General features: G+C 65.3%; 110 protein-coding genes and 1 pseudogene (2 of these 111 only partly in view). 39 read left to right on the top strand and 72 right to left on the bottom strand.

All coding sequences use genetic code 11. From position 1 onward, the window contains the following. The 6 genes from DN412_RS05150 to DN412_RS45435 form a co-directional block, all read right to left on the bottom strand. Nucleotides 1-141: the start of a protein phosphatase 2C domain-containing protein gene (locus DN412_RS05150; protein WP_161563982.1), read on the bottom strand. The gene continues 639 nt to the left of window position 1, outside the view; 141 of the gene's 780 nt are visible here — the first part of the coding sequence; the start codon lies at nt 139-141; the stop codon falls past the left edge of the window. Between the two features lie 77 nt (nt 142-218). After that, the gene (locus DN412_RS05155) at nt 219-1,943 is read right to left on the bottom strand and encodes a trypsin-like peptidase domain-containing protein (protein WP_115013519.1); all 1,725 of its coding nucleotides are present in this window, start codon (nt 1,941-1,943) and stop codon (nt 219-221) included. A gap of 447 nt (nt 1,944-2,390) precedes the next feature. Next, nucleotides 2,391-3,269: a lipid A biosynthesis lauroyl acyltransferase gene (locus DN412_RS05160; protein ID WP_115013520.1), complete on the bottom strand. Its 879-nt coding sequence runs from the start codon at nt 3,267-3,269 to the stop codon at nt 2,391-2,393. A gap of 484 nt (nt 3,270-3,753) precedes the next feature. Further along, nucleotides 3,754-4,140: a hypothetical protein gene (locus DN412_RS05165; RefSeq protein WP_115013521.1), complete on the bottom strand. Its 387-nt coding sequence runs from the start codon at nt 4,138-4,140 to the stop codon at nt 3,754-3,756. A 108-nt stretch (nt 4,141-4,248) separates the two neighbouring features. Next, a complete protein-coding gene (gene flhC, locus DN412_RS05170; protein ID WP_115013522.1) occupies nt 4,249-4,863 on the bottom strand; it encodes a flagellar transcriptional regulator FlhC in 615 nt (204 codons plus the stop codon). Between the two features lie 95 nt (nt 4,864-4,958). Continuing rightward, the gene (locus DN412_RS45435; RefSeq protein WP_279635128.1) at nt 4,959-5,090 is read right to left on the bottom strand and encodes a hypothetical protein; all 132 of its coding nucleotides are present in this window, start codon (nt 5,088-5,090) and stop codon (nt 4,959-4,961) included. A gap of 191 nt (nt 5,091-5,281) precedes the next feature. Between DN412_RS45435 and DN412_RS05180 the strand changes: the two genes are divergently transcribed. Further along, nucleotides 5,282-5,485 (top strand): hypothetical protein, encoded by a 204-nt coding sequence (locus DN412_RS05180; RefSeq protein WP_115013524.1) that lies wholly within the window; start codon nt 5,282-5,284, stop codon nt 5,483-5,485. 27 nt (nt 5,486-5,512) lie between these two features. Here the strand turns inward: DN412_RS05180 and DN412_RS05185 are convergent, their stop codons facing one another. The 6 genes from DN412_RS05185 to DN412_RS05210 all read right to left on the bottom strand — a co-directional run bounded on the left by DN412_RS05185 (nt 5,513) and on the right by DN412_RS05210 (nt 12,961). After that, on the bottom strand, nt 5,513-6,004 hold the full coding sequence (locus tag DN412_RS05185) for a flavodoxin family protein (protein WP_115013525.1): 492 nt from the start codon (nt 6,002-6,004) through the stop codon (nt 5,513-5,515). Nucleotides 6,005-6,080: 76 nt separating this feature from the next. Next, on the bottom strand, nt 6,081-7,103 hold the full coding sequence (locus DN412_RS05190; RefSeq protein WP_115013526.1) for a Bug family tripartite tricarboxylate transporter substrate binding protein: 1,023 nt from the start codon (nt 7,101-7,103) through the stop codon (nt 6,081-6,083). Nucleotides 7,104-7,163: 60 nt separating this feature from the next. Beyond that, on the bottom strand, nt 7,164-8,144 hold the full coding sequence (locus DN412_RS05195; protein WP_115013527.1) for a Bug family tripartite tricarboxylate transporter substrate binding protein: 981 nt from the start codon (nt 8,142-8,144) through the stop codon (nt 7,164-7,166). Beyond that, nucleotides 8,141-9,457, bottom strand: coding sequence for a DUF1254 domain-containing protein (locus DN412_RS05200; RefSeq protein WP_115013528.1), 1,317 nt, complete (start codon nt 9,455-9,457; stop codon nt 8,141-8,143). The genes DN412_RS05195 and DN412_RS05200 overlap by 4 nt, the downstream gene beginning before the upstream one ends. Nucleotides 9,458-9,469: 12 nt before the next feature. Further along, on the bottom strand, nt 9,470-10,783 hold the full coding sequence (locus DN412_RS05205; protein WP_115013529.1) for a DUF1254 domain-containing protein: 1,314 nt from the start codon (nt 10,781-10,783) through the stop codon (nt 9,470-9,472). Between the two features lie 27 nt (nt 10,784-10,810). Continuing rightward, nucleotides 10,811-12,961, bottom strand: coding sequence for an acetate--CoA ligase family protein (locus DN412_RS05210; RefSeq protein WP_115013530.1), 2,151 nt, complete (start codon nt 12,959-12,961; stop codon nt 10,811-10,813). Nucleotides 12,962-13,111: 150 nt separating this feature from the next. Here DN412_RS05210 and DN412_RS05215 point away from each other — a divergent pair, with 150 nt between their 5' ends. The 3 genes from DN412_RS05215 (at nt 13,112) to DN412_RS05225 (ending at nt 14,934) form a co-directional block, all read left to right on the top strand. Next, the gene (locus tag DN412_RS05215; protein ID WP_115013713.1) at nt 13,112-13,849 is read left to right on the top strand and encodes a GntR family transcriptional regulator; all 738 of its coding nucleotides are present in this window, start codon (nt 13,112-13,114) and stop codon (nt 13,847-13,849) included. Between the two features lie 113 nt (nt 13,850-13,962). After that, nucleotides 13,963-14,319, top strand: a complete 357-nt coding sequence (locus DN412_RS05220; protein WP_115013714.1) for a DUF2880 domain-containing protein — start codon at nt 13,963-13,965, stop codon at nt 14,317-14,319. Between the two features lie 132 nt (nt 14,320-14,451). Beyond that, on the top strand, nt 14,452-14,934 hold the full coding sequence (locus DN412_RS05225) for a DUF1579 domain-containing protein (protein ID WP_115013531.1): 483 nt from the start codon (nt 14,452-14,454) through the stop codon (nt 14,932-14,934). Between the two features lie 28 nt (nt 14,935-14,962). Here DN412_RS05225 and DN412_RS05230 read toward each other — a convergent pair whose 3' ends face one another. From DN412_RS05230 to DN412_RS05245, 4 genes are all read right to left on the bottom strand, one after another. Next, nucleotides 14,963-17,224, bottom strand: a complete 2,262-nt coding sequence (locus DN412_RS05230) for a VTT domain-containing protein (protein WP_115013532.1) — start codon at nt 17,222-17,224, stop codon at nt 14,963-14,965. A 208-nt stretch (nt 17,225-17,432) separates the two neighbouring features. Beyond that, complete coding sequence (locus DN412_RS05235; RefSeq protein WP_425267399.1) at nt 17,433-17,771, bottom strand: hypothetical protein; 339 nt, start codon at nt 17,769-17,771, stop codon at nt 17,433-17,435. 157 nt (nt 17,772-17,928) lie between these two features. After that, nucleotides 17,929-18,126: a hypothetical protein gene (locus DN412_RS05240; protein ID WP_115013534.1), complete on the bottom strand. Its 198-nt coding sequence runs from the start codon at nt 18,124-18,126 to the stop codon at nt 17,929-17,931. 208 nt (nt 18,127-18,334) lie between these two features. Next, nucleotides 18,335-18,607 (bottom strand): DUF2188 domain-containing protein, encoded by a 273-nt coding sequence (locus tag DN412_RS05245; RefSeq protein ID WP_115013535.1) that lies wholly within the window; start codon nt 18,605-18,607, stop codon nt 18,335-18,337. 305 nt (nt 18,608-18,912) lie between these two features. Between DN412_RS05245 and DN412_RS05250 the strand changes: the two genes are divergently transcribed. Then, a complete protein-coding gene (locus DN412_RS05250) occupies nt 18,913-19,056 on the top strand; it encodes an entericidin A/B family lipoprotein (RefSeq protein WP_115013536.1) in 144 nt (47 codons plus the stop codon). A gap of 62 nt (nt 19,057-19,118) precedes the next feature. Here DN412_RS05250 and DN412_RS05255 read toward each other — a convergent pair whose 3' ends face one another. The 4 genes from DN412_RS05255 to DN412_RS05270 all read right to left on the bottom strand — a co-directional run bounded on the left by DN412_RS05255 (nt 19,119) and on the right by DN412_RS05270 (nt 22,550). Next, nucleotides 19,119-20,033, bottom strand: coding sequence for a DMT family transporter (locus DN412_RS05255; protein WP_115013537.1), 915 nt, complete (start codon nt 20,031-20,033; stop codon nt 19,119-19,121). Between the two features lie 28 nt (nt 20,034-20,061). Beyond that, nucleotides 20,062-20,970: a 2-hydroxy-3-oxopropionate reductase gene (locus tag DN412_RS05260; RefSeq protein ID WP_115013538.1), complete on the bottom strand. Its 909-nt coding sequence runs from the start codon at nt 20,968-20,970 to the stop codon at nt 20,062-20,064. A 75-nt stretch (nt 20,971-21,045) separates the two neighbouring features. Then, nucleotides 21,046-22,149, bottom strand: a complete 1,104-nt coding sequence (locus tag DN412_RS05265) for a malate/lactate/ureidoglycolate dehydrogenase (RefSeq protein WP_115013539.1) — start codon at nt 22,147-22,149, stop codon at nt 21,046-21,048. 116 nt (nt 22,150-22,265) lie between these two features. Further along, nucleotides 22,266-22,550 carry a CppA family protein gene (locus tag DN412_RS05270; RefSeq protein ID WP_115013540.1) on the bottom strand — a complete coding sequence of 95 codons (285 nt, stop codon included), beginning with the start codon at nt 22,548-22,550 and terminating at the stop codon, nt 22,266-22,268. Between the two features lie 219 nt (nt 22,551-22,769). Between DN412_RS05270 and DN412_RS05275 the strand changes: the two genes are divergently transcribed. The 6 genes from DN412_RS05275 to DN412_RS05300 are packed head-to-tail and all read left to right on the top strand — an operon-like array spanning nt 22,770 to nt 30,822. Then, the gene (locus DN412_RS05275; protein ID WP_115013541.1) at nt 22,770-23,912 is read left to right on the top strand and encodes a VOC family protein; all 1,143 of its coding nucleotides are present in this window, start codon (nt 22,770-22,772) and stop codon (nt 23,910-23,912) included. Nucleotides 23,913-23,954: 42 nt separating this feature from the next. After that, entirely contained in the window at nt 23,955-24,911 is a 957-nt protein-coding gene (locus DN412_RS05280) for a fumarylacetoacetate hydrolase family protein (protein ID WP_115013542.1), read from the top strand. Beyond that, the gene (locus DN412_RS05285) at nt 24,908-25,930 is read left to right on the top strand and encodes an alcohol dehydrogenase catalytic domain-containing protein (protein ID WP_115013543.1); all 1,023 of its coding nucleotides are present in this window, start codon (nt 24,908-24,910) and stop codon (nt 25,928-25,930) included. The genes DN412_RS05280 and DN412_RS05285 overlap by 4 nt, the downstream gene beginning before the upstream one ends. Before the next feature lie 29 nt (nt 25,931-25,959). Next, a complete protein-coding gene (locus tag DN412_RS05290) occupies nt 25,960-27,888 on the top strand; it encodes an acyl-CoA synthetase (RefSeq protein ID WP_115013544.1) in 1,929 nt (642 codons plus the stop codon). Between the two features lie 35 nt (nt 27,889-27,923). Further along, complete coding sequence (locus DN412_RS05295) at nt 27,924-29,579, top strand: bifunctional 3-(3-hydroxy-phenyl)propionate/3-hydroxycinnamic acid hydroxylase (RefSeq protein ID WP_115013545.1); 1,656 nt, start codon at nt 27,924-27,926, stop codon at nt 29,577-29,579. A gap of 40 nt (nt 29,580-29,619) precedes the next feature. Then, nucleotides 29,620-30,822: a porin gene (locus DN412_RS05300; protein WP_115013546.1), complete on the top strand. Its 1,203-nt coding sequence runs from the start codon at nt 29,620-29,622 to the stop codon at nt 30,820-30,822. A gap of 235 nt (nt 30,823-31,057) precedes the next feature. Here DN412_RS05300 and DN412_RS05305 read toward each other — a convergent pair whose 3' ends face one another. The 14 genes from DN412_RS05305 to DN412_RS05370 all read right to left on the bottom strand — a co-directional run bounded on the left by DN412_RS05305 (nt 31,058) and on the right by DN412_RS05370 (nt 44,837). Beyond that, nucleotides 31,058-32,050 carry a Bug family tripartite tricarboxylate transporter substrate binding protein gene (locus tag DN412_RS05305; RefSeq protein ID WP_115013547.1) on the bottom strand — a complete coding sequence of 331 codons (993 nt, stop codon included), beginning with the start codon at nt 32,048-32,050 and terminating at the stop codon, nt 31,058-31,060. 53 nt (nt 32,051-32,103) lie between these two features. Beyond that, complete coding sequence (locus DN412_RS05310) at nt 32,104-32,865, bottom strand: cupin domain-containing protein (protein WP_115013548.1); 762 nt, start codon at nt 32,863-32,865, stop codon at nt 32,104-32,106. A 39-nt stretch (nt 32,866-32,904) separates the two neighbouring features. Further along, nucleotides 32,905-33,720 carry a GntR family transcriptional regulator gene (locus DN412_RS05315; RefSeq protein ID WP_115013549.1) on the bottom strand — a complete coding sequence of 272 codons (816 nt, stop codon included), beginning with the start codon at nt 33,718-33,720 and terminating at the stop codon, nt 32,905-32,907. Further along, on the bottom strand, nt 33,717-35,507 hold the full coding sequence (locus tag DN412_RS05320; RefSeq protein WP_115013550.1) for an acyclic terpene utilization AtuA family protein: 1,791 nt from the start codon (nt 35,505-35,507) through the stop codon (nt 33,717-33,719). Before DN412_RS05320 ends, DN412_RS05315 begins: the two co-directional genes overlap by 4 nt. Nucleotides 35,508-35,517: 10 nt before the next feature. Next, complete coding sequence (locus DN412_RS05325) at nt 35,518-36,285, bottom strand: enoyl-CoA hydratase/isomerase family protein (RefSeq protein WP_115013551.1); 768 nt, start codon at nt 36,283-36,285, stop codon at nt 35,518-35,520. Next, nucleotides 36,278-37,531, bottom strand: a complete 1,254-nt coding sequence (locus tag DN412_RS05330) for a CaiB/BaiF CoA transferase family protein (RefSeq protein ID WP_115013552.1) — start codon at nt 37,529-37,531, stop codon at nt 36,278-36,280. Before DN412_RS05330 ends, DN412_RS05325 begins: the two co-directional genes overlap by 8 nt. Before the next feature lie 100 nt (nt 37,532-37,631). Further along, complete coding sequence (locus DN412_RS05335) at nt 37,632-38,732, bottom strand: SMP-30/gluconolactonase/LRE family protein (RefSeq protein ID WP_244222562.1); 1,101 nt, start codon at nt 38,730-38,732, stop codon at nt 37,632-37,634. Nucleotides 38,733-38,878: 146 nt separating this feature from the next. Continuing rightward, complete coding sequence (locus DN412_RS05340; protein ID WP_115013553.1) at nt 38,879-39,427, bottom strand: 2,4'-dihydroxyacetophenone dioxygenase family protein; 549 nt, start codon at nt 39,425-39,427, stop codon at nt 38,879-38,881. A 272-nt stretch (nt 39,428-39,699) separates the two neighbouring features. Next, nucleotides 39,700-40,533 (bottom strand): GntR family transcriptional regulator, encoded by an 834-nt coding sequence (locus DN412_RS05345; protein WP_115013554.1) that lies wholly within the window; start codon nt 40,531-40,533, stop codon nt 39,700-39,702. Between the two features lie 147 nt (nt 40,534-40,680). Beyond that, nucleotides 40,681-41,175: a YbhB/YbcL family Raf kinase inhibitor-like protein gene (locus DN412_RS05350; RefSeq protein ID WP_115013555.1), complete on the bottom strand. Its 495-nt coding sequence runs from the start codon at nt 41,173-41,175 to the stop codon at nt 40,681-40,683. A 138-nt stretch (nt 41,176-41,313) separates the two neighbouring features. Continuing rightward, nucleotides 41,314-41,922: a PqiC family protein gene (locus DN412_RS05355; protein WP_115013556.1), complete on the bottom strand. Its 609-nt coding sequence runs from the start codon at nt 41,920-41,922 to the stop codon at nt 41,314-41,316. Continuing rightward, entirely contained in the window at nt 41,919-43,550 is a 1,632-nt protein-coding gene (locus DN412_RS05360) for a PqiB family protein (protein WP_115013557.1), read from the bottom strand. The genes DN412_RS05355 and DN412_RS05360 overlap by 4 nt, the downstream gene beginning before the upstream one ends. Next, nucleotides 43,534-44,208, bottom strand: a complete 675-nt coding sequence (locus tag DN412_RS05365) for a paraquat-inducible protein A (RefSeq protein WP_115013558.1) — start codon at nt 44,206-44,208, stop codon at nt 43,534-43,536. The genes DN412_RS05360 and DN412_RS05365 overlap by 17 nt, the downstream gene beginning before the upstream one ends. Then, complete coding sequence (locus tag DN412_RS05370; RefSeq protein WP_115013559.1) at nt 44,205-44,837, bottom strand: paraquat-inducible protein A; 633 nt, start codon at nt 44,835-44,837, stop codon at nt 44,205-44,207. The genes DN412_RS05365 and DN412_RS05370 overlap by 4 nt, the downstream gene beginning before the upstream one ends. 293 nt (nt 44,838-45,130) lie before the next feature. Between DN412_RS05370 and DN412_RS05375 the strand changes: the two genes are divergently transcribed. Beyond that, on the top strand, nt 45,131-45,841 hold the full coding sequence (locus tag DN412_RS05375; protein ID WP_244222571.1) for a TetR/AcrR family transcriptional regulator: 711 nt from the start codon (nt 45,131-45,133) through the stop codon (nt 45,839-45,841). Nucleotides 45,842-45,856: 15 nt separating this feature from the next. Here the strand turns inward: DN412_RS05375 and DN412_RS05380 are convergent, their stop codons facing one another. Further along, the gene (locus tag DN412_RS05380) at nt 45,857-46,570 is read right to left on the bottom strand and encodes a TetR/AcrR family transcriptional regulator (RefSeq protein ID WP_115013561.1); all 714 of its coding nucleotides are present in this window, start codon (nt 46,568-46,570) and stop codon (nt 45,857-45,859) included. 372 nt (nt 46,571-46,942) lie between these two features. Between DN412_RS05380 and DN412_RS05385 the strand changes: the two genes are divergently transcribed. From DN412_RS05385 to DN412_RS05400, 4 genes are read left to right on the top strand one after another with little or no spacing between them, the layout of a single operon-like run. After that, a complete protein-coding gene (locus DN412_RS05385) occupies nt 46,943-48,055 on the top strand; it encodes an efflux RND transporter periplasmic adaptor subunit (RefSeq protein WP_123060206.1) in 1,113 nt (370 codons plus the stop codon). Continuing rightward, nucleotides 48,052-51,105, top strand: a complete 3,054-nt coding sequence (locus DN412_RS05390; protein ID WP_115013562.1) for an efflux RND transporter permease subunit — start codon at nt 48,052-48,054, stop codon at nt 51,103-51,105. The genes DN412_RS05385 and DN412_RS05390 overlap by 4 nt, the downstream gene beginning before the upstream one ends. Before the next feature lie 44 nt (nt 51,106-51,149). Further along, nucleotides 51,150-52,499 carry a TolC family outer membrane protein gene (locus DN412_RS05395; protein WP_244222563.1) on the top strand — a complete coding sequence of 450 codons (1,350 nt, stop codon included), beginning with the start codon at nt 51,150-51,152 and terminating at the stop codon, nt 52,497-52,499. 12 nt (nt 52,500-52,511) lie between these two features. After that, on the top strand, nt 52,512-53,246 hold the full coding sequence (locus DN412_RS05400) for an MgtC/SapB family protein (protein ID WP_115013563.1): 735 nt from the start codon (nt 52,512-52,514) through the stop codon (nt 53,244-53,246). A gap of 155 nt (nt 53,247-53,401) precedes the next feature. On the opposite strand, the gene DN412_RS05405 is transcribed toward DN412_RS05400, so the two are convergent. The 7 genes from DN412_RS05405 to DN412_RS05435 form a co-directional block, all read right to left on the bottom strand. After that, nucleotides 53,402-54,199 carry a crotonase/enoyl-CoA hydratase family protein gene (locus DN412_RS05405; RefSeq protein WP_115013564.1) on the bottom strand — a complete coding sequence of 266 codons (798 nt, stop codon included), beginning with the start codon at nt 54,197-54,199 and terminating at the stop codon, nt 53,402-53,404. Between the two features lie 24 nt (nt 54,200-54,223). Continuing rightward, a complete protein-coding gene (locus tag DN412_RS05410) occupies nt 54,224-55,444 on the bottom strand; it encodes a CaiB/BaiF CoA transferase family protein (RefSeq protein WP_115013565.1) in 1,221 nt (406 codons plus the stop codon). Nucleotides 55,445-55,608: 164 nt separating this feature from the next. Then, on the bottom strand, nt 55,609-56,451 hold the full coding sequence (locus tag DN412_RS05415; protein ID WP_115013566.1) for a hypothetical protein: 843 nt from the start codon (nt 56,449-56,451) through the stop codon (nt 55,609-55,611). Nucleotides 56,452-56,547: 96 nt separating this feature from the next. Next, complete coding sequence (locus DN412_RS05420) at nt 56,548-57,531, bottom strand: tripartite tricarboxylate transporter substrate binding protein (protein WP_161563983.1); 984 nt, start codon at nt 57,529-57,531, stop codon at nt 56,548-56,550. Between the two features lie 35 nt (nt 57,532-57,566). Continuing rightward, a complete protein-coding gene (locus DN412_RS05425; protein WP_115013568.1) occupies nt 57,567-58,754 on the bottom strand; it encodes a fumarylacetoacetate hydrolase family protein in 1,188 nt (395 codons plus the stop codon). A 10-nt stretch (nt 58,755-58,764) separates the two neighbouring features. Further along, nucleotides 58,765-59,565, bottom strand: coding sequence for an enoyl-CoA hydratase/isomerase family protein (locus DN412_RS05430; RefSeq protein WP_115013569.1), 801 nt, complete (start codon nt 59,563-59,565; stop codon nt 58,765-58,767). Between the two features lie 30 nt (nt 59,566-59,595). After that, nucleotides 59,596-60,855, bottom strand: a complete 1,260-nt coding sequence (locus DN412_RS05435; protein ID WP_115013570.1) for an alpha/beta fold hydrolase — start codon at nt 60,853-60,855, stop codon at nt 59,596-59,598. Nucleotides 60,856-60,970: 115 nt separating this feature from the next. Between DN412_RS05435 and DN412_RS05440 the strand changes: the two genes are divergently transcribed. Continuing rightward, the gene (locus DN412_RS05440; protein ID WP_115013571.1) at nt 60,971-61,561 is read left to right on the top strand and encodes a CGNR zinc finger domain-containing protein; all 591 of its coding nucleotides are present in this window, start codon (nt 60,971-60,973) and stop codon (nt 61,559-61,561) included. Nucleotides 61,562-61,588: 27 nt separating this feature from the next. Here DN412_RS05440 and DN412_RS05445 read toward each other — a convergent pair whose 3' ends face one another. Continuing rightward, a complete protein-coding gene (locus tag DN412_RS05445) occupies nt 61,589-62,293 on the bottom strand; it encodes a DUF1345 domain-containing protein (protein ID WP_244222564.1) in 705 nt (234 codons plus the stop codon). 110 nt (nt 62,294-62,403) lie between these two features. Next, the gene (gene fdhD, locus DN412_RS05450; protein ID WP_115013573.1) at nt 62,404-63,249 is read right to left on the bottom strand and encodes a formate dehydrogenase accessory sulfurtransferase FdhD; all 846 of its coding nucleotides are present in this window, start codon (nt 63,247-63,249) and stop codon (nt 62,404-62,406) included. On the opposite strand from fdhD, the gene DN412_RS43725 reads away from it, so the two are divergent. From DN412_RS43725 to DN412_RS05460, 3 genes are all read left to right on the top strand, one after another. Beyond that, entirely contained in the window at nt 63,209-63,412 is a 204-nt protein-coding gene (locus DN412_RS43725; RefSeq protein WP_167471070.1) for a hypothetical protein, read from the top strand. The two genes, fdhD and DN412_RS43725, sit on opposite strands and share 41 nt — an antisense overlap. A 168-nt stretch (nt 63,413-63,580) precedes the next feature. After that, entirely contained in the window at nt 63,581-65,860 is a 2,280-nt protein-coding gene (locus tag DN412_RS05455; RefSeq protein ID WP_115013574.1) for an FdhF/YdeP family oxidoreductase, read from the top strand. Between the two features lie 65 nt (nt 65,861-65,925). Further along, entirely contained in the window at nt 65,926-66,843 is a 918-nt protein-coding gene (locus DN412_RS05460; RefSeq protein WP_115013575.1) for a bestrophin family protein, read from the top strand. Nucleotides 66,844-66,906: 63 nt separating this feature from the next. Here the strand turns inward: DN412_RS05460 and DN412_RS05465 are convergent, their stop codons facing one another. After that, entirely contained in the window at nt 66,907-67,725 is an 819-nt protein-coding gene (locus DN412_RS05465) for a family 1 encapsulin nanocompartment shell protein (RefSeq protein ID WP_115013576.1), read from the bottom strand. Further along, a complete protein-coding gene (locus tag DN412_RS05470) occupies nt 67,718-68,767 on the bottom strand; it encodes a Dyp-type peroxidase (RefSeq protein ID WP_115013718.1) in 1,050 nt (349 codons plus the stop codon). Before DN412_RS05470 ends, DN412_RS05465 begins: the two co-directional genes overlap by 8 nt. 674 nt (nt 68,768-69,441) lie before the next feature. Between DN412_RS05470 and DN412_RS05475 the strand changes: the two genes are divergently transcribed. Beyond that, the gene (locus DN412_RS05475) at nt 69,442-70,029 is read left to right on the top strand and encodes a helix-turn-helix transcriptional regulator (RefSeq protein WP_078199689.1); all 588 of its coding nucleotides are present in this window, start codon (nt 69,442-69,444) and stop codon (nt 70,027-70,029) included. 150 nt (nt 70,030-70,179) lie between these two features. On the opposite strand, the gene DN412_RS05480 is transcribed toward DN412_RS05475, so the two are convergent. The 4 genes from DN412_RS05480 to DN412_RS05495 all read right to left on the bottom strand — a co-directional run bounded on the left by DN412_RS05480 (nt 70,180) and on the right by DN412_RS05495 (nt 73,974). Continuing rightward, on the bottom strand, nt 70,180-71,421 hold the full coding sequence (locus DN412_RS05480; RefSeq protein WP_115013577.1) for an ABC transporter substrate-binding protein: 1,242 nt from the start codon (nt 71,419-71,421) through the stop codon (nt 70,180-70,182). 28 nt (nt 71,422-71,449) lie between these two features. Next, nucleotides 71,450-72,505, bottom strand: coding sequence for a cyclase family protein (locus tag DN412_RS05485; protein ID WP_115013578.1), 1,056 nt, complete (start codon nt 72,503-72,505; stop codon nt 71,450-71,452). A gap of 243 nt (nt 72,506-72,748) precedes the next feature. Beyond that, on the bottom strand, nt 72,749-72,973 hold the full coding sequence (locus tag DN412_RS05490; RefSeq protein WP_013952607.1) for a DUF3820 family protein: 225 nt from the start codon (nt 72,971-72,973) through the stop codon (nt 72,749-72,751). A gap of 74 nt (nt 72,974-73,047) precedes the next feature. Then, nucleotides 73,048-73,974 (bottom strand): LysR family transcriptional regulator, encoded by a 927-nt coding sequence (locus DN412_RS05495; protein ID WP_115013579.1) that lies wholly within the window; start codon nt 73,972-73,974, stop codon nt 73,048-73,050. Nucleotides 73,975-74,089: 115 nt separating this feature from the next. On the opposite strand from DN412_RS05495, the gene DN412_RS05500 reads away from it, so the two are divergent. Then, nucleotides 74,090-75,283: a CaiB/BaiF CoA transferase family protein gene (locus DN412_RS05500; RefSeq protein WP_115013580.1), complete on the top strand. Its 1,194-nt coding sequence runs from the start codon at nt 74,090-74,092 to the stop codon at nt 75,281-75,283. Beyond that, on the top strand, nt 75,276-76,415 hold the full coding sequence (locus DN412_RS05505; RefSeq protein ID WP_115013581.1) for an acyl-CoA dehydrogenase family protein: 1,140 nt from the start codon (nt 75,276-75,278) through the stop codon (nt 76,413-76,415). The genes DN412_RS05500 and DN412_RS05505 overlap by 8 nt, the downstream gene beginning before the upstream one ends. Before the next feature lie 30 nt (nt 76,416-76,445). Here the strand turns inward: DN412_RS05505 and DN412_RS05510 are convergent, their stop codons facing one another. Together DN412_RS05510 and DN412_RS05515 are read right to left on the bottom strand one after the other, a co-directional pair. Continuing rightward, the gene (locus DN412_RS05510) at nt 76,446-77,453 is read right to left on the bottom strand and encodes a ribonuclease Z (protein WP_115013582.1); all 1,008 of its coding nucleotides are present in this window, start codon (nt 77,451-77,453) and stop codon (nt 76,446-76,448) included. A 64-nt stretch (nt 77,454-77,517) separates the two neighbouring features. Beyond that, entirely contained in the window at nt 77,518-77,862 is a 345-nt protein-coding gene (locus DN412_RS05515) for a hypothetical protein (RefSeq protein ID WP_078199705.1), read from the bottom strand. Between the two features lie 251 nt (nt 77,863-78,113). On the opposite strand from DN412_RS05515, the gene DN412_RS05520 reads away from it, so the two are divergent. Next, nucleotides 78,114-78,329, top strand: a complete 216-nt coding sequence (locus tag DN412_RS05520; protein ID WP_078199706.1) for a CDGSH iron-sulfur domain-containing protein — start codon at nt 78,114-78,116, stop codon at nt 78,327-78,329. Between the two features lie 128 nt (nt 78,330-78,457). Here the strand turns inward: DN412_RS05520 and DN412_RS05525 are convergent, their stop codons facing one another. The 7 genes from DN412_RS05525 to DN412_RS05555 form a co-directional block, all read right to left on the bottom strand. Then, nucleotides 78,458-79,147, bottom strand: a complete 690-nt coding sequence (locus tag DN412_RS05525) for a ProQ/FinO family protein (RefSeq protein ID WP_115013583.1) — start codon at nt 79,145-79,147, stop codon at nt 78,458-78,460. Between the two features lie 81 nt (nt 79,148-79,228). Continuing rightward, entirely contained in the window at nt 79,229-79,564 is a 336-nt protein-coding gene (locus DN412_RS05530) for a hypothetical protein (protein ID WP_115013584.1), read from the bottom strand. A 185-nt stretch (nt 79,565-79,749) separates the two neighbouring features. Then, nucleotides 79,750-80,625 carry an ABC transporter permease subunit gene (locus DN412_RS05535; protein WP_115013585.1) on the bottom strand — a complete coding sequence of 292 codons (876 nt, stop codon included), beginning with the start codon at nt 80,623-80,625 and terminating at the stop codon, nt 79,750-79,752. A 10-nt stretch (nt 80,626-80,635) separates the two neighbouring features. After that, nucleotides 80,636-81,412 (bottom strand): taurine ABC transporter ATP-binding protein, encoded by a 777-nt coding sequence (locus DN412_RS05540; RefSeq protein ID WP_115013586.1) that lies wholly within the window; start codon nt 81,410-81,412, stop codon nt 80,636-80,638. Between the two features lie 86 nt (nt 81,413-81,498). Further along, nucleotides 81,499-82,497 (bottom strand): taurine ABC transporter substrate-binding protein, encoded by a 999-nt coding sequence (gene tauA, locus DN412_RS05545; protein ID WP_115013587.1) that lies wholly within the window; start codon nt 82,495-82,497, stop codon nt 81,499-81,501. 268 nt (nt 82,498-82,765) lie between these two features. Then, a complete protein-coding gene (locus DN412_RS05550) occupies nt 82,766-83,746 on the bottom strand; it encodes an ABC transporter substrate-binding protein (protein ID WP_115013588.1) in 981 nt (326 codons plus the stop codon). A gap of 285 nt (nt 83,747-84,031) precedes the next feature. Then, complete coding sequence (locus tag DN412_RS05555) at nt 84,032-84,352, bottom strand: hydroxyquinol 1,2-dioxygenase (RefSeq protein WP_115013589.1); 321 nt, start codon at nt 84,350-84,352, stop codon at nt 84,032-84,034. Nucleotides 84,353-84,765: 413 nt separating this feature from the next. On the opposite strand from DN412_RS05555, the gene DN412_RS05560 reads away from it, so the two are divergent. Beyond that, entirely contained in the window at nt 84,766-85,230 is a 465-nt protein-coding gene (locus DN412_RS05560; RefSeq protein WP_115013590.1) for a RidA family protein, read from the top strand. Between the two features lie 18 nt (nt 85,231-85,248). Here the strand turns inward: DN412_RS05560 and DN412_RS05565 are convergent, their stop codons facing one another. Then, complete coding sequence (locus DN412_RS05565; protein WP_115013591.1) at nt 85,249-86,160, bottom strand: LysR family transcriptional regulator; 912 nt, start codon at nt 86,158-86,160, stop codon at nt 85,249-85,251. A 125-nt stretch (nt 86,161-86,285) separates the two neighbouring features. Here DN412_RS05565 and DN412_RS05570 point away from each other — a divergent pair. Beyond that, nucleotides 86,286-86,612, top strand: a pseudogene (locus tag DN412_RS05570) (SDR family NAD(P)-dependent oxidoreductase); the annotation flags it as partial. 110 nt (nt 86,613-86,722) lie between these two features. Here DN412_RS05570 and DN412_RS05575 read toward each other — a convergent pair. Beyond that, on the bottom strand, nt 86,723-88,123 hold the full coding sequence (locus DN412_RS05575; RefSeq protein ID WP_115013592.1) for a hypothetical protein: 1,401 nt from the start codon (nt 88,121-88,123) through the stop codon (nt 86,723-86,725). A gap of 343 nt (nt 88,124-88,466) precedes the next feature. Next, nucleotides 88,467-89,036: a hypothetical protein gene (locus DN412_RS05580; RefSeq protein ID WP_208647570.1), complete on the bottom strand. Its 570-nt coding sequence runs from the start codon at nt 89,034-89,036 to the stop codon at nt 88,467-88,469. Nucleotides 89,037-89,135: 99 nt separating this feature from the next. On the opposite strand from DN412_RS05580, the gene DN412_RS05585 reads away from it, so the two are divergent. Beyond that, entirely contained in the window at nt 89,136-89,549 is a 414-nt protein-coding gene (locus DN412_RS05585) for a winged helix-turn-helix transcriptional regulator (RefSeq protein ID WP_115013594.1), read from the top strand. Between the two features lie 68 nt (nt 89,550-89,617). Here DN412_RS05585 and uraH (DN412_RS05590) read toward each other — a convergent pair whose 3' ends face one another. From uraH (DN412_RS05590) to DN412_RS05600, 3 genes are read right to left on the bottom strand one after another with little or no spacing between them, the layout of a single operon-like run. Further along, on the bottom strand, nt 89,618-89,953 hold the full coding sequence (gene uraH, locus DN412_RS05590) for a hydroxyisourate hydrolase (RefSeq protein WP_078199725.1): 336 nt from the start codon (nt 89,951-89,953) through the stop codon (nt 89,618-89,620). Nucleotides 89,954-89,982: 29 nt separating this feature from the next. Further along, nucleotides 89,983-90,492, bottom strand: coding sequence for a hydroxyisourate hydrolase (gene uraH / locus DN412_RS05595; RefSeq protein ID WP_115013595.1), 510 nt, complete (start codon nt 90,490-90,492; stop codon nt 89,983-89,985). A gap of 1 nt (nt 90,493) precedes the next feature. Next, nucleotides 90,494-91,843 (bottom strand): MFS transporter, encoded by a 1,350-nt coding sequence (locus tag DN412_RS05600; RefSeq protein WP_115013596.1) that lies wholly within the window; start codon nt 91,841-91,843, stop codon nt 90,494-90,496. Nucleotides 91,844-92,233: 390 nt separating this feature from the next. On the opposite strand from DN412_RS05600, the gene DN412_RS05605 reads away from it, so the two are divergent. After that, nucleotides 92,234-93,178, top strand: coding sequence for a LysR family transcriptional regulator (locus tag DN412_RS05605; protein WP_115013597.1), 945 nt, complete (start codon nt 92,234-92,236; stop codon nt 93,176-93,178). An 8-nt stretch (nt 93,179-93,186) separates the two neighbouring features. On the opposite strand, the gene DN412_RS05610 is transcribed toward DN412_RS05605, so the two are convergent. Further along, on the bottom strand, nt 93,187-93,750 hold the full coding sequence (locus DN412_RS05610) for a TetR/AcrR family transcriptional regulator (RefSeq protein ID WP_115013598.1): 564 nt from the start codon (nt 93,748-93,750) through the stop codon (nt 93,187-93,189). 263 nt (nt 93,751-94,013) lie between these two features. Here DN412_RS05610 and DN412_RS05615 point away from each other — a divergent pair, with 263 nt between their 5' ends. Both DN412_RS05615 and uraD read left to right on the top strand, forming a co-directional pair. Continuing rightward, nucleotides 94,014-95,108, top strand: coding sequence for an MBL fold metallo-hydrolase (locus DN412_RS05615; protein WP_115013599.1), 1,095 nt, complete (start codon nt 94,014-94,016; stop codon nt 95,106-95,108). A gap of 196 nt (nt 95,109-95,304) precedes the next feature. Beyond that, nucleotides 95,305-95,823, top strand: coding sequence for a 2-oxo-4-hydroxy-4-carboxy-5-ureidoimidazoline decarboxylase (uraD, locus tag DN412_RS05620; RefSeq protein ID WP_115013600.1), 519 nt, complete (start codon nt 95,305-95,307; stop codon nt 95,821-95,823). An 18-nt stretch (nt 95,824-95,841) separates the two neighbouring features. On the opposite strand, the gene DN412_RS05625 is transcribed toward uraD, so the two are convergent. After that, complete coding sequence (locus DN412_RS05625) at nt 95,842-96,741, bottom strand: LysR family transcriptional regulator (protein WP_115013601.1); 900 nt, start codon at nt 96,739-96,741, stop codon at nt 95,842-95,844. 290 nt (nt 96,742-97,031) lie between these two features. Here DN412_RS05625 and DN412_RS05630 point away from each other — a divergent pair, with 290 nt between their 5' ends. Continuing rightward, nucleotides 97,032-98,411 (top strand): MFS transporter, encoded by a 1,380-nt coding sequence (locus tag DN412_RS05630; protein ID WP_115013602.1) that lies wholly within the window; start codon nt 97,032-97,034, stop codon nt 98,409-98,411. Here DN412_RS05630 and DN412_RS05635 read toward each other — a convergent pair. Both DN412_RS05635 and DN412_RS05640 read right to left on the bottom strand, forming a co-directional pair. After that, nucleotides 98,365-99,051, bottom strand: a complete 687-nt coding sequence (locus tag DN412_RS05635) for a hypothetical protein (RefSeq protein ID WP_425267400.1) — start codon at nt 99,049-99,051, stop codon at nt 98,365-98,367. The two genes, DN412_RS05630 and DN412_RS05635, sit on opposite strands and share 47 nt — an antisense overlap. After that, a complete protein-coding gene (locus tag DN412_RS05640) occupies nt 99,027-100,433 on the bottom strand; it encodes a selenium-binding protein SBP56-related protein (RefSeq protein ID WP_115013603.1) in 1,407 nt (468 codons plus the stop codon). Before DN412_RS05640 ends, DN412_RS05635 begins: the two co-directional genes overlap by 25 nt. 280 nt (nt 100,434-100,713) lie before the next feature. Between DN412_RS05640 and DN412_RS05645 the strand changes: the two genes are divergently transcribed. After that, a complete protein-coding gene (locus DN412_RS05645; protein ID WP_115013604.1) occupies nt 100,714-101,130 on the top strand; it encodes a PaaI family thioesterase in 417 nt (138 codons plus the stop codon). Nucleotides 101,131-101,140: 10 nt separating this feature from the next. Here DN412_RS05645 and DN412_RS05650 read toward each other — a convergent pair whose 3' ends face one another. Next, nucleotides 101,141-102,139: an AraC family transcriptional regulator gene (locus tag DN412_RS05650; RefSeq protein WP_115013605.1), complete on the bottom strand. Its 999-nt coding sequence runs from the start codon at nt 102,137-102,139 to the stop codon at nt 101,141-101,143. Between the two features lie 159 nt (nt 102,140-102,298). Here DN412_RS05650 and DN412_RS05655 point away from each other — a divergent pair, with 159 nt between their 5' ends. From DN412_RS05655 to DN412_RS05675, 5 genes are all read left to right on the top strand, one after another. Further along, the gene (locus DN412_RS05655) at nt 102,299-103,279 is read left to right on the top strand and encodes a quinone oxidoreductase family protein (RefSeq protein ID WP_115013606.1); all 981 of its coding nucleotides are present in this window, start codon (nt 102,299-102,301) and stop codon (nt 103,277-103,279) included. Nucleotides 103,280-103,291: 12 nt separating this feature from the next. Further along, on the top strand, nt 103,292-104,134 hold the full coding sequence (locus DN412_RS05660; RefSeq protein ID WP_115013607.1) for a TauD/TfdA dioxygenase family protein: 843 nt from the start codon (nt 103,292-103,294) through the stop codon (nt 104,132-104,134). Nucleotides 104,135-104,185: 51 nt separating this feature from the next. Further along, nucleotides 104,186-105,244 (top strand): beta-keto acid cleavage family enzyme, encoded by a 1,059-nt coding sequence (locus DN412_RS05665; RefSeq protein ID WP_115013608.1) that lies wholly within the window; start codon nt 104,186-104,188, stop codon nt 105,242-105,244. A gap of 113 nt (nt 105,245-105,357) precedes the next feature. After that, nucleotides 105,358-106,368 carry a Bug family tripartite tricarboxylate transporter substrate binding protein gene (locus DN412_RS05670; protein WP_115013609.1) on the top strand — a complete coding sequence of 337 codons (1,011 nt, stop codon included), beginning with the start codon at nt 105,358-105,360 and terminating at the stop codon, nt 106,366-106,368. A 61-nt stretch (nt 106,369-106,429) separates the two neighbouring features. Further along, nucleotides 106,430-106,771, top strand: coding sequence for a zinc ribbon domain-containing protein YjdM (locus DN412_RS05675; RefSeq protein ID WP_115013610.1), 342 nt, complete (start codon nt 106,430-106,432; stop codon nt 106,769-106,771). Here the strand turns inward: DN412_RS05675 and DN412_RS05680 are convergent, their stop codons facing one another. Continuing rightward, entirely contained in the window at nt 106,772-107,713 is a 942-nt protein-coding gene (locus tag DN412_RS05680) for a LysR family transcriptional regulator (RefSeq protein ID WP_115013611.1), read from the bottom strand. Between the two features lie 147 nt (nt 107,714-107,860). Between DN412_RS05680 and DN412_RS05685 the strand changes: the two genes are divergently transcribed. Both DN412_RS05685 and DN412_RS05690 read left to right on the top strand, forming a co-directional pair. After that, nucleotides 107,861-109,180, top strand: coding sequence for an MFS transporter (locus DN412_RS05685; RefSeq protein WP_115013612.1), 1,320 nt, complete (start codon nt 107,861-107,863; stop codon nt 109,178-109,180). A 29-nt stretch (nt 109,181-109,209) separates the two neighbouring features. Beyond that, the gene (locus tag DN412_RS05690) at nt 109,210-110,706 is read left to right on the top strand and encodes a M81 family metallopeptidase (protein WP_115013613.1); all 1,497 of its coding nucleotides are present in this window, start codon (nt 109,210-109,212) and stop codon (nt 110,704-110,706) included. A gap of 46 nt (nt 110,707-110,752) precedes the next feature. On the opposite strand, the gene DN412_RS05695 is transcribed toward DN412_RS05690, so the two are convergent. Continuing rightward, nucleotides 110,753-112,176, bottom strand: partial view of a bifunctional cytochrome P450/NADPH--P450 reductase gene (locus tag DN412_RS05695; RefSeq protein ID WP_115013614.1) — the 3' portion only. The gene runs 1,849 nt beyond the window's last position; 1,424 of the gene's 3,273 nt are visible here — the last part of the coding sequence; its start codon lies off the right edge, out of view — the gene reads right to left on this strand; it ends in the stop codon at nt 110,753-110,755.

Consider the following 112,176-nt stretch of genomic DNA (forward strand, 5'->3'; position numbering starts at 1 on the left):
TTCGCCTGCCGCATGACCCCCCATGCCATCGGCCACGACGGCAAGTGCACCGGCACGCGCAAACGGATCGTCTTCGCGAGGAATCATGCAGCCGATCGCGTCCTCGTTCTGGCTGCGGACGCAACCAACGTCGCTAAGCATCGAACACCTGACCATCAGTCGGGATCGATCTGCTTGACGGGCCTGGCCGGCGCACATGGCAACGTTCCCCGTTGGAGTCAGTTAAGCAGCAAATCAAGCCCGTACTTGATCGGGACCGCGAACGTCACGCGTTCGTCTCCGCTCGAGCGAGAATAGGTAAACAGCCCGATTACCTTGCCGTCGCGGTCGAACACGGGGCCCCCGCTATTGCCATGGCCTGTCGCGGTCACCGTCAGCTGATAGACATCTCCCAGGTCATCGAAAGTCTGGACATTCTTTTCAGCCTTGACCGTGTCGCCGACCTTCGCAATGATGCCATCGGTCACGGTGGGCTGAGGAATCAGTTCAACGAGATTGGTGATATTGCCGCCTTCGCTGGATTGAACGATGGCGTGCTTCTCCTCGGATATGCCCGGATAGCCGAGAACTGTCACCCGCTCGCCCACGCGCGGTCGTGAGCCCACCGATGCAAGGTTGATCGTGGGTAATTTGCGCGTCGCATCAATCTTGATTTCCGCCACATCCGCTTCGGCCGAACCCTTGACCAGACGCGCCTCGATGCTGTCCCGCGTATCGGGGAAGCGTACCGACAAGCTTTCATTGCGTCCCTCGAGAACGGCCATGGATACGGTTCCGAGTCCCATGCCGCCTGGTGCCGCGAAGTTCGGCCTGACCAGCTTCACCGGGTGGTCGAAGTCCCAGCCTTTGAGATGCCGGTAGGCCTTTGGGTTGATGCGCGCCATGCTGACTTCGCCCTGGCCGCTCGTCGAGATGCGAATCAATATGCCGCCATTCGAGTCGAAATCCATCCAACCCGGCACCTTCCATCCTTGCGCGACGTGCTTGTTCGTCAGAATGAAGCCCTGGTCCTTGACCACGAAGCCGCTGCCACGTCCACCTACCTCGATCGGAATGCCGCGATGATCATCGTCGTCAGTCGTCAGCCAGCGCTGGACCGGATTGTTGTCGATCTGGAGAAAGCAGGGGAGGCGCAGGTTCTCGACAATGCAAATGCGCTGATAAACAGGCCGACCCGTATTCTTGTCCACGATGTGCCAGCGTGCCTCCACGACGACCGTTGCCGCGCCGAATTCTGCGACGATTGCCTCAGGGCTCTTGCCAAACAGAATCCCAAAGTGCGCGAATGCGCCGACGACGATGGCTGCGAGCGCGGCTGCAGCACCAGCGCCGATGATCAGCCTGCGCCCGGTGGAGCGCCGTTCCTGGTTCATCATCCGCAGCACCGTCTCCTTGCCGACGCGATCATCCGCGGCCGGAACCGGCGCCGGGCGGACAGCGTCCGCCGGCGGCTGGCCCACCCGGACTTCCTGCATTCCCCCCTCGTGCGCCCTGGCCTGCGCTGTCGCCGCGACGGCAGAGGGTGCTGCAGCCGCGGGATGTCCCGCGCGCGTTTCCACTAACACTTTTGCGTTCAGGCGTGTCGGTGCAGGAGCGGAAACGGAAACGGGCCGAGGTTCCAGATCGAATGCCAGGCGCGGTCCGCCTTCGCCCAGTTCGATCGTGTCACCGGGTTGCAGTGGCGTTTCATCCTTGACCGGCCGGCCGTTAAGGAATGTGCCGTTGCTGCTGCCCAGGTCGACCAGCGTGTAGCGCGCCGGATCGTCTTGCCTGATCTGAATGGCGGCGTGGTGGCGGCTCACCAGATCGTCGCGTTGCGGGTCAAAGATGATGGTGGCGGTCGGATCGCGGCCCAGGATCAGTTTGTCGAACCGGTCCACCTCGAACTGCTCGATTTGATGGGCCTTCGAGCCAGATAGATGCGTGACGATAATGCGTGTCATCCCGGTCTCCCTGATGGTTGCCGGGTAGCTTTTCTGAAGCCATCGATATCGCAGGACTTGTCGGGCCCGATGCTGCCTCTGGTTATTTTTGTCTTATGTGCAGGCATGGGAACGATCCTCTGTTCAGCCGCCAAGACTTTGATGCCGGATTGTGCGCGCACCGGCATGGCATGACGTGACAAAGCCTCGCCTCGTCCCATCGCAATGGAACGCGGGCGTAATACGGACAAACGCGAGGACCGCCAACGCATGCGCGCCCCTGAACGGTGCCGGCACTGATAGCACTGCCGGCAGCCTCTCCCCGGGCACTCGAAATGCGCTTTTTCGGCGCTAGAAGTGACTCTAAAGTGGTTCTTCTCGAAAGAGTATAGGTAATGCGGAATAGGTTCGCAAAAGTGCGAACTACCCCGGATAACCGCCGTTCACGAGGTGCAATGGAAGACTCTCTTAGTACACCGACGGCATCCCCTCCGGCCGGTTCTTGAAGCGCCGGTGGATCCAGTAGTACTGCTCCGGCATGGTGGCAATCTGGGTTTCAAGGAAGGCGTTCATGCGGCGCGAGTCTTCCTCGACGCTGCCGGAGGGAAAGCCTTCCAGCGGGTCGAATATGCGCAGCCGGTAGCCGCGGTAGTCGGGCAGCACCTCGGTGGTGAAGGGCACCACGCGCGCGCCGGTCAGGCTGGCCAGGCGCGAGGCCGAGGTCAGCGTGCAGGCCGGCACGCCAAAGAACGGTACGAACACCGAGTCGGCGGTGCCGAAATCCATGTCCGCCGCCAGCATGACCGGGCAGCCGGCGCGCAGGGAGCGCACCACCTGCTTGCCGCTGCCGTGGCGCGGGATCATCTCGGCACCGAAACGCCCGCGCTGCGTGCGCGAGATTTCTTCCAGCAGCCGGCTCGACATCTTGGTGTACAGCGAGGCCACCGGGTGGCGCATCGAGTAGAACATGCAGCCGGCCTCGATGCCGACGAAATGGAAGCCCATGAAGATGGTCGGATGCTCCGCGCACGAGGCCAGGTCAATGCGCGAATCCAGTTCAACCAGCTTGCCCAGGCGCTCGGCGTTGCCGAACCACTGCACGCCGCGCTCCAGGTAGCTGCGCAGGACATGGCCGAAGTGGTTCCGCGCCAGCTGCTCGCGCGCGTCCGGGTCCATTTCCGGGAAGCACAGGGCCAGGTTGGTATGGACGATGCGCCGGCGGCGGCTGGGGATGCGGTACAGCAGCTTGCCAAGGGCGTCGCCCAGCCGGGCGGTCAGGCCGTACGGGAATGCGGCGAAGAGCTTGAAGACTGCGATGGTCAGTGCAGTCTGGAGCCGGTGGGTCATGAAGATCCTGGAGGGCGGCAGCGGCGGTCGGGGTGGCGGCCCCGGGGCTGGCGGCTGCGCGGCAATGATTTGGCGCCACGGGTTGGTGGCGGACGGGATGCACGCGTAAGTCGGGAAGAGCGAGGGCCGGCCCCCGGCATATGCCTGGCGCCTGGCGCGGCACGGTGTGCGCGTCGGGGCTGACAAAGCCGGGCGGGACGCAAGACCCCCATCCCCGGCGCGGCCTAGGGGACGTTGGGGGGTGGCTTGGGTGCGCTATGCGTCGCTGCGCGGGCTTTCGCTGAGGGCGCACTGTAGCACGATGCCAAGGGTTCAAGGCCGACAGTTACTACCCGTAGCACACCGGAGGCGGGCACAGGATAGGCATAACGATTCGTGGCGAATCGCTATATCCACAGGCGGCCTCGCCACGCCTGCGATAATGTGCGAGCTATTAATCGGCCAGTCTTCGATTGAAAACCAGAAAACAGGCGGCAAAAGCGAGTCAGGTTTTCTTTAGCTCCCCGAGATAATAATTGACCTCCGCCAGCAGCGCGGTGTGGAATTCAGCCGGCAGGACGTGGTCATCGGTCAGCGACAGCAAGTGGTCGATGCGCTGGCAGAAGCGACGCTGCGCGCTGGCGCGCTCGGCGGGCGGCAGGGCCACGACCAGCGAATAAAGCAGCTCGCGTATCACCAGCAGCCGGGCGCCATACTGGATCATGGCGTCGCCCTGCGTCTTGAGATTGTGGGCAATCTGTTCCGGCATGCCCTTGGCGTTGGCGTTGGCGTTGGCGGCGGGCGGCGCTGGCTGCGGCTCGCCGCGGTCCTGGCCACTGGTTTCGGGCGCGGTTGTGCCCAGCATCTTGCCGAGCATATGGATTCTGAACATGGGCGAGGCTCCGGGAGTGCCGGGGGCGGGGTTGTCGGATGTATCCATCATGGAAGCGTGTGGGTGGCCGGACTGTGCGCCAGCAGACAATGGGGGGTCATGGGCCGGTCATCCGGTCATTACCCGGGGGGGTGCGGGCTTGCGGCCCTTGCCCGCGCGCGCCGGCCGCAGGCATAGCCCGCAGACGTAGCGGTGGCGCGCATCGTGGGCGCGCACGACGTAGTCGCCGCGGCAGCAGTGGCAGCACGCCAGTTGCAGCATGCCGCGTTCATAGAAGCGAGCCAGCATCCAGGCACGGGTAAAGCTCAGCTGCGCTGCCTCGCCCGTGACGCACATGTGCTCGCGGTACATGCGGAAGCTGGACAGGGTCGCGCGGATGCCGTCCAGGCTGCCGGCGCGGGTCATGAAGCGGTAAGCGCCGAGCAGCATCGAGGCATGGGCGTTGGGGCGCCAGGTCACGAACCAGTCGGTCGAGAACGGCAGCATGCCCTTGGGGGGCGACACGCCGCACAGTTCCTTGTACAGCCGGACCAGGCGCACGCGTGGAAGCGATACCTCGGATTCCAGCACCTGCAGGCGTGCGCCCATGCCGATCATCTCGATCGCCAGGCGGGTCTGCTCCATGTCCTGCAGCACGCTCTTGCCGGGTGGCGTGAGCAGGGGGCGGGATGCCGTCGCCGGCTTGCCGGGCATGAGGGGGCCGGCGATAGTTTGTGCGTCCATGGTCTCCTCCTGGGATATATCGGAGACGGGACGCGGGCCGATACCAGTCAGCAACTGGTTTGTCCGACATGTCTCCGATAATCATGACCCGCGTATCACAGCGCGTGGCGCTGTTTATCGCGGGCCTGGGGCTCAGGTTCTTCGTAGTCGAGGAGGATTTTTGGATCGATCAGGGGGTTATAACCATGACCTGTGTCAATGATCGGATTTCCACGTTCGTTGGCCACGCATATTGGTGCCACTTATCGGCGACGACTGCCTGGGCCTGATTGGAACTGACAGGGCCTGATGCTTCTCCTGCATTGCACAGTCCATGCCTGGCTGTAGGAGAAGCGCCCGCACGCTATCGGACGGACGCCGATTTAACGGTTTTACCGATGCGCTACGCTGCAAGAACACCCACGACACGGAGTGACCCATGGCTGCGAACTTCCTGATCAGACAGACGGCGCAAGGCTGGGAACTGACGGTCGAAAGCGCCCGCAAGGGCCTGGTTCATTGCGACGATCGCGACGTCGCCGTCAACATCGGCTTGGCCGCGGCCAAGCGGCGCGGCGTTGTGCTGATCGTGCAGGAAGAAACGGACGACGGCCCGCGCGGTCTCACCCCCCTGGCCGCCTGATCCCTGGCAGTGACCAGTGCCGGGGCATCAGAACACCCCCAGCCCCAACCCGGCCGCCAGCCCCTCCCCAAGCTCCGCGCAACGCGCCAGGTCAGGCGCTTCGATCTGCTTGGGCGCGAGGATCCGCTCCGGCGTCTGCGCGTGCGTGCAGACGATCAGCCCGGGCGCTATGCAATTGAGCCGCCAGCCAGTCGCGATGCGGTCGATCTGGCGCAGCGCGTTTTGGCCATCGCTGCCGGCGCAGATCATGGCGGCGTAGGGGCGGCCGTTGATGCGGTCCAGCGAGGCGTAATAGCAGCGGTCGAAGAAGTCCTTCATCATCCCTGCCATGGCGGCCAGGTTCTCCGGCGTGGCGAAGAGATAGCCGTCGGCGGCAAGGACATCATCGGGGCCGGCTTCGGCGGCGGTCTTGAGCACGACCGTGACACCGGGCTGCTGGCGGGCCGCGTCGGCGGCGGCCTCAGCCATCTGCCGGGTGCCTCCGGTCATGGTGTGATAAACGATCAGCAGCGTTTTCATGCTTGCGTGGGGGCGGTGTGGCCGTGCGCCGTACGTTGCTGACTGTATCACGCGGCTTCTGGCTGGGTGGCGCAGCTCAGTCGAGCGTCACCCCGGTATCCGCCGTCAGCTTCAGCACCACCGGCAAGTAAGCCTTGTAAGCCGCCTCCGCCTGTGCCGGTGTGTTCCCGAGCGGCTCAGCGCCCATGTCCACGATGCGCCGCTGCATGTCGGCGCTGGCGACCAGGCTGGCGGTTTCGCGGCCCAGGCGGTCGATGATGTCCTGCGGCGTTTTCGCGGGCGCCATCAGCGTGATCGGGCCGGTCAGCCGGAACGGTTCGTCGGCGTAGCCGGCTTCGTTGAAGGTCGGCACGTCGGGCAGGCCCTGCGCGCGGCGGGTGCCGGTGACGGCGAGGGGGCGCAGCTTGCCGGTGGCGAAGTGTTGCCTGAGCGCCGTCACCGAGCCCACCGTCACGTTGACCTGGCCGGCCAGCAAGTCAGTCACCATCGGCCCTTCGCCGCGATAGGGGACGTGCAGCATGTCTGCCTGGTATTGCCTGGCGAAGTAGGTCTGGATGGTATGCGGCTGTGTGCCCGGGCCCCAGGAACCCATGCGCATCTTGCCGGGCGATGCCTTGGCGTAGGCCAGCAGTTCGGCAACGGTCCTGGCCGGTACGTTGCTGTTGACGGCCAGCACGGTGCGCGCGGTGGCGATGTCGGAGATCGGCCGCAGGTCGGTGCGCGGGTCGTACGGCAGCTTCCTGTATAGCGCCAGGTTGGACGTGATCGGGCCGGGAATGGTCATCAGCAGCGTATAGCCGTCCGGGGCCGACTTGGCGACGTAGTCCGTGCCGATGATGCCGCCGGCGCCACCCTTGTTCTCCACCACCACGGTCTTGCCGAGCTGGCGCGATAGGCCGTCGCCGATGGCGCGCGCCAGCGTGTCGGTCAGGCCGCCCGGCGGATAGGCGACGATCAGGTGGACGGGTTTGGCCGGGTAGGCGCCCTGTGCGGCAGCCGGGACGGGCGCAACGGCGAGGGCCGCTACGGCGAGCAGGGGCAGCGTGGCTTGCAGCAGCGTGCCGCGCAGCCGGTGCAGAAGGGGGGCAGCGGTCATCATGATGGCGTTGTCTCCTTGGGATGGAATGTCACGTGTTGCCGTACGTCGAAGGGGGATGTCTCACTCCAGCCTGATGCCGCGCGCCTTGATCAGCTTGCCCCATTTGCCGATCTCCTGGTCGATGAAGGCGGAAAAGGCGCTGCCCGGCTCGGGGTGCGGCTCAAGGCCCAGCCCCAGCAGCTTCTGCCGGATGTCGGCGTCGGCCAGCACGGCGGAGGCCTCGCGGTTCAACCGCTCGGCGACCGCGGGCGGCGTGCCGGCCGGCGCGACCAGGCCGAACCAGCCGTAGCCGACCATGCCCGGGTAACCCTGTTCGGCAAAGGTGGGCGCATCCGGATAGACCGGCGAACGCTGTTCCGAGGCCACTGCCAGCACGCGCAGCTTGCCGGCCTTGATAAAGGGCAGCGCCGAGGTGATGGCGGTCAGGGTGGCGTCCGCGCGGCCGGCCAGCAGCTCGGTATAGGCGGTGGCGTCGCCGCGGTAGTGCACGTTCAGCAGCTTGAACTTGCCGACCTGCCCGAACAGTTCGGCGCTCAGGTGCGGGCCGGACCCCGCGCCCGGCGATGCCAGCGTCACGCCCTCCGGCTTGTCCCGGGCCATGCGCACGAAGTCGGCCACGGTGCGCGCCGGCGAACTGGCATTGACGATCAGGAAGACCGGGCCCAGCACGCGCGGCCCGACCGGCACGAAGTCCTTGTGGACGTCGTAGCGCTGCGCGATGCCTGCCGCGGTATTGATGGCGAACGGCGCGGCCGCCCACAGCAGGGTGTAGCCGTCCGGCGCGGCATGGGCCACCTGTTCGGTGGCCAGGCGCGTGCCGGCGCCGGGTTTGTTTTCGACCACCACCTGCTGCCCGAGCTTGTGGCCCAGCGCCTCGGCAAGGATGCGTGCAGAGATGTCGTTGGAGCCGCCCGCGCCGTAGGGCGACACCAGCTTGACCGGCCGCGACGGGTACGTTTGCGCCTGCGCATGGCTGGCCAGGCACAGCATCGCCAGGCCGGCCGTCAGCAAGGCCCGGGCGAAAACCGAGGTCCGATTCATGATGGTTCCTTCAGGCGGCGGATGGGCGGGTAGTGGAAGGTGCGGTCCAGGTGCGTGGCGCCGGGCACGTAGAGACGTAACGCTACATAGAACGGCTCCGCGGGTGCCGGCAGCCAGTTGCCGGCCAGGACGTTGTCCGAAGGGGGCTGCGCGCCCAGCACGATGCGCAGGCTGCCATCGGGCGCCGTGCGCAGGGCCGACGAGCGGTCGCCCAGCGAATAGCGCTGCAACGGGTTCTCGACCAGCATGCAGTCCGACTTGCGGTACATGGTCAGCGACCAGAACGCGCCCACCTGGGGGAGTCCTTGGTGGGGAAATACCAGTTCGTACTGGTGCGTGCCGTCCAGCGGCAAGCCGTCGCCATCGCAATCGGCCATCAGGTACATGGCTTCCTCGACGCCCAGCGCACCGATGTAGTTGCGCGCCACTTCGGCGCGCAGTGCGTAGTGGGTGCCGAACGACGTGCGGATCTCCACCGGCAGGAACCAGCCTCCGCCCAGCGCTGAGGCCCTGGGTGCGGCCAGTTCCGCATCGACCTGCGCCAGCGCGCTGGCCAGGGCCGTGCGCTGCGCTTCTGTCAGCGGCACATTGCTGCCGATGCCGGCCTGCGCAAAGGTGCGAACCAGTGCCGCTTCGGCGGCGGGCGGCGGGTTGTCGCGCAGCATGCGGGTGACGATGGCGGCGTAGCGGTCGGGATCGGCCGGCCGCTCGCCGGCTTGCATGCCGGCATCGAATAGGGTCGCTGCGCGGGTGCCGTCTGGCCGGCGCAGGCGGATGCCGTCCTGCAGCGCATGCGCGCCCGGCAGGTCGGCTTCGCCATCGGCCAGGATGCGGCCGATGATCCAGAGTGCGTCGGTGGGGCAGGGCAGCGGCGTTGCGCCGGCCGGCACCTCGCCCCGCCAGGCTGGCCCATGCAGCAGCCACGTGCCGCCTTGCGTGCCGGTGGTGCGGGTGCCGATATAGCCGAACGGATTGGTATAGGCGTCGAGCAGGCCGAGCACGTAATAGCGGCCGTGGCAGTCGGGCACGTCCAGCAGCAGCGGGCCGTTGGACAGGTCGAGCCACGCATTGGTGTAGAGCGTGTCGTTGTTCGGGGTCACGACCTGCCGGTGTTGCGGGCCGAGCAGTGTGCGCACGTGGGTCACGGTGTTGATCCAGCGCAGCGTGGAGTCGGGTCCGTCGCCGGCAAAGGCCCCGGCGCTGTCGCGCCGCGGGCAGGTGGCGGCGCGCATGCGCGCCATCTCGTACAGCGGCAGCGTGTAGCGCACCGCGTCGCATGCGAGCGTGTCGAGGGAGGTGTCGGGGTGTTCCATGGCATGGCTCCTTCAGGCGACGCGTCGCAGCGGCGGGATGACGTAGTCGCCGGCGATGAAGCCGTCGGTGGGATGGTAAAGGCGCAGGATCAGGTAGAAGGGGGCGTCCGGTGCCGGCAGCCAGTTTTGCTGCGCCTGTGCCGGGCGCTGGTGCGAGATGGTCAGCGTGAGGCCGCCATCGGCATCGTATTGCAGCCCGGGGCTGCGGTCGCCCAGCGCGTAGCGGCCGATGGCGTTGTCGGTGAAGAAGCGGTCGGCCCCGTAGAGCGATACCGACCAGAACGCCTGCGCCGGCGGCAGGTGTCCAGCCGGGAAATGCAGGGCGTAGGCTTCGCGGCCGTGCAGCAGTTCGCCGTCGGCGTCATAGTCGGCGGCAGCATAGACGGCCTCGTCCGCGCGCAGCGCGCCCAGGCCCTTCATGGCTGTGACGGCACGCTGCATCCAGTCATCGCCATAGCGGCCCAGCACCAGGCTATAGGTCCAGCTCTTGCGCGCATGGCTGCGGGTATTGGCCTCGATCAGCGCCATGCCTTCGCGCCAGGCGCGGACCAGGCCTTGCTGCACTGCGGGCCGCAGCGCGCCCACGTCGACGGGCTCGCCGGCGCGGATGCCGCATTTGCGCAGCAGCGACAGCAGGCCAGCCGCGGAAGGCTCCGCCGGATACTCGCGCAGCGCGTTGAAGATATTGGCGAAGAAGTCCAGCGCCGGCTCGCCGCCGTCCTGCCAGTCGCGCACGCACGCGGGCTGATGGCGTGTGCCGCCAGACAGGCGGAAGCCGTTCTCGAAGGCGCTGGATGCCGGCAGGTCGTCAGTGCCGGTCACCAGCACGCGGCCCAGCATCCACACCAGCGACGTCGGGCAACGCACCACGTGCGGCCCTTCTGCGTGCTGGCCGGGGCCGGCCAGCACGATGTCAGCGCCTGTGGCCGGCACGTTGCGCGGGCCCAGGTTCTCGAAGTTGTTGGTCCAGGCGTCCAGCAACTCCACCACGTAGTAGCGGTTCGCGTCCGGCAGCGCCGGCACGTGCAGCGTGACCGGGCCGTCGGCCAGGTTGATCCAGGCGCAGAAGTAGAGCAGGTCATTGGCCGGCGTGACGATGTCGCGGTCCAGGTGCGTCCACGGCTGCGTGCTGGCCGACAGCGTGTTGACGGGCGCGCGCCCGTAGCCGGTGGCTTGCGCGACGGACGTTTGCAGCCGGCAGGTGCGCAGGCTTTCAAACAGCGGATAGGTGGCCAGCACCAGCGGCAGCGCTGCCGCGAGCGTCAGGGCTTCTTGGGGCGTGTCGATGGGCGCGCCGGCAAGGAAGGGCGCAGTGGGTTGGTTCATCGCGTTGTCTCCGTCGGTTTTGTGTGCTTAGTGGCTGGGCTTGTCCGTCGCGTGCAAGGTCACCACGGCATCGGCCGCGATCACGCCCTGGGCGGTGACGATCAATGGATTGATCTCGAGCGTGTCCAGCCGCGGGCCGAGCGTGGCCGCGGCCTGCGATACGCGCACCAGCACCTCGGCCACGGCGTCGGCATCGATCGCCGGATGGCCGCGATGGCCCGACAGCAGCGCCTGCGCACGGCTTGCGCGCAGCATGGTGCGCGCGCGGGCATGGGTCAGCGGGGCCAGGCCAAACGCGGTCTGGCGGAAGATCTCCACTGCCGTGCCGCCGATGCCGGCCAGCGCCACCAGTCCGAACACCGGATCGCGCCGCACGCCCACCATCAGCTCGCCCCAGCCGCGCACCATGCGCGCGACCAGCGCGCCGTCAAAGCGTGCGGGCGTGCCATGGTCTGCCGCGGCGGCCTGCACTTGCGCAAACGCCGCACGTGCCGCTTGCGCGCTTATCACGTTCAGCACCACGCCGCCCACATCGCTCTTGTGCAGGATGTCGGGCGAGCACAGCTTGATGGCGACCGGATAGCCGATCGATTCGGCGATGCGCACGGCCTCGTCGGCATCGCGCGCCAGGCCGTGCGGCGCGCTGGGGATGCCGCAGGCGGCAAGCCATTGCATGGCTTCAAACTCGGACAGGGACGTGGCTTCGGGCGGAACGTCAGGGACGGGCAGGGCGGCCGTGGCTGGGGCGGGTTCCGGTTGCGCGCTCGCTGCCTGCGCCGCGGCCCGGGCCAGCACTGCCACGGCCTGCACCGCCTGCGCAGGCTCGCGGAACACCAGTGCGCCACGCGCTTCCAGCCAACGGCGCTTGTCGTCATCAACCAGCCCGCTGAACAGCAGCGGCGCCGCGGTGCCGCTGCGATGGAGCGTGTCAACGGTTTCCTGCAGCCCAGGCCAGATGCGCGGCGCACCGACGCCGCCCGCAAGGAAGGCAACGACGCTGCCGTAGTCGGGGCATTGCGCCGTGGCGGCAATGGCATCCAGCAACACCGCCGGCTGCGCCACCACCTGGCCGGTGACGTCGATGGGATTGGCGGTGCTGGCGAACGGAATTGCACTGCACAGCGCAGCGGCAGCGTCTTCCGGCATTGGCGGCATTGGCAGGTCCAGCGACTCGGCCTGGTCGGCCATCATGATGCCAACGCCGCCTGAGACGGTGACCAGCGCCACCGGCGTGACGGCATTGGCCGGCTCCTTTGCCGAGGGCTGCCAGCGCGTCGGGCGGCGTCCGCGCGACAGCACGTAGCCGAGCCTGAAGAAATCATCCAGTGTGTTGGCGCGGAATACGCCGTACTCGTCGAAGACCGCCTGGTAGACCGCGTCCTCGCCGGCTAGGCTGGCGGTATGCGACTGGGCCGAGCGGGCCCCGGCTTCGGTGGTGCCGACCTTGGTCACCACCACCGGCTTGCCGGCCGCGCGTGCCGCCGCCAGCGCGCGGCGCAGGCGGTCGCCGTCGCGGCAGCCTTCCAGATAGGCCAGGATCACGCGGGTGGCATCGTCGCGGGCCAGCCATTCGATCACGTCGGCCACGTGCAGGCCGGCTTCGTTGCCGGTGGTGACCCAGTGGCTCAGCCCCAGCGACGCCTCGCGCGCCAGCGCGAAGGCATAGGCGCCAAAGGCCCCGCTCTGGCTGACCAGGCCGACATCGCCCACCGGCGGCAGCCCCGTCAGCGGGATCGGCGAGAAGGTGGCGAACACGCGCTCGCGCGGGTTCATCGCGCCCAGGCAGTTCGGCCCCAGCAGCGTGATGCCATGCGCCTGCGCCAGCGCCGCCAGCTCGGCCTGCATGGCGATGCCGTCGCCGCCGGTTTCGGCAAAGCCCGAGGTAAAGACCACCGCGGCGCGCGTGCCATTGCACGCCAACTGTCGCATGGCGTCGAGGCTGGCGCTGACCGGCAGGGCCACGATGGCCAGGTCGACCGGCGCGTCCAGTGCGTCCAGCGAAGGCACCGCGGGAAGACCCTGGACTTCCCTGGCCGTGGCATGGACGGGGATGATGTGCCCGGCGTAGCCCAGCTCGCTCAGCAGCCGCACCGGCATGCCGCCCACCTTGTCGGGCTGGGTGGAGGCGCCGATCACGGCGATAGTGCGCGGCTGCAACAGGGCGCTGAGGTCTGGCATCGGTTGTCTCCGTATGCGTACGCCGTCACGTATCGTCACACCCGCGCTGGCGCCGCGATTCTTGTCATGGCTGTGTCGGAACATGTTGTCATGACATGTTATGATGAGTCAACGTTGTTATGATAAGTAGATGCCCGCATGGGCCACCCCATGAACACCGCCAATCTCGTGACAACAAGTTCCCTGCCTCGCTTCAAGCAGATCGAAGCCGCGCTGCGCCAGCGCATCGTCAACAACGAATGGACGCCGGGCATCAAGCTGCCGTCGGAGGCCGAGCTGATGGCCGAGTTCGGCGTCAGCCGCATCACCGTGCGCCAGTCGCTGGCGTCGCTGCTTGCGGAGGGGCTGATCGAAACGGTCCACGGCAAGGGCAGCTTTGTCAGCCGTCCGGCGGCGCAGGCGGACCTGGGGCCCTTGACCGGCTTCTTCGACCACATGCGCGCGCGCGGGTACGAAGCGCACGGCAAGCTGCTGTCGACCCGGCTGATTGCGGCGCCGGCCATCGCCACCGATGCGCTGCGCCTGCCGCCGGGAACCAGGCTGCTGTGCGTGACCACGCTCAAGTCCGTGGCCGGCACGCCGGTGGCGGTCGGCATGACGATGGCGCCCGAACCCCTGATGCGCGCCATCCTGGAGCACGACCTGGAAAACCACGATGCGATGATGATCGTGGAGGCCCGCCTGGGCTATCGCCTCAAGTACCTGCATACGGAAAGCGCGGCGATCCCCGCCACGGTGGAAGCCGCGCGCCGGCTGAAGGTGGAGCCGGGCGAGCCGCTGCTGCGCGTTCGCTTTACGCCGCACGATATCGACGACAAGCCGCTGGCGTTTTCGGAATTCGTGTTCCGTGGCGACAAGTTCACCTACAAGGCCTGCGTGCGGCGCTAGCGCCGCCGGCAGTGGCGGCAAGGGAACTTTTGTGCGCGCGCCGTGGCCTGAACTGCATCGGGGCCGGCGCCAGGGTGGCGCTGTCCCGCGCCGCCCCGTCGCAGGAGTCCACGATGCTTTCGCCGCTTTCCCCACGTTCCTTGTCCACCGCGCTGGTGCTGGTATTGTCAGCCGCAGGCGCGCCGGTGGCGCTCGCAGCCGCAAAAGCCGAGGCGACCAAGCCGCATGGCAAGGTGGCGGCTCCTGAGGCCGCCTGCAAGAAGGCCGTCAAGGCGGCGTTGCCCAATCCAGGCAGCTTCAAGTGGGTCAGCGCGACGACCCGCGATGTCGACAAGGGCGCCTACAGCGTGGTGGCCGATGTTGAATACCTGGCGCAGGACGGCGCGGTGCGCGTCGCCATGGTCCAGTGTGACGTGCAGCGTGGACCGGGCAACCAGTTCCTCGTGCCCAAGCTGCGGCTACCGCAATAACCTTCGTTCACCCGGATCTTTCGGCCATTCGGACGACCCTTGAAAATTTAATGTGGACACTGTCCATCTCGTTTGCTAGTGTATGTGTACGGCATCCACAAATGCTGGTTTGAAACGCCTGGGAGACAGCGAATGAAGACCGAAGCACAGAAGGAGCACCGCTGGCTGCAACGACTGGTGGGCAACTGGATTGCCGAAGGCGAGGCAGCGATGGGACCGGACCAGCCGGTGCAGAAGTGGGAGATCCCGGAGCGGGTGAGCAGCGTCGGCGATGTCTGGGTGCAATGCGTGACGCAGGGCGACATGCCTGGTTGCGGACCGTCCACCACGGTCATGACGCTGGGTTACGACCCGGCGCGCAAGCATTTTGTCGGGACCTTTATCGGCTCGATGATGACCCACCTTTGGATCTATGAAGGCGACCTCGACGCCGGCGGCCAGCAACTGACGCTGCGTGCCGAGGGCCCGGACTGTTCGGGCAACGGGCGCATTGCCCGGTACCGCGACGTGATCACCCTCAAGGACGACGACCACCGCGAGCTGGTGTCCTACATGCAGGGCGAGAACGGCGAGTGGACGCAGATCATGAACGCCAGCTATCGCCGCCAGCGGTAGCGCTCCGGGAGCGCGCGGCGCGCCGTGCTCAGGCGCGCTCCGCCGCCATGCGGGCCAGCCCCGACAGGCGGCTGCCGGGGCCGGGCGGGTCGTCGTTGCGGCCGCTGCCGTGCCGCGCGACATTGCGCCGGCGCCGGCGGCGCAGCAATACCAATAGCGACCCCGGCACCAGCAGCACCAGCGCCAGCAAGGCGAAGGTGACCAGCCCGGGATCATGCGCCGCCGCGGCGACGCGATTCACCAGCAAGGCACTGACCACGATGCCCGGCAGCATGCCCAGCGCGGTGCCGATCAGGCAATCGCGCAGGCTGATGCGCGAGGCGCCGACCACCAGGTTGACCAGCGAGAACGGTGCGATCGGCATCAGCCGAAGCACCACCATCGCCACCACGCCATGCTTGCCCAACTGGTGGCTCACGCGATTCAGCCCCCTGCCGCCAAAGCGGCGCACGGCATTGCGTCCCAGCAGCCGTCCGGCCAGGTAGCCCGCGCCGGTGCTCAGCACCGTGCCGCACAGGGCCAGCACGGCGCCGTAGAGCGGGCCGAACACGACCACCGTCACCAGGATCAGCAGTGTCACGGGCAGCATCGTCATGGCGCCGGCCAGGTAGACGCCCATCATGGCCAGCGGTGCCAGCGGCATCTCGTCCACGCGCTCGATCACGGCAAGCAGCGCACGGAAGTCTGCCCATTCGCGCAGCGGCGTATGGCGCCACGCAAAGGCCAGCCCGGCCATCAGCAGCGTCAGCGCCACCATCATGCCCACGCGCCCCAGCACGCGCGGGCGCGCCTCATGGCTGACGAATTCGGCCAGCACCTGGTCGCTGTCGATCGGCTCGATCGGGTCCAGCAGGTTGGCCGCCGGCGAGGCGGCATCGACATCGTCCGGCAGCGGCGGCGCGAAGTCTTCCAGCGAGCGCCCGTCGCTGCGTTGCAGGTCGCGGATGGCGCCGAGCACGCTGCGCGTGGCTGCCACCTCGGCCTGGAGGATCTCGGGCGTGACGTCCAGGTGTTCGCCCAGCAGGCGCGCGCGCATGGACGCGATGGCACGCTGCACGCGCGGGTCGCCCTCCGACACCACCACGATATTGCACTCGGTATCCAGCCCCAGCGAGCGGTTGCTGAGGTTGGACGAACCGATGGTGATGAAGTCGTCGTCGATCACCGTCACCTTGCTGTGGACGTTGACGCATGCAGGCATCAGGCCGGGGATGGTCGGACAGTACAGGCGGAAGCGCTCGTACTTGTCGGCCGCGTGCAGGCGGCGGTAGAGGCGAGCCCGCAGTACGCCCATGCTGTGCGCCTCCAGCCAGCCGCTCTCGTTGCGCCGCGACACCAGCACGATATCCGGGCCGTCTTGGTGCCCGAGCCGCGCCGCCAGCGCCTTGGCGATTTCGCCCGAGCTGAAGTACTGGTTTTCCATGTAGATGCTGTGCCGGGCGGAGGCAATGGCGTCGCGCAGCAGCACGCGGATCTCGCCGACGCCGGGCTCGTCCTCGCAGCTGGGCATGGTGCGGGCGATGCCCACCCGCACATCCGTCAGTTCGGGCGCAAGGTTGGGCGGCCATGGGTCCGATGACGTGGCCGCGACGGGGCGTGCGTGGCTGCCGCTGGCGCGCAGCCACCGGTCCGCACACAGCTTGCCGAGCGCGGCGGCGGCCTGGCCGTCGAGCGCGCACTGCACGTCATGGAAGGGCGGGTAGGGCTTGCCTTCGGCGATGCGCAGCGGGGCAACGGGCGCATGGTGGCTGTCATCCCAGCGGCGCAGGGTCAGGTCCAGCCCGCCGACAAAGGCGACCTTGTTGTCGAGCACTACCACCTTCTGGTGGTGCGATGCCCCTGGCGGGTGGTTGCCGTCCAGCCGGAACGACAGGTGCCGGTGGGCCTGCCAGTGCGCGCTGGCCGACGGCAGCCATTCGCGCTCCATCGCCATCACCATGGCGTAGTCCCAGCTCAGGATGTAGATGCGCAGGTTGGGGCGCCGATCCGCCAGTGCACAGAGAAAGTCGCGCAAGCCTGGCGGCAGGCCATCGTGCGCGCCGTCGGGCACCAGTTCCATGCGGCTGTCGATGTCCCAGCCAAGGATGAAGATGGTGTGCTCGGCACGCGGCAACGCCTCGCGCAGCGCGCGGAAATAGGCGTCGCCATCAACCAGCATGGCAAAGCGCCGGCAGGATTCGACGCGCCAGCAGTTGCGCCCGGGCTCAAGCAGGGAGCCGGGCGACTGGAGATCATGCGGTGGTGCCGGCGCAGGGGACGCCGTGGTGCCGGGCGGGTTGTCTTGCCTCATGGCGCACGCTTTGGGAGAGCTATAGCCTGAAGCTTCGCGCAAGTTCCATACCGGCGTGGCGCGGCTGCGGGCGCAGCGTGCAGCCGAAGGCCCTGACAGGTAGGGCGAGCCCGGGCAGGGCTGGCGCGTGGGCGATGCGTGTGCGCTTTACCTGCCTTTGTAAGAAGGGCGCGCGGAGGCGTCCGGCGTGCCGCAGGGGTGCGGACCGCTACGAAGCGTGGCCGCGCGGCAGCGCGGCAGGGCGGGCAATGCCCCAGACGTCCAGCAGCGGCTCAAAGTGCGGCGTGTTGTCGCGCGGAGCGGGCGTCACGCGCCGTGGGGGTGGCAAGGGCCGGCCAGTCAGGACAAGCCGGGTATCGGCTTCAGGCGGCGAGTCAGGTTCGCCTTCGTACGCGACAACGCCCATCTGGCGGGCGGATTTGAGCGCGCGGGTCAGTTCCGCCGCGCTCAGGCGGCTGGCGGCGGCAAGCCGGTGCCGGGGCATGGGCCCCTTGGCACGCAGGCTGGAAATCAACGCCATCACGCAATCCCGGGTGGTTCGATTCATTTCGCTGCGTCAGGAAAATGGTGCAGCGGCGGACCCGCCGATCGGGCCTGCCGCATACGGGTACCCATTCTTTCGCAGGGGTCATGACCTTGCCAACCGGATATGACACTTGTTCACATTTCCTAGCAGTGGAAAGAAAACTCGCCGGGATAGGACATTAGTGGCGCGTTTCCGGATCGCCAGTCGGAAATCTGCGATCCGTGCCGTCACGCGGCGTCAGCATCGTGCCATGCCGGCGCCACTTGCGCGCATGCCTGGCCTGGACGTCTTCGGCAATCGCGTGCAATTCGGCAACCCTGGCGTCAAGCGGGTCGGGATAGATGTCCAGCGGACAGTATCTGGGGAGGAGGCGCATCGCGGGTCTCGGTTGATTCTGGATAGCGGCGTTCTGCCTGTCTCCAGTATTGGCGGTGGACCCGTGATTTTCAGCAGCGGATGCGCGGCACTTGAGCTGACTCAATGCATTTCGCGCAATGAACCATTGCGGCCCGCCTGCACAGCGGGCGCGGAGAGAAATGATGGGGCGACCGGCGGGTTGATCCGTCGAGGCCGGCCTGCGCCGGCTAGTGGCCGAGGCGGATATTGCTGCGCGTATCGCGGCAGTAGATCTTGCGCTCACGCACCAGGCCGTCACGGCCGTGGATGCACAGCGGCACCCCGTCTTCGCGGGCGCGCATCCAGCCGGCTGCAATAGCGGCTTCCTGGGTCGGGAAGTGCAGCGCCGCGTCGTCGGCGCCGCTTCCCATGCCTTCGATCGTCAGCGCCCATCCGCCTTCGCTGGCGTAATCGGTGTCGCCGGTCGCGGCGGGAAGCACGTGGATGCTGCGTGACGTCATGGTGGTCTCCGGGATGGCTGGCAGTGACACTCTGCATTGTTAAGCGATACCGGTGCGCGGGGTATCGGTGGCTGTCCTACAAGCATATTCGGGGCCATGGCGGCGGCACCGTGATGGTGCAGCATGTGGTGGTGGCATGTCGCGCATTCTGCTGACATCGCGGTAGGACGAAAGCCGACTTTTCACGCTGGCCCGGGTTGCTACGATCCAATTGCCGGTTGGGCAAGCGGCTGCCCGGTCAAGCTATTCCACGCGATTCCATCCTGGCGGCACATGCCGCATCCACACGAAGCAAGGAGATCATCATGAGAAGGCTATACGCACTGTTTGCGCTCGCTGGCGTGCTGCTGGTCACGGGTTGCAACACCATGGCGGGCGCGGGCAAGGATATCGAACGCGGCGGCGAGAAGGTGCAGGGCGCGGCGGAAACCACCAAGCAGAAGATGTAAGCAACGGCTGGCCCGACTCACTGCTGCCAGACAACGGCCCGTGCCCCTGGCGCGGGCCGTTGTCATTCATGCGTGCCCCCTGCGGCACGGTGCTGATCGACGGTACGCTGGCCGACTTCATCGCGCTTGCCCGTGATCACCAGCGCAATGCCGCCCAGTACCGCCGCCGCGCTCAGTGCTAGCCGCAAGGTCAGCGCTTCGCCGAGCAGTGCGATGCCGCCCACTGCGGTGATGACCGGCACGCTCAGTTGAACCGTTGCGGCGGTGGCCGCCCTGAGCTGCGGCACCGCGGTGTACCAGATGACATAGCCGAGCCCGGAGGTGATGGCGCCAGATAGCCCCGCGTAGGCAAGTCCCGTGCCGTCCAGCGAGCGCTGTGCGTGGACGGCCGCACCGAGCGCCAGGGCCATGGGCACGGCGCGCACGAAGTTGCCGGCGGTGGTCTCGACCGGATCCGCGGCACGCTTGCCACGCAGCGAATAGACGCCCCAGGCGATGCCCGCCGCGATCATCAGCAGCGATGAGGCCAGTGGCGGCGTGGCCAGGCTCGGGAGCATCAGCCAGACCAGGCCGGCCAGTGCCAGTGCCAGGCCGCTCCACTGCTGCGCGCGCAGCGGCTCCCCGGCATAGAGGCCATAGCCAACCATGGTGGCCTGCACCGCGGCGAACAGCAGCAGCGCCCCGGTGCCCGCGCTCAGGCGCTCATACGCGAATGAGAACGCCGCCGCATAGCAGAACAGGGCCAGCGCGGAAGCCCAGTTGCCGCCCAGCGAAATCCCACGTACACCGGCGTGGCTCACCTGCCGCCGCGCCATCACGATGAGCCACAGCACCGCCGCCGCGGCCGCCACCCGCGCCAGGGTGAACGTCCCCGCGTCGATGGTGGTGCCTTTCAGCGCCAGCCGGCACAGCAGGGAATTGCCGGCAAACGCCAGCATCGCCAGCGCCGTCAGCAGGGCGGTGTTCGCGCGCGGCATGGGGCGGGCGACAGTGGGGCAGTGTGGTTTAGCCCGCGGGCGGCTCGTCGCCGATGGCGAACGAGGACAGGTGCTCGATCGCCCGGACCAGGCCGGAATGATCCCAGCCCGCGCCGCCCAGCCCGCTGCACACATTGAACAACTGCTGGCACGACGCCGTATTGGGCAGGCCCACGCCAAGCTGGCGCGCGGTGGACAGCGCCAGGTCCAGGTCCTTCTGGTGCAGCGCGATGCGGAAGCCCGGGTCGAAGGTGCGCTTGACCATGCGTTCGCCGTGCACTTCCAGGATGCGCGAACTGGCAAAGCCGCCCATCAGCGCCTCGCGCACGCGCGCGGGATCGGCGCCGGCGCGGGCGGCCAGCACCAGGGCCTCGCTGACCGCCTCGATGGTCAGCGCCACGATCACCTGGTTGGCGACCTTGGCCACCTGGCCGTCGCCGGCCGCGCCCACGCGCGTGATGGTCTTGCCCATCAGCTGCAGGATCGGCAGCACGCGGTCGAATACTTCCTGCTTGCCGCCGGCCATGATCGACAGCGTTCCCGCCTTGGCCCCGACCTCGCCGCCTGAAACCGGGGCGTCGACGTAGTCAGCGCCAATCGCCTCGATGCAGCGCGCGAACTCGCGCGTGGCGATCGGCGAGATCGAGCTCATGTCGATCACGGTGACGCCGCCCGCGGTGTCGGCAAGGCCGTCGGCGACCCCTTTCTCGCCAAACAGCACGCGCTCCACGTCGGGCGTGTCGGGCAGCATCAGGATGATGGTTTCCGACTGCTTCGCCACGTCCTCGGCGCTGGCGCAGGCCTTCACGCCGGCATCCTGCAGGTCTTGTGGCACGCCGCTGCGGGTATGGGCGAAGACTGTATGCCCGCCGTCGACCAGGTGCTGCACCATGGGCTTGCCCATCACGCCAAGTCCGATAAAGCCGATTTTGCTCATGTCAGTGTCCGGTAGTGGTCGGGCGCCAGCCCGGGCGTGCCTTGTGCACAGCGCCGGGGCATACCCTGATGATAGTCAGTCGCACGCCAGCGCAGACAACGGCCCCGGCGCCGGATGCGCACCGGCGCCCGCCGCGGCGACCCGTGCGGCCGCGTCGTCAAGTTGCGCCAGCGTGCCGGCATCGACCGGGACCTGCCCGGCGCGGGCGGCGCGCCAGGCGCGCTCGGGTTCGCCCGGCAGGCGGATGCCGTCCTGGCCCGGCAGCAGCCGCGAGGCCTTCATCCAGTCGGCAAACGTTGCCACCTCATGCCCGAACGACGTGCTGGTGCCCAGGCCCGCCGGGTCGAACACGATCGCCAGCATGTTGTTCCAGACCGCATGCTCATGCCGCAGCGTTTCGGGGCGGATGGTATGGCCGCCGGTGACCGCGGCGCCCAGCAGCTCGCACATCACGGCCAGCACGTGGCCCTTGTGCTCGCCGAAGGGCCGCAGTGCGCCCTGCGGCGTGCCGGCGGGCGGGTACATCACACCGGCATCGGTGGTGGGCTGGCCGTGCGCGTCGAGCAGGCAGCCGGGCGCGACCGGCACGCCCTTATTGTGGGCCACCCGCACCTTGCCCAGCGCAATCGCGCTGGTGGCAAAGTCCAGCACCAGCGGCGGCTCGCCCGCCACCGGCACGCCGATGGTGAACGGGTTGGTGCCGTAGCGCGCGTCGTAGCCGCCGTGCGGCGCCACGATGGGCTTGGACAGCACGTTGACGAAGTGGATCGAGATCATGCCTGCGGCGGTGGCCAGCTCCGCCCAGTGGCCCACGCGACCCAGGTGGTGCGACTGCCGCAGGCCCATCACGCAGACGCCATGCTCGCGCGCGCGGCCGATGGCCATCTCCATTGCCTGCGCCGTCACCGCCTGGCCCATGCCGCGGTTGCCGTCCAGGCTCAGCATGCTGCCGGCATCGTGCAGCACGCTGACTTGCTGGTTCAACTGCAGCTCGTCGGCCTGCCAGGCCAGCACGTAGCGCGGGATCATGCCGACGCCGTGCGAGTCATGCCCGCTCAGGTTGGCGCCGACCAGATGGTCGGCCGTCAGTTGCGCTTCGCTCGCGTTGCTGCCGGCGGCTATCCAGAGATCGACCACCCATTGGTGCAGGGCGGCGGTGGGGATGCGGTGTTCGCTCATATCGGCCTTGGCAAGGATGCGGAAAAAAGCCCCGGGGCCGTGTGATGGCAACGGGGCTTCATGATACGGCCGGCGCGCGGGTCGCGGCGCCGGCGTGGCCGGTGATCGGCAACTGCCTACGGGCGCGGCGCGGCTTCGGCAGACGGCTGGGCAAGGATTTCGCGGATGCGGGCCAGGTAGCTGTCGCCTACCGCGCGGTGCATGCGCGCCGCCTCGGCCGCGAACTGGCGCCGGCTCGGCGGGCGAATGCCCAGGCTGCGGCAGATCGTGGACAGGTAAGGCTTGCGCTGGCCGCCCAGGCGCAGCGCCGCGGTCTGCAGCGCGGCATCGCCGATGCGCCCGCGCAGCCAAGCCAGCACCTGGCGGTCATAGTCGTTTTGCACACGGATCAGGTGTTCCATGGACGGGGCTCCTACTGTTCATTCATACAGTTACTGTAAATATATACAGTATCTGGGGGGATGCAAGGAGTTCTATATCCAGGAGCCGTTGGCCCGCTGTAGAAAACCGGAATCAGTAGTGTCTCCTCGTTTTATATTGACTTAAACGTCATGATGACGATAATGTCATCAAAACATCGGGTGTCACCTATGGCGGCGCCCGGCCATTCAGGAGACGCCATGACCCGCCCGCCCCGCGGCGTGCTGCGCACGCCAACGGCTTTCCCCGAAAGCGCGCTGCCTGCCTTCGTCCAAAAGCTCGACCGGCCCGAAGCCCTGGTCAAAGCCCAGGCGCTTGCCTTCCTGATGTTCGAGAAGCGCGACCTGCGCGCCACGGAGACCTTCCTGACGGATTTCGGCATGCGCTGCGTGTCGCGCACCGGCAGCCGGCTGTTGATGCGCGGCGCCGGCCCCCAGCCGTGCCTGATGCTGGCGACGCCAGGCCAGCGCTCGCGCTATGTCGGCGCGGCCTTTTCGGTGCGCAGCGAGGCAGACCTGGTCCGCCTCGAGGCCAACGCGAGTGCGCGCCGCCTGTCGGCCGACGAGATTCCGGGCGGCGGCGCTGGCGTCGAGCTGACCGATCCCGCCGGGAACTTGCTGTGGCTGGTGACCGGCCAGCAGCCGTTCGACCCGCTGCCATTGCGGGACCCGCTGCATTCGCTCACCAACGATCCGGGACAGCTTCGGCGGGTGAATGCTACGGTCCGGCCGCCGCTGGAGCCCGCAGCCGTGGCCAAGCTCGGCCACGTCGTGCTCCAGACCGTCGACTTTCCCGGCATGGCGCGCTGGTATATGCGTCATCTCGGCCTGATCCCGACCGATGTCCAGTATCTGGAAGACGGGTCGCCCAATCTCTGCTTCTTCCGCCTGGACCTCGGCAGCACGCCCGCGGACCATCACGCCCTGGTGCTCGCCGGCGGCATCGAGGAGAAATACGAGCACAGCGCATACGAAGTGCTTGACCTCGACGCGCTCGGCCAGGGCCACAACGTGCTGCGCGCGAACGGCCACCGCCATATGTGGGGTATTGGGCGCCATGTCCTCGGCAGCCAGCTGTTTGATTACTGGTTCGATCCGGATGGCATGGAATTCGAGCACTACACCGACGGCGATGTCTTCACCGCCGACCGGGAAACCCACTACGTGCCGCTGGAAATGTCCGGCATCTGGGCATGGGGCGACGACGTCCCCGCCAGCATGGGCGTCAAGCGCAATCTCGCCACGGTGTTCCGGGTTGCGCGGCTACTGCGCGCCGGCCGGCTATCGGCTGCCCGGCTGAAGCTGCTTGGGCGCGCGATGACCCAGGCGCGGCCCTGGCTCTGAGCCTGCGCTCCCGTACGAACCCCCTCACGTCAAGGAAAGCAAATGTCCGTCAAAGTCGTCCGATATCTCCACGGCGGCGAGCCCGGCTGGGGCGTGGTCCACGACCGCCGCATCGCGCCGCTGTCTTGCGGCGCCACCAGCACCGCTGACTTCGTCGCGAACGGCCTCGAAGCCGCGTGGCGAAGTACCTCCGACCAGGCCACGCTGCCGCTCGACGCCGTCACGCTGCTGCCGCCGGTCACATCTGACCGCCAGTTCCTGTGCCAGGGCACCAACTACGCCAGCCATTTGCGTGAGTCCGGCATGGACCCCGACAAGATCGGCTTCAACACACTGTTCACCAAGGCCCCGTCCTGCCTTGCGCCCGCCGACGCCGACGTGGTGCGGCCGGCGCATGTGCGCCTGCTTGACTACGAAATCGAGCTCGGTCTCGTTGTGCGCAAGCCGCTGAGCGGCGCGGTCCGCGTCGGGCCGGACCAGCTGCACGAGTTTCTCGCTGGCGTGACCATCGTCAACGACATTTCGGCGCGCGACGTCCAGCTGCCGCAGGCCCAGTTTTATAAGGGCAAGAGCTACCGCAGCTTCGGCCCGGTCGGGCCCTTCCTGGTGCTGTTGGACGCGCAGGAATGGCTGCGCTGGCCCGAGTTCCGTATGCAGCTGCATGTTAACGGGCAGCCCCGTCAGGACGCCCATTGCGGCGACATGATCTTCAAGCCGCACCAGACGCTTTCCGAGCTGTCCGCCTTGCACGACCTGCAAGCCGGCGATCTGATCGCGACCGGTACGCCGGCCGGCTGCGCCGCCCGTGCGCCTGGCAAGCTGGCCATGTGGGCGTTCCGGCATCTGCTGTCCGAGAGCGCGAAGTGGCGCCTCTTCATCAAGAAGGGCCTGTCGAACCCGGCTTACCTGCAGCCAGGCGACATCATGACCGCTTCAATCCGCACCGACGACGGCGCCATCGACCTGGGCGAGCAGCGCAATCGGGTGGTGGCGTCATGAACCACAGCTATATCGCCGCTATCGACGGATTTGGCGATGCCGTCGCGTTGGGGCTGCGCTCGGCGCCATGCCCGCAGCCACGCCACGGCGAGATCGTGGTGCAAGTGGAGGCAGCGGCGATCAATCCCATCGATGTGCGCCGCCGCGGTGGCTACGGCAGCAGACTTTTCTCTCTCATGGGCGCGGCGCGCATGCCGCTCGTGCTCGGTAACGATTTTGTCGGGACGGTCTACGCGGTGGGTCGGGGTGTGACCGGGCTGCGCGAAGGCGATGCCGTGTTCGGCGCCAAGCCGCCATCGAGTGCGGGCACGCATGCGACCCATGTCACCATGCGCGCCGAGCACGCTCGCCTCAGGCCGTCGTCTATCCCAGCCGCCACCCTGGCGACGCTACCGTACAACTTCCTGACCGTGACGCGCGCCTTCGCCGACGCCGGGATTTGCCGCGAGACCGTGAACGGCCGTCCCGTGCTGGTGCACGGCGCAACCGGTGGCCTGGGCCAGATCGCGGTCTGGTTGCTGCACAGGCTGGGAGCGAGTGTTACCGCCGTCGGCGGACGTAAAGGGCTCGATGCCTGCCTGGCCGCTGGCGCCGCCGAACTCGTCGATCGCCACCGCCAATCGCTGGCGAGCCTGCCGCGGCATTTCGCCGCCACCCTGAATTTCGCCAGTTGGGACGACGAAGCGGACCTGCTGCAACGGCTGGCGCCCGACGCAGCCGGTCACGCGACCACTGTCCATCCGCTGCTTGGCAACTTCGACCGACTGGGCCTGCTCGGAGGCGGTGTGGCCACGCTGGTTGGCAAGCGTGGCAAACGCGGCCAGATACCGAAGGGTGCGCGCTATGGGTGGACGACTTTCCGCCCGAACCCTTCGGCCTTGCAGGCACTGGCCGATTGCGCGGCGGCGCTGGCCCCGCCCACGGTGAAGACCTTTACGCTCAGCCAGGCCGGGCAGGCGTACCTGCACGTCGAGCAAGGCCAACCCCGGCGGGCTGTCCTGCTGCCAGGGCAACTCTAAAAAAACAGGGCCACAACAAGGAGACAAGCATGCCCGATACCACACGCGACAGCGGGACGCGTACCGGCGGCATCCGGACCCAGGCCGATATCGACGACTTCGAACGCACGCCCTGGCAGGAAAAGCTACCCGCGCAGAACACTTACGAACTGCTGTGCCAGGCCTGCGACAGTCATCCGGACAAGACCGCGTTGCGCTTTGTCATGACCGGGGCGGCTGACGTGCCAGAGTTTGTCGTCGATTACGCAACCCTCAAGGCGCGCGTGACGCAAGCGGCCAACGCCTTCCACCGCGCCGGCATTACAACCGGCACCGCGGTGACGTTGCTGCTGCCCAATCTGCCCGAGACCCATTACGCCTTGCTGGGCGCGCAGGCTGCCGGCATCGCCAGTCCCATCAACCCGATGCTGGAGGTCGACTATATCGCCGCCATCGTCAATGAGACAGGAGCGCAAGCGCTGGTCGCCTGCGCCCCTGTCTCGGACAGCGCGCTCTGGGACAAAGCCATCGCCGTGGCCGACCGTTGTCCATCGGTGCGGACGCTGTTCGTCGTCAGCGCAGCGCCGTATCTTCCTGCTGCGGAGCGTGCGCGGGTTGACGCGGCCTTCGACACGGCGTCAAAGCCGTGCCGCGCGGACGTGAAGATGGTCGGCTTCGACCAGGCGCTGGCGGCCGAGCCGTCGGACACGCTGGTTTCGAAGCGCCACATCCTGGCGACTGACATCTGCTCGCATTTCCATACCGGCGGCACTACCGGCCTGCCCAAAGTCGCGACGCACACGCATCTCAATGAAGCCTTCGTCGCGTCGATGCTTAAAGCGCTGATTCCGTCGCCAAATACGATCCTGTGCGGCCTCCCGCTGTTCCACGTGAACGGCGCGATGATCACCGGCCTTGCCGCGTTCCATGCCGGTTGGGAGGTCGTGATGCTTACGCCCAGCGGCTATCGGGGCCAGGCCGTGATGCCGAACTTCTGGAAGCTGGTCGAACGGTTCCGCGCCACCAGCTTCAGCGGCGTGCCGACGATCTACGCCGCGCTGGCCGATCTGCCGCGGGAAGGCGCCGACATTGCCTCGCTGCGCTTCGCCTTTTGCGGCGCCGCGCCGCTGCCGGCCGAGGTCGCGCGGCGCTTCGAAGCCGCCGCCGGCATTCCGTTGTATGAGGGCTACGGTCTGACCGAAGGCGCGTGCGTTTCGGCCCTCAATCCGCCGCAGGGCGAACGTCGCCTCGGCACGGTCGGCCTGCGCCTGCCGCACCAGGCGATCGGCGTCTGGAAGGTCGACGGCTCCGGCCACGCCACCGAGCCTTGCGCGCCGGGCGAAACCGGCGTCATCGGCATCAACGGTCCGAATGTGTTTCCCGGCTATTTGCGCGAGCAAGACAATGGCGGCATCTGGCTCAATCCGGGGTGGCTCAATACCGGCGACCTCGGCCATCTCGATGCCGACGGCTATCTCCATCTGACCGGACGTGCCAAGGAGCTGATCATCCGCGGCGGCCACAACATCGATCCAGCGATGATCGAAGACGCCCTGCTGCGGCATCCGGCCGTGGCAATGGCGGCTGCGGTCGGCGAGCCGGATGCGCACACCGGGGAATTGCCAGTCGCCTACGTCACGCTCAAGCCAGGCTTCACCCCGGCTGCCGACGAATTGCTCGCAGACGCGCGCAACCTCGTGCCTGAACGCGCTGCTGTGCCAGTGCGCATCGACATCCTGCAGGAGATGCCGCTGACCTCCATCGGCAAGGTGGCGCGGGCGGAGTTACGCATGCGCGCTGCAGAGCAAGTGTTCCGAGAGATCCTGGCGCGGGCCGGTACGGCCGCCAGCGTGCGCGTGGGGCCGGATATCCGGCGCGGCACCGTCGCCTTCGTCCGATGCCCCGCCGCGGACGTGGCGTACGTGCAGGATCTGCTCGGACGGTTTCCGTTCCCTCTCGACTTCAACTGCCCGGTGTGAACGCGCCGAGTCTCCTCTCGTAGAGAACCCCGCTTATGAATACCACATTGCCCGAGCAGGTAGACGTCCTGCTGGTGGGCCTGGGTCCGGTTGGCGCCGCCGCGGCCAACCTGCTGGGACGCTACGGCGTCCGTACCCTGGCCATCGACAAGGCCACGGATATTTTCACCGCGCCCCGGGCCATCGTGCTCGATAACGAAGCGCTGCGCATCCTGCAGATGGCAGGGCTCGAGGAAGGCGCGTTCGATACGCTGGCCATCGCCAAGGTGCAGATGCATTCGCCGCTGTTCGGCAGATACGCGCGTGCCAACACTGCGGGCACCATGGACTGCCACCCGCGACTTGTCACGTTCTATCAGCCGGATCTCGAACGCGCCTTGCGCGCCCGCTTGGGCCGCTATCCCTGCGTGAGCATCGCTCTCGGCGCCGATCTCACCGGTTTCGACGACGACGGCGAAGCGGTGCGGTGCACCGTGTGCCTTTCCGGCGGTGACACGGCCACCGTGCGCGCGCGCTATATCGTGGGCGCGGACGGGGCCAATTCTTTCGTGCGGCGCCACGCTGGCCTTGCCTTTGCCGGCAAGACCTTCACGCAGGATTGGCTGGTCATCGACGCCCTGAACGTGCCCAACCCGATCGATCATGTCGAATTCCTGTGCGACCCGCGCCGGCCTACGCCGCACATGGTTGCCCCGGGCGGCAGGCAACGCTGGGAGTTCATGCTGCAGCCCGGCGAGACGCGTGAACAGATGGAATCGCCGGACAAGATCCGCGAACTGCTGGCCCCCTGGTGCAAGCCGGAGGAGATCACGATTGAGCGCACAGCGGTCTACCGGTTCCATGCGCGCATCGTCGATCGCTTCTCCAGGGGCCGGGCCTTCCTGGTGGGCGATGCCGCGCATATCACGCCGCCCTTCGTCGGGCAGGGGCTCGTTGCCGGGCTGCGCGACGTGGCCAACCTGTGCTGGAAGCTCGCATGGGTCGTGCAGGGAAGGGCGACGCCCGCCATTCTCGAAACCTACGACACTGAGCGGCGCCCACACGCCCGCTCCATCATCAATCTGGCGCTCCTGATGGGTCGGCTGGTAATGCCGCGCAACCGGCTGGCGGCATTTGCCGTCCATGGCGCGATGGCGCTGATGCAGCGCATGCCCTGGGCTCGAGCCTTCTTCGAGGACCTGAAGATCAAGCCGCCCGCGCGTTTCAGGCGCGGCCTGTTTCAGCGCGGCAAGACGCGCGCGAGGCTGGTACGCGGCGGTCTGCTGCCGCAAGGGCTTGTGCGCCGCGGGCCAGGCGCACCCATCGTGCCGAGCGACGAAGCGCTCGGGTCGCGGCTCGTGCTGGCGGGATTCGGCTGCGATCCCGCGCCGTTGCTGGACCGTAGCCTTCTGGCGGCATGGCGACAGGCAGGCGGCGCCATCGTGCAGCTGCGCCATTGCGGGCAAGGCGAACACGGGCCGCAGGAGGCGCACGAACGGCGGGACGGGCATTCCTGGGAGGACATGTCGGACCAGCTTATCCCGGGGGCCGCACCCGTCGGCTGGATCGCGGTCGTGCGTCCCGACCGCACCGTGCTGCACGACGGCCCGCTCGAAGCCGTCGACGACGTCGTCCGGGAGTCGCTTGCCATGCTGGGAGTGGGCGGCCCGCTGCCAGAAGGCTTGCCTCCCGCGTTGCGGGCCTTCGGCTGACCTCGGCTTGCCTGAGCACGCGGGCTCCGGCTATCAACGCATGACAATTATTAAAACGGGAGACAAGACGGTGAAAATTCGTTCAATCGTGTCCGCAGTATTCGCGCTAGGCGCAGTGCCCGCATCGGCGCAGTCCAGTGTTACGCTATACGGCGTAGTTGATACCAACGTCGAGTATGTCAATCGGGTCGGATCGGTCCCGCTGCCGACGAACTTTTACAACTCAGGGCTAGGACATAGCGTTGTCCGTATGAACTCCGGTGGCGTTGCTGGCTCACGTTGGGGTCTACGGGGAGAGGAGGATCTGGGTGGGGGGATGAAGTCGCTTTTCGTATTAGAGGGCGGGTTCCAGGCCGATACCGGCGCCTTGGAGATGCCGAGCACACTCTTTGATCGACAGGCGTACGTTGGGCTGCGCAGCAACAGTTTCGGCCAACTGACCTTCGGGCGCCAGTACACGTCCCTCTTTCTGGGATTGGCCAATTTCATGCCTGCGAGCTACGCAGTTCAGTATGAACCGATCGCAGTGATAGCCGGTCCGAACTTCCGGGAGAACAATACAGTCCAGTATGCGGCCGCAGCGGGGCCTGTGACAGCGATTGCCCATTGGTCCTTTGGTGTCGGCTTATCTTTGCCGCCTACCAGTCCGTTTGCACAGCAAGTCATGGTCGGCGGCAATGGCGAGATGCCGGGGCGGTTCCGCGCTGACACCGGGTATGGTGCTGCACTGATCTATATGCCTGGCGCGTTCGGCTTCACGGTGGACTACGATCAGTACAACCCGTCAATCGCTCAGGGCAGTGGTACCAATAAGCGCGCAGCGGTCGCCGCGAGCTATACGTTCGATGGCAAGGCCAAGGTAATGGGTGGGTACCGTTGGGGGCAAAACAAGGATCAGAATGGCTTGACAGTCCTGCGCGATGACTACTACTGGTTGGGCGCGAACTACCAATGGACTCCCGTGGTCGAGCTGACGCTTGAGTATGACTACGAGAATGTCCGGCGTCTAAACGGCAACGCCGCGGTTGCGAATCCCTGGCAACTGATTTTTATGGCGAGATATAGTTTGAGCAAGAGAACGGATCTATACCTGTCCACAGCCTATGCGCGGAACGCCGGATTGATGCTCGAATCATCAGCGTCGGGCTATGGGGCAAGCCTTTTTCTGAATAACAGTTACGCGCCAGGGGTCGGGCAGACATCGATGATCGGCGTTGCTGCAGGAGTCCGCCATATTTTTTGATACGGCTCGACGCTGAGTGCCGAAAGCTCCGACTCCCGGCATTGGTCCGAGTCGCTTTTGACTTTTGCCACAGGGTGGCCATGTTGAAATCGCAGGTTTGCGCGGTGCTCCCCTGGCGCCGGCCGTGACAGGTGCCAATCAGCTGGATTTGCTCATCTTCGAAATCCCGGTCCTGGCAGTACTAGCACTGCCAGGACCGTCCGGCCGGGTATCCTCGGGCTGCCGAAGGCGCGGGTTATTCCGGCTGGATGCCGGCGGCTTTGATCACCTCGGCCCATTTCGCGGTTTCACCGCGCACGAACGCCGCCAGCTCTTCCGGCGTCGATGGGGAGGGTTGGCCTCCTGTCTGGCTGAAGTGTTCGGTAGCCGCCGGGCTCGTCAGCGCCTGTCGAATCAGCTGGCTCATACGCGCGACGACCGGTTTTGGCGTGGTGGCGGGGAAGAAGGCAGCAACCCAGGCCGTCATCTCGTAGCCTGGCAGGCCGCTTTCCGCCATGGTCGGAACATTGCCGAGCAGGGGATTGCGCCTGGACGTGGTCACGGCGACTGCGCGCAGCTTGCCGTTCTGGATCAGGGGCAGGGCTGGATTGATGTCGGAAATCATGAACTCGACCTGGTGGCCCATCAAGTCGGTCAGGGCCTGCGGCACGCCCTTGTAGGGCACATGCAGTGCCGGTGTGCCGCTCATCATCTTGTAGAGCTCGCTGGCGACCCGGGTGGAGGAACTGCCGCTGGCGAAGGTCATCTTGCCTTGCCGGTTTTTCGCCAGCGTGGTCAGTTCTGCCACCTTCTGCACCGGGCTGTCGGATGGCACCACCAAAACCAATCCGCTCTTGGCGATCAACGACACCGGCGCGTAGTCCTTGATGGGATCATAGGGCAGCTTCCTGAACAGGGACGCATTGGCCGCGTGAGTGGTGTTTGTCGTGATGAGCATCGTGTAGCCATCTGCGGGTGCTCTCGCGACGGCCGTGGCGGCGATGAACCCGTTGGCACCGGGACGGTTTTCCACGACGACGGACTGGCCGGTCTGGGCAGTGATGGTCTGCGCGATGTAGCGCGCGGTGTTGTCCGTGCCACTGCCTGCGGGGAATGGCACCACGACGCGGATCGGCTTGTCCGGATACTCGTTCGGGCCGGCGGCCCACACCAGTTGCGGCGCCGCGCAAGCAGCGGCCAGTCCGGACAGCATGGCGAGCATGCGTCGCCGGGGAAATCGCTGGATCATCTTGTCTCCTCCCGCATCTCGGGATCTGATTGAATGGCTTGGCCGAGCTTGCGTCAGGTCAGCGCATCGTGTGCGCGAATGACAATCAGCTCGCGCGTCCCGGGTGTCGATTCGAGGCTGAGCTCCGCACCGTCGGGAACGTAGACCCACTCCCCAGTTTCGGCGGCGAAGCGCTCCCCGTCGATGCGGCCATGGAGCGTGCCGCCGCGCACGAAGAGCACCTGCTCGGTCTCGCCAAGCCTGTGCGGATCGGCGCCACCATCTGGATCAAGGTCGACCATGTAGATGTCGAGAAACCGGGAATCGACGGTCTGGCGTGTGATGACCGGCCTGGCGAGCGCTCCACGGTAATGCGGCAGCGCGATCGCTTCGGTGCTGGCCGGAACGTCGCGGACATCGGCGGCGCCGGCCTGAAGGCGCGGGTCGTCCGGGCCGGTCGCGGTCACTGCTGCGTTCGGGTTTTCGCTGTACGGCGGAGCGTAGACCACCATCACCTGCACCGGTTCGTCGCTGATGACCTCGAAGCGATGGAAGACGCCGGCCGCGTTGAAGCTCCAGTCCCCCGCGCGCAAGATGCGCTGCTTTCCGGGTAGTTCGCCCAGACCCTCGCCAGCAAGCAGGAACGACGCTTGCTCGAGGTCCGGGTGTGCATGCGGCAACGCCCCGTGGCCCCGCGAAATCGTGCCCAGCAGGACCTCGAGCCGGCGCGCGCCGACAGTCTCCTTGCCGATGATGCGCTGGTTCGCCGTTCCGGTGTGGTTGGCCGGTGCGTACGCGGCCACGTCGGTGGCCCTCCGTACATAGGATGATGTCATTCCGATGTCTCCTCGCTTAAATGGTGAAGTCTGTCGCGCTCAGCGGCGGCTGTCGGGGATGGCGAGCGCCGGGTAGTGCTCGGTCAGCTTGGCTGGCATCTCCACGTCCAGGATGAAACGGTCGCCGCGATACCAGAACTGCCCTGCCAGGAGCACATTGCCGTCGACGTCCAGCGTCGATCGGATGATCCTGGCGATTGGTGCCCCGAAGCCATAGGCGAGGTCGCGTGCCAGGATGTAGTCGGCCGGCTCGACCGTCATGGTCTGCTGCATCATGCCAAGGCGGTCGCCTTCGACCTGGCGCAGCAGATGACCGAGCTTGTGGTGCTTTTCGCTACCGCGGGGAAAGCGGGCAAAGACCGACGAGGCCACATACATCTCGATCAGGCAGAACGGCGTGCCGCCATGTACATGCAGTTTGCGCACCATTACATAGCTGTCCAGCGGCGTGCCGCGCCGGACCAGGCCCGGCCGCAACGCCACGCCCTCGCGCATTTCCAGGATGCGGATTTCCAGGTCGCTGCCATGGGCTGATTCGTCATTGATGGCGGAGCGCAGCCCCTGTCCGGGCTCCGATGGCTGCCTGATGACGTGGGTGCCACGACCGCGCTGGCTGCTGACCAGCCCCTCTTCCGTCAGCGCGGCAAAGGCCTGGCGCACGGTGACCTTGGCGATCCCGTAGGTTTGGGCGAGGCTGTCCACGGTTGGCAACTGCATGCCCACCGGGTACTCGCCCGAAACGATCCTGTGCCGGATGACGCTGGCCAGCTGTCGATATCGCGTCACGCCGCCAGTGCCGTCGTCGGCGAGGATGACGCCGTCGTTGGCAGCTGCGTTGGGCGCATTCCTCGTCATGACAACAACTCCCGCGGCACGCGCACCGGCATGGTCAGCAGGATCTGCGCCATGCCCTTGCCGAGCGGATCATTGCGCAGCGACGCCATGCCACCGCCATCCAGGGCCGACTCGCAAACAATGTTCATGGCCTCGAAGCCGGGCAATTCGTAGCGGGTCACCGGCCCCTCTACAAGGTGCCCCAGCCAGTCGGCCACGCGGGCCGCCGTCACCTGGGCCCGCAGCACGGGCAAATACGCCGGCCGGCGTGCGATCAGTCCGATGTTTGAGGTATCCCCCTTGTCGCCGCTGCGGCCATAGGCAAGCCGGATCAGCGGAACTTCGACGGTATCGCGTTCTGCCGGGCCCGTGCCCGGCGCTTCCGCGAGTGCAGGTGCCACCGGCGCGACCGGGACCGGTTGTCCGCCCGAAGGAACGGCCACGCCGGTGCGTATGCCATCCATCACCACCGCCGGGGTCAGGGCGGCCTTGTCGAGCAGGAATGCATACTGGCGGATCGAGGGCGAGGGACTGGAACGTCCACCAGCCGAGCCCGTCGTGCCCGGCGCCCAACTGGTCCCCGCCGCGGCAATTTCCCGCGCGAACAGTTCCAGCGCCGCCTTCTCGGGATGCATGACCGCCAGCCGCATCACCGCCTCGCGGGTGTGCCGGACGGCAGCATGTGGCCCAAAGCAGGACTCTGCTCCCAGCACCTCGATCCGGGTGCGGCTGTAGTCTCCCCACCCGTTCTCACCGAACAGCTTGCGCGTGCGGGCAAGGATCGCCTGCGCCGTGCGTTCCGCCTTTGCGACCGCGTCGACGCCGACGATGGAAAGCTGCGCGTTGCAGCGAAAGCCGTCGACATAGGTGGCACATACCTTGTAGGCATGGCCCGGGGCCCGCCCGCGTGCGCCGCTGACTTCCACCAGGTCCGGTGCGGCCTGCCGAAGGTTTACCTGCGTGAAATCGCAGGTGACGTCTGGCAGCAGGTAGGTGCCCGGGTCGCCGATCTCGTACAGCACCTGCTCGCCGACCGTGGCGGTATTGACGAGTCCTCCGGTGGCGGGCGGCTTGCCGACCAGGAAGGTGCCGTCGGCACGGCACTCGACCACCGGATATCCGATGTCGTGCCAGTCCGGGACGCTTTCCCAGTCGGTATGCAAGCCCCCCGTGGCCTGGCACCCGCACTCGATGATGTGGCCGGCCAGGCTGCCTTGCGCCAGGCGGTCATAGTCGTCCGCCTGCCAGCCGAACTCGTGCATCAGCACGCCGAGCGTCACGGCACTGTCCACGCAGCGTCCGGTGATGACGATCTGGGCGCCCTGGTCCAGCGCCTGTTTGATCGGCAAGGCCCCCAGGTACGCGTTGGCGCTGACCACCTTCTCCGGCAGGGGGCGGCCTTTCTGCATGTCCTGCACACCGGCTTCGCGCAGCTGTGGAAGCAGGGGCATCACGTCATCGCCTTCCACCACGGCGATGCGCAGCGTCAGGCCCTGTTCCGTGGCCAGCGCGGCAATCGCTTGCGCACACCCGTGCGGGTTCATGCCACCGGCGTTGCTGACCACGCGGATCCCGCGCTCAGCGATCTCTCCGAGCAGGGCCTTCATTGTCACCGTCACGAAATCGGTGGCGTAACCCAGCTCCGGCTTGCGCAATCTGGCAGCGGCGAGAATCGACATGGTCAGTTCGGCCAGATAGTCGAACACCAGGTAATCGATATCGCCGTGGCGCACAAGCTGTGGCGCGCCGACGCTGCTGTCGCCCCAGAAGCCGGAAGCCCCGCCAATGCGTACCGTTTTCGCGTCCATTCCCATCTCCCTATCTGCCAGTCCACTTGGGCTGGCGCTTCTCGCGGAATGCCAGCTGGCCTTCGCGCGCGTCCTCGGTCAGTGCAAACAGCCCGATCTGGCTTTCCGTGAACGCCATGGACTGCTCGAACGACATGGTTTCCATATGCTTGAGCGTGTACAGCCCCCGACGGATGGCCGCGGGCGAATTGTTCAGCAGGCGGGTCAGCAGCAAGTCCAGCCGGGCGTCGAGATCGTCGCTGGCATCGTTGATGAGTCCTATGGCCAGCGCTTCCCTCGCGGACAGTGGCTCGCCGCACAGGCACAATTCGGTGAGCGTGCGACGTGGCACCAGGTGCTGCAGCACGCTCAGGACCTGCGCCGGGAACAAGCCCAGCTTGACCTCCGGCAGGCCGAAGCGGGCGCCTTCGCTAGCTATCGCCAGATCGCACATCGCCATCAGCCCCATGCCGCCCGCCATGCAGGCGCCGTTGACACGGGCGATCAGCGGCACCGTCGACTGCCTGGCGCAGCGGAAAAGGTCAGCCATCCCCAGGTAGGGCTCGGCGTAATCGAAGGCAAAGGATTTGCCGGTCTGCAGATCGGCGCCGGCGCAGAACGCCTGCTCGCCCGTTCCGGTAATGACCACAGCGCGGATGTCGGCATCGCGATTGGCGCGCAGGATGCCGTCGCGAAGTCCCTGCAGTACCCCCGGCGTGATGGCATTGCGGCGCTCCGGCCGGTTGATGGTCAGGTAGAGTGCTGCGTCCCGGACCTCGCTCAGCAGTTCATCATTCATGGGGGGTTTCTCCTTCGGTGCGTTGCGCCTTTGACCCATCCCTGGAGATGCCTGACGCGAACAATGTATCGATGGCGGGGTCGTCGTAGCCGGCCTCACGCAGTACCTCACGGCTGTGCTCACCCAGGCTTGGTGCATGGCGGCGGCTTGTCGGTGGGGTGCCATGCCATTCGCTGGGCACCGCCATTTCCCGGATACGCCCGACGGCCGGGTGGTCCGATTCGCTGAAGAAACCGATGTCCCGCAAATGGGGATCGTCCAGCAGCGACTCGAACGTGTGCATCGGAAAGACCGGAACATCGGCCTCCTTAAGCAGGGTGCGCCATGCCTCGGTGGTGCGCTTGGCCATTTCGTCGCTGACCATGGCATACAGGTCGGTGATGTTGGCGGTGCGGGTGTTGATGTTGGCGAAGCGCGGATCGGTGTCATACAACTCCGGCTTGCCAATGACCTGGAGGAAGGCCCGCCAATGATGATCGTGATAGATCAGGCAGCAGACATGCCCGTCCTTGGTCCGGTACGGGCGCCGCTCGGGCGAGAGCAGGCGCGGATAGCCGAAGCCGCCCTTTGGCGGGACGAAGGTCTCGCCATACAGGTGGTCTCCCATCACATAGGGAACCATGGTCTCGAACATGGGGACATCAACGCGCTGGCCCTTGCCGGTGCTCGTCCGCGAATACAGGGCGGCACAGATCACGCCGAAAGCATAGAGCCCCACCGAGCGATCCGCGATGGTGATTGGCAGGTACCGCGGACTGTCGCCGCTGCCCAGCGAAACGGCCAGCGGCAGGCCGGTTGCGGCCTGGATCAGATCATCGAAGGCTGCCTGGGGCGCGTAGCGTCCGCGCTGCGAAAAGCCGAACATGCCGACATAGACCAGGCGCGGATTGATGGCCGACAGCGTTTCATAGTCTAGCCCCAGCCGCTGCATGGCCTGCGGGCGCACGTTATAGGCCAGCACGTCGGCATCCCGTACCAGGCAGAGCAGGGCCTCCCGGCCCTCGGGCGCTTTCAGGTCAAGCACGATGCTGCGCTTGTTGCGGTTCAGGCCCAGGAAAAGCGGCCCCAGCTTTTCGTCGCCGCAGGGACCTATGCCGCGCGTACTGTCTCCGCACGGAGCCTCGACCTTGATCACGTCGGCGCCAAGGTCAGCCAGCATCTGGGTGGCAGAGGGCCCCATGAATACCGACGTGATGTCAACGACTTTCACGCCGGCCAGTGGCCCCGTTGTCTCCTCTTTTTTCATGTTCTCTCTTTGTCTCGGTGGGTCAATGAATGACGGCTGGCGCGAAGGCCGCCGTTCCCTGCCGATTGGCTGCGGCATCGGGCTTGCAGCAATGCATCGGTCATCGGTCGAGCTCCGGCCTGGCCAGCTCTGGTATCCGCTTCTTGATTTTCGAGACGGTATGGAGTTTCACCCGCTGCGCCCACGGCCCATCGATGGTGCGCAGATTCTTGTCCTTGAGATGCGCCAGGCCGAGCTCGTCGCTGAGCTGCGCAAGGGACGTCTCGACATCGAGCGAGAGGTTGGTGACAAGAACGTCGCCGCCATGGAAGACGAGGCTGTTCGACCAGAGGAAGCCGATGGGCGCCCCCTTGCGATCGATGCCGCCGAAGTCGCCGAGCTTGGCAATCACCCGCCCCTGCGTCGGCTCGAGCACGAGAATCTCGTTGGACTGGTTGCACGCGATCCAGAGGTTGTCGTGCTCATCGATCTTCACACCGTCGGGTCCGCCGCCGATCCGGTTGACGAAGACCTCAGGCGTGCCGGGCTCGAGCGTCGAGCCGGTCACCGGTATCCTGACAATGGTGTCGTTCGACGTATTGGCGACGAACAAGGCCGTCTTCTTGTTGTTGAACGCCAGGCCATTGGCGCCGATGGTCGGTGGTATCCGCGTGGGCTTCAGCAGCGCGCTGGTGACCCATGCCGACGCTTCGCCGCCGTCGGGTCCGACCTTCCAGATGATGCCCTGGTGGGCGTCGGTCACGTAGACGTTTCCGGCGGGGTCGAACGTTAACCCGTCGAGGCCGGGGTTCTTGCCGGTGACCGTCATGAACACGGACGAGGCACCCGTCCTGGGATCGACGCTCAGGACCTTCGCGCCCAGGTAGTCGACCACGAGCAACTGGCCCGTCCGGGGATGGAAGCCGAGGTCAAGCAACAATCGGCTCGAGCCCTTGATGCTGACAGTGCGCAGGTGCTTGCCCTGCGGGTCGAACACAAGAAGCGCGCCCTCGCTCGTCCTGGGTTTTTCCACCGCCACCGTGACGACGTAGACGTTGCCCTCGCGGTCCACGGTGATCCCCTCGGGATGCGCCTCACCCGCGGGCAAGGTGGCGAATGTCTCAACCTTGCCGCGCTCCCAGGCTCTTGCGGCTAGCGGCGTCGCCAGCAACGCAAGCAAAATCAGCATCGGCAGTATCGGCATCCTGTGGGCTTTGATCATTCTCATGTTGCACTCGCTCAATCGCGCGGATTGATGGATCGTCACTAATTGATCTGATCGGTGTCGTACACGCTGGTCTCTGAAGGAGCAGAGGAACGGCACCGCGCAGGCCGACGAGCGGCCTGCCATGGTGGTAAGTCGCCTTTTTAGTCCTCGGTAACGTCGGAGCCGTTTCCGCGGACGTAGGGCAACGGTCCGATGTCGCGCGCCGCCGCGAGCGTGTGGAGCGCGTGCTGGATCGAGAGCGCGTCATTGAGCGAGTGGAAGGTGCCGTCCTCGTTGAAGCTCACCTGCGCGCCTTCGATCCAGGCGATGGTGATCGTGTCCTCGGTGTTGTCCTCGGGGGTGTAGAAGGTATGCACCGAGCCGCCGGGTTCGTACAGGTAGGAGCCGGCCGTCTGCGGTTGGTCGGGGTACTCGCGATACTTCCAGCAGCCCTGGATCGTCCACACTTGCGCCGTACCGGTGTGGTAGTGAATCGGCAAGGAACAACCAGGTTCCACGATGGCCATGAAGACCCACTCTCCGCGCTCCGGGTCCAGGCGCAGCGGCTTGATGTGGATGCCCGGAAAGACGTCCTTGATCAGCGGGATCTGCTCGATGTTGACGGTCAGGAGCTTGTCCTGCGGCAGGGCGGGCAGCGGCAGCTTGGCGCCGGTGGACGTGGTGGGCTGCGCGAGAATTCTTGCAGTCATGAGTTGTCTCCGTTCGTTAGAGGATGTGAAACAGTGGAAGAAAGCGGCCCTTTGATGAGACGGAAGAGGCACGCCGGTCCGGCGGGAGAATCAGCGCTGCGGCGGCAACGCGCCGGAGGAATAGAAGCGTCCAGCGCAATGATGAAGCCTGGCTAACCCCTGCCGGGCCTGCATGTCACCATATACTTCTAAAGTTCTAATGTTGGAATGTTAGAGGTTGCAGAAGGATTTTTCAGCCCCTTGTTTACCCTAGGGACTGAACGAGGAGGCCTTTAGCCTTGCTTGCGCTCGCTAGTGCTACTGGCTGCCCGGCGTTGGGGTTCGGTGAGGGCGGGCACCGTTTTCAATGCGGACGCGGGGAGGTCGATCTCGGAGACGTAGCGGTCACCTCGATACCAAGTGACGCCTACGTACAGCACGCCGCCTTTGCCGTCGAGAAGACGCCGCGACATCTTCGCGACGGGTGAGGCGAACGGAATCTTCAGCATGTCGCACAGAGGAAAATCCGCTGGCATCACGGTCATGCGTTGTCGCACACGTTTGCTGCGCGAGCCCAGTTCATCGAGCACCGCGGCGAGAAGCTTTTTCTTCCTGGCGGTGTCCTTGGGCAAGGCGTCGAAGACCGACGCCAACACATAGATCTCCGCGTAGCAGAACGGCTCGCCGGAGTAGGTGTGCAGCTTGCGGACAGAGACGTATTCGCCGTCCGGCTGGTCGCCCGGTCCGAGCAGTTCCTGCGGCACCCCGATGCGGCGCCGGACTTCGAGTACCTCAAAGGCGAGCGCCTCAGGCGCGGCGAACGGATCGTTGATCGCCAGTTCGATGTCGCCCGTGGCGGCGGGCAGGGCAGCCACGTGAGTCCCGATGCCCCGCTGGCTACGAATCAGCCCTTCTTTGGAAAGCAGCTCATACGCCTGCCGGATGCTGACGACGGCCACGCCGAGGTCAGCCGCGAGCTGCGTGATCGGCGGCAGCAGCATGCCTAGCGGATACTCGCCCTTTGCGATCCGGTACCTCAGCAACGAGGCCAACCGCTGATATTGCGCAACGCCTCGTTCAGCCAACAGCTCCGCCCGCTCAATCCCCGTAGTTCGATCGTCCGTCATTCCCATTGCCTGCCATTCAGAACATTGGAGTATGCACCAGACGGGCCTTGGCTGGCCGGCGTCCACCGACGGTCGGCTGGACTCGGCAGAGTCTAGTGGCGCGGTGGCAGCAGGTGCACGTTGCCTTTGCCGTCGCCGCCGCGATATCTAGCGTTTGTAGAGGCCGGTCAGGGTAGCCGTGGCGAGCGTGTTCTGGTAGATGAAGAAGCGCACCACAGCGTTGGTCGGGTTGGCCGGCAACTCCAGCTTGGGCACGCCCAGTGCATGCACGGTGAAGATGTAGCGGTGCGCGGGCAAGCCCTTGGGCGGGCAGGGACCGCCGTAGCCGATGGCGCCGTAGTCGTTGGCGACCTGAGTGCCGCTGGCGCCCAGGTCAGTGCTGTCGCTGGAGCCCAGGCCTGCGGTGAGCCGGGTGACGGACGAATCGATGTCGAACAGGATCCAGTGCCAGAAGCCGCTGCCGGTGGGCGCGTCCGGATCGTACAGCGTCACCGCGAAACTCCTGGTGCCTTCCGGCGCCCCCTGCCATTGCAGCGCGGGCGAACGGTTCTGGCCGGTGCCGTCATAGCCATCGAACTCATGCACCAGTTGCAACGGATCGTGATCCTTGAATTCGGGCGAGGTTAATGTGAAGTTGCTCATGCCATCTCCTTTCACTTGATGTTGATAACGCAGAAGGCCGTATCGTCCGGAGCTGCCTGCGGCCTCCGGACGATCCCATCGCCGTCAGCCCACCTCAAAGCGGCTTGCGGCACCCATGCCTTGCGCATTTCCCCGTGTCTAGCGGTTAAGCGATTGCACGCCGGCTGCGATATCGGCCGCCGTTGCTGCGAGGATCTCCCGATACGCATTCACCACGCCCTCCAGCTGCCCGGGCGCCGGCACCTCTGTTTCGGTGCGGCCGCTCAGCACCTTGCCGTCCGGCAGTCGCCGCACGGTCCAGGCGATGGTCGCTGCTGCCCGCTTGCCCACATCGGCGTCGAGGGCTACCACATCAGTCGTCACGCGGAAGGCCGGCTGCGCCGCCGGCAGGCCGTGCTGGTAGACATCCACCGCATCAAGACTCGATTGCAGTTGCTGCGACAGCGCATCGCGCAATTCGTTGGGTAACGGCGATGTCCAGCGCGATGTGTCGGACAGCGTGACGCCCCCGCTGGTGCCGTCACGCACCACCAGCTGAATGCGGTTCAGCCGCTCGGGCACGCGCACCGGCGTGACCTCGATCCATAACGGGGCGCCGCTACGGCTGGTTCGCCCCGTCACGGCCGGCGCGGCGTCCGAGCGACTGCCAGCCAGGGTGTAGTAGTGCGGCTCGGGCGACGCGCAGCCGTTCATCATGACCGTGGCCGCGGCAGCCAGCGTAACAAGCATCGTCAGACGTTTCATCATTTCTCTTCCTTCTTGCCTTGCAGGAGCGCTTCGGGATGCCGCTCGAGATAATCGGTGAGCGTGCGCAGCGAGACGGCGGTTTGCGTGAGTTCCTGCATCATCCGGCGCGTATCCTGTTGCAGCGATGCGTCGGGCGCCAGTGCGCCATTGGCCGTGGCGAGCGTGCGACGCACATCCTGCAGCGCGGCGACCACCTGTGGTGCCACATCGCCATTGACCTGTGCCACGAGCTTGTCCGCCTTGACCAGCATCTTGTTCATCGACACCATCGCCGTGCGCGCATCCTGCCCGATCTGGTCGAACGGCACCTTGCCGATCTTGGTCACGATGTCGCCAAGCTTGGCCTGCAGTTCGTCGAAGGTGCCCGGCGTGGTTGGAAGTTCCGGAAGCGGCGCGTTCAGGTCCGGATCGGCCGGCAGAGGCGCCTTCGGAAAGAAATCGAGTGCCACATATAGCTGGCCGGTCAGCAGGTTGCCGGTGCGCAACTGCGCACGCATGCCGCGCTGTACCAGGCTATGCACGATGGCAAGCTTGCGCGTGTCGTCAGCCACGTCTTTCTCGCGCAGGCCCATGCGAGACGGATAGAGCTCCACCACCACAGGCATGCGGAAGGCCTTCTTGTCACGCTGGTACTCGATGCCGATCGAGCGTACCTGCCCAACCGTCACGCCGCGGAAATCGACCGGGGCACCCGGAGACAGGCCGCGCACGGACTGATCGAAGTTGAGCACTGCCAGCGCGGGGGCCAGTTCCTCGGGTTCCTTCATGGCTTCGGACTGGTCCGCCGCCAGCAGGAACTCGGTGTTCTCGGCGGCCGCGGCGTGCGCGGTCGAGTGCTCCGGTGCCTGGAAGGCCAGGCCGCCAAGCATCACGGTGACCAGCGACTGCGTGGACAGCTTCAGCCCGTTCGCGTCGAGCTTGAGATCGACGCCGCTGGCATGCCAGAAGCGCGTATCGGCCGAGACGAGCTTGTCATAGGGCTTGTTGACGAAGACCCGCAGCGTGATGTCGCGGCCGTTCGGCTCGAGTTGATACGCCACGACGTGTCCGACCTGCACGCGGCGATAGTAGACCGGTGAGCCTATGTCGAGCGAGCCCAGGTCTTGCGCACGCAGCACGAATTGCCTGCCCGAGGCATCGGCAGTGACAGTCGGCGGGACTTCGAGTCCGGTGAAGCTGCGCGTCGTCTCGCCTGACTTGCCGGCATCCACGCCGATATATGCGCCCGATAGCAGCGTCTCGAGCCCCGACACGCCGCTCATGGCAAAGCGCGGCCGCACCACCCAGAAGCGGGTGTCGGCCACGGCGAAGCTCCTGGCATCCTTGGTCAGCGCGATCGTCGCGATCACATGCGAACGGTCCGCTGCCAGCCGAGCCGTCTTGACCAGTCCGATATCGACGTCCTTGTAGCGCACGGGGGTCTTGCCTGGGGTCAGGCCTTCGGCGGTACGGAATGTGACAGTGATCTCGGGCCCGCGCGACGCAAGCGTGCTGATCAGCAGCGAGAGTCCGACCACCGCCGCAACGATCGGGATTACCCAGACGAGCGAGGGTAGCCAGCGCGCGCGGGGCTCGCGTCCGGGCTGCGGTACACCATGAGGCGGGGGATGATTAGCGTGATCTGGCATGGTCGGATTGCGGAAATTCGATGGGGGAAGGCGGCGTCTCGATCGCATCCCACAGCAGGCGGGGATCAAAGCTCAGTGACGCGAGCATGGTCAGTACGACAACCGAGGCAAAGGCCAGGGCCCCGGCCCCGGGCGTAATCGTGGCCAGCGCCCCGGCCTGCACCAGCGAGGCCAGCAGTGCCACCACGAAGATGTCGAGCATGGACCACCGGCCGATGACCTCGACCAGGGCGTAGAGGCGGGTCTGTTCGCGGATGCGCCAGGTCGATCTGCGGCGCACCGATATCAACAGCAATGTCAGGATCATCATCTTCAGCAGCGGGACAACAATGCTGGCGATCAGCACCACGATTGCCAGCATGTATGAGCCGGACAGCCACAGATAGATCACGCCGGACATGATGGTGTCGTGCTGCGTGCCGAGAATTGACTGCGTCACCATCACCGGCAGCAGATTGGCCGGGATGTACAGAAGGTAAGCGGCCAGCAGGAAGGCCCAGGTGCGCGACGCGCTGGCCGGCTTGCGATGATGCAGTACGGCGCTGCAGCGCGGACACGGCCGGCCCGCGAGCGTCTTCGGACTGAGCCGGTCGCAAGCTTGGCATGACAGCAGTCCGTGCGAAGTGGCGGTAGCGCAGGGCGATTGAGTCGCGGTCATGATGCGGGGTCCGGCGAGCAGGTTGGCATGCCATCTGCGCCGTGCGCATCGAGGTGGTGCCACAGTTCGCGCGGATCGAAGGACAAGATGGCGGCAAGTACGACCACGAGCGCGCCGAACGACCACAGCGCGACGCCAGGCAGCACCTGCGCGATGGTCGACAGCTTCACCACCGTCACCAGCACGCCGATCATGAATACCTCGATCATGCCCCAGGGCCGCGTCTGGAGAATGCCGCGCACGATGCGGTCGAACCCGGGCGGCTTGCGCCGCTGCGCCATCGGCACGAGTAGGTAGCACATCATCAGCAGCTCGGCCAGCGGAAACAGGATGGTCGTGGCGAACACGATGATCGCCACCAGCGCCATGTCGCCTGCGTAGAGTGCCTGTACCGCGCTCCATAGCGTGGTCTCCATGCGCGAGCCCTTGAGGTCCATGGCGACAATTGGGTACGCGTTAGAAATCAGAAGCAGGATCAGGGCAGTCACCACGAGCGGCAGCAAGCGGCGATAGGCACGCAAACTGTCGCGATAAAGCGCACCGCCGCAGCGCAGGCACGTGGCACGCTCGTCCGGTTTCAGCGCCACGCGCGTATGGAGTGCGTCGCAATGCTCGCATGCCACCAGCATGTTCGGATCCTGCGTCGGAACTGGCAGCGAGGAGTGGTTCTGATGCACGACGTGTCCTGGGGAAAATTATCGGCCTCGTTGCGTGAGGCAAGCAGCGCATGAGCGCAACGGAATCTTTCATGAGTTCCGTATTCTTTCACATAATGACTTATGTGTCATCGTGACATTATGTATGTTATAAGAAGCGCACTGACACCGCTGCCGCCAGGGCATTCATGGCGTACGCCATGTTGGCGGCGTTGTAGCGGCGTATTGATATAATCGCCTCGTCACATAAGGTCCTCTAATTGAAGATGCCTGCCGATCCAGATTCCAAAGACCATCGTCCTCGCGTTGCCGCGGAGCGGCGTGCACGGATGCGCCAGCGCCTCATTGAAAGCGCGATGATCGTTTTTGCGCAAAGGGGCGTCGGAGCCAGCGTGATCCCGGAAGTGATCGCGTCAGCTGGCGTCTCGCAAGGTTCCTTCTACAACTACTTCCGTACTAACGAGGATCTGCTGGCGGCTGTCGGCGACGCGCTCAGTCACGACATGGTGCAAATGATCGAGAGCGTGGTCGGCGATATCGAAGAGCCGGCGTTGCGTGTTGCAACGGGTATCCGCTTGTACCTGCACCTTGCGCGATCCTATCCTGTAGTGGCGCAATTTCTTTCCGGTACGGGGCTGCTTTTGGTCAGCAACAAGAGCGCTGCCGTGTACGAATACCTGCCCTCGGATATCAAGGAAGGCCTGAAGACGGGCACGTTCGACGAGGCGTCGGCCGACGTTGCATTGGACATGGTGGCCGGCGCCGGGCTGATCGCTGTTCACCGCATGGCCAAGGGAAGGACAACCAGGGACTACCCCGAACGGATCGTCCGCGCATTGTTGCGGTCGCTGGGCGTGCCAGCATCGAGTGCCGTACGGTTGACCTCCGCGCCTTTGCCAAAGCTGGTGGCGCCGCCGGAATCATTGCTCGAAAAGGCCCAGGAGAAGCTCGCCGCCAAGGCCGAGCCCTCCAGCTAGCGAGCGAAGCTGGCGCTACGGCGTATCGCTGATCGATTCCGCGAGCAAGCCGTCGAACAGCGCTCCGCTCGCATGCAGCGGCGACCTGGATATCGCATCGGCCGCTGATTCCTCCACGCCCAGGGCGCGCAATGCCACGGCAGCGGCGAGTTCCGAAAAATCTTCGCGGCCTTCGGTTTCAAGCATGCTCTGCATTGCGCTCATTGCGGCGCCGGCGACGATATTGAACCCCAGGGCGATCGGCATGCGCTTGAAGCGATTGCGACGAACGCCTTCCTCTATATCCCTGCGGACAAACTCCAGCATGGTCGGTGCCTGGTAGCCCGCCCATCCGAGCCGGCCAAGGATGCCAGCCGCACCCGGCTGGTGTACCGTAAGTATCGACGCCAGCCGTATGCCCCTGGCGATGTGTTCGGCCGGGTCGTCGTGGTCGCGCACTATGGGATCGGCCGCCCGTACCCACTGTTCAGCAATCTTCCCGACAAGCTCCTGCACGATCGCGTCAGACGACGGAAAGTACTTGTAGAACGTTCCGCGTGAAACCCGTGCCGCCGAAATGATGTCGTCGATGGAAGGCGTCGCGGTGCTGTTCTCCATCATCAAGCGCATCGCACTGTTCAGCAACAGCGAGCGCATACGTTGCCGTCGCTTTGCAGCAACTCGCTGACGGTGGTCGCGAGTTACCCGCGGTTCTGTTTCGGCTGCGAATCTCGTCTGCATCCGGATCATCGATCTGTTCTCTCCTCATCGTCAATGCGTCGACAACGCCGCGCGCCGGTTTTCCTGCGTCGCTGGCCTATGTCCGTCGCATCACTTCACGTATGGCGATTGTTCGTTGCCCACCACGTCTATCCGGGTGCGCGCGCTTTCTTCGTCTCACGCGGTCCGGGACGTCAAATTCGCCCCGCCACCACGAACAAAATAAATTATACGTCATCATGACATGTAAGTCAGTATGAGGTATATTTCGGGCAACCGGAAAGGGCGGAAGCCCGAACAGGCCTGCCGTCACCGACGCCAGCACGAGACCGTGGAGCGGCTCGGTGGCGTGGATCGCTGATGACTCGCAGGCGAGCGACGGACCTTAGTGGAGGGTAGAAATTGAACAGGAACTATCGAGCGGCGGCTGTTGCCGTCATGGCGGTGCACGTGCTGGCCGCGTGTACACCGGGCCCCGCATCCGAACACGCGGACGTAAGGCCGGTGCGGACAGTGGTCGCCGGACGTAGCGCCGGGTCCGTCGGCGCGACCTACTCAGGCGAGATTCGGGCGCGTTACGAAAGTCAGTTGGGATTCCGCACGGCCGGCAAGATCGTCGCGCGCATGGTGGAAGTTGGAAGTCATGTCAAGCGTGGCCAGCCGTTGTTCCAACTCGATCCTACGCAGGAAACGTTGCAGGTAGCCGCAGCGGGTGCGGAGGCTGATGCAGCAAGAGGCCGGGTAGCGCAGGCGCGGGTGGACGTTCGGCGCACCGAGCAGCTGCTCGCCCAGAACTTTGCCTCGCAAGCTGAGCTGGACCAGCAGCGGCTGGCCCTTAACCAGGCGCAAGCACAACTGCGTTCGGCACAGGCGCGCCAGCAGCTGAATGCCAACATGCGCGGATTCACCACGCTGGTAGCAGACCGCGATGGCGTGGTCAGCGCAATCAACGCGGAAGCCGGCCAGGTGGTTGCAGCCGGGCAGACGACCGCCACCGTCGCGGCTGACGGCGAACGCGAGGTCTCGATCAGCATTCCTGAGTCGCGAGTCGACGAACTGCGTAAGGCGTCGACGCTGAAGATCACGGTATGGGCGCATCCGGACAAGTCCTGGACGGGCAAGCTCCGGGAGCTTGCGCCGGATGCGGACAGCGTCACGCGGACGTACTCGGCACGCATTTCCATTCAGGACGCGGATCCGGACCTGCTGCGGCTAGGCATGACAGCGTCTGTCATGGCACCCGACGTGGACGGCAGTGGCGTGGTCCGCGTGCCGCTGACCGCCATTGTCGATCATGAACGCGGCCGACAGGTGTGGGTGGTTGACCCGAAGACGTCGCGGGTGACTGCGCGTGAAGTCAAGCTGGGCGCCGCGCAGAACGACAGCGTCATCGTGGTTGGGGGACTGGCGGGCGGAGAGACCGTGGTCAGTGCCGGTGTGCATATGCTGCAGCCTGGCCAGCAGGTGAAAGTGGCCGAGGCGGTGTCTGTCGCCAGGGCGGGGGGTGTGAAGTGAAAGGTATCAACCTGTCCGAATGGGCGCTGAAGCACCAGCCGATGATCGCGTTCCTGCTGTTGCTGTTGTCCGTGGCCGGCGTGCTGGCCTACAGCAGCCTGGGCCAGAAGGAGGACCCCGAGTTCACGATCAAGACCATGGTCGTGCAGGCGTACTGGCCGGGGAGTTCCGCCCAGCAGATGGCCGATCAGGTGACCGACAAGATCGAGCGCAAGCTGCAGGAGGTGGCGGAGATCGACTATACGTCCACCTACGTGAAGCCGGGCGAAACGCAGGTCAAGGTCAACCTGCGCGAGGACGTACCACCGGGCGCCGTACCCGATGTGTGGTACCAGGTCCGGAAGAAGATGGGGGACATCCAGCATACCCTGCCACAGGGCACGCAGGGCCCCTTCTTCAATGACGAATTTGGGGACACCTTCGGTAACCTCTATGCCATCACGGGCGACGGCTTCGACTATGACGATCTCAGACGGATTGCGGACGCCGCACGTAATGAGTTTCTTCGTGTCGGCGACGTCAACAAAGTCGACCTGGTGGGCAAGCAGGAGCAGAAGATCTATGTGGAGGTCTCCACCGCCAAGCTCGCCTCGCTGGGAATCGACCCGGCACTGATCGCGTCGACGCTCGCACAAACCAACGCCGTGACTTCGGGCGGGACGGTGCAAACCACCGCGGAACAAGTGCGGCTTGCAGTCAGTGGCGAGTTTGACTCGGTCGAAGGGATTCGCGCCATCGGCATCCGTGCCGGCCAGCGTACCTTCCGTCTTGGCGATATCGCAGAGGTCCGTCGCGGCTTTGTGGAGCCTGCCACCTCGAGGATGCGCTTCAACGGCAACGAGGCGATTGGACTTGCGGTGAGCATGCGCAAGGGCGGTGACGTCATCCGGCTTGGCACCAGGCTTGACGAAGCGGTAAAGCGTATCGGCTCCAACCTGCCGGTGGGCGTGCAGATCCATGCGGTCAGCGACCAGCCACGTATCGTCGAGCATTCCGTTTTCGAGTTCAAGAAGAGCCTGGCCGAGGCAGTGGTCATTGTGCTCGTTGTGAGCTTCCTGTCGCTGGGTTTTCGGACCGGACTGGTTGTCGCGCTCAGCATCCCGCTCGTGCTGGCCATGACATTCCTGGCGATGTACGTGATGGGCATCGACTTGCAGCGCATCTCGCTGGGTGCGCTGATCATTGCGCTCGGACTGTTGGTGGACGACGCCATTATTGCCGTCGAAATGATGGCGCTGAAGCTCGAGCAAGGCTGGGACAAATTCCGCGCCGCCACATACTCCTACACGGCCACAGCCTTCCCGATGCTCACCGGCACGTTGATCACGGCGGCGGGCTTTCTTCCGGTCGGCTTTGCGAAGTCGGGCACGGGCGAGTATGTGTACTCGCTGTTCCAGGTGGTGGGTATTTCGCTGCTTCTGTCATGGATCGTGGCGGTCCTCTTTACCCCTTACATCGGCTTCAGGCTGTTGAAGGAGCATGCGCACGCGTCGCATGACGAGGATGCGGTCTACCAGCGCGGCTTCTATGTCAGGTTCCGTCACTTCATCGACTTCTGCCTGAAGCATCGCGTTTGGGTGATCGGCATCACGCTCGCTACGTTCGTGGGCGCGCTGCTGCTGTTCAAGGCAGTGCCCCAGCAATTCTTTCCGGCATCTGACCGGGCCGAACTGATTGTTGACCTGTGGATGCCGAGGGCGTCGACCTTCGAGGCGAGTCAGCGCGAGGTGCAGAAGCTGGAAGGCCTGCTCAAGGGCGATCCGGACATTGCGGCGGTGACCAGCTTTGTTGGCAACGGTGCGCCGCGATTCTACCTGCCTCTCGATGCGCAGACGCCTAATCTGAACCTGGGCGAGATGCTGGTGATGACGAAGGGCGGCGAGGCCCGGGAGCGGGTGAAGGAGAAGCTCGAGCAGCTATTCAACGGAAGATTCCCGAATGTGCGTGGCCGAGTCAACCACCTGGAGAACGGTCCGCCTGTCGGTTACCCGGTGCAGTTCCGGGTGTACGGGCAGGACAACGCCAAAGTTCGTGCAATCGGGCAGCGGGTGGCGGAGATTATGCGTGAAGAGCCGCACGTGCGCCAGGTTAACCAGGACTGGGGCGAGCGTATCAAGCGCGTGCAGGTCGACGTCGACCAAGACAAGGCGCGTGCACTGGGAATAAGCTCGGGCCAGATCAAAGAAGCCCTCGAGGCGTCGCTGTCCGGCACGCCGATCACGCAGTACCGCGAGCAAGACCAGGGTATCGACGTGGTCTCGCGCCTCGTCGCCGCGGAACGCACGGACCTGAACAACCTGAAGGACGCAAAGATCTATGTGCGCGACGGCAAGTTTGTACCGGTCTCGCAAGTGGCGCGACTCACGCTTGACAGCGAGGACAGCGAGCTGTGGCGGCGTAACCGTGTGCCAACGCTGACTGTTCGCGCCGATATCGCAGGGGCGCAGGCACCGGACGTCACGCATGCGCTTCAGCCGAAGATCGACGCACTGGAGAAGGATCTTCCGCTCGGCTACGGCATCGAGATCGGCGGCGCTTACGAATCGAGCGCGAAAGCCCAGCATTCTGTATTCGCGGTGATGCCTGTGACGATCATCGTGGTGCTGGTGCTGCTGATGATTCAACTGCAGGACATGAAGAAGATGGCGATGGTCCTGCTGACCGCGCCGCTCGGGCTGATCGGTGTGAGCGCGATCATGGCCGCGTTCCGGATTCCCTTTGGTTTTGTCGCCATGTTGGGCGTTATCGCCCTCGCGGGAATGATCATCCGCAACTCGGTGATCCTGGTCGTGCAGATCGATCAGGACGTGGCCGCGGGTGTCCCGTTGTGGACGGCCATCGTCGAGGCCGCGGTGCGACGGCTGCGCCCGATCGTGCTGACGGCCCTGGCGGCAATTCTGGCGATGGTGCCGCTTACCCATTCCGTGTTCTGGGGCCCGATGGCGTGGGCAATCATGGGAGGGCTCGCCGTTGCCACGGTACTGACGCTCGTCTTCCTTCCCGCTCTGTATGCGACCTGGTACCGGGCCAGGCGCCCTGCGACCGTCTGATCGCGAATGTGACGTTGAGAGTAATTTCGATGAAGAGATTGAGTATGGCCCTGCGGGCCGGGCAGGTGGCTTTGGGCTGCGTGCTGTTCATGAACGCCGGAGAGTCGGGCGCTATCGATCTCGTGGGTGCCTATCAGCAGGCATTGGCGCATGATCCGACGAGCCTCGCCGCAAATGATGCGCTCACGGCGGGGCGGGAGAAGGCGGTGCAGGGCGACGCCTTGCTGCGTCCCCGCGTAAGCCTCCAGGCGACACTGGACAGGATCAACAATCGTTCGTCCGGCAACCCGCCTGCCGAGGTCGCGCCGTTGGTATCCAGCGATACTTCGGGAACTGCGCGGCAGGCCGGCGTGGTGCTGGTTCAGCCGCTGTACGACGGGACCGCGGTAGCCACGAAGAAGCAGTTCCGCGAACAATCAAACCTGGCGCAGACTCAGTTCGACCAGTCTCGCCAGGACCTGGCCTTGCGGGTGGCCGAGGCATACTTCGGCGTGGTGTTGGGCGAGGAAACGCTCCGTGTGGTGCAGGCCGAGAAGGCGGCCTTGCGACAGCAACGCGACCGCGCGAAGGCGCGCTTTGACATCGGCCAGGGAAAGATCACCGATCTCCATGAGGCCCAGGCGCGCCTGGATGGGGTGGAGAGCCGCGAAGTCACGGCGCAATCCGCGCTCGAACAGCGGCGCACGCGCTTCCTGGAAACCGTCGGCATGCCGCCCGATCAGCTCAGCGGGCTGGCACCCGGTTTCGCGCCGCGCCCGCCGGAACCGGACAATCTCACGGCGTGGCAGGCAAAGGGTGAAGAACAGAGCTACCTCGTCAAGACCAGGCAGTCGGAGCGCGACATTGCCGGCGCGGAGATCGATAAGTACCGCGTCAGCAGTCGCCCGACCGTCGCGCTCGTGGCGCGTTATGGCGCACAAGGGCAAACCGGCAACCTGGCTCCCTGGATTGCAGCCAGCAACACCCGAAGCGCGACGATCGGCTTGCAACTCACCATTCCGCTGTACGCGGGCGGCGGACTGGATTCGCGCGAGCGGGAATCCGTTGCGAGGAAGAGCCAGGCGGAGCAGGAGGTTGCCGCCGCCCGGCGAGACGTGCGCCTGAAGGTGCAGGACGGATTCCTCTCGGTGAAAACGGGCGTGTCGCGCGTCGCCGCACTCGAGCAGTCGTTGACTTCGGCACGTAGCGCGCTCGCGGCAACGACGCTTGGCCGGGACGTCGGTACCCGTACGCAACCCGACGTGCTCGACGCGCAGCAGCGAGTGTTCACCGCTGAACTCGACCTGGTCCAGGCACGCCTGGACTACCTCCTTGGCCGTCTGCGGCTTGCCGCCGCGGCGGGGGAATTGAGCGAGGAAACCTTGCGCTCGCTGAATGCCTGGCTCGTAGCCTGATCGCGAAATCCCATGCCAGGAGATCTGCAGCACTATTGGAGCGGCGCCTTTCTCGCCGCCAACGCGTTCATCGGGCTGAATATGGTGGGCGCGCTGCTGCTCGGCATGCTGGTTGGCTACGAGCGCTCATACAACGGCCGCGCCGCCGGCATGCGCACGTATGGCCTCGTCTGCATGGCGTCGACGGCATTGACTGTGTTCGTCGGCTACCCGGCGCTGTGGTACGGCGGTGTTTCAGCGCACGCCCAGGCAGACCCGACCCATATCGTCCAGGGAGTCGTCACCGGCTGCGGCTTCCTTTGCGCGGGGGTCATCATGAAGGATGGCATGAGCATCCGCGGCCTCACGACCGCGGCGTCCATCTGGGCCGCCTCGGCCATAGGGGTGTTGCTAGGCGTTGGATTCTATGCCGCCGCGTTGCTGCTCGCGGTGCTCTGCGTGGGTTCGATGTCGCTGTTGCACCGGCTGGAGTCCAGGCTCCCAGGGCGCGTGACGCTTGATGTATCGCTGACTTTCCAACCTGGAGAAGCGCCTGACCTCGATCTGCTGATCGACAGGGCAAAGTCCCGTGGCTATCGCGTGCTGCACGACAGCTTGACCATCACATTTGCCGACAACCAAGCTGTGTGGAGAGTCAGCCTGGTCGCACCGGACAAGGCGCGCGCAACATCGCCGGCAGCATTGGCGGCCGAGATGGCTGCAACACAGGGTGTCTCCCGGTTCAGCATCCTGCCGGTGCGCAGTTAAGCCGGGTAAGCGAGTACACCGAAACAACCTCTTCCTTGAGAGCCTCAAAATGCTTTTTCGATATTTATGTCTTTTGACATCTATATTCAGGAGCCGTTGGCCCGCTGTAGAAAACCGGAATCAGCTGGACTACGTTTTGTTGTGCCGGTTGCCACTCAATTGCCGCTGAACGTCGGCTTGCGCTTCTGCAGGAACGCCGACACGGCTTCGCGATGGTCCGCCGTCTGGTGCGACATCACCTGGAAGCTGGCCGACAATTCCAGCAGCGTATCCAGCCGCGTGTGCATGCCCTCGCGCAGCAGGCGCTTGGCCATGCGCACCGCGTGCGGCGGGTTGACGGCTACGGCCTCGGCCAGTTCGTTGGCGGTGGCAAGCAACTGGTCGGCTGGCACCACCTGCGATACCAGGTTCCATTCCAGCGCCTTGCGGGCATCGATCGTGCATGCCGTGAACGTCATTTCCGCCGCACGTGACAAGCCGATGATGCGCGGCAGCAGCCAGGCGCCACCGTCGCCCGGAATGATCCCCAGCTTAACGAAGCTCTCGGCAAAGCGCGCGTTCTCGGACGCGATGCGAATGTCGCACATGCAGGCCAGGTCAAGCCCCGCGCCGATGGCGGGGCCGTTGACGGCGGCAATCACCGGCACTTCGAGATTGAACAGCGCCAGCGGCAGGCGCTGGATGCCGCGCCGGTAGTCGCGCCGGATCTCCATTCCGGAGGCGTCGCCCGACGACTGGCGCTCCATTTCCTGGATGCTGCCGCCCGACGAGAAGGCGGTGCCGGCACCGGTGATGATGACCGTGCGCACGCTGGTGTCGGCCTCGATCCGGTCGATGGCTTCGAGGAACTCGTCCACCGCCGTGTTCCCGGTGAGCGGGTTGCGCCGGTCAGGCTCGTTCATGGTCAGCGTGACGACGTGGCCACGCTGTGCGTAATGCAGGAAGTTCGTCATGGTGTTCGGGTTTTCAGGCAACCATCAAAGGACCGAGTTCTCGCGCAGGCGCCCGATGGCGCCGTCGTCGTAGCCCAGCAGGGTTTTCAGTACGTGTTCGGTATGCTGACCCAGCAGCGGCGGTGCCGACGTCGCCTCGGGTGGCGTGGCACTCATCCGGATCGGGTTGCGCACCAGCCGGACCGCACCACCGAGCGGGTGGTCGACCTCGACCTTCATGCCGCGGGCGACAACCTGCTCGTTATCGAAGACTTCCGCCAGATCGTTGATCGGGCCGCAGGGGACGCCCGCCGCCTCCAGCAGCGCGATCCACCGGTGCTTGCCGCGCGTGCGGACCATGTCGGCCAGGATCGGGACCAGCGTGTCGCGGTTCTGGACCCGTGCGGGATTGGTAGCGAACCGCTCGTCATCCGCCAATTCCGCTCGCTCACCGATCTCGACGAACTTGCGGAACTGACCGTCGTTGCCGACCGCCACGATGATCCAGCCGTCGCTCGCCTCGAAGGACTGGTACGGCACGATATTCGCGTGCGCATTGCCCCACCGCTTCGGGGCCGTCCCGCTGGTCAGGAAGTTTGCGCCGACGTTTGCCAGCATCGCCACCTGCACATCGAGCAGCGCCATGTCGATGTACTGCCCCTCGCCGGTGCGGTCTCGGTGCGCCAGCGCAGCGAGCACGGCGGTGGTCGCATACATGCCCGTCATCAGGTCGGCAATCGCCACGCCGGCCTTCTGCGGGCCGCCACCCGCGTAGCTGTCGTGCTCGCCCGTGATGCTCATGAAGCCCCCCAGCCCCTGGACGATGAAGTCGTAGCCCGCGCGCGCGGCATACGGGCCGTCCTGCCCGAACCCGGTGATCGAGCAGTAGATCAGGGCCGGGTTGATCGCCTTTAGCGAGGCGTAGTCGAGGCCGTATTTCTGCAGCTGGCCGACCTTGTAGTTTTCCAGCACCACATCGCTCTGTGCCGCCAGCTCGCGCACGATGCGTTGCCCTTCCGGCGTGCCGATATCGACCGTCACCGAGCGCTTGTTCCGGTTGGCCGCGAGGTAGTAAGCGGCCTCGCGCGTAGCCACGCCGTCCGCTGTCGTGAAGTACGGCGGGCCCCATTGGCGCGTATCGTCTCCGGCGCCCGGGCGCTCGATCTTGATCACGTCGGCACCGAAGTCGGCGAGAGTCTGGGCACACCACGGCCCCGCCAGCACACGTGTCAGATCGAGCACGCGGATATGATCCAATGCACCCATGCGGATTCTCCTGTCGTGGAGTTAATCTTGTCTCAGGCGTGCCGCGACCCTGGCGCCTCGGCGACGCGTGCCGAGGCGCAAGCGGGAAGGCGGCCGGTGAGGAAGGTTACAGGCTGGTTATGGCCCGATCTCACCAAAGCTTTCTGGAGCGCCATTCATTCCATCTATCGAAACTCAGCCGATGAAATGTCAACGCCTCCCCATACTTGAGATTTGATGGGGTTGCCACCTTCGTCCAGCCGATAAGCGCGGCGCTTTGTCGGCACCACGATCCCGTCAAAGATCTTGTGCTCGTCGCAGTAATGCGCGATGCGGCCCGAGCCAGCCAGAGTCGGGCCATAGTCCATGCGCCGCAGTAGCCCTTTATCGTCGAAGTAGAACATCTGTTCGCGCGAATGCGTGACGAGGTCAGGCGGGTACGTGACGCGGAGGCGACGCCACGATTGGCCATTCTCTTGCCAGGTACCGTAATCCTCGAAGTTGAAGCCCGTGTTCGCGAACACGAATGGAATAACGAAATAATTCCAATGGGCGTATCCCGAGAAATATGCGAGATGCAGGTCGTCCCACTTGGACAGGGCGGTCTGGCCGGCAAAGGCATCACGCGGGTTGTTGCGCTCCCGCAGTACCGTTCCGTCAGTGCGTTCCAGTGACACCCGGTCGGGTCTGTACACCAGGCATAAATCGGGTTCCCGGAATCCTGTCATTCGAACGTACGGCTCCCGGGTGGTCCCTTCGCAGACCAGATCTGCGAGTTCATTTCCGCCGTGGCCCTTTCGCTCGAAAAGTCCGCCGTAAAGCGATATCCGCATCGAAAAGCGGGTGAGTTGTCGCCAGCGTTCCAGTCCGCCGTGCGCAGCGATGGCCTCATCGCGAAGCGCCTGGCCGTCGCCGGCCTGCGCAGCATCCGCTACCTTCGACATGCCGGATGGACCTAGCAGCGCCCAGGCGATAGAGCCTGCGAGGCCGCTCTTAACAAATGCACGACGGCCATTACGATATTCCATTTGCATTTCCTCATGACTTACGGACGACACGAAACGTCCTGGGAATTATTTGTGGAAAATAGCCAGAAAACCCTCTGCCGCTCTCACGGCGCGATCCTAGTATGAGCTGGCTTTTATCAGCTGCTGTGCTCTTATTACCCGTGCTTGTTCTGCCTGGAAGAATTTTTCTGTATCTTCCATAGACATTGGGCTCATGGGCGTTGCCCCGGTCGATGTAGCCCAAACTTGGTAGTCCCGGTCGTTGACGGCTGCTGCGAAGACATCATGGAGCTTCTTCTGGACCTCCGGCGGAGTCTTTCGAGACACAAAGATGGCCGGCCAGATCTTGTATCGGAAATCCTTCAGGAGCTTGCTTTCCCCCGCTGCGGGAGAGTTTGGCAAATGCACGCTTCGCTGATCGGAGGCAACGAAAACGACATGAAGTTTCCCGGCTTTTACCAGGTCTATGATCTGGCCATTAAGAGGCAGGAATGCCAGGTCAATATTCCCTGCCAGGATATCCTGCAATACTAACGCACCGCCTTTATACGGTACGTCGATGCCATCCGTCTTTGTTTGTGCGCGGAGATCCAGGGCGGCGATGTGAGAAAGTGATCCAGGACCCCAGTTTCCGAAAGATAAAGGATTGGTTTTACGTTTCTTACTTAGTGCAATTAGCTCATCAACCCCCTTGGGGGCCTCCTTCATGGTGGATACCAGAGCCATATCGGAAATCCGCAACGGATAGACAAGTTTAAATTGATCCACCCCCACATTCCCGTTCTTCTTTAGCGTCGACAGTCCCATGAGATCGTCTCCGGTAAGGCAAGCGACGGTGTTCCCATCAGCTGTGGCACTCAGGGTTGACTGCGCCGCAAGCAGACCTGATGCTCCGCCGAGATTCTCTGGAACGATGGTTCTCCCGGTGATCCGCTTCAGTGGAACACCGGCTCGTCTGACGGCAGTGTCCGCGGCTCCGCCGGCAGCGTAGCCGACCTTGATGACCAGGGGCGATGGATTGGTATCCGCTGCCTGAGTAATGAGTGAAGAGAGGGCCAGGGCGAAGCATGTCGCCGTCAGTCGCAGTGCGCGATAGTTCACCAACGTCTCCTAGAATTAGATTCTTTCTTTAAATGTCACGCAACGATAGCGCGCACCTCTCCAAGGCCGACCATTGATCCATTTGACAAAAGTGCGCGCCCAGTGAAAATAGTCTCATCTCCATCCTCAAGGTAGGCCCTTGTTTCCCCGTTACTAAGCGTAATCGGTTCATTGCCATTTTTTGTAATTTCCAGCAAGCAACCCAGTTGGTCTTCCTGCGTGCCACTGACGGTGCCAGACGCAAATAGATCGCCCACTCTTGCTCGCGCGCCGTTCACGGTCATATGCGCAAGCATCTGAGCCGGCGACCAGTACATATCCCGGAAATTTGGCTTGGTGATGGCGTTACCGTTGATCGCTACCTCCAGTGCCAGATCCAATCCCCATGGAGGCACTTCTCCCCTGAGGTAGGACGATGGAATCGGATTTTGCGGGCCCAAAGGCCGCCGCGCACCCTCTAATGCAGCAAGCGGAACGACCCAATGCGAGATGGAAGTACAGAATGACTTGCCGGTGAATGGTCCAAGAGGAAAGGTTTCCCACGCTTGCAGATCCCGCGCGGACCAGTCACAAACGAGGTTGACGCCGAAGACATAATCATCGAACTCGTCGATTGTCACCGGTTGGCCAATGGGCGATGTGCGCCCCACGACAAAACCCACTTCCAATTCAAAATCGAGCTTTCCGCTTGGCCCGTATGCGGCCACTCCGCCTTCCGATGCGGACTGACCCCACGGACGCTTCACTGGCACGCCAGACGGGTACACCGTTCCCGCCCGGCCGTGATAGCCGACAGGAAGACTCTTCCAGTTGGGGTGCAAGGGCGGAGTCCCGGGGCGAAAAAGTCGCGCAACGTTCGCCGCGTGATGCTCACTTGCGAAGAAGTCAACATAGTCTGCCACGTCGAATGGCATCCCGAGATGCACGTCATTGAGTGCGTGGGCGTTCCTGACAACCGAATCGCGGAATCGCGGACGCTCTAGTGACTCAATGATCCGGCCGCGCAGCTGACTCCACGTGCCACGGCCTTGTGCCATGAGCGAATTGAGTGAAGATGCGCTCAGGTAGGCGTCTCCAAACATTCCAGAGAGATCAAGAACATGGTCACCGAGGCGGGCTCCGATTCGCGCCTTGGAGCCGTCCGAGGGTTGGAAAATGCCGTAAGGCAGGCATTGAATCCCAAAGAGATCGTCGCCACAGAGTTTGTCCAGGTCGAAGGGCATCTCGCTTGCCTCACTTGCCAGTAAACGTCAGAGAGGGCCGCGCAGCGCCTGTGGCCAATGCTTTTGCTGCAGAATCGATCCCTGCTCGCACGTCTTCACTATCAAGAACGGCAGGGATAAGCTCGATCATCTGGGAGTCGGCTAGACCGATCCCACCGGATGCCCATGCTGCGAGAACGGCCTTGGTCGCCGCATGCGCGCGGGTGGGACCTTCTGCCAGCAGCCTGGCCATGGCCAATGTTTCGTCGCCGATTCGTTCGTGAGGCACTACCTTGGAAACAAGGTTGAGCTTGTGAGCCTCTTCTGCGGAGAGATTCTCCGCAAGCATTACGATCCTGTTTGCGACGTTTCGGCCCGCTCGCTCCGCGATACGCTGTACACCGCCGGCTAGCGGAAAGACTGCAATTGTCGCTTCAGTAAAGCGGAAATTGGCCCGTTCGCTGGCGATCACGAAATCCGTATGCAGCGCAAGCTCGAAGCCGAATCCATTGGCGCGCCCATGCACGGAAGCGATCGTGGGAATGGTCAGGGTTTCAAGTGCGGAGAGGATTCCGTTAGAGAACTGCCAGCGTTCCTTACGCTTCTGATAGGAGTCATAGGTTGGCCATTCTCGAAAATCGCCGCCCATGCAGAAATTTTCCCCTTCGGCATTGACCACAAGAGCGCGAACGTCAGAGAGCGCCGCTTCGCGCACGGCTTCGCCCAGGTCTGCAACGAGTTTGCGGTTGGCGCGATTTTCGGGAGGGCGATGCAGGGTGACATAGCCGATGGAATCTTTGCGAGAAAAGGAGACGAATTTTTCAGTGCTCATGATCTGGTTTCCAACTTGAACAGAGGATATTTAGCGAAGTGGCCAGACTTGGGCGAGCTCGTCGGCGTCTGTCAGCGTGTTTGCCATGGCCACGACCCGCCAGCCGTCAACGGTGCGATGCACTTCGAAATGAGAGGCAACTCTTTGTATTTCCTGATCTTCCGCGCCTCGGCGGGACCAGATTGCATCGACACAGGCTGCGGACTGGTTGTATACGGTGACCCTTCGATCCAGTAGTTTTGTAGTCCGGTATCCGCTCGCTTTCAGGGGGGCTTGCGTCGCGCGGATCTGCGCCACTACGTCGCTTTCAGTCATGAGCCACTGCGTTCGAACCATCGCTGCGGCGTGAAGCGGCACCCCCCAGTACTGCAGCATGGTCTCGGGCTCCGCGGCTCCATTACCGACGGAGATCCATGCGTCAAAGTATTGCTTGAAGAACCACTCCTCGAATTCCTCGGCAGTCTTGTCGAGGTTCGAGGCGCTGACAGGCTGCGGTGCGGGTGGCTTCTGCTTGATTTCAGCAATGAAGGCGGCTACCGCGTCGGCGGTGGCCAGAGGTTGTTCAACGTGCGGCCAATGCCCTGCCGCAGCAATGTGTTGCGTGCTTGCATTGGCAAATCGGGAACACACGGCTTCTTGTAGAAAGGATGGCGGGAAGAATTTGTCGTCAGAGCTGATGACAAGCGTCGGGGCGGAAACGCTTGAGGGAATTTCCCCCAATCGATGTCCTTGCACCCAAGCCTGCAATTCGACCAGGGATTCGTCGACAGGCGTGTTCACTGCCGATGCCACGAGAACTCGCATTGCGTCAGGCGCGGCTTCAAATGTCCGGGCCGCGCGTCCTTTCTCAACCAGTTGCGGATCCTTCTGCCTTGCCAGTCCCTGGAAGGCTTGCATCTGATCCGTAGTCAGTGGGTAGCCACGGAGTGGTGCGGGGAGGATTAACGCTAGCGCATCCACCCGGGACATTCCGGCTACCAGTTCAGCAACCTGACCGCCCATGCTGTGGCCAACAACCACGACGGGTTGTTGTGGCTCGCGGAGCTGCTCGATCAGTCCAGCGACACGACTCGCATACGCGTCGAGAGCGCCGGTGCTGACTCCCTTCGCATAGTCCATTGAAACAACCGTCCAACCGTCCAGGCTGGCGGCCGACGCGAACCCTTGCCAGGTATGGCGATCGTCCAGGAACCCGTGAAGGAGGGCGATCAAGCCCCTCGACCCCTCCCTCCAGATTTGGTACTGCACCCCTGGTTCTGAAATGGCTCCAGCAGTCTTCTCGTCGCTCATGCTTTCCTCTTGAAACCGGTTGAAGTGGTGTCATTATAAAACCGGTTGAACAGGTGTCAAGGCGCGGGCGTGTTGGTACAATCCCTAGAAATCACGATCAGGCGAAGGAGAAAAAGTGGAAAACGCGGACTACAAGGCGCTTGCGTATGTGGGCGGGCGACGTTGTCTCGACTTTGTCGCCACATGTCGTAAGCGGTACTCGCAACCGGTCGAACTTCTTGCCGATGCAGGATCCCTATTGACGTGGCTCAGGGAGGCCGGCTTCGAGACAAGGCAAAACGCCGATGTCACGTGTTCGGCTAACGACCTGCAGGAAGCGATACGTCTGCGGGAGGCGATTTACCATCTCGTTCGAGCGTCCACTGAAGGGCAAGCTTTTGCGCAAGAGGACGCAGACGTCGTGAATACTTTTGCCAGGCTTCCCAACCTTGCTCCACAGCTAACGGCAGAGTGCGTTGGTGATTTGCAGAATCCCTGCAAGCTTGGCTGGGCTGCCGATGCGTTTGTACCGGCAGCCCTCTCGACGATTGCTCGCGACGCTGTGACTTTGCTGTCTTCGCCTCTTATTGCGCGAGTTAAGTCGTGCGCAAATCCGAAATGCTCGATGTTATTTTTGGATGACTCGCAGGGCCTGAGGCGAAAGTGGTGCTCCATGAGCCGATGTGGCAATCTTTCGAAGCTGGCGACATATCGCTCGCGCCAATAGGGCACAAGCAACTCAAGGCCACGTCGCCTATAAACCGCCCAGTGCGTTCACGGTGAACGCCAGAATCCCCATATTGAAAAGAAACGCAGCCATGCAGTGGCCCAGGGCCACCCTGCGCATGTGTGCGCCGGCGATGGTCACGTCCGAAGTCTGGAAGCTCATGCCCAGCGTGAAACTGAAGTAAAGAAAGTCCCAATAGTCGGGCTCCTGCACGCCCGGCACCTGCAGCCCGCCCTGGTCGCCGGTGGCGGTCTGGAGGTAGAAGAGATGCGCGTAGTGCAGCGTGAAAACGGTGTTGGCAAACAGCCACGACAGGATGAGCGTGGAGACGATCAGCACAATGTCGGCCCAGTGCGGTTTTTCGGGGCGCGCGATCAACGTGCCGATGGCGACCAGGACGACCATCGACAGCAGCACGGTGATCGCAAGCAACGCCACGCGGTTGGCATCGTTGTCCTCCGCCGTGCGCCGCATGGCCGCGGGATCCGCGCGCAACAGCGGCAGCGCGGCGGCAAGGAAGACAAGAACCGCGAGATCGAAGCCGATCAGCAGGGCGATGCGCGGATCCGCGCCAAGCGCGACCGCGGCAACGGTCGCGACAATCAATATGGCCGCGCACAGCAGAAAGCGTGCGGGTGCGATGCGCTTGCCGATGGCGAAGCGGGCGGGTCTGTTCATAGAGCAGTCATCCGGGTGAACCTTCGCCAGGGAAGGAGTCTTGTCATCCGACAATGATATCCATGGATGAACCCGATGCCACAGTCGGGCGCGACCCGGTGAGTCTTCGGGCGGAAGTCGCGTTCGACCAGGAGGCGACGGGACCCGGGGGTGTGACCGGCAGCCTAGGCAATCCGCAGGCGTTCGGGACGTGTATAGACGACCAGGCTGCCACTGCGCACAAAGCCGGCCAGCGTTACCGCAGTGGCTTCCGCCATCCGCACGGCCAGCGCCGTCGGGCCGGACACCGCGGCAAGAATCCCGGCGCCGATCGATGCCGTCTTGAGGACCATCTCGTAGCTGGCCCGGCTGGTGACAATGACCGCGCCGGTCTTTGTATCCTCATTGCCGCTCGATAGTGCGCCCGCCAGCTTGTCGAGCGCATTGTGGCGCCCCACGTCTTCCCGCACCAGGACCAGCGTGCCATCCGCGCGTAGCCATCCCGCCGCGTGAGTGGCTCCGGTATCGCGCAGCAGCGTCTGGCGGTTGTGCAAGGCGGCGAAAGCCGCGTCGAAGACAGACGGGTCGAAGCTGGCCGTGCTCTGCACCGGCCGCGGCACGCGCATGACGTCGTCAAGAGACTCAGTGCCGCACAGGCCGCAGCCCGTACGCCCCGCCAGCGCGCGACGCCGGGTCTTCAGCCTGGCGAAGGCGGCGGAGGCGATCTCTAACTTGACAGTCACGCCGTTGCCGCCCGCTTCCACGTCGATGCCGTAGATCTCGCGCGCGTTGTCGACAATGCCTTCGCTGAGGCTGAAGCCGATGGCGAAGTCATCGAGGTCGGCAGGCGTGGCCAGCATTACCGCATGCGAGATGCCGTTGTACTCGAGCGCGACCGGTGCCTCTTCGGCAAGGCGGTCGTCCTCGGCCGTCACCGTGCCGTGACGCCAGCGCCTGACCCCGACCGTGCGCTGCGCCGGGACATCTTCCATGCCGGCGCTGCTGCCTTCAGCTGGCAAATCCCGCCTCATCGCCTCTCCGCGAGAACAAAACCCGGCCTGCCGGGGGGCAGTCGCGGTCATGAAAAGCCTTGGCAACTTCACGGCCAAGGCCATGGTCACGACGCCTGCAATCCAGCCTGTGACTAACCAGAATAGCCGGGTTCAGCCGCTTGCGCTGGCACGTATCGAATAAGCCATTCTCCGCGAGGTTTTGTGAGCTGTCAGGCATGCATTGGGGAGGGGAGCGCTATTTGTAACCGCTACTTGCCGAGCGGTAGGCCGAGTCTATTGTTATGAAAAGCTCGCCTTGCGGCACAGGCGGCAGTCGCCCAAGGGGGTGGTTCACGTTCACGGAGCAGACATGGCGACTCGACGGGAAGTGCCCGGCATCAGGCCGTATGACGGACCCGCTGGTGGTTGGGGTGCGCTTCGCGCAACGACCCAGGCCATCCGACTGCAGATGGATAGCGTCAAGGCTCCGATCACGCTGCTTCGGACCAACCAGCCCGATGGTTTCGATTGTCCGGGCTGCGCGTGGCCTGACAAAGAGCACAGGTCCACGTTCCAGTTCTGCGAGAACGGGGCCAAGGCCGTCACCTGGGAAGCGACCAGCAAGCGGGTGCGGCCAGAGTTCTTTGAAAGCAATACGGTGTCGTCGCTGCTGCAACGATCGGATTTTGAGCTGGAGGATATGGGGCGGCTTACCCATCCGCTTGTCTACGATCGCTCCACTGACACGTACCGGGCGGTCGACTGGGGCACTGCGTTCGCCCGAATCGGCGAAATCCTGCGTGGGCTGTCGCCTGACCAGGTCGAGTTCTATACCTCGGGCAGGGCATCGAACGAGGCAGCTTTTCTCTTCCAGCTGTTCGCGCGGGAATATGGCACGAACAACTTCCCGGATTGCTCGAACATGTGCCACGAACCCACCAGCGTGGGCTTGCCGCAGTCAATCGGTATCGGCAAAGGCACGGTGTCTCTGGAGGACTTCGACAGTTGCGAGCTTATTATCTCAATCGGCCACAATCCCGGGACCAATCACCCCCGCATGATGGGAACGCTTCATGAAGCCGCACGGCGCAATGTCCCCATCGTCGTGTTCAATCCGCTGCGCGAGCGCGCGCTCGAACGGTTCGCGGATCCCCAGAACTGGCTTGAAATGGCGACTTACGGCTCGACCAGGATCGCCTCGACTTACTATCAGGTCGACGCCGGCGGAGACGCGGCCGCCCTCAAGGGGATCATGAAGGCCCTCCTGGCCATGGATGCCGATCGGGGAGATATTCTGGACCGTGATTTCATCGCGGTGCATACCGAAGGCTTCGACGCATTTGCCGCGGACCTGGCAGCCACGACGTGGGAAGACATCGAGAAAGCAAGCGGGCTCGCCCGCGCGGATCTTGAGCAAGTGGCCGACCTCTACGCGAAATCGAATGCGACGATCGTCACCTATGGCATGGGCGTCACGCAGCACAACAAGGGCACGGCCAATGTCCGTCTGATTGCCGATTTGCTGTTCCTGCGCGGAAACTTTGGCAAGCCCGGGGCTGGCATTTGTCCATTGCGCGGCCATTCCAACGTGCAGGGCAATCGAACGGTCGGCATCACCGAGAAGCCGGCGGACAGCTTCCTTAAGCAGATCGAGGATGTATTGGGGTTCAAGCCGCCGCAGACGCATGGACATGATGCCGTCAAGGCGATGCAGGCAATGATAGACGGCAGGGCCAAGGCCCTGATTTGCCTGGGCGGAAACTTCGCGGTAGCGCTGCCCGATTCCGAACAGTCCTTTCCCGCGATGGGCAGGCTCGATCTGAGCGTCCATATTGGCACCAAGCTCAATCGCTCGCATCTGCTGGTGGCGAAGGAGACGTATCTGCTGCCGTGCCTCGGTCGCACGGAGCTTGATGTCCAGGCGAGCGGGCCACAGTCGGTGACGGTCGAGGACTCGATGTCAATGGTCCATGCATCGGCCGGCAAGCTTACGCCGGCCTCTGAGGAACTGCGTTCCGAGCCGTCGATCGTGGCCGGCATGGCCAACGCGACGCTGCCGAACAGCAAGGTCCCATGGCTGGACCTGGTGGCGGACTATGACAAGATCCGCGACCTGATCGAGAAGACCGTGCCCGGATTCGAGAACTTCAATGCACGCATCAGGATGCCGGGTGGCTTCCGCCTGCCACTGCCGCCGACCGAGCGCAAGTGGCCGACGCCAACCGGGAAGGCGATGTTCTCCGTGTATGGCGGGGTGAAGGAAGACGCCGATGTGCTTGGCGGAGAAAATGTCCTGCGCCTGATGACGATCCGCAGCCACGACCAGTACAACACCACGATCTATGCATTGGATGACCGCTATCGAGGCGTATTCGGGCGGCGCGATGTGCTGTTCATGCACGAAGACGACATGGCTGCGCGCGGACTGGAGCATGGCGACCTGGTCGACATCGAGACCATCGTGACCGGCAGGCAACTGCGCCTGAAGAAGATCACGGCGATCGCTTACGCAAATATCGCGCGGGGTTCGGTCGCGGCGTACTACCCGGAGGCAAACGTTCTGGTGCCGCTGGACTACATCGACAAGGAAAGCGGGACGCCTTCTTACAAGTCGATTCCCGTACGTGTGTTGCTTTCGGAGGTGACGTGATCCGGGCGGGCTTTCCAGACTTCTATGCGGTTCGTAATGAAATAAGAGCTTCTGCACAATAAAACATGATCGTACGGCCAAAGAGAAACTGGTTCAGCATGCTCTTCGTATGGAGCGGGTCCGTTTTGCAGACCATCATCCCGCAGTTGCTCTTCCTGGCTCTTGTCAGCGGCTTCGCGGTCCTGACCCACGGGCGCATACTGGGTGAAAAGATCCCGCTCAATACCGCCCCGTTGACCCTCTTTGGCGTGGCGCTGACCATCTTTCTGGCGTTCCGGAACAATGCCAGCTATGAGCGCTTCAAGGAAGCGCGCTACCTTTGGGGGCACGTGCTGATCGCCTCACGCTCGCTCACGTCGCAGATACTGTGTTACGTCCCCGAGGACCGCAGCGAGGATCGAATCCAGCTGGTCAATAGCCTGATTGCGTTTGCCTATTCGCTGAAGCATGAGCTTCGCAAGACGGACCCGACCCACGACCTTGTCCGGCTTCTGGGGCGCGATGCGGTGGAGGCCTTGCGCTCAAAGCGCTACAAGCCGACGGCAATTCTCTATGAGGTCCGCCACAGACTCGCTCGCCTGCACCGTCGTGAAATGATTTCGGAGACCAAGCTCTGGATGTTTGATGCCCAGATCAACGAACTGGCGACCACAGTAGGCGGGTGCGAGCGCATCGCATCCACGCCGATTCCGTTCTCCTACGGGGTGCTGCTTCATCGCACCGTGTACGCATATTGCATCATGCTGCCGTTTGGCCTGGTGGATTGGACGGAGTTGTTCACGCCGATCATCTGCGTCTTTGTCGCCTACACGCTGATCGCACTGGAGGCGATCGCCGACGAAGTCTCCGAGCCATTCAGCGAGGCACCCAATGCGCTGGCACTCGATGCCATCGCACGCAATATCGAGCGCTCGCTGCTGGAACTCTCCAATCGCGAGATCCCCGAGGAGACATTGCCAGACCGCCAGTATCAACTGACGTAGCAGGGGATGGCTGCGGTCAGTCCGACGCGCCGAACCTGGCCGCGCCGGCGCGATCGGCAACCACTACTTTCCAGCCGCTTGCCCTGACAGTTCGAGCGGAACCGATGCCTCGCTCGTCAGCATCAGGAAGGTCAGCGTTTCGCGCAGGTACAGCCGGACCACGTGGTCCGTATGGCTGCTGTAGCCGATCGACAGATCCTCGCCAAGGTGCAAGGCGTAGTCGCCGCCGCGGGTCGACACTACGCTGCCGCCGCTGATCGCCGGCGCCCAGACGATCTCGCCGCTGACGATCCGCTTGATGTGGTCGATGACCGGATAGCCCTGGTCGCGCGCGCCCGCCAGCGCGGTGTACGCGTCGGCGCCGAGGAGCACGGAGTAGGGGCCGTCGACGCCTGCAAGCCGCAACGCCTCGAGCGCATCGCTGATCACGTTCGGATAGTCGTTGATGTCGGCCGGCAGCGTGAACTTCGGATTCGACGAGCCTTCGCGGATGCCGACGATGCCCGCCTGCCGATAGCCGTCGAAGATGGCGCGATCTTCCGCAAACGCAAGCTGCCTGGCCGCTTCCTTGGCCGGCTGCCAGTCGGCGTCGCGCGCGCCGCGCTCGACGCTGTCGATCGCTTCGCGCTGGAGCTCGAACGGCACGGTCAGCTGGACCAGGGCCCTGACCTCGCGCAGCTTCGCGCCGACGCCCTGCAGCGGCGCCTCGAGGTCCAGCAGGTGTCCGGTGCCCACGCTGGCCAGTTCGGGGCCGCCGGGGCCGATCACGTCTGTCACACGCCGTCCTGCGACGGAACGCTTGAAGGTGCGCGCCACCTCCTCTTCAATCTGAGTCCACGCGGCACTGGTGATCGGGGCGAGTTCGCGGTGCAGGTTATTCATATTGACGGTTCCCTTTGAGCGATCCGATATTCAATGAGCCTTCCCGGTGCGGCGCGGCCGACGGTGCGGGCGCCGCATGACCATCACTGGTAGAAGGGCCTTGGCGGTCCGCCAGTGCTTCGAGCAGGTCGGCCGACGGGATGAAGAACAGGCTGCCAGTGACTGCCTTGCTGAAGTCGAGCAGCCGGTCGTAGTTGCCGGGCGGCAGTCCGATGAACATGTTCTCGAGCATCTTTTCGATCGGCGCCGGCGAACGGGCGTAGCCGATGAAGTAGGTGCCGAACTCGCCCGCGCCGGGGCGGCCGAACGGCATATTGTCACGCAGGATCTTCACTTCCTGGCCGTTCTCGACCAGCGTCGTCAGCGAACTGTGCGATGACGAGGGTTTGATCTCTTCGTCCAGTTCGATGTCGGACAGCTTTTTGCGCCCGATGATCAGTTCCTGCGTTTCCACTGGCAGGGCATTCCACCCGGCCATGTCGTGCAGGTACTTTTGCACGATGACGTAGCTGCCCCCGGCGAACTCGGCATCTTCGTCGCCGATCACCGTGAAATCGGTCGCCTCGCGTCCGGCCGGATTCTCGGTGCCATCGACAAAGCCGATCATCGCGCGCATGTCGAAGTTGCGGAATCCGTGCACCTCGTCGACAACCTGGATCGCATCGCCGAGCTTGCCGAGCAGCTGCGTGGCAAGCTCGAAGCAGAGGTCCATCGATTCGGCGCGGATGTGCAGCAGCAGGTCGCCCGGCGTTGCGACGGCGACGCGCTCGCCGGTGCCGAGCTCCCGAAAGGGATGCAGTGCCGCGGGACGGGGCCCGCCGAAGAGCTGGTCCCATGCATCGGAGCCGAAGCCGCAGACACAGGACAGGTTGCCGCCCGGCACGCGATGACCGACGGCGCGCACCAGGGCGGCAACGTCGGCACACCACGCGCGGATGGTGTCGGCGTGGGCGTCGCCGTCATTGAGCGTCGCTACGATGAATATCGCGCTGCGGGTGACGGTGCCGGAAACGGCTTGCGGTTCGGGGACATAAGTAGGCATCGGGTTCTTCATTTTTTTAAACCGATACGGTTTGCGGGCAAACGGAAGGGAATGGAATGCGTAAGCCTACACGAATTATGTGGCTTCCCTGGCCTTCGGTTTCTCCGGACCACGCCGTCGTCCGGATTGTGCGGGCGGTGACCGCATGAAGGAAAACCTGCTTCGCGTCGCGCGAACCAGATGAGGGTGTAGGGCTGGCGCCGAACAGGTACGGCCGGGGGGCATTGCCGCGGCGTTGCACGGACCCCGCTGACAGAGGCCGCTGCCACCTCTGTCAGCGGGCCGGGCCGCTCCCCTCCTGACCTCGACTCGCCCCTCGCAAGAGGCAGGCAATGCCGAGGCTTGGCACATTTGCCCCGACTCTCGTGGAATACGGCTTTGGAAGCCCCTGGCGGGGCCATTGTTATGTGGCCGAAGTGCGGGCAAATGATGGCCATGATGGTATCGAAACCGTACAAAAGTCATACCCTGCTAATCAGCAGGGTGCCTTTCAAGGCGCATGGGCTTGAGCGGCGCCATTAAAGGCTCTCCGGCTTGCGAGCCTTGCACGGTTTTATCGATGCCAGCACTGTACATGCGCTGGCGCGTGGTCTAGTCTTCACGTTGACCCGCGTTCGGGTGAGGCGGGCCGAAGGGGCTAATCAAAGCGCCAGTATCGGGGGGTCTGGACTGCCATGAGTATCGAGATCGGAAAAGACATCACCGGGTTTGCCGACCAACTGCTGGACGCCGTGTTCCTGGTCGACACCGGCGGCCGCATCCAGTATGTCAGTGCGGCCTGCGAGGGCATTTTTGGCTATAAGCCGAGGGATATGACGGGCGAGTACGTCATCGATCTCGTCATGCCTGCAGACCAGGACCGGACCATTGCCGAGGCCAAGCAGGTCATGTCCGGGCAGAAGCGGATCGGCTTTGAAAACCGTTATCGCCACAAGAACGGCAGTGCCGTCCATATCATGTGGTCTGCCGGATGGCTCCAGTCGGAACGGCTGCGGGTCGGGGTTGCCCGCGATATCACGGCGCTGAAGAAGGATCGCGTGCTGGACCTGGGCCTGGCGCTTTCGTCGGTGCCGCTGGCACCCCACGAGCAGAAGGTCTTGCGGCTGCTGTTGACCGATGCATCGGAAAAGCAGATCGCCCAGCGCCTCGGGCTGGCGGTTTCAACGACCCATTCCTATGTGACCGGCATCTTCCGGAAATTCGGCGTCAGGGGCCGTGCCGGATTGATGAGCCTGTGGCTGGAGAACCTGACCAGGGATTAGCGGTAGCGGAAAGCCGAACGCTTGCCCGGGCTCAACTGCTCATTACAAAGCACAGGTTGTATTTCTTGAATACAACCTGTGCTTTGTGCTTGTCAGAAACCTTCGCTGCGCGGTTCATAGACCGCTCAGGCCTCCCTGTCAGGGCCGCCGTCAACGCCTGAGCAGCGGACACTGCGACTTCGACACCGGCATGAACGCCTGCTCGCCCGGCACCGTGGCCAGCACCTTGTAGTAGTCCCACGGGTACTTGGATTCGGCCGGCGTCTTGACCTCGAACAGATACATATCGTGGATCATGCGGCCGTCTTCGCGGATGCGGCCGTTCCTGGCGAAGAAGTCGTTGATCGGCATCGACTTCATCTTCTTCATCACCGCCGCGGTTTCGTCGGTGCCCGCAGCCTGCACGGCCTTCAGGTAGTGCGTCACCGATGAATACGCCCCTGCCTGGCTCATGTTGGGCATCTTCCTGAGCTTGTCGAAATAGCGGCGCGACCAGGCACGGGTGGCATCGTTCAGGTCCCAGTAGAAAGCCTCGGTCAGCACCAGCCCGGCCGCGGTCTTCAGGCCGATGGCGTGGATATCGTTGATATAGAGCAGCAGGCCCGCCATGCGCTGCGTGTTGTTGCGGGTCAGGCCGAATTCCGAGGCGGCCTTGATCGCGTTGACGGTGTCGCCGCCGGCATTGGCCAGGCCCACCACCTGGGCCTTGCTGGCCTGCGCCTGCAGCAGGTAGGAGGCAAAGTCGCTGGTGCCCAGCGGATGGCGCGCGGCGCCCAGCACTTTGCCGCCGGTCTCGTTGATGACCGCGGTGGCCGATTCCTGCAGCGTGTGCCCGAAGGCGTAGTCCGCCGTCAGGAAGAACCATGTCTTGCCGCCACGCTGCACCATGGCGCGCGCCGTGGTGTTGGCCAGCGCGTAGGTGTCATAGGCGTAGTGCACTGACACCGGCGTGCACAGGTCGTTGGTGATGCGTTCGGTGCCCGGGCCGGAGAACACCACGATGCGGTTCTTCTGCTTGGCCACCTCCAGCACCGCGAGCGCCGGCGCCGACGCGGCCACGTCGAGGATGGCGTCGACATTGGCGGTGTCGAACCACTCGCGCGCCTTGTTGGCGGCGATGTCGGCCTTGTTCTGGTGATCGACCACCACCAGCTCGATCTTCTTGCCCAGCACCTTGCCGCCGAAATCGTCGATGGCCATCTGCGCGGCGGTGGCGCTGCCGCGGCCGGTGACATCGGCATACAGGCCGCTCATGTCGAGCAGCATGCCGATCTTGACGACGTCGTCGGAGACGGCGGCCCTGGGCTGGGCTGGGGCATTGCCGCAGGCAAGCGCCGCGGCGAAGGCGAGGGCGCTGGCGGCAATGCGGCGGATCGCGTGGCGATGGTTCATGGTGTCTCCCTGGTCTATTGTTGTTGGCTCAAACTGTGGCGATGGGCGTGACCGGCGAGCCCACCGCGCCGGGCAGGCGCAGCGGCGGGGCGGTCAGCTGGAAGCGTGTGCGGCCGTTGGCGCGCAGCCAGTCCGCCAGTTCGCGCAGGTACCACAGCTCGCCCAGCGGCAGGCCCAGCTTGAACAGGCAGTGGTGGTGCAACGGCAGCAGCGGGTGGCTTTTGTCACCATCGGGTGCGGGGCGTGCCGGATAGCGTTCCACCGCGTAGTTGTCGGCGATCAGCGCGGCGATGCCGGCATCGGTAATCCAGTTCAGCAACTTGTCGTCGCGGCCATCAAGCGCGCAGCAGCTGTGGTGTAGCACGGCTTCGTCGGGTTCCCGCTGCATCGACAGCACCACCTCGGCAAAGCCGGTGCGCAGCAGCAGCATGTCGCCGCGTTCGACTTCCACCTTGCCGGCCTCCAGCGCGTGCATCAGGTCGTCGTAGCCGACATTGCGGAAGTCCATGCCGAAGGTGTGCGCCAGGTCCACCAGCACGCCGCGCCCCTGCATGCCCTTGACCGCGAAGTTCTCGATGCCCAGCGCGTGCGCGGCGCTGTGGTCGTGGCCGCAGGGGTGCGCGGCGAAGTTGTCGTCTTCGGCATAGTCCACCGGGCCGACGATATGCTCGTTGGCGCGATAGCCGTTGTAGTAGACGCGCTCCGGCCGGCCGTCGCCGTCGGCATCGAACAGCGCGCCCACATGCGCCAGCGCATCCCATTGCGTGCTGTACTGCAGGCACAGCAGCACCTGGTCGTCGCTGATGACATCGGTGGCGGCCGGGTCCACCTTGGCCAGCGGGAAATTGGTGTAGGGCGTGTCGTCGCGGAAGGTGGGCCGCAGCACCGGCGGGTGCCGGCGCGGGTTGAGCTTGCTGCCGCCAGGGTAGTCCAGCGGCAGCGACAGGCAGAAGCTGATACCGGCCTGCACCTCGCGCGCGCCTTTGACGACCTGTTCCGGGCCGATCAGGTTGGTGCGGCCGAGCTGGTCATCGGGGCCGAAGTCACCCCAGTTCGAACCTTGCGGACGTTGCTTCCAGCGCATGAGTCATGCCTCCTGTCGTATGCGTGGCCGAGGGGAGCGGCCGGGTGGTGTGGGTCGTAAGCGGGGCGCGCGCGAGGCGCCTGGCCACGCGGGGCGTCTTTATCCGCCTCACGTGGCGTGAAACCGGTTGCATACTTATAGGCGATGTCGCGGGGCGCGGTCATTCTGCGGTGCAGCAGAATATCGGCTGCCCGGCTTTTCGCCGAGGGCGCCTGGCGGACCTGAGCTCAGGCACTGACGGCGTTACGTGCGCCCGCGCAACGGCTTGAGCAGATGCGACAGACCGTTGTGATCCAGCTCGTGCATCAGCGCCAGCAGCGCGCCGATCTGCCCCGGCGGGAAGCCCTCGCGGGCGAACCAGTTCAGGTAGTTGCCCGGCAGGTCGGCGATCACCGTGCCTTTGTGCTTTCCAAAGGGCATGGTGACGGTGACCAGCCGCTTGAGGGCGTCGGCGTCGAAATCGGTCATGGGTGGCGGTAAGTCGGAAGGGTCAACGCTATCACAGTCGCGGCATGCCGCCACGCACGGCGGTGAGAGCGGGGTCAGGCTCCGGGTTTGAGCGGGCGGGTTCTTGCCGCGGTGGCTTCTTCCACAGCCGCGCGCACGCATTCGGCCAGCAACTCTGACGCCCGGGTGCGGGCCGCACGGGCCGTGCGTGCGATCACCAGCGGCTGGCGCACGGTGTCTTCCCGTATCGGCTTTTCCACGACGGCGCTGACCTGGGAGGACGCGGGCGCCTGCGTGATCAGCAGCGCCGCGCCCAGTCCGTTCGCCACCATGCCGCGCGCCAGTTCCAGCGAAGTGGCGCGGTAGCGCACCTCGGGCTGCAGCCCGAATTGCCAGAACGGCGCCATCAGGAATTCACGGCTGTGCGGCAGGTCGATCAGGATCAGCGGTTCCTGCGCCAGCTCGTGCAGCGACACGCTGCCTTTGCGCCTGGCCAGCCGCGAGCCCGCGGGCAGCAGGCCGTAGGGCCGCAGCTCTGCCAGCAGTTCGCGCTCGATGTCGTCGGGCATGCCTACGTCGTAGGTGAGCGCCAGTTCGATCTGGCCGCCATGCAGCCAGTCTTCCAGCTGGGCGAGGTCTCCTTCGACAAAGCGTACCGCCAGCCTTGGATAACGCTCGCGCGCAAGGCGCAGCACCACTGGCAGGTAGACCGGGGCCAGCGTGCGGAAGACGCCGATCTGCACTTCGCCCGCCGCGGCATCGCCGCTCTTGTCCACTTCAAAGGCCGTGGCCGCCCCAAGGATGTGGCGCGCTTCGGCCAGCTTGCGCACGCCGAAGCGGGTCAGGGTCATCTTTGCGCCGACATCGCGGGCAAACAGGGCTTCCTCGAACAGCGTCTCCAGTTCGCGGATGGCGACGGAGATGGAGGGCTGCGAGACATTCAGCAGCCGCGCCGCCGCCGTGGTGCTGCCCGTTTCCGCCGCCGCGGCGAAGTAGCGCAGCAGCCGCAAGGAGACACGCATCAGAAAATCCTATAGGTGCTAGTCGAATTCCATATTTTACTTGATAGCCAGCGCTGCGCAGAATCGAGTCACTGAAACGCAAGCCCGCGGGTTTGCAAGCTTTGGAGGAGCTGCCGTGACCCATTCCGATCTGCCGCTGGCCGACATCCGCGTGATCGATTTCTCGCGTGTGCTGGCGGGCCCTTACTGCACCGCGCTGCTCGGCGATCTCGGCGCCGAGGTGATCAAGATCGAGCCGCCGGGCGGCGACGACTACCGCGCGGTCGGCCCCTTTGTCGATGGCAAGAGCGGCCTGTTCTCCGCCATGAACCGCAACAAGCAGAGCACCGTGATCGACCTGAAGACGGCAGCGGGCCTGGAACTGGCGCGCTCGCTTTGCGCCCGCGCCGACGTAGTGGTGGAAAACTTCCGCCCGGGCGTGGCCGACAAGCTGGGCATCGGCTACGAGGCGCTGCGCGCGCTGAATCCGTCGCTGGTCTATGCCAGCGTGTCGGGCTTCGGCCAGACCGGGCCGGAATCGCACCGGCCCGCCTACGACATCATCCTGCAGGCGATGTGCGGGCTGATGGATGCCACCGGCGCCCCGGACGGCGCCCCGACCATGCTGGGCGAGGCCGTCTCCGATGCCGTCAGCGGCCTGTTCGCCTCATGGGGCGTGCTGGCCGCGCTGCTGGCGCGCGAGAAGACCGGGCGGGGCACGCATGTCGATGTCTCGATGTTCGACGCCACGCTGAGCCTGAGCGCCACCCTGGTCGCGCGCTATGCCGCGACCGGCCTGGCGCCGCGGCGGGTGGGCAACCGCCACCCCTCGTCCGCGCCATTTGGCGCGTACCGCGCCGCGGACGGCTTCTATGTGGTGGCGGTGTTGAACAACAAGCTGTTCCAGGCGCTGGCCAATGCCATCGGCCGCCCGGAGATGGCGCAGGACCCGCGCTTTGCCGACGACGAAACGCGTTGCCGCTTCGAGAGCGAACTGCGCGCCGGCCTGGAAGCCTGGTCGGCAAGCCGGTCAGTGGCCGAGGTGAACCGCCTGCTGAGCGAGGCGGGCATTCCCGTTGCCCCGATCCGCAATGTCAAGGAGGCGCTGGAAAGCGAGCATGCCGTCCATCGCGGCTTGCTTACCGAAGTGCCCGGGCTGGACGGCGCCACCGTGCGGCTGCCCTCGCAGCCGGTGAAGTTTTCGGGCTATGGCGCCAACCGTGTGACGCCTGCGCCGTCGCTGGGTGAGCACACCGAGGCCATCCTCGCAGAGTTGGCGAGTGCTGCCGCGCATCCGCAAGCTTTCAGCAAGGAGAAACAACATGCTTAAACGACTGGGCGTCGAGCCGGGCGATCTGGAAATCGCCGATGCCATTGGCCGCTTCGCGCAAAGCGAACTGGCGCCGAGGGCAGCCGAAGTGGACCGCGCGGAAGCTTCCACCACGCGCTATGTGCCGCAGCTCGCCGAACTCGGCCTGATGGGGATGAACCTGCCGGAACGCTGGGGCGGCACCGACACCTCGCCGGTGGCGCTGATCCTGTCACTGGCGGAGATTGCCAGGGCTTGTGCCTCGACCTCGTCGATGATCGGCGCGCACTACCTGGCCACCGATTCCATCCTGATCGGCGGCGACGACAGCCTGCGTGAGCGCTACCTGCCTGGCGCGGCCGCCGGCACCCGGCTGGGCGCCTTCGCGCTGACCGAACCGCGCGCCGGCTCCAATCCCGCCGACATGGCCACGCGCGCCACGCCGGAAGGCGATGGCTACCGGCTGCGCGGGGTCAAGCACTTCATCTCCAACGCCGATGCGGCGGACTTTATCGTGGTCTACGCCAAGACCGATCCCGCCGCGGGCACGCGCGGCATCAGCGCCTTTGTGGTGGACCGGCACAGCGAAGGCGTGGAGATCGCGCCCGCCGAGAAACTGATGGGCATTCGCGGCGCGCCGGCCCACGAGGTGGCGCTGGACTGCTTCGTGCCCGCCGCCAACCGGCTGGGGCCGGAGGGCACGGGCTTTCGCACCGCGATGAAGGTGCTGGACAACAGCCGCCTGGACGTGGCTGCCACCTGCCTGGGCATTGCCGAGGCGGCGCTGGCCTGCGCGGTGGAATGGGCCCGGCAGCGCCAGGTAGGCGGCGAGCCGCTGGCGCGCAAGCAAGGCCTGCAATGGATGTTCGCGGACATGCGCATGCGGCTGGAGGCAGCCTGGCTGCTGACCCTGCAGGCCGCGGCGCGGCGCCGGGACGGCGAGCCCTTCACCGAGCAGGCATCGATGGCCAAGCTCTATGCCTCGGAGATGGTCGGGTTTGTCACCGATACCGCGCTGCAGATCCACGGCGGCTATGGCTTCACGCGCGAAATGCCGCTGGAGCGCCTGGTGCGCGATGCGCGGATCCTGCGCATCTACGAGGGCTCATCGGAAATCCAGCGCACGGTGATCGCGCGCGCGGTGCTGGCGTAAGCGCTGCCGGATAGCCTACGGCGGGGGCGCTCAGGGTGCCCAGGAATCCCGCACTTCTGCAGCCAGTTCATTGGCGCGCCCTTGGTAGCGTGGCGAGAAATGAAACGGTGTCACCGCGCGGGCACCTACGCAGCGCGCGATCAGTCCGGCCTGGGCAGCGGTGAGGTGGTTCTTGCGCAGGCCGTGTGCCCGGTCGACATCCAGGAACACGCTCTCGATGAACAGCTGGTCGACGCCTTGCATCAGTTGCGACAGCGCTTGCACGTTCTCGCTGGTATAGCGCAGGTCGGTAACGTAGCCGATGCGCTGGCCGGGCTCGACATCCAGGATCAGCCGACTCAGCTCGCCGACTGTTCGCGTCGCTGCATGGTCACCGCTCCGGTCCCGCCACTGGACAAGAATCGGCGCATCGCCGGCTGCCCCGGTCAGGACGGCATGCTTGAGTTCGCGCAGCCAGGCGCCGGTGGTCAGGCCGGATTCCGCCAGGCGTTCCTTGTTGATGCCGAGCCGGGCCTTTTCCTCCAGAAGGTAGGCCAGGCATGGAATCCCATGGTCGACAAAGCAGGCGCGCACCTGGAACGTCGGCTCGTCGTGCACGATATCGCCGGGTCTCCCGGCGGGCGCTTCGTCCGCCCTGGCAAAGCCGTGACGGCTGGAAAAGCCGGCGCGCCGCATCTGCCCGTCCAGTCCAAGTTCGACCGCTTCAATGACCAGTTCGGTCGTGTAGCGATGCACCACGTTCCACGTATAGGCAAGCAGCTTGTGCTCGACCTGTGCCAGGAATCCCGGGCCGCCGACCAGCACGATGCGTGGCTTGCGTCCGAGCAGCACTCGCAGCAGCTTGTCAAAGCCAGAGAAATGATCCATGTGCGCATGCGTGACAAACACATGCGACAAGCGCATCAGTTCGCGCGGCATCAGCCGGGCGATGTCGCCCAGGTCGAACAGCAGCGCGCGCCGTTCGTCCAGGAAGTCTACGAACAGTCCCGGGTCGCCAAAGACATCATTGACTAGGCGGGCTTCCAGCAAGGGGCGCATGATCAGTTACGGTGCGACCGGCACCAGGGCTCACATAACGGCGGGTGCCTGTCCGGGCAGCCAGTCACCGTCCGGATAGTAGCTGCCGAAGCAGCTGCTGCACGATCCGTTCGTGCTCTTCCAGCGCCGCTTCGAGCGTCTGCGCGCCATAACTCTCATTATCCTGCCCGGCTAGCCCGGTCACGCGCGTGATGAACAAGGGAGTGTCCGTCGGTGCGGCCTCCGACACGCCCCGGAATCGGGTTGTCACCATGCCGCCGGACTGCTCCAGCAGGGTGCGACGGAATACCAGGTCGTTTTCCGCCATCCAGCGGGACCATTCGTCGTGGTCGGTTACCTCTATTGGCCGGTTCTTCTCATCAAGGATATAGAAGCGGCGCCATGCCTGTGGACCGTGACGAGGCTTCATCGAGCGCGACCTCCATGCGGTTGTGGCCGGGTTGCCACCCGGATTCGGCGAGCAACCCCGGCCGGAGCCCGAGGCTGGCCGTTCTGCTCGGGGACGACAGTCGCCAAGTGAACGGCATCAGCCCTACAGCCAGTCTATTTAACGACCGCCACAAACTAGAGTAGATTTAAACGGACAGGCGCACACAAGGCCGCGCTGGCTGCCCGCCACCGCGGTGCCAGCATGGCTGTCGCCAGGGAGGGGGGTGCATCATGGACGAAGACACTGTTGTCACCGTCACGGTACAAGACAATGGTCCGTACCGTATAAAAGGTCCCGTCAGGATCGTGACCCCGGCAGGCGCCAGCTTCGCTTTCGAGGGTGATCAGGTCTGGTTGTGCCGTTGTGGCCATTCTGACAACAAGCCGTTCTGCGATGGCTCGCACAAGCGGCAGGGGTTCTGCAGTACGCCACAGCCGAAGGCTTGAGCCGCCTGTGAGCGCACGACTCGCGATGCGCGGATCCTGCGCATCTGCGAGGGCTAGTCGGAAATCCAGCGGACGGTGATCGCGCGCGCGGTGCTGGCGTAGACGCCGCTGGATAACCGCTGCGGGGATCAGGGCGTGGCAGGAGTTTCCGGCGTGGCAGATGCGGCAGATGCGGCAGGTGCGGCAGGTGCGGCAGGTGCGGCAGGCGCAGCGGGCGTGGCGGGCGCAGCGGGCGTGGCTGCCGCGGCAGGCTTGGCTTTCGGCGGGCGGGAACCGCCGGCGCGGCGGGCCTTCAGTTGCTGGGCGCGCTTGGCGTCCGCCAGGGTGACCACGCCGGCCTCATTGCCATCCAGATCCAGGCGCTTGGCGCCTTCCACCATGCACGACCAATAGCGGGCACCGCTGCACCAGGTGCGGATCGCTTCACGCAGTTCCGCCTCGGTCAGGGCAAGTTTGGCCGCATGCTGGGTCAGATCCTCGAAGGTGCCGACCTTCAGCGGCACCTTGGGCGCCGGGTTCTTCGGGAAGGCCTTGGGGAAGTGCTTCTGCAGCCGGGCAATGGAATGCACGACCGGATCGACCGGTTTCGCCGGTGCCGCGGCCTGCGCAGGGCGTCGGCCCTTGGCGCCAGCGGGCGCATCCGCACCCGCGCCGGTGCGAGCGGCGGTACGTTCGCCGTCACGGGCTCCGGTACGTTCGCCGTTGGGCGTGCCTTTGCGTGCGCCCTGGCGTGCGCCTTTGCCCGCGCCTTTGCCCGATTCGGCGGCCGCCTTCTTCGCGAGTTGGTCCCTTAGTGCTGCGAGTTGTTCAAAGCCCATGATGTCTGCCGTTGTATGAACCGGGATTGTAGCAAGGCTGGGCCGCCGGCATGTCAGGCGGGATCGTGGCGGGCCGGGCGACTACGGCCTGGGCCGCGCCTGGGCCGCCGAGGCCCGCCACGCCCGGAACACCGCATCCAGGCAGGCGGCGGAATCGCAATGGTCCCGCTTCTGGCGAAACGCTGCAATGTCTGCCTCGGAAATGGCGCCCGCCTTGAGCAGCCGCTGCTGGTCGGCGTAAATGCGTTGGTAACCCATGGAAAACAGCGCGGATTCGCAGATCAGCCGCTGCGCCTGGCTGGTGCCGGCGGGCCTGGCCGATGGATCGCAGTCGATGTCGGTGGCCTGTGCGGCACCCAGGAAGGTCAGGCCGGCGGCTGCCAGGCAAAGGCGGGCGAGGGGGATGAGGCGGGTCATGACGCGGGTTTGGGAGTGCCAGATCAGGTCCGGCGAGGATTCCCCGCGATGTTACAGCGCAATATCCTCTGAGGGCATGCGGTTGCTGGAATAATGGCAGTGATGTAGTGGAATCGTTAAGAATACTGCAACACTGCCGAAGTGGCGCTTGCGCAGGGCCAGACGGCCTGGCCCTGCCGCTTACCTCACATCCGTCCCTTCCAGGGCACCAGCCACTTGGCCAGCTTGCGCATCAGCAGGTCGAAGACATAGGCGATCAGCCCGATCAGGATAATGCCCATGATCACCACGTCGGTACGCAGGAAATTTGAGGCATTGAGGACCATCTGGCCAAGCCCGGCGGTAGCCGCCACCATCTCGGCGGCGACCAGCGTGGTCCAGCCGAAGCCGATGGCAATGCGCATGCCGGTCAGGATATCGGGCAGTGCCGCGGGGATCACTACATGGCGCACCACCTGCCACGGCGTGGCGCCCATCGAGTACGCCGCGTTGATCTGCTCGATGGTGACCGAGCGCACGCCGGCCTGGGCCGACATGGCCAGCGGCGCGAAGCAGGCCAGGAAGATCAGCAGCACCTTCGAGGTCTCGTCGATGCCGAACCAGATCACGATCAGCGGCAGGTAGGCCAGCGGCGGCAGGGGCCGGTAGAACTCGATCGGCGGATCGAAGATGCCGCGTGCGATGCGCGACACCCCCATCATCACGCCGATCGGCACCGCCGTGGCCACGGCCAGCGCGAAGGCGCCGAACACGCGCAGCATGCTGGCCGCGAAATGCTCGGTCAGCGGCTGGCCGCCTTGCAGGTTGCCTTGCCAGGCATCGATGAAGGCGGTGAAGATCGACTCAGGCGTGGGCAGGAACAGCGGCGGCAGCCAGCGCAGATGGCTGGCGATCCACCATAGTGCGAGCAGCGCCACCACGGTGATGGTGGAGATGCGGGAACTCGAGCCCTCGCCGGGCAGGCGGTAGCCCGACACGGTCTTCATGGGGCGGCTGGGCCCGGCCGCGGCCACTGCCGGGGCGCTTGGCGGGGGTTCGATGCGTTGGACGGAAGCGGGCATTGGATTCTCCTCAGGCAGTGGCATGGATCAGGTCGACGATCTCTTCGCGATAGCCGATGAATTCCGGGTCGGACTTGACCGCGCGGGCATCCCCGCATTCAATGAAGCGCCGCGCGAACGGCAGTTCGTAGGTATGCGCGATGCGCCCGGGCGAGGGCGTCATGACGATCAGCCGCGTGGCCAGGAAGAGCGCCTCTTCCACGCTGTGCGTGATGAAGAAGACAATCTTCTGCTCGCGCGCCCAGAGCTTCAGGATCAGCGCCTGGATCGACTCGCGCGTGAGCGCGTCGAGCGCGCCCAGCGGTTCGTCCATCAGCATCACCGCCGGATCGCAGGCGAGCGCGCGGGCAATCCCGACGCGCTGCTGCATGCCGCCCGAGAGCTGGTAGACCGGCTTGGCGGCGACGCTTTCCAGCCCCACGGCGGCCAGCTTCTCATGGGCGATCCGCAGCCGCTCGGCACGCGCCACGCCGCGCAGGCGCAATCCCAGCGCAACGTTGTCTTCCACGCTGAGCCACGGCATCAGGGCATGCTTCTGGAACACCACGCCGCGCTCCGCGCCGGGTCCGTGCACAGGCTTGCCGCTCAGCCGGATCTCGCCTTCGGAGGGCTCCATGAAGCCTGCGATGCACGACAGCAAGGTGGTCTTGCCGCAGCCCGAGGCACCCAGCGCGACGACGAAATCGCCGCGCTCCATGGTGAGGTTGACCTGCGACAGGGCCAGCGTCTTCGCGCCGCCTGCCGTGCCGTAGTTGACACTGAGGTTATCGATTTCGAGTTTGTACATGACGGGCTTCCGAAACAGGATTTTCGGGGCGGCCGCGCAGGAGGGGATCGTGCGCGGCGGCCAGCTTCAGCGACCGGGGTGCGCGCTCAGTGCAACGCGCGCTTCGCCCATTCCGCGTTGACGCCCGGGCCGTAGTCCGGCAAGACGGTCTGGATAGTGCCTTGTTCCTTGAGGAACTGCGCCGCCGACTGCAGCGCGCGGGCCGCGCCGCCGCCCAGCCAGCGCTCGGAGACCTGTTCCTGCAGCGTGGGGAAGCTGTACAGCGCCATGCTCGCCGGTACCGTTTCAGCCTTGGCGCCGGAGATCTTGGCCACGGCCTTCACCATGGGCGAATCCGGGGTCCAGGACGCCTTGTTCTTGCGGTAGTACTCATCGGCGGCGGCCAGCACGCGCACCAGCTTGACCATGAACTCCTGGTTTTCACGGGCGAACTTCTTGTTGGCGATCATGCCGTCGAAGGTGGCCTTGCCGGTATCGGCGGCGATCTGGCCGGAGGTCATCAGTACCGTGCCCGACTGCTTTAGCTTGGCCAACACCGGGTCCCAGATAAAGGTGGCGTCGATGTCGCCGCGCTCCCAGGCGGCGGCCACTTCGGGCGGACGCATATTGACGATGCGTACGTCCTTCGGATTGATCTTGGCGCGCTCCAGTGCGACCAGCGTGTGGTAGTGCGTGGTCGACACGAACGGCACTCCGACGCGCTTGCCCTTCAGGTCGGCGATGCTGGTGATCTTGCTGCCGTTGCGCGCGACCATGGCTTCGGCCGCGTTGATGTCGTCCAGGATCCAGAACAGTTCAACGTCCAGACCCTGCGACAGGGCCGACGCGATCGGCGAAGTCCCCGCCTCGCCAATGGCGATCTGGCCCGAGGCCATGGCGCGGATCACATCGCCGCCACCGCCGAACTGGCGGAACGAGACCGTGTAGCCGGTCTGCTTTTCCAGCTCCTTCATGTCCTGCGCATAGCGCCAGGGCACTACCATGTCCTGGTAAGCAATGACTACATTCTTGCTTTCGGCGTGTGCGGCCGGCGCCAGCGCCGCCACCAGGGCCACACACGTTGCAATCTGCTTGATCCACCGCATGGTTGTGCTCCTCGGAAGAGAAATAATTTGGGGGTCACGGCTTTATAGGTGAGTGCGATTCCGGGCCTATAGGACCAGTTGCCGGAATTCGCTGGGGCCAGAACCGGCCGCGCGCGCGCAGGCCGCGCCGGGCCGCGAAGAGCGGTGGCGCGGGGCAGCGTCAATCATGGAAATCCTTTAGCGGCCACCGCAGCCGCGATGGCGTGCCGGAGGCGCTTGCCGAGGCCGCCAAGACGACCGGCGCGCGGCCTGAGGTCGCCGGCGGCGGTCAGGTGGTAAGGGAGAACCCGGAGTCGAAGGTCTGCCGCACATCGAGCCGTTGCCTGAGCAGCCCCACCTTCTGGTAGAAATCGGCCGTGCGCTGCTGCTCGGCAATCAGCTTGGCGTCGATGCTGCGCCACTGCGTGTGGCGCCGCTCGAACTGCAGCCGCGCCGCCTGCGGCGAAATCCCGATGATGCGCGCGAGCGTTGCCGAGAACTCCGGGACATGCTGGTAGGACCATTGCTGCGCGCGCACCACGCGATGCAGGAAGTCCTGCAGCACCGCGCGCTTTGTCGCCAGCGCGGCATCGGTCGCGGCCAGGTAGCTCAGGCCGGACCACAGCCCGCGACCGCTGACCAGCACGCGTGCGTGCTGGCTGGTTTCCGCCATCGCGGTGTAGGGCTCCCACGTCGCCCAGGCATCGACCGAGCCGCTGCTCAGCGCGAGCTTGGCATCGGGGGGCGGCAGGAAGCGGATGTTGGCATCCTCAGGCTTCAGCCCGGCGGATTCCAGCGCCTTGAGCGCGATCAGGTGCCCGATCGAACCACGGTTGGTGCCGATGCTCTTGCCTTTCAGGTCAGCCGCCTGCCGCAGCGGCGAGTCTGGCCGTACCAGCACCGCCGTACCGTAAGGATCGGAGCGGTTCGCGCCGATCAGCTTGATGCGCGTGCCGGCCGCCAGCGCGAAGATGGCCGGGGCATCGCCGATCGGGCCGCTGTCGACCGCGCCCGCGTTCAGCGCCTCGGCCAGCGGCGCGGCCGCGGGAAACTCGGTCCATTGGATGTCGTAGCTCAGGCCCTGGAGCGCGTTGGCGGATTCGAGCAGGGCGCGCAGGCCGCCTTTCTGGTCGCCGGCCTTCAGCACCGGGCGTCCCTGCGCTTGCGCATTGCCGGTGGCGAGGGTGGTGAAGGTCAGGATGGGGCCGGAGGCGAGCGCCGCAGTGGCGGCGGCGCCCTGGCGCAGGAACTGTCGTCGGGAAGCGGTCATGGCATTCGGGGGGATGTAGGAACCCACAAACGTACGCCGGCCCCGCGCGAAACCCAACGAATAAATCCGGCATTCAATATGCGTGGCTCAGGCCTCATGGATGCAGCAGGGCGGCGTCGCGAAGCTGACTGAGGCCCAGGCCTGGGCCCGGCTGAAGAACGTCCAGGTGGAAGCGTCCGTCCGCTGGTGTTCGACGCCAACGGCGGCTTGCTGCATCCCCGCCTGTGCGAGCAGTACAACTACCGGGCACGCCCCGTGGGCGATTCATCACGGTAACGCGAGACATCAGGCGAGGGCGCCATCCAGGTAGGGATCCAGACTGCGCGCGGGATCGGCCGAGGGACCAGTGCGGTCCATCCCGGCCACGATGCGTTCACCGTTGCCGACCGGATCGATGCTGCGCGCACCTTCGCTGTACGGGTCGCGTGCGTCCTGCACGGCACGGGCGCCGTCGGTGAACGGGCTGCGCTGGTCTTGCACCGAACGTGCCCCGTCGCTGAAGGGGTCGCGTGCACCTGGCTGCGACATGCCGGCTGCCTGGGCGCCTGCGGCGGCGGCTACGAGTGCGATGGCGAGAACGATGCGCTTGGTGAAGTGGGTGGTCATGGTCGATCTCCTGAGTATGCGTGGGATTGCGCGGCCGGGATCGACTTGCTGCGTTACGTCGCCGGGCCACGAGATGCATTTAAGGAGACTGGTGTATCGCGCCTGTAGCGGCTCTTCCCCGTTTCTGTCAGGGCACGTATCGTTCCGTGCGCTTGATACAAGGCGGTACAAACAGAAGCTTCGGGCATGGATTGCAGGCGTAGCCGGCGCCTCTCCCGGCACGCCTGGCGCCAGACTCACACGCGCCAGGCTGCGCATTTGTTCCGCGAAGTACCTATTCCTGTTCCTGCCAATGCCTTTATCCCCGCCTGCTGTGCACCTACAGTCAGGCACACGAGCACCGGCGGCCGGCGCGGCCAAGGCAATGCGCCATGGGCGCCCGTCGCTGGGACACCTCACCGATTGGAGCCAATATGTCTGTTCACGAACGACTCGCGGCGCGCGGCCTGGCGCTGCCGCCTCCCCCGCAGCCCCTGGGCAGCTATACCGCGGTCAGCCGGGCCGGGGATCTGCTGTTTATCTCCGGGCAGCTGCCCTTGCAGGATGGCAAGGTGGTCTGGCAGGGCCAGATCGGCGCGGACCTGACGGTGGAAGAGGGCAAGCGCGCCGCCGAGCTGGCCGCGCTCAATGTGCTGGCGCAGATCGATGCCTGCCTGGGCGGCTTCGAACGCCTGGACCACATTGTTCGTCTCGAAGGTCACATTGCCAGTGCGCCGGGCTGGTTCGGGCAGCCAGCGGTCCTCGACGGCGCTTCCGACCTGTTCCGCGATGTACTGGCGGAGAAGGCCGGCCATGCACGGACCATCTCGTCGCATTTCCAGCAACCAGGGAATGCGTCGGTGATCCTGGTGGTCATCGCCCAGGTCAGGCCTGCGTGAGTGCGCCGCCCGACGCCGTTACGCTGAGAATTTTTCGAGCAGAAAATCGACAAAGGCCCGTACCCGGCGCGAGACATGGCGCGCGGACGGGTAGAGCAGCACAAACGGCCGCGTACTGCCGCCGAAGTCCTTCAACACCTCCACCAGCGTGCCGTCGCGCAGGTCCTGTTCCACGACGAAGCGGTAGGTCTGGAACAGGCCCGCGCCGGCGCGCACCAGCGTTGCCCCGCCGAGAATGTCTTCGGTCGCCGCATAGGAGCCGGCTGTGACGATATCCGTGTCCTCGCCGTCGACCCGGAACGTCCATGGAATGCGTCTGCCACTGCTGGGGCGCTCGAACTGGATGCACTCATGCCTGAGCAGGTCCTCCAATGACTGCGGCGTGCCGGCGCGACGCAGATAGCCGGGCGTTGCCACCACCACCAGCTCGGCATCTTCCAGCTTGCGCGCGATCAGGTTCGAGTCATCCGGTGCACGCCCCCGCACCGACAGGTCGTAGGTGTCATCGGCGAAGTCCACGTTGCGGTTGCTGATGTGCACGTCAATCTCGACTTCCGGGTAGCGTTCCCTGAAGGCCGGCAGTACCGGCAGCACGCGATAGTGCGCGTAAGGGGTCGGCAGGCTGATCCGCAGGCGCCCCGCGGGGGCCGTCTGCTGGCCGCTGATCTGCCGCTCCGCTTCCACCAGCTGCGCCAGGGCGCTACGGCTCTGCTCGAAATACACCCGGCCTTCGTCGGTCAGGCGGATCTGCCGCGTGGTCCGCACGAAGAGCCGGACCCCCAGGCGTTCCTCCAGCCTTTGTACCGTGCGGCTGACGGCCGGCGGTGTCACGCCGGCGGCCACTGCCGCCGCGGTGAAGCTGCCCAGTTCGGCGGCCAGGCAGAACAGCTCGATGCTGCCAAGCTGAAGGTCATCGAATTGCCGTTTCATGTCTCGTACGTGACGTTGGGAGCCTTTGCATCCTGTTCTGCCACGATCATAGGTGCGGACCCGGGAGAAGTCGATGCCCAGGCCCGGGCCCAACGCCCGGCGGCCGGCGTCATTTGTACCTGCCATGCATCACCACCAGCCTGATCGACCATGCGATCAGCGGGGTGCCGTCGGTGCTGGCGTCGCTGACCAAGGGCGGCCTGAACGCCGCAACCCGGTCGCTGGCGATCGAGTACGCCAAGACTGGCATTCGCGCCAACGCGGTCGCGCCCGGCATCATCAAGTCGCCGATGCATGCGCCCGAAACCCATGAAGCACTGGGCGCGCTGCACCCGGTGGGGCATATGGGCGAGATGCGGGACATCGTCGATGCCATGCTGTATCTCGATTCCGCGCCGTTCGTGACGGGGGAAATCCTGCATGTCGACGGCGGGCAGAGCGCCGGGCACTGATCGGGCTGCTGCACGATCCTGGCAAGTCGCTGTTCGACCAGCTTCACTGAGGCGCGCGGCTACGGCAGGGCAGGCACGCCGTGCGCGCGCGGCAACCGTTGTGACAGCGATCACCCGAATCCGGTGGACTCCGCGGGGTCTCGTTGCGAGCGGATCTCTTCGGGGCTGAGGATGATATAGCCCAGCGACTTCAGCAACTGCACCGCCTCCAGCTCTGCGTCCAGGTACACCGGGCGTTCAGGACGGCGTGCGCGTGGCGCCGCCGGCAGCCATGCGGCGCCGGGGTGCGGCGCGGGCGGTGCGCTGTCATCCGACCAACGCGCGGTCAGGATGCGGCAGTGCTCCAGGTCAGGCTTCCAGGTAACATCCACGGCGGCATTGAACCTGCCGGTGCAAAGCCGCAATCGCTTCAGTGCCTTCAGCCAGTTGATGAAGCTATCGCGCTCCGAGGGTTGGTAGCCCCTCAGCAAGGTATTGAGATGGTCCTGCGCCGTGCCGCCGTCGGCTGCCTGATCATCTTCGAGCAAGGCAATCTCAAGCGCTATGTGCTTGCGGCCGTCGTGATCGTAGATCGCGCATTCGCCGTCCAGCACGCCTTCGCGCAGCAACTCGCACAGCAGGACCCAGGCCCTGGGGTTCTTGTCGAGCCGGCCGTCCAGGGTCGGATCTATCTGGCTGAGAAGGTCGGGGACGGGGCGCGCCTGGCCAGACTGGACGGCCGATGCGAAGGCCATCGCGTTGGCGGAGGGCCTGTCGCCGCGTGCCAGTAGCTGCAAGGAGGCTTCTTTCAGTTCGCGGATTTCCGCGGCCGTATCCACGGCATGCACCCAGGCGTAATCCTCCAGGCTTGCGCACAGCTTGCGCGAGGCCCTGGCCAACTGGCCGGCCAGCGTCTGGACGAAATTGGTGCAAAGCGTGCAGCGGCACTCAAGGCGGCCGGCATGCAGGAAGCCGGCGTACAGCCGCTCCTGATGGCCGCAGTGCGCGCATTCGAGTGAAAAGCCACCCTGACGCGCCGGCCGCTGCGTCGCGAGCAGCCCGTCGACCTGATAGTGCGCCAGCCCGCCGCAGCAGGGACAGATCCATTGCAGCTTGTGCGCGCCGTCGCGGGGCCCGACTGCCCGCTCGAACTGGCGTTCAATGGCGCTGCGTGGAATGCCTTGCGCCCGCCCGACCACATCCGCGCAGTAGCACCAATAGCAGTACGAATGGGCGGCCGCAGCTACCTCCGGCGCCAGGCGCTGCAACTCGGGCAGCAGGCCTGTGTTGCGCCGGATCTCGTCCGCCATTGCATCGACCAGCGCCGGCCCGCCCGGCATCACCGCCTCGAGGGCGGCACGGCTCTGCTCCAGGAAATCGGGCACGTAGGCCCGGCGGATGAAGTCCTCATTCTCGAGCCAGAACAGATGGCCGGGAAGGGCTTCCAGCACCTCGATCCCGTCCCGGACTTCCGTCATGCCGGCGCAGGCGAGAAACGTGAACGGCTTACCAAACAGGAATTCGTCTGTCATGTTGTCGTCAACGGTGTATCCCGCCCGCGGGCTTCCAATACGCCCGCGTGCGATGGTCTCACCCCGTGACTCGGCCAAGGCAAACGCACGGGTAGCGCCATCAGGGTGGCGTCACCCGTTTCGGGGACTTTCCCCTTCTTGTTGTCAGATCGGTCTGAGATCTGAGCAGATTTTGTATCTGCCGCATTGGACAGCATAGGCGACACCGCGGCTTCCTTACAGAGGAATCGAGCGCCCCTTTCACATTGAGAAATTCCGCGCGTCAAGCTGCCGCAGTGATTGCGCCGCTACCTCGGGCCCACGGCCACACACCGCATGAACCCGCGCGGCATGGGGCGGTCGGTTACAGCGAAGCAGGCTGGGGCGGCGCAGCGGGCGCGGCCGCGGCCGGCTTCTGGTTGGCGCCGCCGCTGTATGAGAAATACCTTGCCTTGGCACCCCTGGCCCAGTACGCCACCGTGAAGTGCTTGCTGTCGCGGCCATAGAGCAGCTCCAGGCTGCCATTGGCCGCCCCCCATTCGGCGTAGCCATTTTCCGCCGCGGCTTCGGTCTTGCGCAGCGAGGCATAGCGCTCGTCCAGCTTTTTTCGCACCTCTTCCAGTGCCGGTCGCTCGAACGTCATGGTGATCAGCGCCACGGCGTCCTGGCCATCGCAGTTCAGGACCACGCGCGTCAGGCCGGGAAGGTGGAAGCGCTCCAGATGCTTGAGCTCCACGGTATCGCCGCCTGCCCACTCGGACTTGCCGGTCTTTGCGTGATTTTGCGGCGGCGCCAGGCGCGAGCACCTGGTCTTGCCCAGTTCGAGTCCCAACGGCGCCGCGGTATTGCCGGCGGCTTCAGGTTGGGCAGGGGAGGCGGCGTGGGTGGAAACGGATGCCAGCAGCGCGGCGCAGAGCAGGGTGAACTGCTTCATGTTGAGGCGGGAAAGGGCTTTCACGGTATGGAATTGGGTTGGTTGCGAGATTCTAAGGCTTTCTTGCCCCTTCTGGCCTGAACGGGTGAGGCGCCGCTATTGCCCGTCGCGCGCACCCTCGAACTCGTCGGCGACCGCTGGTTGCTGATGATCGTGCGCGATGCGTTCGACGGCATGCACCGCTTCAGCGACTTCCAGCGCAGCCTGGTGGTCGCCCGCAACATCCTGTCCGACCGCCTGCGACGGGTGGTGGAAGCCGGCATCCTGACCACGCAACCGGCGTCGGATGGCAGCGCGTATCACGAGTATGTGCTGACGGAAAAGGGGGAGAGCCTGTTCCCCATCGTATTGGCCTTGCGCCAATGGGGCGAGCACCATCTGTTCGCGCGTGGCGAACGCCGGTCTCACATGGTGGAGAAGCGGACCGGGAAGCCGGTGCCGCTGATGACGCCCCGGACCAGCGACGGTGAGGTGCTGTTGCCCGGGGAAGCGGAGGTGCGCAAGCCGCGGTAGGGAAGCTTGAGGAATCGAAGACTGAAGCAGCCGCCCGTGCTCTCAACATGGGCGAGCCGCTGTGGCGCTCAACTACCCCGATACGTCCCGAAGCTCCACGGCGAACACAGCAACGGTACATGGTAATGCTGCGCGGCGTCCGCAATGGTGAAGCGCACGGGAACGATGTCCGCGAACACATCGGGGGTGCGGAAGTAGTCCGCCACCCAGAAGCGCAATTCGAACTCGCCGGTGCGCGCCTGCGCCGGCGGCAGCATCGGCGCGTCGGTGCGGCCGTCGCTGTTGGTGCGGGCGCGCGCGATCAGCCGGGGCGGCTGGGTGGCGACGTCGAACAGTTCCACCTGCATGCCGGCCACGGGGCGGCCCAGGGATACGTCGAGCACATGTGTGCTGATGCCTGCCATGATGGGTGTCTCCGGATTAGGCCGCGGCCTCAGCTGCCGCGGTAGTAGTTGTAGCTCCACGGCCCGAACAGCACGGGCAGGTGGATGCGCTGGCTGGCGTCGGTGACGCGCAGGCGCAGCGGGATCTTCGACAGGAACGGCGGTTGCGGCAGGTTGGCCTTGCGCGCGGCAAAGTACTCGTCCGCGTGCAGGATCAGTTCGTAGGTGCCGGTGCGGTAGCTGTCGCCGATCAGCAGCGGCGGTTCGCTGCGGCCGTTGGCGGCCAGCGTGACCGTCTGCAGCGGCGTGCGCTGGTCATTGTCGATGCGGAACATGTCCACGCGCATGCCGGCGGCGGGCGTGCCGTGGTAGGTGTCCAGCGCGTGCATTGTCAGGCGCGGGCTCAGGCCGCCTTGCTGTACCGGCGCGGCGGTCTGGTTGGGGGCCGCGGTGTCCGGCGTGGCGCCCCAGCTGGCGCCGGCCAGCAGCGCACCGCCGCCCAGCGTCATCGATTGCAGCGCGAAGCGACGGCGGGCGGGATCGAGGCTATGGTTGTCCATGTCAGGCTCCTTGCTTGGCTTGCTTGCCGCCCAGCTGGCGGATGCCGACCAGCACCAGCACCGCGGCCAGCACTTCGATCACCGCCACCAGATACAGGCCGGAGGTCAGCTTGCCGGTAGTGTTCTTGATCAGCCCCATCACATAGGGCGCGCCAAAGCCGGCCAGGTTGGCGACCGAGTTGATCAGCGCCACGCCCACCGCCGCCGCGCTGCCCGCCAGGTAGCGGTTGGGCAGCTGCCAGAACACGGGGATGGCGCTCATGGTGCCGACCAGCGCGGCGGTCATGGCCAGCAGCGCGATCACCGGCGACAGCACCTGCGCGCCCAGCAGCACGGCCAGCAGGGCCATGGCGCCGCCACCGACCAGCGCCGCGCCGCTGAAGTGCCAGCGCACTTCGTCGCGGCGGTCCGAATGCGCGCCGTTGAGGATCATGCCGGCGGCGCCGCACAGGTAGGCCACCGCTGCGATCCAGCCTACTGCCATCGGGGTGGAGAAGCCCACGTCCTTGATGATGGTCGGGATCCAGAAGGTCAGCGTCGAGTTGGCGCACAGCAGGCAGAAGAAGATCGCGATCAGCAGCCACACCTTGGGGTTGGTGAAGAGCGTGCGCCAGTCGTGGCCGCGCTCGCCCAGGGCGGCGTTGTCGCGCTTGAGGGCGTCCTGCACCACGCGCTTCTCGGCGTCGGAGAGCCAGCGCGCCTGCTCGGGCTTGTCGGTCATGTAGAACCAGGCGAAGATGCCGGCCAGCACCGACGGGATGCCTTCCACGATGAACAGCCACTGCCAGCCGTGCATGCCGTTGACGCCGGCCATGCGGGTCATGATCCAGCCGGCCAGCGGGCCGCCCAGCACGCCGGCGATGGCCGATGCGGACATGAAGGTGCCGAAGGCGCGCGCGCGGCGCTGGGACGGGTACCAGTAGGTCAGGTACAGGATCACGCCCGGGTAGAAGCCGGCTTCGAACGCGCCCAGCAGGAAGCGCAGGATGTAGAACTGCGTGGGCGTGGTGACAAGGGTCTGCAACATGCAGATCACGCCCCAGCAGATGGTGATGCGCATGATCGTCTTCTTGGCACCGATCTTCTGCAGCAGCATGTTCGACGGCACCTCGAAGAAGAAGTAGCCGAGGAAGAAGATACCTGCGCCCAGCCCGTACACGGCTTCGCTGAAGCCCAGTGCATCCAGCATCTGCAGCTTGGCGAAACCGATGTTCACGCGGTCCAGCCAGGCCAGCACCCACAGCACCCCGAGGAAGGGCAGCAGGCGCCAGGTAACCTTGCGGTAGACGCTGTCCTCGGCGTCGTCGGCAGTGCCGGCATATACCGGGACGCCTTGTTTTGTGATCGACATGATGTCTCCTGTCTTGTGGTGTTCTGCCAGGTCTTGCCTGGCGGCGGTGCATGCCGACCGCCGGGTTGGGAGCAAGTATATGAATGGCTCGCCAATGCGAAACGAGGGGGCTGGTATAGGGCCCATAGCAGCACCGATATGGGCCGCAATCCCTTGTCTGGCGCGGGTTGGCGGGTGGCGCGGGCGGGCCTGGGAGGACCTATGGATTACCCTAGCCGGGCCGTTTTCCGGCAGGGCGGCACGCGGGCAGGGTGCGCTTGTCCGGGTTCCACCGGTTGCCGTGCGGTGCGCGACACGCTACAAAGTCGCCATTGCCTGGCACGCCACTGCCGCCCGGAGCGGCGCCAGCCGCACCCGCCAGGACCTCCAAATTCCAGCCACGGACCCAACATGATTCGCGCCGACGACCCGTTCGATACCTACCTGCTGCGCGTGCTGTGCATACTGATCGCCGAGCAGAGCGTGTCGCGCACGGCGATCCGCCTGAACCAGTCGCAGCCGGCCATCAGCGCCGCGCTCAAGCGCCTGCGTGCGATCTTCAACGACCCGCTGCTCACGCGCGAGAAGAACGTGATGGTCCCGACCGAGCGCGCGCTGCAGCTCGCGCGCAATGCGCAGGCCGCGCTCAGCGCGCTGGACAACCTGCTGGTCTCGGACGACCGCTTCGATCCCGCCACCACCGAGCAGAGCTTTGTGGTGGCGATGCCGGACTACCTGGCGCCGCCGTTCTTCGCGCATGTGGTGCGCGCGGTGCGCCACGCGGCGCCGCACGCGCGGCTGTCGGCGCTGCCGCTGGGGGCCAACTTCGACTACGAGCAGGCCCTGTCGGCGGGTTCGGTCGATATCGTGATCGGCAACTGGCCCAACCCGCCCGAGCACCTGCACCTGTCCGTGCTGCTGGAAGACGAGGTGGTGTGCGTGGTGGCGCAGGACAGCGTGCATGCGCAGCCCGGCAAGTTCACGGCCCAGGCCTACCTGGGCGCCTCGCATATCGTGCCGACGCCGTATTCGCGCGACCAGCGTGGCCTGGTCGATGCGGGCCTGAGCACCATGCGCGTGCACCGGGACAACCGCATCAGCTGTCCTTACTTCAATCTGGCTCCCAGCCTGATCCCCGGCACCGACCTGATCCTGACCACGGCACGCCACTTCGCCAACTACCATGCGCAGCATGTGCCGCTTGCCGTACTGGAGCCGCCGATCGAGTTCCCGTTCATGCGCTTCTACCAGCTGTGGCATCCGTCGCGCCATCGCTCGGCCGCGCACGTCTGGCTGCGCGGCATGCTGACGGCCGCCTCGCAGGAGTTGCGCGATTTGCGCGATATGCGTCGCTAGGGAATAACTTACGCCCCCTGCTGACCCAGTGCAGCAGTCGTGAGGGTCACCTGCATAGCAATCAGTCGCCTCAGGTCCTTGCCGTCCACCGCGACAAGCTTGAACCCTCGCATCGCAGACATCAGCGTGCGAGCGACATCGATGGCCGCGACCTTCAGCCCCGACTCGTTGACCGCGTCTTTGAGCAGGTCGGCCAGGTAGGTCTGCAGACTGCCGTACGCCTGCTCCAAAGCCGGCATGTGGCTGTCCAGGGCAAGCAAATCCTGTGCATCGGGGTTGGCCCTGACCTGTTCGTAGGGCCTGGCAATGCACAACTCCAAAACATGCATCAGCTTGCGCTCCAAGGGCCAGTCCTCCTTCAACGTCGACTGGATGGTCTCGAGCAGGTTGTCGCCCATCCACGCCACGACCGCCTGGAAAACCTCTTCCTTTCCGCAGTAGACGAGGTACAGCGCCGGGCGCGACATCCCGGCAGCCTTCGCGAGGTCCCCCATCGTCGTGCGGGCAAAGCCATACCGGAAGAACACGCCGTAAGCGGCCTGGATGACCTGGAGTTGTTTGTCAGTGAGCATGATGCGATTCTGACATTGGAATGGAAAATGTCAAATCGTCATTGACATCCTGTCGGAAAATGTCATACTGACATCCGACGTCAGAATGTCAGGGTTGCCATCCGGAGGGTGACTCAGGTGCCTCGTTCGCAAGTGTTCACCACAGCACGACGGTGAACGGCCAGTCCCAGCCGGCCTGGTGGGGCGCGCCGGCAAGCGACGCAGCCCGGTACTAATCAGCGCCAGCAAGGGCCTTCGGCCCCTTCAACGTTCAGTGAGATTCCATGACCATTCCTTCCCGACCCGCTGAGGGGCTGAGGCTCGAGCGCATCGAGGCGTCGTTGCAGTATCGCGATGGCGCCTTCGTGAATACCTATGCGTCGACCGCCATCGCGGCGGTCCCGGCGCCGTCCATGGTCGTAACCCTGGCGGAGCTCCTGTTGGCGGGAAAGGGCCGCCGGCCGGACCGGCCGCTTCCCATGTGGGACCCTCGTCCTGTCTGGGCACGGGCAGCTGATACTGGACTACGCGCTACGTGGCTGGGGCACTCCACGGTGTTGCTGGAGATGGACGGTCTTCGTGTGCTGACCGACCCTGTGTGGGCGCAGAGGGCGTCGCCTTTCACCTTCGTGGGACCGAAGCGGTTTCAGCCGGTGCCGGTCGACATTGCCGCATTGCCTCCCGTGGATGTCGTGCTCATCTCACACGACCACTACGACCACTTGGACCGCGCGAGCGTATTGGCACTCGCGGCGCAGGGCGCGAAGTTCGTGACGTCGCTTGGCGTCGGGCTGCATCTGGAGGCCTGGGGTGTGCCGCATGAGCGCATCACGGAGCTCGATTGGTGGGAGGCGACTGAGGTGGTTGACGGCCTGACCATCACGGCGGCCCCCGCACACCACTTCTCCGGCCGTGGGCTGGGAGACGGAAACTCGACGCTCTGGTCTTCATTTGCGTTGCGTAGCAACCGCTGCAGCGTCTTCTTCAGCGGAGATTCGGGCCTCTCGGACGCGTTCGCGGACATCGGGCAACGCCTCGGTCCGTTCGACCTGGTGATGATGGAGGTCGGAGCCTTCCATCCTTCGTGGGGTAGGGTGCATCTTGGCCCGGAGAACGCGCTCAAGGCCTGGGCGGCCATTGGCAGCGGCCGCCTGCTCCCCATCCACTGGGGCACGTTCGACCTGGCCACACATGCCTGGGACGAACCGGCAGAAGTGCTGCTGATGCATGTGCCGCACGGCCGTTTGGTGATGCCTTGCCTGGGGCAGCCTGTGGAGCCGGCGCGCGCAGAAGATGTGACACCCTGGTGGCGCAGCCTGGCGTGGGGCCGGCAGGACTGGTTGAGCAACATGCCGACCGTTCCGTCGCCTCTGGAGTGAGGGCGCCGAGGCCAAAGCCGTTCATAACCCCATTCGAAACCCGTATTGATCACTTCCCTGGTGGCATCGGCGCGGTATCGGTTTCTGTTATGCGATCTATAGGGCGCGGGCTCTCGCCGCTGCGGCGGGCCGTTCCTATACTCGGCCCCGTATCCAACGATTCCCCATGCGCGGGATCCCTACGGGAGAAGCATCCATGTCTCAACCACTCGACCTGGCGTCGGTCAACGCCCTGGACGAAGCGGCTTTTGCCGACGCCTTCGGCAGCGTGTTCGAACACTTTCCGCAGGCCGCCGAAGGCGCGTGGGCGCAGCGGCCGTTCGCATCGGCAACGGCGCTGCACGGCGCCATGATGGACGTGGTGCGCAAGCTTGACGAGCCGCGCCAGCGCGATTTCCTGAATCTGCACCCGCAGCTCTCGGCACGCAATATCCGCGCGGGCACGATGACGGCCGACTCCAATGCCGAGCAGAAGAGCGCCGGCCTGGATGCGATGTCGGCGCAGCAGGAGGCCGCGCTGGACCAGCTCAACTCGGACTACCAGGCGCGCCATGGCTTCCCGTTCATCATCTGCGTGCGTCACTACACCCGCGAAGGCATCTTCGCCGCGTTCGAGCGCCGCATCGGCCGAAGCACGCAGCAGGAACTGGACGAGGCGCTGGCCCAGATCGCGGCGATCACGCGGGGACGGCTGGCGGCACGCCTGGCCGGTTGACCCGCCAGCGCGGTGGCGCTAGCCTTCGCTGGCCTCGATCAGGAAATCGAGGAAGGTGCGCACCTTCGCGGACAGATGGCGGTTGCCCGGCCAGACCGCCGACACGGGCTGCGAAGCCGGCCGGAACCCGGCAAGCACCTCCACCAGGCGCCCGCTGCGAAGGTCCTCCTCCACCGTGAAATCCAGCAGCTGGGCCAGGCCCGCGTCGCTGAGCGCGGCCGTCAGCGTGCCGAGCGGGTGATCAAAGCGCATGCGCGGCCGGATCCTGAGTTCTCCCGCCGTAGCGGCCAGCGACCAGGGCATCACGCGGCCGCTGTCGGGCAATACCAGGCCCAGGCATTCGTGCCCGCCCAAGTCCTCCGGGGTGGCTGGAATCCCACGCCGGCGCAGGTAGGCCGGCGAGGCCACCACCCTCAGCCCGGCCTCGTGCAGCGGTCGGCAGACCAGGCGTGAATCGGTGACCTCGCCGATGCGGATCGCCATATCGAAATCCTCAGCCACGAAATCCGCAAGCGAATTGCTGAGCGAGACCGCCACCCTGACCTGGCCGTGGTAGCGCTCGACGTAGCGGGGGATCAGCGGGATCAGGCGCTTGATGCCGTAGCTGTGCGGCACGCTGACCCGCAGCTCGCCGCGCGGCAGCTTGTGCCCGGTCAGTGAGCGTTCGATCTCCTGGATGCTCTCCAGCGCCAGGCTGCAGGTCCGGTAGTAGGCCAACCCGTCGTCAGTCAGGCGGATGGCGCGCGTGGTGCGCTCGAACAGCTTGACGCCCAGCCGGTCTTCCAGGCGCCGTACCGCCTTGCTGATGGCCGAGGGCGTGGTGCCCAGCGCGGTGGCCGCCGCGGTAAAGCCATTGGCCCTGGCGGCGGCGCAGAACATTTCCACGGTGCTCAGGTTGCCGGCAATCGGTTCGCTCATGCTGCTCGGGGTTTGGCGGGGGAGCGGGTCGCACCTTGCTTCCCGGCGCTCGGTCCCAGGCGGCATTGTGCGCGGGTGTCCGGCCTCCGTCCAGACGATTTGTGCCGCAGCGGCATAAATGAATTTCCGCCCGCCGCCTTCATCCCGGCGGCCGCCAGTCCTAGAGTTGCGCTCACGACGGACGCAACCAAGGAGTCAGGACCGGGCAACAGCAGGCACAAGCCGGTGCAATGACTCCCGGCCACTCAGGTGCGTCAATCGCCCCCCCGGAACAGACAGGAGACTTCACCATGGACAAGCCGCATGCGTATAGTTGCGAGCCCCAGACCCCCATTGATATCGCGGCGGTCATCGACGCCAGCCCCGTCAGCCGTTTCCAGGCCTGGGTGCTGGCGCTGGTCGGGCTGACCGTCGTGGTGGATGGTTTCGACGTGCAGGCCATGGGCTTTGTCGCGCCGGCCATCATCCAGGAATGGGGCATCGACAAGGTCGCGCTTGGGCCCGTGTTCGGCGCCGGCCTGCTGGGCATGTTGGTGGGGTCGCTGACTCTGAGCGTGGTTGCCGACAAGGTGGGGCGTCGTCCGGTGCTGATCTGGGCGACGCTGGCCTTTGCGCTGTGCATGCTGGCAACGGCGCAGGTGACGACGCTGACGCAGCTGCTGGTGCTGCGCTTTGTCACAGGCCTGGGCCTGGGGGCGATCATGCCCAACGCCATGGCCCTGGCGGGCGAATTCAGCCCCCGGCGCAAGCGGGTGACGCTGATGATGCTGGTGTCGTGTGGCTTTACGGTCGGCGCGGTGCTGGGCGGGATCTTGTCGGCTGCGCTGATCCCGCTGTGGGGATGGCGCTCCGTGTTCATTGCCGGCGGCCTTGCGCCGTTGGTGCTGGCGCTGCTGATGTTCGTGTGGATTCCGGAATCAATGCAGTTCCAGGTGCTGCGGGGCATCTGCCTGCACCGCGTCGCGGAGTCGCTGCGCCGCATCGCCCCCGCGCTGCCGGTGACGCCGGCCTCCCGCTACATCGTGCCCGAGACCGGCAAGCGCGCCGGCTCCGTGCTGGAGCTGTTCCGCGTCGGCCGGGCCCGCACCACGCTGCTGCTGTGGGGGGTCAACTTCATGAACCTGCTCAACCTGTACTTCCTGTCGAACTGGCTGCCCACCATCGTCAAGAGTGCCGGCCTGGGGACCTCGACTGCGGTGCTGGTCGGCACCACGCTGCAGGCCGGGGGCGTGGTCGGCACGCTGGCGATGGGGCCGGTCATCGACCGCATCGGCTTCGGCAAGGTGCTGGTGCCGGCATTCCTGCTGGCCGCAGTGACGATTGCCACCATCGGCCAGCCGGGATTGCCGCTGGCGCTGCTGTTTGTCGTGGTCGCGCTGACGGGGCTTTGCATCATAGGCGGCCAGCCTGCGGTCAATGCGCTGGCGGCCACCTACTATCCCACCACGCTGCGGTCTACCGGCGTGGGCTGGAGCCTGGGCGTGGGGCGCGTGGGCTCGATCGTCGGGCCGGTCGTGGGCGGCCAGCTGATCGGCCTGGGCTGGTCCCATGCCACACTGTTTCTGGCGGTAGCCGTGCCGGCGGCGATTTCAGCGGTGATGTTGCTGGTCATGACGGCATCGTCTATCCGGCGTGTTCAAGACCCAGCGCCAGCATCCCCACCAGGATGAGGCTGCCCGCCCAGACCGCCTCCAGGTTGAACCAGCTGCGCGACACGAACTTCAGCCCCAGGTAGCGGTAGACCAGCCACGCCATGCCGCCGCCCACGGCGAACATGGCCAGCGTGTGGATGATGGCAACGACCAGCGCCATGCCCAGATTGGCGCTGGCGAGCGCGGCGGCCGCATAGTGTCCTGGTTCTGTCTCGACACGGCAGAGCCCGAGATAGATCGGCACCAGCATCAGTCCGGCACCATGCGCAATTGCCACCGCGAACGACCACAGCGCGAGCCGCGATGGCGCGATGCGCACCAGTGCGCGCGGGTGGCCTCGCCTGAGCAGCAGCGCGATGCCGCAGCCGATCAGCAGCACGCTGGCGCCGATGCGGATCTGCGCCTGCCAGGCGACCAGGGCAGCCAGCATGCCGAAGGGCAGCGTCACCGCCAGTACCGCAAGCGCGTGTCCGACAGCCAGATAGCCCAGCGCGGCAACGAGGGCGCGGCCGCTATGCGCCAGCAACCCGTTCGATACCGCCAGCGGCCACCCCATGGCCGGGTTGATGCCGTGATAGAGGCCACTGGCCAGCACTGCCGACCAGAGGCCGATCTGCTCCCAGGCGTGACCGGTCAGGCCTTGACCGAGGGATAGCAAAACGAATCGGTCGAGCAGTCGCCGCCTTCCAGCCGGATCTGGTGGGCGCGGTAGCCTTGCGCAAACTCGACCCAGTAGTCATCGGCCAGCGTCAGCCCGCCGTCCGGTCCGGCATGCGCCATGACCTGCGTGCCGGGGATGCCGTCGGGGTAGAACTGGTTGTCCCAGGTGGAGTAGAGCGAGTTGGTCCAGTAGACGCGCTTGCCGTCGCGGCTGATCTCGACCATCTGCGGGCCGCCGGTGAAGGGTTTGCCGTTGGGATGCGGCGTGCGGCGGACGATGCCGCCGATGTGGACCGAGCCGGCCAGCTTCAGGTTGCGCGGATCGCTTACGTCGTACTGCCGCATCTCGCCGGTGCCCCAGCAGGATACGTAGAGGAACTTGTCGTCGAGGGACAGATCGATATCGGTCACCAGCGGCGGTACGGCGCCGAAGCCCTGCAGCAGCGGCGGCAGCAGGCTTGCGTCGGCGGGTTCGGGCGGGATGGTTGCGGTTTTCTCGGCGTGGAACTTGCCGCCTTCGCGCCACCAGGTCCAGATCGAGCCTTCCAGGTTGGTGGTGTCGACCACCACGCCGACGAAGCCGTATTCGCGGATCGGGTCATGCGCAGGTCTGACTTCCAGCGCCATCTGGTGGTTGGCACCCAGGTCGATGGTCTGCACGTTGCGCCGCGCCCGCAGGTCCCAGAAATGCAGCTTGTGCCCGTAGCGGTTGCCCAGCAGGTCCTCGGGCACCAGCCCGTTCTCGAACTGCGGGGGCAGCGCCCATTCGCTGGACACCATATAGTCGCGCGGCAGGTTCCACCAGAAGTCGTAGTGCTTCTCCTGCTCGCCGCGGTCGATCTCCCAGCGGCCCAGCACGTCGAAGGTCTCGCAGTCCATGATGAAGATGCCGGGCGTGCCGTCGGTGCCATCGGGGCCGCTGCCGCCGAGCGTGCTGACATAGATGCCTTCCGGGCCGCAATGCACGGTATGGGGCCGGGAGTAGCCGGTCTTGCGGAAGATCTCGTCCGGCTCGATGATCTTGTGGATGCGTGCCTGGGTCGGATGCGGCTTGGTGTCGATGATATACAGGCGTGAAGACCGCATGCCCGGGATGATCAGGTAGCGCCGTTCGAGGAAGGCATGGCCGGTCAGCGGCGACAGCGACGACGAGCACGCATTCCAGCCGAAGTGATGCAACTCGTCGCCCTTGTTGGTCATCGGCACGGTATGCACGACCTGGCTGTAGGTGGGCGAGCCGGGCTTGGCGTCGATCACCGCGAGCGCGTCTGGCTGCGAGGCGTCGGGGCTGAGCAGCACCGTATAGGCAAAGGATTCCGCTGGTGCGCCGATCGCAAGTTCCGGCGAGGCGTGAAACGTCGGATCTGGCCGCATATTCATGGTAAGCCCTCCTGCTTCTGCTGGACGTCGCGACATCGCCGGTGCATCACTTGGCGCCCTGATGGCCGAGTGCACCGGAAGCCTACTTAGCCTAGGTCGTTCTCAAACCTGAGTCAAAGCCGCAAGCGCTCCGGCAGGGCGGGGATTCATGCGCGCAAAAGGTCTGGTTTGCGAAATACAGATTTACGAAATGCAGTAAATCGCGCAGAAATGATGCTTCCGGTTCGCACACGCGCGATGCCGGCATGCGGGCAATGACGAGTGAAATGGAAACCAAGCAATGGAAGCGGTGAAGCCTGAAGGCGAAGGTGAGGAATACTGTCTGGATAACCCGGCACTGGAAAGCATCGGTGTCAGGATCACCCAGTGGCACGACGACTATGTAGAACTTGAACTGCCGCTCGCGCCCAATATGCTCAACCGCAGCCGGGTGGTGCATGGCGGCACGATCTGCACCTTGCTCGACGCCGCCACCGGCTACTCGGGCCTTTACTCGGCGCCGGGCGAGGCCCCGCGCCATGCGGTCACGCTGTCGCTGACCTCGAACTTCCTGAGCAACGGGACCGGCAAGCTGCTGACGGCAAAAGGCATGGTCGAGCGCCGCGGGCGTTCGATCTTCTTTTCGCGCGCGGAGGTGTGGCTGGACGGGGAGCTGCTGGTGGCAACGGGCGTTGCCACGATGAAGTACCTGAAGTAGGCGGTCCGTCTCAGGCGCCGTCCTGGCGCCAGCGCGTCGGCGACTTGCCGAACTGTGCCGCGAACCAGCGCGAGAATGCGCTGGATTCCGAAAACCCCAGCAGCGTGGCGACCTGGGTGAGCGGCCGCTGCGGGTCCTGCAGGTAGCGTTGCGCAAGCTCGCGGCGCACTTCATTGACCAGCGCCGAGAAGGTATCGCCATCCTGTTCCAGCTGGCGCTGCAGCGTGCGCGGACTGACGCCAAGGCTTTGCGCGACCTGCTCGACTGCGCCGCGGCCGCGCGGCAACAGCTGGTGCAGGCTGCGCCGGACGTCGGCCGCGATCGAAGGCTTGCCGGCCCCCGGCTGCAGGTCGAGGAATCCCCTGGCATACCCGGCCAGGCTGGCATCGGCCAGGGGATTGATGCGATCCAGGTCGCCGCTGGCGAGCACCAGCCCGTCGAATTCCGAACCGAACTCAAGGTGTTGCCCGAACAGGCGCCGGTGGATCTGCAGGTCGGCCGGCGCCGCATGGGCGAAGTGCACGCTGTGCGGCTTCCACGACACGCCCAGGATGGCGCGGATCAGGCTGTACAAGGCGGCCACGGTCAGTTCCATGGCCTGCCTGCCGGGCTGATGGCGGCCTGTCTGCAACGTCACATGCAGCACCGCGATCTCGGGATACTCAGTCACCAGGATCGAAACGGAGTCGCTGAGCCAGTGGCGATAGCGCTCGATCTCCGCCAGCGCGTGGCGCAGCGTGGGCTGGTGTTGCAGCAGCAGGCTGACCGGGCCGAAGTCGGACAGGCGCCACGACTCCCCCACCATCAGGCCAAGCGAATGGCAGGCGGTCACCCGTGCCGATGCCTCCAGCACGTCGGCCAGGCGCGCTTCCGGGATGCGCAGGTCCGGGGTGTACAGGCAGGCCTGGTCCAGGCCTGCCTGGGCAACCATGCGCACCGGATCCAGGCCCGCACCCCGGGCAATCGCCAGGTATTTGGTCAGGGAAGCGCTGCGAACAAGGACGGTCATAAGGCTGCCGCGAGAGTGGGGGGGCGTCGGTCGGGTCCGTCGTCAAATGTCAATTCCTGGCGCGGTGGGTCAAGGGCGCTGCGCCATGGCTGTCTGACAATCGTTCCCGTCGCGCCAATGATAGCGGCGCGGGCATGACACGACAATCAGGAGACAGCCTTGGCAAAAGTCATTCGCATGTACGAAACCGGAGGGCCTGAAGTCCTCCGCTATGAGGACGCCGAGGTAGGCGACCCCGGCCCGGGCGAGGTGCGGATCCGCCACGTCGCCGTGGGGCTGAACTATGCCGACACTTACTTCCGCAACGGAACCTACCCGGTGCCGCTGCCCAGCGGCATGGGCGTGGAGGCCGCCGGCGTGGTGCAGGCGGTCGGGCCCGGCGTGACCCATGTCGCGGAGGGCGATCGCGTCACATATACCGGCTTTACCAACACGCTGGGCGCCTACAGCACCGCGCGCCTGGTGCCTGCCGCACCGCTGATCCGCCTGCCCGAAGCGATCAGCTTCGAGACCGCCGCGGCGATGACCATGCGCGGCCTGACCTCTGCTTACCTGATGCGGCGCATCTACCCGTTCCAGGGTGGCGAGGCGATCCTGCTGCACGCGGCCGCCGGCGGGGTCGGGCTGATCGTGTCGCAGTGGGCCAGGCTGCTTGGCCTGACGGTGATCGGGACGGTCTCGACCGAGGCCAAGGCAGAGCTGGCGCGTGCCCATGGCTGCGACCACATCATCAACTACAGCCATGAGGACGTGGCAAAGCGGGTGCGCGAGCTGACCGATGGCGCGGGCGTGTCCGTGGTCTTCGACAGCGTGGGCAAGAACACCTTCATGGCCTCGCTGGATTCGCTGAAGCGGCGCGGGCTGATGGTCTGCGTCGGCACGGCCTCCGGCACCATCCCGCCGTTTGATCCGCAGCTGCTGGCGAGGAAGGGCTCGGTCTACCTGACCCGTCCGGCCCTGGCCGACTACATTGCGGACCCCGCCGAGAAGGCCGAACTGGCCGCCGAGGTGTTCGGCCACGTTGCCGCGGGCCGCATCCGCATCGAAATCAACCAGCGCTATGCGCTGCAAGATGCCGTCCAGGCCCACCGGGACCTGGAGTCACGCAAGACCACCGGGTCTTCGATCTTCGTGCTGTAAAGGAGCTTCACCATGCGAGTCCAACCTCTTACCTGCAGCATCGGCGCCGAAGTCAGGGGCGTCAGCCTGGCCGATGCCGCGCGCGGCGACGCGCTGTTTGCCGAGATGAAGTCGCTGCTGCTCGAACACAAGGTGCTGTTCCTGCGCGACCAGGAAATCTCGCGCGCCGACCACGTGGCGTTCGCGAGCCGCTTCGGCGAACTGGAAGACCATCCCGTGGCCGGCAGCGATCCCGACCATCCCGGCCTGGTCCAGATCTATCGCAGCGACAAGCGCGAGAACTACGAGAACAGCTACCACACCGACGGCAGCTGGCGTGAATGCCCGCCCATGGGCTGCGTGCTGCGTTGCATCGAGTCCCCGCCGGTCGGTGGCGACACCATCTGGGTGAACATGGCGGCGGCCTACGAGCACCTGCCCGAGGAAGTCAAGCAGCGTATCGCCGGCCTGCGCGCCAAGCACGGCATCGAGCATTCGTTCGGCGCGGCAATGAGCCCGGAAAACCGCGCCAAGCTGGCCGCGCAGTACCCCGCGGTCGAGCACCCGGTGGTGCGCACGCATCCGGAAACCGGCGAAAAGGTGCTCTACGTCTGCGGCTTCTCCACGCACTTTGTCAACTTCCACACGCCCGAGAACGTGCGCTATGGACAGGACAAGACCCCGGGCGCCAGCCATCTGCTGAACTACCTGATCAGCCAGGCGGCGATCCCCGAATACCAGGTGCGCTTCCGCTGGGAGCCCAACAGCGTGGCCATCTGGGACAACCGCTGCACCCAGCACTATGCGGTGCAAGACTACTGGCCGGCCCCGCGCAAGATGGAGCGCGCGGCCATCATCGGCGACAAGCCGTTCTGAGGCGCGCCAGCCGCCCCCCAGGCCACGTACCTTTACAAATGGAGACATGCCGTGAACTACCTCGATGGGTCCTTGTTCCCTGAAAACCAGCAGCCGTTGATCATCACCGCAGCACCCTACGCACCGGGCTGGCTGCCCTCCGATTTCCCGGAGGACATCCCCGTGACGATGGAAGACCAGATCCAGAAGGCCGTGGACTGCTACAACGCCGGCGCGACGGTGCTGCACCTGCATGTGCGCGAACTCGACGGCAAGGGCTCGAAGCGTCTGTCCAAGTTCAACGAGCTGATCGCCGGGGTGCGCAAGGCCGTGCCGGAGATGATCATCCAGGTGGGCGGATCGATCAGTTTCGCGCCGGAAAGCGAGGGGGATGCCGCCAAGTGGCTGTCCGACGACACCCGCCACATGCTGGCCGAACTCGACCCCGTTCCGGACCAGGTGACCGTCACGGTGAACACGTCGCAGATGAACGTGACGGAGCATGCGGAACTCGCGGATTTCAAGGGCACCTCGCGTGAGAACCCCGCGATCTTCAACGCGTACAAGGAAATGACGGTTCCCGCCCAGCCTGGCTGGGTCGAAGAGCACATCCGCCGCCTTTCCGCCGCCGGCATCCAGAGTGCGTTCCAGTGCTACAACATCAACAGCTTCGAATCCGTGGAGCGGCTGATCCGGCGGGGCGTGTACAAGGGCCCGCTGGTCATGAACTGGGTGGCCATCAGCGGCGGCATGGATGCGCCCAGCGTCTTCAACCTCTCCAACATCGTTCGTGCCGTCCCGGATGGCGCGGTGCTGACCGTCGAAAGCTCGGTGCGCAACGTGTTGCCGGTCAACATGATGGGGATTGCCCTGGGTCTGCATGTGCGGTGCGGGACCGAGGACTGCCTCTGGAACCAGTCGCGCACGGCCAAGATGAGCACGGTGAAGCAGGTTGAGCAACTGGTGCGCATCGCGGGCGAATTCGGCCGCAAAGTGGCAACGGCCCAGGAAGCGCGCGACATCCAGAAGATCGGCGTGTTCTACGACACGGTCGAGGAGACGCTGGCGGCCAACGGCTTCGCGCCGAACCGCAATGGCGGCAACCAAGGCTTCCTGCGCAAGGCCGCCTGACCCGGGCGGTTGGCACTGACGATTCACCAGCAGAAGGGCAAGGGCGGCAAGTCACCGGCTCACGACGAAGTCGGCTGCCGCCCGGAACAACCCTCACACATTCGGAGACAACAATGAATCAAGCAAAACCATCGGCGCGCCGCAGGGCGTCGCTGTCATGCATGCTCGGCCTTGCGCTGTCGGTGGCGCTGCCGGCAGCGTTCCCGTCGACCGCCCATGCCCAGGCGTGGCCGAACAAGGTGGTCAGGATCGTGGTCGGTGGCCCCGCCGGCGGCACCGCCGATATCCTCGGGCGCCTGCTGGCCGAGGGGCTGACGCAGTCGCTGGGCAAGCCGGTGATTGTTGAGCAGAAACCGGGCGGCGCCGGGGCGATCGCGGTCAGCACACTGCTTTCCGCACCCCACGACGGGCATACGCTGCTGCTGATCCAGGGCGGCATCGTCTCCGAAACGCCGCTGGCGCTGAAGGTCTCGTTCGATCCCTTCAAGGACCTGAAACCCATTGTCCAGGTGGCCCGCACCGGCCTGGTGCTGGTGGGCAACCCGAAGCTGCCGGCCAAGAACTTCACCGAGCTGCTTGCCTACATCAAGAGCAAGCCCGGGCAGATCGACTATGCCTCGTATGCCGCCGGCATGCGCGGGCAGACCATTGGCGTCCAGTTCAACCGCCTGGCGGGCACGAACATGACCCATGTCGGCTACAAGGGATCGCCGCCCGCGCTGCAGGACGTGATGGGCGGCCACGTGCCGCTGATGTTCGACAGCCTGGCCACGTCGTTGCCGCTGATCAAGACCGGCAAGCTCAAGGCCTATGCCGTGGCTTACCCGAAGCGCATTCCCGCGCTGCCGGATGTGCCGACCTTCGCCGAAGTCGGCTACCCGGCGATGACGGAGCCTGGCTGGATGGGCGTGTGGCTGCCGCCGGACGTGCCGGCGGCGGTGCAGGAGAAGATCCGCAGCGCCACGCTGGCCATCGTGCAGCAACCCGGCTACCGCGAGCACATGACAAACATGGGCATGGACACCGGGCAACCGCTCAGCAGCGAGGCGCTGTCCAAGGATGCGCGGGCCGCCTACGAGCGCCAGGCGGAACTGCTGCGGTCGATTCACTTCGTGCCGGAGTAGCCGGAACGGGGAGGGCAGTATACTTCCGCTCTTTCACGGCCTTTGCCAGATCTCCTGAACCATGAGCGCACTCCCTCCCTGCCCGAAATGTCATTCCGAGTTCACCTATGAAGACGGGGGGCTCTATATCTGCCCGGAATGCGCGCACGAATGGTCGGCGCAAGCCTCTGCGCCGGCCGAGGCAGAGGCCAGGGTCTATCGCGACGCAGCCGGCAATGCGCTGCAGGACGGCGACACCGTCACCGTCATCAAGGACCTGAAGCTGAAAGGCTCGGCCGGCGTGGTCAAGATGGGTACCAAGGTGAAGAATATCCGCCTGGTCGACAGTGACCACGATATCGATTGCAAGATCGATGGCTTTGGCGCCATGAGCCTGAAGTCGGAGTTTGTCAGGAAGGTGTGACTAGGCCTTCTGTTTTCGTCTGCGCGGGCGGGCGGCCGCGAACATCGACATGTCGCGCAGGATGCAGTCCAGCAGCGTATTGGCTGCCACGCCCATCGGCCGGCCTGCCTTCACCAGCAGGCGCGCCTTGGCGGCCTCGAACAGCGGGTGGGCGATCGGCAATGTCACCAGTTCGCCCGATTGCAATTCACGATAGGCCGCGAACCCTCCGATCAGCGTGATGCCGTCATGGCGTTTCACGAAGTGGCGCAGCACGGCCAGCGAATTCGTGGTCAGCGTCGGGCGGATCTGGATGTTCTCCGTATAGGCCAGCATCTGCACCACCTGCCCGAGCCCGAAGGCCGGCGGCATCATCGCCAGCGGATAGTCCCCCAGTTCTTGCACGTCGACCTTGCCGCCGCGGCGTGCCAGCGGATGCCCGGCATGCACGAGCAGCACCACCGGCTGCGATGACGTGGCCACCCAGGCGATATCCGCATGCGAAGGCGGGTTGTAGGCCAGGCCGATATGGGCGCGGCTTTCCGCCACCTCCTGCAGGACGTTGTTGACCGGCAGGATATCGACCGTCACGTCAAGCCTGGGATAGCGCGCACAGAAGTCCGTCAGCACCTCATCCATCAATCCGTCGACATAGCCCTCGCTGGTGGCGATGCGCACCTGGCCGTGCTGCAAGCCGCGCAAGGCCTGCAGGCGGTCTTCGAAGAGCTCCTGCTGGGCACGGCAGCCGCGCCAGTACTCGAGCAGGTGCAGTGCGGCCTCGGTCGGCTGCACCCCGCGCGCATTGCGGTCGAACAGCGGCGCGCCGACTTCCTCTTCCAGCAGGCGAATCTGGCGCGTGATCACCGATGGCGAGGTGTTGATGCTGTCGGCCGCGCCGCGGATGGAACCATGGGTCAGTACCTCATGGAAATAGCGCAGCCTGCGCTGGTTCAGTTCCCGCATATCGGATCTCACTTGCCGTAGTGTTGCCAATTGGGCAACGATAGCCGACTTAAGTTGCTCTTGCTCTGTTTTTTCATATGCCAGACGATCAACGCCTGCCACAGACAGACATCGCGTCCACAAGAGCCGACCACGGGAGAGATCGACATGTCCGCAACCCTGCCTCCACGCACCACGACGGAGTCCGGCAGCGCCGCGCTGCAGGCGCTGTACCGCAAGCTGAACTGGCGCCTGTTGCCGTTCCTGCTGCTCTGCTACACCTTTGCCTACCTGGATCGCGTCAATATCGGCTTTGCCAAGCTGCAGATGCAGAGCGACCTGGGCCTTTCCGATGCGGTGTACGGGCTTGGCGCCGGCATCTTCTTCCTGGGCTACGTGCTGTTCGAGATCCCGAGCAACCTGTTGCTGCCACGGATTGGGGCACGCAAGACCATCAGCCGCATCCTGGTGCTTTGGGGCCTGACCTCGGCAGGCATGATGTTCGTGCGGGACGAGACCACGTTCTATGTGCTGCGCTTCCTGCTCGGCGTCTTCGAGGCCGGTTTTGCCCCCGGCATGATCTTCTACCTGACCTATTGGTACGGGCAGCAGCGCATGGCTCGCGTGATGGCGGTGGTGATGCTGGCCGGGCCCATCGGCGGCATCTTTGGCTCGCCGCTGTCCACGTGGCTGATGACGGGCCTGTCCGGCGCGCATGGCCTGGCGGGCTGGCAATGGATGTTCCTGGTCGAAGGGCTGCCTTGCGTGCTGCTTGGTGCCCTGGCGCTGCGCGTGCTGTCCGACCGGCCCGCGCAGGCGAAGTGGCTCAGCGACGAAGAAAAGCGCATGCTGGCGGCAGAACTGCATGCGCCGGCCGGCGGGCATCAATCCTTCGGCCAGGTGGCGCGTGATCCGCGCGTCTACCTGCTGGCCTTTGCCTATTTCACCATGATCTGCGGCATCTATGCGGTCAGCTTCTGGCTGCCGTCTATCCTGAAGGCGGATGGTGTCACGGACACCATGCAGATCGGCCTGTATTCGATGATCCCCTACATTGCGGCGGCGATTGCCATGATCGTGATCGGCCGCAGCTCGGATCGCAGCGGCGAGCGCCGCTGGCATAGCGCGGTGCCCGCCTTCGTCGGCGCCGTGGCGCTGGCCGGGGCCACCATGTCCAGCGGGAATCTGCCGGTGTCCTTGCTCTGCATGACCATTGCCACGGCGATGATGTGGGCCGCCTATACGGTGTTCTGGGCGATTCCGTCGCAGTACCTGAAGGGCGATGCCGCCGCGGGTGGCATCGCGCTGATCAATACGATTGGCCTGATCGGCGGCTTCCTGAGCCCGACCATCATCGGCACCGTGCGCACGGCCACCGGCAGCATGCAGGCCGGCCTGCTGGTGATGGTGGCGCTGCTGGTGGCCGGCGCGGCGGTACTGGTGGCCAACCGGATGCCTTCGCCTCAGGGCGCGGTCTCGCCGGCCTGAGGCGAGCCATTCAATTCACGGAGAGAACCTTGGCAACACGGATTTTGATCGCCGGTTTCCAGCACGAGACCAATACCTTTGCGCCGTCAAAGGCCACCTATGCCAGCTTCGAGCGCGGCGAGGGCTTCCCGGCGATGGCGCGCGGCGCCGAGGTGCTGTCGCTGCGCGACGTCAATATTCCCGCCGGCGGCTTTATTGCCGCCGCCGAACGGCGCGGCTGGGCGCTGCTGCCGGTAATCTGGGCCGGCGCCAGCCCGTCCGCGCACGTGACCGAGGACGCGTTCGAGCGGATTGCCGGCGAGATCGTCGAGGCTGCGCGCGCCGGCGGCTTCGATGCGGTCTACCTGGACCTGCATGGCGCGATGGTGGCCGAGCATACCGACGACGGCGAGGGCACCTTGCTTGCGCGCATCCGTGCCGCGGTGGGGCCGGCGGTGCCGGTGGTCGCGTCGCTCGACCTGCACGCCAACGTCACGCAGGCCATGCTCGATGCCGCCGACGCGCTGGTGGCCTATCGCACTTATCCGCACGTGGACATGGCCGAGACCGGCGAGCGGGCCGCGGCATTGCTGCAGCGCTTGCTGGCGGGCAGGGGGCCGCTGCATCACGCGGTGCGCCGGCTGCCTTTCCTGATCCCGATCAACGGCATGTGCACGATGCTGGAGCCTGCCCGCGCCATGTATACGCTGTTGGCGCAGAGGGAAAACGGCGCCGTGGTGTCGCTCTCGTTCGCGCCGGGCTTTCCGGCGGCCGACTTCCCGGAATGCGGGCCGGTGATCTGGGGGTACGGAGAAGATGCCGGCGCGGTCGATGCGGCGGTGCAGGCGTTGTACGACAGGATGCTGGCGGACGAGCCGGCCTGGGAGGTCCCGTTCCTCTCGCCCGACGAAGCCGTGCTTGAGGCTATGCGGCTGGCCGAGGGCGCGACGCGCCCGGTGGTCATTGCCGACACGCAGGACAACCCCGGCGCCGGCGGCGATTCGAACACTACCGGCATGCTGCGCGCATTGCTGCGCCACGGCGCGCGGCACGCGGCCATCGGGCTGATCTGGGACCCGGCCGTGGCGGAGCAAGCGCACCGCGCCGGGGTGGGTGCCACCATCGACGTTGCCCTCGGCGGCGTAGCCGGCGTGCCCGGCGACGAGCCGCTGCGGGGGCGCTTTGAGGTGCTGAAGCTGTCCGATGGCGTGTGCCGCTACGGCGGGCCGATGATGAATGGCATGCTGGCCGACGTCGGGCCCGTCGCGCTGTTGCGTATCGATGCCGTCCTGGTGGTCGTCAGTGCCGGCAAGGCCCAGATGCTGGATCGCAACCTGTTCCGCGTGGGCGGGGTGGAGCCCGAGGCGATGAAGATTCTCGTCAACAAGAGCTCCGTGCACTTCCGCGCCGATTTCCAGGGCATCGCGCATGCCGTGCTGGTGGCCAAGGCGCCCGGCCCGATGACGGCCGATCCGGCGGACCTGCCCTGGACCAGGCTTGCACCCGGCATCCGTCTCAAGCCGATGGGCAAGCCATTCCAGGGCTAGTGCCGGACCGGCGGCAGTGCGACCCGGCCGGTCCGGGTGCCTGCCGTCAGTTGAAGACATCCTGCCGGTATCGTCCCGTGCTGACCAGCTCCGCCAGCCAGTCCGATGCCGCCTCCGGGGTCATGCCCCCTTGCTCCGCGCCGATCTGCAGCAGGACCCGCCTGACCGCGGGCGCCATGTGGCGGCCGTCGCCGCACACGTAGACGATCGCGCCTTCGTTCAGCCTGGCCCAGACATCGGCCCGGCGCTGCCACAGCAGGTCCTGCACGTAGCGCGGTTCGCCATCCACAACCGAACAGGCCAGGTGCACCTGCGCCATGCCCTGTGCGCGCCAGCGTTCCACGTCGTCGCGGTACAGCCAGTCGTGCGAGGGGTGGCGGCAACCGTAATACAGCTGCACCGGGGCCACGGCCTGTCCGGCCGCCTGTTGTGCTGCCCGTTCCTCAAGGAAACCGCGGAACGGCGCAATGCCCGTGCCGGGGCCGATCAGGATCATGGGCGTGGCCGGGTCGGCCGCGGGCGCGAAGGCGGGGTTGGGTGTACGGATGGTGCCCGCCACCATGGCGCCGGGCGCCAGGCCTCGCAGCCAGGTGGAAGCCACGCCGCGGAAAAGTCCACGGCCCGACAGCGCCGGTGACCAGACCGTGCCGACGGTGATGGTCGCCACGTCGGGAGAGACCAGCGGCGACGAGGCAATGGAATAGAAGCGCGGCCGCATCGGCACGGAGCAGGCCAGCAGGCCCGCCAGATCCAGCTCGATGGCGGGGAAGCGGTCCAGCACGTCGGCCAGCCCGAGCCGGCGCGATGCCACCTGTGCGGCGTACCCGGTCTCGGCCTCGTCCGAGGCCAGTTGCTGCAGCGCCTGCCGTGTCACCGGGCAGCGTGAATGCTGCAACAGCAGGCGCAAGGTCTGTCGCGACACCACGTCCTGCAGCTCAATGAAATGCGTCAGCAGCTGGCGCACGGACAGCGCCTCGCCCAGCGGCAGGCCGCGCGCGGTCCCGCCGGGTGCAGAGAGCGTGACGATCGCGTCCGGGTCGATGTCGAGCCGCTCGCACAGGGCGGTGACGATTTCGGGCTGGTTCTGCGGATAGACGGCCAGGTGGTCGCCCGTGGCGTAGCGCACGCCTTCGGGCAACCTGAGCCGGATGTCGCGCGTGGATGTCCGGGGCGCCTCGAGCGCGAAGTCCCACAGGCCGGTTGGATCGTTCACCAGCTCGGTGTTCGCCAGCACCGTGAAGCCCTGGGTGTTGGCCGGCAGCGTGGACGCGCGGATCTCGGCGACGTCTTTCACCTGCACGCGTACGGACGGCGTGCCGTGGGCCGGTCCGCCCGCGCCGTCGCCGGCCTGCAATGCCTGCCAGAGCAGCGCCAGCCAGCGCTCCGCGGCCTGGTCGAAGTCGCCGTTGCCATCGGCCTCGCCGCGCGGCAACAGCGGCGTGGCGCCGGCCTGGGTGAAGAATTCATAGA

Origin of the sequence: Cupriavidus lacunae, assembly GCF_003353055.1 — a bacterium.
Lineage (GTDB): Bacteria > Pseudomonadota > Gammaproteobacteria > Burkholderiales > Burkholderiaceae > Cupriavidus > Cupriavidus lacunae.

Bases quoted from the DNA above. Each gene is read 5' to 3' on its own strand.
- DN412_RS05340 (WP_115013553.1), bottom strand. From the start codon at position 39,427: ATGACTGCAAGAATTCTCGCGCAGCCCACCACGTCCACCGGCGCCAAG.
- DN412_RS05195 (WP_115013527.1), bottom strand. From the start codon at position 8,144: ATGAATCGGACCTCGGTTTTCGCCCGGGCCTTGCTGACGGCCGGCCTG.
- flhC (WP_115013522.1), bottom strand. From the start codon at position 4,863: ATGGACGCACAAACTATCGCCGGCCCCCTCATGCCCGGCAAGCCGGCG.
- DN412_RS05180 (WP_115013524.1), top strand. From the start codon at position 5,282: ATGGCTGCGAACTTCCTGATCAGACAGACGGCGCAAGGCTGGGAACTG.
- tauA (WP_115013587.1), bottom strand. From the start codon at position 82,497: ATGCGGTGGATCAAGCAGATTGCAACGTGTGTGGCCCTGGTGGCGGCG.
- DN412_RS05255 (WP_115013537.1), bottom strand. From the start codon at position 20,033: ATGCCGCGCGCGAACACCGCCCTGCTGACGGCGCTGGCGATGCTGGCG.
- DN412_RS05200 (WP_115013528.1), bottom strand. From the start codon at position 9,457: ATGGAACACCCCGACACCTCCCTCGACACGCTCGCATGCGACGCGGTG.
- DN412_RS05410 (WP_115013565.1), bottom strand. From the start codon at position 55,444: ATGGGTGCATTGGATCATATCCGCGTGCTCGATCTGACACGTGTGCTG.
- uraH (WP_115013595.1), bottom strand. From the start codon at position 90,492: ATGGACAACCATAGCCTCGATCCCGCCCGCCGTCGCTTCGCGCTGCAA.
- DN412_RS05235 (WP_425267399.1), bottom strand. From the start codon at position 17,771: ATGAATCGAACCACCCGGGATTGCGTGATGGCGTTGATTTCCAGCCTG.
- DN412_RS05640 (WP_115013603.1), bottom strand. From the start codon at position 100,433: ATGAATATGCGGCCAGATCCGACGTTTCACGCCTCGCCGGAACTTGCG.
- DN412_RS05400 (WP_115013563.1), top strand. From the start codon at position 52,512: ATGCCAGGAGATCTGCAGCACTATTGGAGCGGCGCCTTTCTCGCCGCC.
- DN412_RS05295 (WP_115013545.1), top strand. From the start codon at position 27,924: ATGAATACCACATTGCCCGAGCAGGTAGACGTCCTGCTGGTGGGCCTG.
- DN412_RS05505 (WP_115013581.1), top strand. From the start codon at position 75,276: ATGCTTAAACGACTGGGCGTCGAGCCGGGCGATCTGGAAATCGCCGAT.
- DN412_RS05415 (WP_115013566.1), bottom strand. From the start codon at position 56,451: ATGGAATATCGTAATGGCCGTCGTGCATTTGTTAAGAGCGGCCTCGCA.
- DN412_RS05310 (WP_115013548.1), bottom strand. From the start codon at position 32,865: ATGACATCATCCTATGTACGGAGGGCCACCGACGTGGCCGCGTACGCA.
- DN412_RS05405 (WP_115013564.1), bottom strand. From the start codon at position 54,199: ATGACGAACTTCCTGCATTACGCACAGCGTGGCCACGTCGTCACGCTG.
- DN412_RS05225 (WP_115013531.1), top strand. From the start codon at position 14,452: ATGAAGACCGAAGCACAGAAGGAGCACCGCTGGCTGCAACGACTGGTG.
- fdhD (WP_115013573.1), bottom strand. From the start codon at position 63,249: ATGAGGCGGGATTTGCCAGCTGAAGGCAGCAGCGCCGGCATGGAAGAT.
- DN412_RS05330 (WP_115013552.1), bottom strand. From the start codon at position 37,531: ATGAAAAAAGAGGAGACAACGGGGCCACTGGCCGGCGTGAAAGTCGTT.
- DN412_RS05615 (WP_115013599.1), top strand. From the start codon at position 94,014: ATGACCATTCCTTCCCGACCCGCTGAGGGGCTGAGGCTCGAGCGCATC.
- DN412_RS05670 (WP_115013609.1), top strand. From the start codon at position 105,358: ATGAATCAAGCAAAACCATCGGCGCGCCGCAGGGCGTCGCTGTCATGC.
- DN412_RS05230 (WP_115013532.1), bottom strand. From the start codon at position 17,224: ATGAGGCAAGACAACCCGCCCGGCACCACGGCGTCCCCTGCGCCGGCA.
- DN412_RS43725 (WP_167471070.1), top strand. From the start codon at position 63,209: ATGCCGGCGCTGCTGCCTTCAGCTGGCAAATCCCGCCTCATCGCCTCT.
- DN412_RS05435 (WP_115013570.1), bottom strand. From the start codon at position 60,855: ATGAGCGACGAGAAGACTGCTGGAGCCATTTCAGAACCAGGGGTGCAG.
- DN412_RS05185 (WP_115013525.1), bottom strand. From the start codon at position 6,004: ATGAAAACGCTGCTGATCGTTTATCACACCATGACCGGAGGCACCCGG.
- DN412_RS05355 (WP_115013556.1), bottom strand. From the start codon at position 41,922: ATGATGAAACGTCTGACGATGCTTGTTACGCTGGCTGCCGCGGCCACG.
- DN412_RS05160 (WP_115013520.1), bottom strand. From the start codon at position 3,269: ATGACCCACCGGCTCCAGACTGCACTGACCATCGCAGTCTTCAAGCTC.
- DN412_RS05430 (WP_115013569.1), bottom strand. From the start codon at position 59,565: ATGAGCACTGAAAAATTCGTCTCCTTTTCTCGCAAAGATTCCATCGGC.
- DN412_RS05520 (WP_078199706.1), top strand. From the start codon at position 78,114: ATGGACGAAGACACTGTTGTCACCGTCACGGTACAAGACAATGGTCCG.
- DN412_RS05280 (WP_115013542.1), top strand. From the start codon at position 23,955: ATGTCCGTCAAAGTCGTCCGATATCTCCACGGCGGCGAGCCCGGCTGG.
- DN412_RS05375 (WP_244222571.1), top strand. From the start codon at position 45,131: ATGCCTGCCGATCCAGATTCCAAAGACCATCGTCCTCGCGTTGCCGCG.
- DN412_RS05215 (WP_115013713.1), top strand. From the start codon at position 13,112: ATGAACACCGCCAATCTCGTGACAACAAGTTCCCTGCCTCGCTTCAAG.
- DN412_RS05205 (WP_115013529.1), bottom strand. From the start codon at position 10,783: ATGAACCAACCCACTGCGCCCTTCCTTGCCGGCGCGCCCATCGACACG.
- DN412_RS05275 (WP_115013541.1), top strand. From the start codon at position 22,770: ATGACCCGCCCGCCCCGCGGCGTGCTGCGCACGCCAACGGCTTTCCCC.
- DN412_RS05460 (WP_115013575.1), top strand. From the start codon at position 65,926: ATGATCGTACGGCCAAAGAGAAACTGGTTCAGCATGCTCTTCGTATGG.
- DN412_RS05380 (WP_115013561.1), bottom strand. From the start codon at position 46,570: ATGATCCGGATGCAGACGAGATTCGCAGCCGAAACAGAACCGCGGGTA.
- DN412_RS05515 (WP_078199705.1), bottom strand. From the start codon at position 77,862: ATGAAGCCTCGTCACGGTCCACAGGCATGGCGCCGCTTCTATATCCTT.
- DN412_RS05245 (WP_115013535.1), bottom strand. From the start codon at position 18,607: ATGACGTCACGCAGCATCCACGTGCTTCCCGCCGCGACCGGCGACACC.
- DN412_RS05325 (WP_115013551.1), bottom strand. From the start codon at position 36,285: ATGAATGATGAACTGCTGAGCGAGGTCCGGGACGCAGCACTCTACCTG.
- DN412_RS05265 (WP_115013539.1), bottom strand. From the start codon at position 22,149: ATGAGCGAACACCGCATCCCCACCGCCGCCCTGCACCAATGGGTGGTC.
- DN412_RS05250 (WP_115013536.1), top strand. From the start codon at position 18,913: ATGAGAAGGCTATACGCACTGTTTGCGCTCGCTGGCGTGCTGCTGGTC.
- DN412_RS05425 (WP_115013568.1), bottom strand. From the start codon at position 58,754: ATGCCCTTCGACCTGGACAAACTCTGTGGCGACGATCTCTTTGGGATT.
- DN412_RS05630 (WP_115013602.1), top strand. From the start codon at position 97,032: ATGGACAAGCCGCATGCGTATAGTTGCGAGCCCCAGACCCCCATTGAT.
- DN412_RS05660 (WP_115013607.1), top strand. From the start codon at position 103,292: ATGCGAGTCCAACCTCTTACCTGCAGCATCGGCGCCGAAGTCAGGGGC.
- uraH (WP_078199725.1), bottom strand. From the start codon at position 89,953: ATGGCAGGCATCAGCACACATGTGCTCGACGTATCCCTGGGCCGCCCC.
- DN412_RS05475 (WP_078199689.1), top strand. From the start codon at position 69,442: ATGAGTATCGAGATCGGAAAAGACATCACCGGGTTTGCCGACCAACTG.
- DN412_RS05370 (WP_115013559.1), bottom strand. From the start codon at position 44,837: ATGCTGGTGGCATGCGAGCATTGCGACGCACTCCATACGCGCGTGGCG.
- DN412_RS05560 (WP_115013590.1), top strand. From the start codon at position 84,766: ATGTCTGTTCACGAACGACTCGCGGCGCGCGGCCTGGCGCTGCCGCCT.
- DN412_RS05680 (WP_115013611.1), bottom strand. From the start codon at position 107,713: ATGCGGGAACTGAACCAGCGCAGGCTGCGCTATTTCCATGAGGTACTG.
- DN412_RS05625 (WP_115013601.1), bottom strand. From the start codon at position 96,741: ATGAGCGAACCGATTGCCGGCAACCTGAGCACCGTGGAAATGTTCTGC.
- DN412_RS05395 (WP_244222563.1), top strand. From the start codon at position 51,150: ATGGCCCTGCGGGCCGGGCAGGTGGCTTTGGGCTGCGTGCTGTTCATG.
- DN412_RS05350 (WP_115013555.1), bottom strand. From the start codon at position 41,175: ATGAGCAACTTCACATTAACCTCGCCCGAATTCAAGGATCACGATCCG.
- DN412_RS05645 (WP_115013604.1), top strand. From the start codon at position 100,714: ATGGAAGCGGTGAAGCCTGAAGGCGAAGGTGAGGAATACTGTCTGGAT.
- DN412_RS05540 (WP_115013586.1), bottom strand. From the start codon at position 81,412: ATGTACAAACTCGAAATCGATAACCTCAGTGTCAACTACGGCACGGCA.
- DN412_RS05155 (WP_115013519.1), bottom strand. From the start codon at position 1,943: ATGACACGCATTATCGTCACGCATCTATCTGGCTCGAAGGCCCATCAA.
- DN412_RS05495 (WP_115013579.1), bottom strand. From the start codon at position 73,974: ATGCGTGTCTCCTTGCGGCTGCTGCGCTACTTCGCCGCGGCGGCGGAA.
- DN412_RS05565 (WP_115013591.1), bottom strand. From the start codon at position 86,160: ATGAAACGGCAATTCGATGACCTTCAGCTTGGCAGCATCGAGCTGTTC.
- DN412_RS05305 (WP_115013547.1), bottom strand. From the start codon at position 32,050: ATGATCCAGCGATTTCCCCGGCGACGCATGCTCGCCATGCTGTCCGGA.
- DN412_RS05190 (WP_115013526.1), bottom strand. From the start codon at position 7,103: ATGATGACCGCTGCCCCCCTTCTGCACCGGCTGCGCGGCACGCTGCTG.
- DN412_RS05360 (WP_115013557.1), bottom strand. From the start codon at position 43,550: ATGCCAGATCACGCTAATCATCCCCCGCCTCATGGTGTACCGCAGCCC.
- DN412_RS05315 (WP_115013549.1), bottom strand. From the start codon at position 33,720: ATGACGAGGAATGCGCCCAACGCAGCTGCCAACGACGGCGTCATCCTC.
- DN412_RS05580 (WP_208647570.1), bottom strand. From the start codon at position 89,036: ATGAAGCAGTTCACCCTGCTCTGCGCCGCGCTGCTGGCATCCGTTTCC.
- DN412_RS05530 (WP_115013584.1), bottom strand. From the start codon at position 79,564: ATGACCCGCCTCATCCCCCTCGCCCGCCTTTGCCTGGCAGCCGCCGGC.
- DN412_RS05610 (WP_115013598.1), bottom strand. From the start codon at position 93,750: ATGCTCACTGACAAACAACTCCAGGTCATCCAGGCCGCTTACGGCGTG.
- DN412_RS05510 (WP_115013582.1), bottom strand. From the start codon at position 77,453: ATGCGCCCCTTGCTGGAAGCCCGCCTAGTCAATGATGTCTTTGGCGAC.
- DN412_RS05220 (WP_115013714.1), top strand. From the start codon at position 13,963: ATGCTTTCGCCGCTTTCCCCACGTTCCTTGTCCACCGCGCTGGTGCTG.
- DN412_RS05465 (WP_115013576.1), bottom strand. From the start codon at position 67,725: ATGAATAACCTGCACCGCGAACTCGCCCCGATCACCAGTGCCGCGTGG.
- DN412_RS05210 (WP_115013530.1), bottom strand. From the start codon at position 12,961: ATGCCAGACCTCAGCGCCCTGTTGCAGCCGCGCACTATCGCCGTGATC.
- DN412_RS05525 (WP_115013583.1), bottom strand. From the start codon at position 79,147: ATGGGCTTTGAACAACTCGCAGCACTAAGGGACCAACTCGCGAAGAAG.
- DN412_RS05320 (WP_115013550.1), bottom strand. From the start codon at position 35,507: ATGGACGCGAAAACGGTACGCATTGGCGGGGCTTCCGGCTTCTGGGGC.
- DN412_RS05685 (WP_115013612.1), top strand. From the start codon at position 107,861: ATGTCCGCAACCCTGCCTCCACGCACCACGACGGAGTCCGGCAGCGCC.
- DN412_RS05300 (WP_115013546.1), top strand. From the start codon at position 29,620: ATGACAATTATTAAAACGGGAGACAAGACGGTGAAAATTCGTTCAATC.
- DN412_RS05345 (WP_115013554.1), bottom strand. From the start codon at position 40,533: ATGACGGACGATCGAACTACGGGGATTGAGCGGGCGGAGCTGTTGGCT.
- DN412_RS05675 (WP_115013610.1), top strand. From the start codon at position 106,430: ATGAGCGCACTCCCTCCCTGCCCGAAATGTCATTCCGAGTTCACCTAT.
- DN412_RS05165 (WP_115013521.1), bottom strand. From the start codon at position 4,140: ATGTTCAGAATCCATATGCTCGGCAAGATGCTGGGCACAACCGCGCCC.
- DN412_RS05485 (WP_115013578.1), bottom strand. From the start codon at position 72,505: ATGCGCTGGAAGCAACGTCCGCAAGGTTCGAACTGGGGTGACTTCGGC.
- DN412_RS05290 (WP_115013544.1), top strand. From the start codon at position 25,960: ATGCCCGATACCACACGCGACAGCGGGACGCGTACCGGCGGCATCCGG.
- DN412_RS05470 (WP_115013718.1), bottom strand. From the start codon at position 68,767: ATGCCTACTTATGTCCCCGAACCGCAAGCCGTTTCCGGCACCGTCACC.
- DN412_RS05240 (WP_115013534.1), bottom strand. From the start codon at position 18,126: ATGCGCCTCCTCCCCAGATACTGTCCGCTGGACATCTATCCCGACCCG.
- DN412_RS05260 (WP_115013538.1), bottom strand. From the start codon at position 20,970: ATGAGCAAAATCGGCTTTATCGGACTTGGCGTGATGGGCAAGCCCATG.
- DN412_RS05490 (WP_013952607.1), bottom strand. From the start codon at position 72,973: ATGACCGATTTCGACGCCGACGCCCTCAAGCGGCTGGTCACCGTCACC.
- uraD (WP_115013600.1), top strand. From the start codon at position 95,305: ATGTCTCAACCACTCGACCTGGCGTCGGTCAACGCCCTGGACGAAGCG.
- DN412_RS05600 (WP_115013596.1), bottom strand. From the start codon at position 91,843: ATGTCGATCACAAAACAAGGCGTCCCGGTATATGCCGGCACTGCCGAC.
- DN412_RS05335 (WP_244222562.1), bottom strand. From the start codon at position 38,732: ATGATCAAAGCCCACAGGATGCCGATACTGCCGATGCTGATTTTGCTT.
- DN412_RS05480 (WP_115013577.1), bottom strand. From the start codon at position 71,421: ATGAACCATCGCCACGCGATCCGCCGCATTGCCGCCAGCGCCCTCGCC.
- DN412_RS05605 (WP_115013597.1), top strand. From the start codon at position 92,234: ATGATTCGCGCCGACGACCCGTTCGATACCTACCTGCTGCGCGTGCTG.
- DN412_RS05550 (WP_115013588.1), bottom strand. From the start codon at position 83,746: ATGACCGCTTCCCGACGACAGTTCCTGCGCCAGGGCGCCGCCGCCACT.
- DN412_RS05270 (WP_115013540.1), bottom strand. From the start codon at position 22,550: ATGGAACACCTGATCCGTGTGCAAAACGACTATGACCGCCAGGTGCTG.
- DN412_RS05365 (WP_115013558.1), bottom strand. From the start codon at position 44,208: ATGACCGCGACTCAATCGCCCTGCGCTACCGCCACTTCGCACGGACTG.
- DN412_RS05285 (WP_115013543.1), top strand. From the start codon at position 24,908: ATGAACCACAGCTATATCGCCGCTATCGACGGATTTGGCGATGCCGTC.
- DN412_RS05555 (WP_115013589.1), bottom strand. From the start codon at position 84,352: ATGACCACCCACTTCACCAAGCGCATCGTTCTCGCCATCGCACTCGTA.
- DN412_RS05535 (WP_115013585.1), bottom strand. From the start codon at position 80,625: ATGCCCGCTTCCGTCCAACGCATCGAACCCCCGCCAAGCGCCCCGGCA.
- DN412_RS05575 (WP_115013592.1), bottom strand. From the start codon at position 88,123: ATGACAGACGAATTCCTGTTTGGTAAGCCGTTCACGTTTCTCGCCTGC.
- DN412_RS05455 (WP_115013574.1), top strand. From the start codon at position 63,581: ATGGCGACTCGACGGGAAGTGCCCGGCATCAGGCCGTATGACGGACCC.
- DN412_RS05650 (WP_115013605.1), bottom strand. From the start codon at position 102,139: ATGACCGTCCTTGTTCGCAGCGCTTCCCTGACCAAATACCTGGCGATT.